This is a genomic window from Pseudomonas sp. FP1762 (assembly GCF_030687105.1).
In the GTDB taxonomy this organism is placed as follows: Bacteria; Pseudomonadota; Gammaproteobacteria; order Pseudomonadales; family Pseudomonadaceae; genus Aquipseudomonas; species Aquipseudomonas siliginis.
Genome location: NZ_CP117458.1, coordinates 2,691,176 through 2,799,856, shown reverse-complemented (window position 1 = coordinate 2,799,856; position 108,681 = coordinate 2,691,176). Strand labels below are relative to the sequence as shown.

Here is a 108,681-nt window from a genome sequence, read left to right as displayed (position 1 = left end):
TGACATTGTGCGCCGCTGATCCACAGCGACTGGGTGACGAGCGTCAACACTGGGGCAGTTATTACGAAAGCAAACCCTGGGTGCACGTTGGCAACATTCGCGCGGGATTTGTTCACCTGCGCAATATTGGCCTGTTCACTCGCCTGGGTTTGCCGACTTCTGTTGAAGGAGCCTGCCATGTCGCTTGAATTGCAACGCTTCCAGGAAACCCTGCGCGACCATGCCCGGCGCAATGACAACGCCTCAGCCCTGTGGGGCGACACGCTGAGAATAGATTACGCCACGCTGTATGCCGAGGTGTTGTATCGCCAGGAGCGGCTGCGCGATGAGCAGGTGCAGGTGCAGGTGATCGCGCTCGCGCTGGACAACGGCGTCGACGCGATGCTTTGGGATCTGGCGGTGTTGTTCGAAGGCTTGACCTGCGTAACGCTGCCGCCGTTTTTCAGTGCCGCGCAGCGCGCCCATTGTCTGGAGCAGAGCCAGGCCGAACGGGTGATCGCCGAGCCGCAACTGCAAGCCGAGCTGCTGGCGGCGGGCTATGAATTACGAGGTGAATTCTGGTGTCGCTCGTTCAATGGCCCGAGTCGCATGCCGGCGGGCACCGCGAAACTCACGTTTACCTCCGGGACCACCGGCACGCCGAAAGGGGTGTGCCTGAGCGCCGACAGCTTCTTGCGCGTTGCCCGGGAGCTTGATCAGGCAAGCGCAGCTACTGGGCCGGAGCACCATCTGGCGCTGTTGCCTTTGGCGATCCTGCTGGAGAACCTGGGCTGTTATGCCGCGCTATACGCCGGTGCGGTGTTGAGCCTGCCAAGCCAGACAACCCTCGGCATTCAAGGCGCCAGCGGCATCGATGTTGCGCGCCTGCTCGGTTATCTGGCCAAGCGTGCGCCGGAGAGCCTGATACTCGTGCCACAGCTGCTGCAAGTTCTGGTCAGCGCCGCTGAACAGAACGCTTTCGATCCGCAAACCTTGCTCTTCGCCGCGGTCGGTGGCGCGCGGGTGTCAGCGGATCTGCTGCACCGCGCGCAACGGGTCGGGTTAGCGGTTTACGAGGGATACGGCTTGTCCGAGTGCGCCTCGGTCGTATGCCTCAATCGCCCCGGCGCGCGCCGTCCGGGCAGCGTCGGGCGCCCTCTGCCCCACCTCGAGGTGCGGTTGGCCGAGGACGGTGAAGTGCTGATCAAGGGTTCGGTGTTGCTCGGTTATCTGGGGGAGCCGGCGTATACCGATCAATGGTGGCCGAGTGGCGATCTCGGTGAGTTCGATCCGGAAGGTTTTCTCTATCTCAAGGGCCGCAAAAAACACCAATTCGTCACCAGCTACGGGCGAAACGTCAACCCGGAATGGGTCGAGTCGGAACTGACCCAGCGCCGCCACATCGCTCAAGCGTTCGTCTATGGCGAGGCGATGCCGCACAACCACGCCCTGCTCTGGCCGCATCGTCCGGACTGCACCGATGCCGAGCTGGCCGCTGCCGTCGCCGAAGCGAACGAGGCGTTGCCCGATTACGCCCAGGTGCATCAGTGGACGCGCCTGGCGCAGCCCTTCACCGCCGCCAACGGCCTGCTCACCGCCAATGGCCGGCCGCGCCGCGACGCCATCATCGCGCAGTACCGCACGCAACTGACCGAATCCGCCACTTCCGAGGAATCCGCATAATGAGTTTTTTCGACACTCTGCAAGAAGCCACGCAACGCGAACGCCACGAGCTGTTCAACCTGCCGATCATCGTCGATGCGTTGCAAGGCAAGGTCAGCCTCGACAGCTATCGGGCTTTTCTTGCCCAGGCTTACTACCACGTGCGCCACACCGTGCCGCTGATGATGGCTTGCGGTGCACGCCTGCCGACGCGCCTGGAATGGCTGCGCAAAGCGGTGTGCGAGTACATTGAGGATGAATACGGCCACGAACAATGGGTGCTCAACGACATTGCCGCCTGTGGTGGTGATCGCGACGCCGTGCGCGATGGTCAGCCCTCGTTATCGATCGAGCTGATGGTCAGCTTTCTTTACGATCTGATCGCCCGGGGCAATCCGGTGGGTCTGTTCGGCATGGTGAACGTGCTCGAAGGCACCAGCATTGCCCTGGCGACCCACGCGGCGGGGAGCATTCGCGATCGCCTGGCGCTGCCGGAAACGGCATTCAGCTATCTGAGCTCCCACGGCGCGCTCGACATCGAGCACATGCAGACCTATCGGCGGTTGATGAATCAGCTGGAAGACCCTGACGATCAAGCGGCGGTCATTCATGCTTCGAAAGTCGTCTATCGGCTCTACACCGACATGTTCCGTGATCTGCCCCGCGACGCTGAGGCCCAATATGCAGCTGCATGAAGCCCGCGTGGTGCTGACAGGTGCCAGTGGCGGCATCGGCCTGGCCATCGCCAGTGCCTTGTGCGCCGCCGGTGCCAGGGTATTGGCCGTGGCGCGGCATCAGGAGGCGCTGTTGCCGCTGCTTGAGCGGTATCCGCAGAACCTGTGCTGGGTCGCCGCCGACCTGACCTTCCTCAGCGATCGGCGCAAAGTGTTGGCCGCCGCCGACGCCATCGGCGGCATCAACCTGCTGATCAACGCCGCCGGGGTCAATCACTTCGCCATGCTCGAACAGCTCGATGACAGTGACATCAACGCGATGCTGGCGGTGAACATCAGCGCGCCAATCTGCCTGACCAAAATGCTGTTGCCGCTGCTCAAGCAGGCTGACAGTGCGATGGTGGTCAACGTCGGCTCGACCTATGGCTCGATCGGCTACCCCGGTTACGCCAGCTATTGCGCGAGCAAATTTGCCCTGCGCGGATTCTCCGAGGCGTTGCGCCGCGAGCTGGCCGACACGCGGGTCAGCGTGTTGTATGTCGCGCCCCGGGCCACCCGCACCTCGATGAACAGCGCCGCTGCGCAAGCCTTGAACGATGCCCTCAAGGCCAGCGTTGACGATCCGCAGACCGTGGCGTCGGCAGTGATGCATGCGATTGCCGGCGACCGTCGTGATCTCTACCTAGGCTGGCCGGAGCGATTTTTCGTCCGTTTGAACAGCTTACTTCCGCATCTGGTGGATCGCGGTCTGCGCAAGCAATTGCCACTGATCCGCCGTCTCAGTGAAAAACCTGACAACGAGGCTTCAAAGCCATGAAAAAACTCTCCACATGCCTGCTGTTTGCCGCCCTCAGTCAAAGTGTCTGGGCGCTTGAGCCGGCTGATCAGCAACGTCTCACCGGCATCCAGCAGAACTGGGCGCACATTCAATACGAGGTCGCGGAAAAGCAGCGCGCCGCGGCGTTCGAGCAATTGGCCAGCGAAGCCAACGCGTTCACCACGCAACGTCCGAATGTGGCCGAAGCCTGGATCTGGAAAGGCATCGTCACCAGCAGTTGGGCCGGTGCCGAGGGCGGGCTCGGTGCCCTGGGCAAAGCCAAGGACGCCAAAGCGGACCTGGAAAAATCCCTGACGCTTGACCCTAAAGCCCTGCAAGGCTCGGCATACACCAGCCTCGCTGCATTGTACGATCGGGTACCGGGCTGGCCGATCGGCTTCGGCGACAGCGACAAGGCCGAGCAATTGCTCAAACAAGCCCTGCAGCTCAACCCCGATGGCATCGACAGTCTGTACTTCTGGGGCGACCATCTCTACCGTCAGAAGCGCTTCGCTGAAGCCAAGGCAGCGCTGATCAAGGCCAGACAAGCCGCACCCCGTGCGGGCCGCGAAAGTGCCGATGCCGGGCGTCGTAAAGAGATCGACGCCTTGCTGGTGGACGTGAACAAGAAACTCGACTGAAAGGAGTGCGCGTGCGTTTATTACTGATCGAGGATGACGTGGCGCTGGGTGAAGGCATCTATCAGGCGCTGGGCCGTGAGGGATACACCGTCGACTGGCTCAAGGACGGCAGCAGCGCCTTGCACGCGCTGCTCAGCGAAACGTTTGACGTCGCCGTGCTGGACCTCGGCCTGCCACGCATGGATGGCCTCGAAGTGTTGCGCCGCCTGCGCGACAGCGGTTCGAACCTGCCGGTGTTGATTCTCACCGCTCGCGATGCCACCGAAGACCGCATTGCCGGACTCGACGCCGGTGCTGACGATTACCTGGTCAAGCCGTTCGACCTCGCCGAACTCAAAGCCCGCCTGCGCGCCTTATTGCGCCGCAGTGCCGGGCGCGCCCAGGCGCTGATCGAACACGCCGGCATCAGCCTCAACCCCGGCACCCAGCAGGTCAGTTATCAAGGCCAGCCGGTCGCGCTCACCCCCAAGGAATATCAGCTGCTGCACGAACTGCTGTCGCCGCCGGGGCGGGTGATGACTCGCGATCAATTGATCCAGTTGCTCTACGGCTGGAACGAAGAAGCGGAAAGCAACACCCTGGAAGTGCACATTCATCACCTGCGCAAGAAGTTCTCCACCGACCTGATCCGCACCATCCGCGGCGTGGGTTATCTGGTGGAGGAGCGTCGATGACCTCGATCCGCCGGCGCACGCTGACCCTGATCATCGGCCTGTTACTGGCCGGCCTGGCGATACTCAGCCTCTTCAACGTGCATGACAGCAACCACGAAATCGCCGAGGTCTACGACGCGCAATTGGCGCAGAACGCACGCCTGCTGCAGGGCGTGATGCGTATGCCGATGGCGAGTACCGAGCACGCGCAGTTGTATCAGGCCTTCAATCAGGCTCTCGGGGAAGCCAAGCCCCGGGTTGACGGACATCCTTACGAAAGCAAAATCGCCTTCCAGGTGTGGAACCCGCAAGGCGAGGTGCTGGTACACACCGCCAGTGCGCCCTCCTTCACTGCGCCGCCGACGAGAACGGGCTTCAGCGACGTCGTCGATCTGAAAGGTCGGCAATGGCGAGCGTTCATGCTGGAAGACAAGCAGAACGGCCTGCGCATCTGGGTCGGCGAGCGCGACGATGTGCGCACCGACCTGGTCGACCGCATCGTACGCCACACGCTGTGGCCGAACATGCTTGGCAGCCTGATCCTCGCCGCGATGATCTGGCTGGCCATAGGCTGGGGACTCAAGCCCCTGGCAGACATGGCGGCGACTCTGCGCGCCCGTCACAGTGGTTCACTTGAGCCGCTGCAACTGACGCCCCTGCCCAGTGAGCTGGAGCCCATGCAGGCAGCGCTCAATCGCATGCTCGCGCAGATTCAGGAAGTGCTCGGCCGGGAGCGTCGCTTTATCGCCGATGCCGCGCATGAAATGCGCACGCCGCTGGCGGTGTTGCGGGTGCATGCGCAAAATCTGCAGGAGGCCGGTACCGAAGACGAGCGTCGTGAGTCACTTGAGTTTCTGATCTCCGGAGTCGACCGCACGAGCCGACTGGTCAACCAGCTGCTGACCATGGCGCGTCTTGAACCCAAACCCAACCCGCCGCCACTGCAACGCATTGATCTCAGCGAAACCGTACGCAACAGCCTGGTGCAATTGACACCATGGTTGCTGAGCAAACACCTTGAATTGATCTTCGAGGTCAGCGACCAACCGTTTCATGTCCTCGCCGACCCCGCCGCCATCGACATCGCGCTGAATAACCTGATCACCAACGCGGCGAATTTCTCCCCCGAACACGGTGCGATCACCGTGCACCTGAGCAAGTCCGATGGCTTCTGTCATTTGACGGTCGACGATCAAGGGCCGGGAATCGATGAATCGGACAGAGAGCGATTGTTCGAGCGTTTCTACAGCCGTGGCACGGCGCATGGAGCCGGGTTGGGGTTGACCATTGTCAACACCATCGCGATGCGACTGAACGGACGGATTGAACTGACAAACCGCGCAGAGGGCGGTTTGAGGGCGACGTTATCGATTCCGGCAGGGGAATAATCATCCGATTGATTCAGCTGTATGCCGCCGGCCCCAAATACCTGCTGCTCAGCGCTCTGCTCTACGCGCTTGGATCGTTGATTTACCTGGGCACGCTGAAAACACGTCAGGGTCAGCCGCTCAGCGGTCCGGAAACGGGTGTGTTGATCATCATCTGGGCCGCCGCGATTTACGCTGGCCGGATGTTGTGGGCCGGAACGCTGACTTTGTAAGGTGCACCAGCGTTTTCGCTAGACCGCCAGTACGCTGCAGGGAACCTGGTACAGAATATGTTCGGTGGTACTTCCCAGCAGTTTTTCCAGCCCGTGACGTTGAACCCTGCCCATCACAATCACATCCACATCGTGCTCTTCGGCAAACTCACTGATCACCGCCACGGGATGCCCCTCCCTGCTATGCCTGTGCTCGTCCGTCACACCGAATTTCCTCGCCAAAGCGCTGTAATGCGCTTGCAGTTCCTTGCGCCGGGCATTCATCAATTCCGAAACAGTCCAGTTGTTCACCACTTCATCCAGATAATTTTGCGAGACGTCATAGGCATATAACAGGTGCAACTCTGCACCGAACTGAGTGGCGAAGGATGTCGCCTGTTCGACGATCCGGTCATTGAGAGCGCCCCCATCATCTTCGCTTGCAGCTACATCCACTGCCGCTACGACCTTGCGCGGCAGACCCGGGCCAGCAGCGCCCAACAAGTAGACCGGCACCGGACAATCACGCAGCAGCTGCCAATCCAATGGGGTAAACAAAGCGCGTTTGAGTAAGGATTCGTGCTGCACTTCCTTGATCAGCAAATCGGGCTGGTTCACGGTGACGTGATCGAGGATCTCCCGTTTCATGTCTTCGGACCAGCCAACCTCCGTCGTCACCCGCAAACCTTCGGCTCGCAGGCTGGCAGCCTGGCTTGCCAGCCACTCGTGATGGTCCTGTAAATAGGCCGCACGGGCCCTTGCCCGATCCCCTTCCTCCAGCAGCGACAGGAAATCCCACCATTTGATCAACGCTGCGATATGCAGCGACGCGCCGCTGGCTTTAGCCAGGGCGGCGGCCTGGCTTATCGCCGGAGAATGGCGCAGGGCCGGGTTGATGATCAGCAACAAGTGTTGATATTGGCTCATGTTTGTCTCCAGAGAGAGGGACATCTGCGCTCATGTCACTCGCAGCTGACCCGGGCCGAAAGAATCAGACAACAACGTCAATCGAGGTTGCGCCATAGCCCGGCGACGTCCTTGATAAATGTCATATGCAAGGCGCATGGTGCTCGTCCCCCCCACTGAGAAACCTGAATATGGAGGCTTGTCCACCACCCTTGCGCAAGCGCCTGGGAAACCGACAAAGCGGCGATGAAACTGGCGAGCGACATTGATCTGGATCAATCGCTGCGACGACAAACTGGATCGAAATAGGGTCATGATTCGGCGGCGCCCGCGTTTCGGATCAGGGACAGTCACAAGCCGCTCGAACGCGTGAAAGTTATAGATGCGGCCACAGGGTGACAGGTCCGCAACCCACCCTCATTCTTGCTTTGCGAGGTTCAAGATATGGTCATCAATGATCCAGCCATGACAACCGCCAATGTCCGCGACGCAATCGATGACAGTGGCGCACTGTTTCACGAAGCCGATCGGCTCAGCGAACAGGCCTATGCCGTCCTTGAAGAGCCGTTTTCTCCAGACACCATGCACAAGTTCAGCGAAGCGAGGAAACGCGCCGATGAGAAATATCGGCACGCCTGGCAACAATGGCAATACGCACATGGCGGGCGCAGTCACTGATTGATTACCCCCAACCGATTACCATCAACTGCTGCGATGACCGGTCAGGCTGTGGCAGGCATTGCCTTGACCATCATCAAACTGCACGGAGCCCGGTTCATCAGGCATTCGGCCGTGCCGCCGATGAAGCCGTCCAGCGCTTGATGGTGACAGATGCCGAGCACCAGCAGGTCGAACGCGTTCTGCCGGGCGAAGTCTTCGATCACCCGGTACGGGACACCCGAGAGCAAGTGGCTGTGCTGTTCATCGAGACCATAGCGCTCGGCCAGCGTATCGAAGGCTTCCTGCTGAGTGTCGTTGATCGCATCGCGCAAACTGTGATCCAGACTCAAATTCGGCACGCTCATCGCCGCATCACCCACCACTGACCAGTTGCTCACATTCAACAAGTGCAGCGAGGCATCGCATTTCGCTGCCAATGTCGATGCAACGCCAAGTATCCGGTCGTTGAGCCCTTGGGTCAGATTTTCGAGATGCGACAGGTCAATGGCCGCCAGTATCTTCAAGGGTTTCGGATGTGCGGCCTCGGTGACCAGATGCACGCAGGCGGGACAATCTCGTACCAATAGCCAGTCCAACGGCTGGTGAAACGTTTGATTGAGCGCCGAAACATGGTGAGCATCCTTGATCACCAGATCGACATGAAAGTCATTGATGTACTCAAGTACATGCGCCGGCGTGGCCCTGGCCCAGACCACTTCGGTGCTGACTTGCACGCCGGCGCCACGTTGAAACCGGGCCTGCTGCTCCAGCCACTGGCGATGCATCTGCAAATAGCCTTCACGCGCTTGCGCCATGGCGTCGTGGTCGAACAGACCGGCCAACGCCAAGGACTGGACATGATCGAACGCTACGATGTGCAGCAACGCGCCACTGGCCCTAGCAAGTGCCTGGGCGCGATCAAACGCCGGGGTGCGGGTCATTTCGGCAGGTGCGATCAACAGAATTCGTTTGAGCCTGAACATCACGTGTATTTCCAGTCAGCGCCATTGGACGATTCTGCAACTCTGCCAACCGCCACGCTTGATATGCATCAAGTCTCCCCATCAAGCCTGCGACACAAGAGCGGCGCAGAGGCCGTTGCCTTTGTGATTCCCCTCCCCGCCGTTCGTCCGTAATCACGCTGGCACGCCAAACGAAAGGCACGTGCGCTGCGAAGACTTCTATGCTTATCACACTCACTGGAGGCTGCTTATCCATGCTTGAAGCCCACTCGCCCCCGCCGATTCTCAAAACTGCCTGTTCCAACTGCAGCGTGATTGAGTTGTGCCTGCCGCTCGGTCTGACTGGCCCGGAGGTTGATCGACTCGACACACTGATCGTGCAGCGATACAAGGTGAAGAAAGGCGCTGCTCTCTACCGGACGGGGGACCCGCTACGCTCGCTGTACGCTGTGCGAATAGGTTCGTTCAAGACCAGCGTGGTCTCCGTCGATGGCCGCGAGCAAGTGACCGGTTTTCATATTCCCGGCGAAATGCTCGGGCTGGACGCCATCAGCATCGATCAACACGCGTGTACTGCGTATGCGCTGGAAGACAGCGAAGTCTGTCCGATTCACTTCGCACAGCTGGAAAAACTCGCGCAAAGCCTGCCATCGCTGCAGCACAACCTCAACAAGTTGCTGAGCCGGGAAATCGTGCGCGATCACAGCATGTTGATGCTCATGGGCAACATGAACTCAGATGAGCGCCTCGCGGCTTTCCTGCTCAACCTTTCACAACGCCTCAGCTCCCGTGGCTATTCCTCGAAAGAGTTCGTGCTGAAAATGCGCCGCGAAGAAATCGGCTCCTACCTTGGGCTGCGTCTGGAAACCATTTGCCGCGGCATTGCCCACTTGCGCGATCAGGGTTTGGTGGAAATCACCGCGCGCGACGTAAAAATACGCAACATGGACGGCCTCAAGCAGATGGTGTCGGGCTGCAACCGCCAGCAGCATTGAGCCCGTCCATGAGTTCCTGCCATGCCTTCGCCATCCCTCGGGCAAGCCATATCGAAGCGATGGGCGCGCTGTTTCGATGCACTTGAAATCACCTGTCTTTCTAACCGTTGAACGTCGCTTGAAAAGCTGCGTACTGCCGATGCCGGCAAAACCTCGTGCGTCGGCTGAGCGGTGATGCGTTGCGCAAATCGAGGGAACTCCGATGGCCGACTCAAGCAAGAAAATGAGCCTCATGGGGCTCACCACACTGGTGACGGTGAACATGATGGGCTCAGGCATCATCATGTTGCCGACGAGCATGGCCCAACTCGGGGCTGTTTCATTGCTGTCATGGATCGTCACCGCTGTCGGCTCGATGGCCATCGCGTATTGCTTTTCCCAGTGCGGCATCTTCTGCCTGCGCTCTGGCGGGCTATCCGCCTACACCGAAGAGGCGCATGCAAAGTCAGGCTTTTTTCTGTGCTCTTACCTGTACTTCCTGTCGCTGGCCATCGCCAACGTGGCGGTGGCCATTTCGGCAGTGGGCTACATGACGTCGTTCATGCCTTGGCTGGGAAGCGGCGCCATTCCTTTATTCGTTGGAACGGTCGGCCTGCTCTGGCTGACCACCGTGGCGAATTTCGGCGGCCCAGGCATCACCGGCAGGATTGGTGCGGTTACGGTGTGGGGGGTGATCATTCCTGTAGCGGGCTTGAGCATCATCGGTTGGTTCTGGTTCAAGCCCGACCTGATCATCGCCGCCTGGAACCCGAATCAACTGCCGATATCCGAGGCCATCAGCAAAGCGATTCCCCTGACACTCTGGGCGTTTCTCGGCATGGAGTCGGCAGCCCAGGCCTCAGATGCGGTGGAAAACCCCAAGCGCACCGTACCGCTGGCCTGTCTGTTCGGGACATTGGGCGCAGCGGTGGTCTATGTGCTATCGACGACGGTCATTCAGGGCATTATTCCCAACGCCGAACTGGCCAACTCATCTGCTCCTTTCGCGCTCGTTTATGCACATATGTTCAATCCCCTGGTCGGCAACATCATCATGGCGCTCGCGGTAATGGCCTGTGTTGGCTCGCTGCTGGGCTGGCAGTTCACGTTGGCGCAAACGGCCAAGGTGACCGCTGATCAGTGCATGTTTCCAAAACTGTTCTGCAAGGTCAGCGCACGCAACGCCCCCATCGTCGGGATGCTGGTCTGCGGCGTCCTGCAGACCTTGATGGCGCTGTCGACCATTTCGCCGAACGCGAGCGCGCAGTTTGGAAAACTCGTCAGCCTCGCCGCGGTGACCAACCTGATTCCCTACGTGACCGCAGCCACCGGGCTGCTGGTCATGATGTACAAAGCCAGAGTCAGCGCCGCCGTATACACGCGCAATACCCTGCTGTTAGTGGTTGCCGTGGCCTATTCGTTGTATGCGCTGTATGCCTGCGGCAAGGACGCGGTGTTCGGCGGCATCCTGGTCCTGGTGTTCGGCTACCTGCTTTACGGTTTCCTTGCCAAACGTTTTGTCGCTGCCCCTGCGCCTGTCGGCCCCCGGCCTGATAACCCTTGATCGAAGTCTTCGGTACAGCACAGAAATCTGAATTCGAGGAACCGCGCGCATGAACGTGAAACTGATCAGAGCCCACCACCTGCTGCTCGTCTGCCTGATTGCGCTGCTACCGGTAATCGCCCATGGCAACACGCTTGAGCGCATCCGTGCCAGTCAAGCGATCACCCTTGGCTACGTGCCTGACTTCATGCCGTTCAGTGATCAGGCCGCCGATAAAGCCAGCGGTTATGCCATCGATCTCTGTCTGAAAATAGCCGAGAAGGTCAGGATCGATCTGAATCTGCCGACGTTGAAAATCCAGTACCAACCGGTCTCGCTCAACGACGAGATGAGCGCCGTCAGTTCCGGCAGGATCGACATTCTTTGTACGCCGACCCCACCCACGCTGGCGCGGCGCAGGGTCGTAAGCTACTCGGTGCCGATTTACACCGCCGGGCTCTCGGCCGTGGTGCGCCAGGATGCTTCCGAAACCTTGCTCAATGTGCTGAATGGCAAAGTGGCCCATACCGGGCCAACGTGGCGAGCCACGGTGAACCGTGGTCTGGCCAATCAGACGTATGCCGCCATCGCCGGCGGGGTCACCGAAACGTGGATACAACAGCAGATGCGATTGCTGGGTGTAGTAGCCAAGCTGGTCACCGTAGAGAACGCAGAAGCCGGTCTGAATCTGGTTGCCAATGGCAAAGCCGATGCGTTTTTCGCTGAACGCATGCTGCTCAAGCATCTGCTGACCAGAAATTATCCATCGGGCAACCTGGTGCTGGTGGAGCGGATTTTCGAGTACGCACCGACGGCGATGGCAGTGGATCGAGAGGATGAGGACTTTCGTCTGCTGGTCGACACGGCGCTGAGTGAAATGTACCAATCCGGCGAAATTGAACAGGCATTCGACAAACATCTGGGCGGCGCCGGCGATGCGGCCAGGAAGCTGTTCAAGATCTATGCAATCCCCTAGCGAGCCAGCGAACAGGCTGGCTCGCTACGCTGCGATCATGCTCACCGCACAGGCTCTTTCCTCACCGCCAGAATGCTCCCCGGCAGCGAATACAATGCGCGCTCGGTGGTGCTGCCGATCACGCGTTCGATGCCCACGCGATGAACCGTGCCCATCACCACCACGTCGGCCAGGTACTGCTCGACGAACTCATTGATGACCTGCGCTGGCTGGCCCATGACGAAGTGTCGACGCTCAGGGGGCACACCGTGGCGATCGGCAAGGGCGACAAAAGCCTGATGCAGTGTCTGACGCAGTTCGTTCGCCAAATCTTCGTTCCAGCCACCGTTGACCACTGGCGCTTCGCCGTTGAAGGCAGCGGACAAATCGTAGGCGCAGAGCAGGTGCAACGGCACGTCGCATTGCAACGCCAAAGCGTTCGCCGACCGTATGATCACGTCGTTCAAGCCACTGATTTGGGTATCCGGATCGAACGGGTCCACGGCTGCCACGACACGATGCGGCAACGCATAGCGAATCTGATTGACCAGATGCACCGGGATCGGACACTCACGCAGCAGGTGGCAATCGAGCGGCGTGATGAACACGCGCTTGAGCGCCGGTTCCAGCCGCACATCCTTGATCAACAGGTCGGGCTTGAGCACATGGACGGTCTTCAGGATGTCCAGCAGCGGATGGCTGGAGAAGACCACGTCAACGGTGCCGTCCAGCCCCTGGTTGCTGAGCTGCTCGAGCTCATCGGCCACCCAGCGACGGTAGCGCCGCTGATAGCGCTGAGCATCCACGTCATCGATTTTTTCCTCCCACAGATGGGTGATCGGCACCGGCGAAACAAAGGCCCGCACATCCAGCGCCGCCCCGCTCGCCTTGGCCAGCGCGATGGCACGCAGCATCGCCGCTGATTGATGCAGCGTCTGGTCAGCGACCAGCAACAGACGTTCATATTGGCCCATCACACACCTCCGCTCGGCACCGGCGCGGTGGGCCGGCAGACTTCAAGACTGCGCCCGCTCGCCCTTGCCCGGCGTTGATTTACATCAAGCCCGGGTCAATGAAAGAGGCGTCTGATGTAGATCAGATGTCGCCGTGGGCAACCGCGTAGAAGGAAGGCAAGCGGACGCTTTTTCAACGTCCGCCAGCCTTTCGAACCGGATGGAGAATGACCATGCTCACCGTCAAAGACCACAACGATCAGGCCGTGGCCGCTTATGCGGCGGTCGCCGGACAATACTGGATTGAGGCGCTCAAGGACGGCCGCCATGTATTGATCCGGCCGCTCACGGAGAAGGATCGCCTGCGCGAATACGATTTCATCAAGCGCCTGTCCCCCGAATCCAGGCACATGCGTTTTCTCGCCCAGATCAGCGAACCCGGCACCGCTCTGCTAGACCAGTTGATGGACACCGATAACAAACAGCGCACCGCCTTCATTGCACTGGTTCACGAGAACGGCAAGTTGATCGAAATCGGCATCAGCCGCTATGCCGGCACAGGCGCCCATCAATGCGAGTGCGCGGTGACGGTCGCCGATGAATGGCAGCACCTGGGCTTGGGCACGTTGCTGATGGAGCATCTGATCAAGGCAGCCCGCCGCAACGGATTCCGCCAGATTTACTCAGTCGATGCCGCCAGTAACGCGGCGATGCGCGATCTGGCCAAAAGCCTGGGCTTCGAAACCCACAATGATCCGGACGACGCACGCCAGGTCATTCATCGTCTTGACCTGTAAATGAATCGCCCCGAGGTGAGTCGGCCAACGACGCACCTCGGGGCGATCGTGTTTCAGGATTGCAGTATTGGTTGCGGCTTGATCGCCAACACACTGCAAGGTGCCCGATGCAGCAACTGTTCGGCGGTGGTGCCTAACAACTTGCTCAAGCCGTGGTGCTGCACTGTGCCCATGACAATGACGTCAATCTGCTTGTCGATGGCGAACCCGCAGATACTGCGCACCGGTGCGCCCTCGATGAAGTGCCGGCATGAGACCGGCACGCCGTGGCGCTCGGCCAAGGCCGTAAATGCCTCATGCTGCGCAGTGCCCAGTGCTTCATGAATCCCGGTGGCCAGCGGCAATGCGCCGAACCCCATGTCCGTGGCGTAAACCGCCGTCCAGTCGTAAACATGCACCACATCAAGACTGGCATCGCACTGCGCGGCCAGTTGGGTGGCGGCATCGATGATCTGATCGTTGAACACGCAGTCCTGCTCTTCGCTGCGCAAGACATCGACGATGGCCAGCACACGGCGTGGGCGCGGATGGGTGTCGTCGGTCACCAGATGCACCGGCACCGGGCAATCGCGCAACAGTTGCCAGTCCAGCGGGGTGTAGAAAATACGCTCCAGCACGGACTCGTGCTGCACATCCTTGATGATCAATAGCAACGGCATCTCGTTGATGAACTGCAGGATCTCGGCGAAGGGATCCTGACCCCACATCACCTCGCTGGTGACCATGATCTGATGCCTCGCCAGCAATGAAGCCTGCTCTGCGAGCCACTGCCGGTGAGTGCGCAGATAACCATCGCGGGCGAGGCGGATCTGCTCGGGGGCAAACAGCCCTGCCACGGCCAGCGCCTGCAAGTAGTCGAAGGCCACGATGTGCAGCGGCAACTGCATGGCCTGGGCCAGTGCAGCCGCGCGCTCGAACGCCGGCGTGCGCTCCATGGCTGAAGGAGCGATCAACAGTAAACGCGGAGTCTGTGACATGGGATACCTCGGCACGCGGCCAGCCAGGAGAAACAGACTTCAGGGTGAATGCTGTGGCCATTGGCAGCTTGATCTTTATCAGCAAGAGCACCGATCGCGCTCAAAACAGCACATTGCCCGCCCACATGGCCAAGGTCAGCAATATCTGGCCCGGGATCACGCAGGCAGCGAAACGCCTGCCGCCGCTGACCCACGCCACCACGCATTTGCTCAACGAGTTACTGCTGACGGCAATTAGCGCTGGCACGACTATCGAGTCATAAGGCACCTGGCCCGCCTTGGCCAGGCTTGCGATGGACGCTGTGGCAGAGTGCGCATCGGCAAAGCCCGAAAGCATTGCGGTAAGCCACAAGCCTGCCTGACCAAAGTGGCTGAGCATGGCCGAGGAGACGAATGTGATGCCGGTAAGGGTCAGTGTCACGATGACCGCGAGTTTCAGATTGAACGCCCCTGCCGTGTCGACCGGCTTGCTGCGGCTCCCTCTTGTGGGGTCGGGGAACATCAGGCAGGCGCCGTACAACAACGTGGCGATCAAACCGCAAAGCAGTGGCGCCCATACACTGTTCAGCAGATTCGGATCAACCATCATGAGGATCAGTCCGACCTGTATCACCGTTGCCAGATTGGAGAAAATCGCAGCGGCGCTGAGGATGCGGATGTTGCCCGGCTCATGGGCAAGGCGTTGGCCCATGGTCGCGATCGTCACGGTACTGGAGGCGAAGCCGGATGCAATCGCGCTGATGACGTAGCCATAGCGCGAGCCCAAAGCGCGCACGGCAATGTGGCCGAACGCGCCGACCAGCATCAGCAACACCGTCACGGTACAAATGGTGCGCAGATTGATCGCGGCGTACGGGCCGATATATCGGTCCGGTGCCAATGGCAGTATTACCAGCGCTGCGATCAGCAAGATCAGGCCATCACGCATTTCCGCGTCGGACAACTGGCTGTTGGCAAAGTGATGCAGCGTCTGGCGATACGCCAAAAGGCCCGCAATCACTACGCCAAGGGCAATGGCCAGCGCCGGCGCAGTTGCGCACAACGCGCCCAGGATCAGCACGGTGATCAACGCCACCTCGCTGGTCAGCCCAGGGTCGTCGCTTTGACTACGCCAGTACGCAACGCTGGTCAGCAACGTGACACAGCCGGCGACGATCCCCAGCAGCAGGCCACCGCCGACCTGTAGCGCGACATACCCCAACAGCGCGGTAATGGCGAACGTGCGCAAGCCGGCGCAGTGTCGCGCATCGCCAGTGCCCTTGTGCCGTTCACGCTCAAGACCGATGAGCATGCCGATCCCCAACGCCGCAGCGGCGCCGGACAGATCAAAAACCTCATTCATGATGGGTAGCGTCCCGCAGGGTTTGCGCACCCTGCTCTGCACTTGGCTTATGGCGAGCATTCAGCACTTGCGCTGATGCGGCGAGCCGTTGCCGGCCTCGCTGGCAACGGCTGGGCAAACGCATTCGGCCACTCATGAGGAGCGTTGATACGGGCCTCAAGCACCTCGACAAACTCCTGCGCAGCCTTGAGGCTCCTGAAGCCCACATCCCAGTCATCCATGTGCACGACCCAGCCATGGGGAGCGTGTTTTTCAGCGATCTTGATGTTCATGCAAACCCCGGTTTCAGCGGCACGCCAAGGTGCTTTCAAGGAGTGATTGCGACTTTCATGACCCCGTCGCGTTGATGAGCGAACAACTCATACGCCTGCTCGATGTCGTCCAGCCTGAAACGGTGAGTCACCAGCGGTGACAGATCGACGGCGCCGCTCTGCACCACCGCCATCAGGCGCCGCATGCGCTCCTTGCCGCCGGGGCACAGGGTGGAAACGATGCTGTAATCGCCCAATCCGGCGGCAAACGCGCCGAGCGGGATGTGCAGATCGCTGGAATACACCCCGAGGCTGGACAAGCGCCCACCCGGGCGCAGCACCCGCAATGCCGACTCGAACGTGCCTTGGGTGCCCAGCGCTTCGATGGACACATCCACGCCACGGCCATCGGTCAACGCCATGATCTGCTCCACCACATTGCCGTCCTTGAAATTGACGGTATGGGTCGCGCCCAGTTGGCGCGCCATGGCCATGCGTTCGGGCACCGCGTCGACACCGATAATCGTGGTGGCGCCCTTCAGGCGCGCTCCGGCCACGGCGCAGAGGCCGATGGGACCCAATGCAAATACTGCGACAGCGTCGCCGATGGCGATCTCGCCCCGCTCCGCCCCCGAGAACCCGGTGGACATGATGTCCGGGCACATCAGGACGTGCTCATCGCTCAACTCATCGGGGATCGGGCACAGGTTGGCCTGTGCATCCGGCACCAATACGTACTCGGCCTGGCAACCGTCGATCGTGTTGCCAAACTTCCAGCCGCCAATGGCCTTGAAGCCGTGCCGGGTGTCGGGGCCGTCCTGCGAGCCGCAGCCACACAGGCACGCGTAACTGTGCCCGCTGGGGGTGATGGCACCGGCGATCACTCGCTGCCCTTCGATAAAACCGCGTACTTGCGAGCCCAATCGCTCAATGATGCCGACCGGTTCGTGGCCGATGATCAGTCCTCTTGCCACAGGGTATTCGCCGCGCAGGATATGCACGTCGGTGCCGCAAATGGTGGTGGTGGTCACGCGGATCAACGCATCCAGCGGACCGACTTCGGGGATTGGCTTGTCATCGAGCACGATGCGGTTTTTTTCAACGAATATTGCGGCTTTCATGGTGGCCATGATGACTTTCCCTCCGCCGACAGGTGAGTGCAGAGCAGAGCTTGAGCCGCGGCGACAGGGTCGTAGTTGATAATGGTCAACTATCCGAGGATCAGTAGTCTTGCTCGACCGTACATCCGCTCACGACCACGCGCTGATGTCTGGTTGATAAATATCAACCCCGCCCTGCTGGCTCGCTCCAGGATAAGCGCATGCGCCACTACTCACTCCTGGCATGCAGCGCAATGCTTGGGTGACTACCTCGGGAGTTCTGTGATGTCTGAGCAATCGCGTTTCATGCTGGTCGTGTCGCCGCTGATGAAAAACAGTCCCGCATTCGACCGCGCCGCCGCACTGGCCAAAGCGTCGGATGCCGCACTGCATATTGTCGCGTTTGATTATCTGGAGGGCCTGGCGACCGCAGGAATGGTCAACGAGCAAGCCCTGGAGCAGATGCGTCTGGGCTATGTCGAACGCCATCATCAATGGCTCGAAGACCAGGCCCGGCCGCTGCGCAAGATCGGAGTGACCGTCACCACCGAGGTCGTCTGGGTGGACAATCCTTTGAAGGAGATCCTCATCCATTTGAAGGAACAGCCGATGGCCGCCCTTGTAAAGGCTCTGGAGCACGAATCAGTTCTGTCGCGACTGATGTTCACCCCGCTGGACATCCACCTGTTGCGCGAATGCCCGGTGCCGCTGCATTTTGTCAGCCACGCTCAAAACGCACTGCCACGCCGAATCGTCGCGGCGGTCGACCCCTTCCATCGTGATGGCCAATACCAGGGCCTCAACGACCGGATCCTGCGCGAAGCAGCAAGACTGGCCGGTATCTGCAATGGCAGCCTGGACGTAATTTATGCTCATGACCTGTCATCGATCAGCGCTGCCGAATTCGGCTTCAATAACGCGTCCGCGATCTTTTCTTCCAGCGCAGCCAAGAAACTGTTCGATGCCCAAGGCGAAGCTTTCCAGGCGCTGGCTGCGCGCAACAACATTCCGGCAGAAAACCAGCACATGATTGTGGGCGATCCCGCCAAGGTGCTTTCCAGCTATGCCGATGCTTACGACATCGATGTGATCGTAATGGGCCGCGTCACTCATCGAGGAATAGGCCGACTGGTTGGCAGCACGGTCGAGCATCTGTTGTACAAAATGCCCTGTAGCGTATGGGTGGTAGCGCCGGAAACACTTACTCGCTGATGGATGCAGTCGACGCTGAAGAAAGGAGTGGAACTTCAGGCACCAGACGGCGACGGAATGGCCAGTCAGGAGCGTGGAAAACATTTCCACGGCACAAAAAATAAGGGCTTGCATGACATATGTCATGCAAGCCCTTGATATTTATGGTGCCCGAAGCCGGAATCGAACCGGCACGCCCTTACGAGCGGGGATTTTAAGTCCCGCGCCAGAATCAAGCGGGCTGCGGCTTTGGTGCGATTTTTTGGGCCGCAATTGGAGTCGAAAGACTGCGATTCGGCCCAACGTTTTCGCATGCCGAAAAATGATTGCGGCCCGAAAAAGGGTTTCAAATCTCACGTAAAAATTCAAAATTCTAGCGGGCACTGAGAGCTCGCATCATGCTGACTCTGCATAACCCAGAGATTTGCCCTCCTCTGGCGTTCTGTAGACATTGAATACCCCTGCTACTCTGATTTCGTCCACGGAGGAAACCATAATGCCGAACTCAGACCTGCTCCCTTCCCTGCTCTTCAAAATCAACGAAAATCAGCTCGCGCTCGAAGCCGCCATCATGGAATTGACGAACTGGGTAGAGCAGCGCGGATCTGCCGACGTCGCCGGAAACGTCCGCGGCGCACTATGGGCGATCGACAAAAACGAAGAGTTCATCAAGATGACGTTGGCGGTTTTGATGACGCCTGATTGACCACTGTCGGCCAGTAGCCGACTTCGGTTTTTTGCCCCGCGTATTGCTGCATCTTCACTGGTGCGGCTTTAACTTCTTACCGATTTGTCAGGATGGAAGGAAATCAACTCAATATCCTAGCCCCCGTAATGACGTCTTGATCTACTCGGCGCTCGACCGGAATATTTCGCCAACCGACATCAAAATGCTTTCGGCAGAAGTCCTTCAATCGCTTGGTGTAGAGCCTCAAGGTGCACGGGTTTGGTGAGGAACCTAGCATGAGAAGGGAGAAAACCGGGCGCCAGTACCGTGTTCCCCGACATAATGACAACAGGCAGACACGGCCATCGAAACCAAATGGCTTTGCCCAAGTCCAAGCCATCGAGCTTGCCGGGCATGCGAACGTCGGTGATGACCAGAGAAAAAGCTGCAGCACTCTCCAGCGCCATCAATGCTTCATCCGCACTGGTTCGCTCGATCACCGTGTAACCGAGAAGCTCCACAGCTTGCGCCATCACTGAACGTAAAATCTCGTCGTCCTCGACTAGAAGTATATTTTCTGACACGGTGCCCCCAGAGAGATCCAACAAGGTGTCGACCATTTATCAATCGAGAGATCGTTGACTTCTCGACCCTTTCATAACGGTCTAGTCTCTAAAAACGCGCTATTGCTCTACGTGACACACCTTCCGCCTATATTCAAGGACCACGATGAGACTACACGAGTTCATCCTGACGCATATCGAACCGATTCTGTCGACTTGGGAGAGCTTTGCGCGCACGGTGAATACCGCGATGCCTACCATGGATTCCAAGGGCTTGAGAGATCATTCCGAAAACATCCTGAGAACGGTAGCGCAAGATATGCAAAGCCCCCAGTCCGAGCGACAGCAGATCTCCAAATCGCTCGGCCGTGGACCGATTACGCCAGGAGGTTCGGCTGCGCAGACGCATGCGATGACCCGGTTCGCTGCTGGGTTTTCCATGGACCAGATGGTGTCGGAATACCGCGCTTTGCGTTCAAGTGTGCTCAGGCTTTGGCTAGCAGAACAGGGGATCGAAAATGAACATGATGTGCAGGACACCATCCGCTTCAATGAGGCTATAGACCAAGCACTCGTGGAATCGATTGCGACCTACGGCGAGGCTTTCGAGAACACGCGTAAAACAGTGCTGGGCGTGTTAGGCCATGACCTACGTTCTCCTCTTGGGGCGGTTCTGATGGCCAGTGATTTGCTCCGTGAAAGTGCCAATGCGACCGACAGGGACAGGAAGCTTGCGGTGCAGATCAACACCAGTGTTCGGCGAGCAAATCAAATGGTCGGCGATCTGCTGGATTTGGCTCGCTGCAATCTCGGCTCTGGCATACCGGTCAACCCGGAATACATCGATCTCAGCGCCTTGTGCGCTTCTGTTGTCGATGAATTGAGGACGGGTTATCCCCACGCAAAGATCGTCACCTATCTCTCCGATCGAGTGATGGGGAGTTATGATCCGTCGCGCATGGAGCAGGTATTAACTAATCTTATCGGCAACGCCATCCTTCACGGCGACTCAGCCCAGCCCATCTCCGTGACGTTGACTCACGATGATGACTGCTCCTTGTTTAGCGTACAAAATCGCGGCGAACTGATACCAGCTGATGTGATACCCCATCTTTTTCATCCCCAGGCGCGCTACTCCAGCTACGCGACAGCTGAAAAAGGGTCAACTGCCGGCTTGGGGCTGGGGTTGTTTATCGCGTCGGAAATCGTCACTGCTCACGGTGGAGAAATCGGCGTGATGTCGACGCTCGAGCAGGGCACCGTATTTCAGGTTCGACTCCCGATAAATTAGTGATTGAGTTCGGCCGCGGGTAGCAAAAAGGTCATACCACCCTCCACTGAAAATCATCCTTATGATCCCTTAAAAGCCGCCTACGCTTGGCGTTTTTTTATACGGCATACTCTCAAATCATCGATGAGACCGGCAGTTCAGCGCGCTATTCTGTCCAAAATCTACTCATCAGCTACAGCTCGTCGCCTCGCACTCGCCCGCATCCGCCGCCTCAATTACTGTACATGCATACAGCATTCGTACAGCGAACCCGTTTCATGAATTTCGACCGAGCAAAATCCCTCCGCGTTGACCGTTGGCGCGCCGCTCTCGATGACCACGATTTCCGTATGCAGAGCCCCGAAGCACACCGGGCAACCCTTCGAGAAATGGCGGTGGATTTGCTGAGTGAAGGCCTGATCGACCAGCTCGAGCAGTTGGACATGAACGAAATGGCCGACGCAGCTTATTGGCACACAGTTGAAGAGCTGCAGAGCTTGCCTGACCAGTACCGGGGCGCATCTAGCTATGACGTGGTGCACATCGACAACGGGGAGTTGCTTGGCACCATCAGTCGGTCAATATTCAACTTCGCAAAGAGTGAGCCGCGCGGCGCTTACTCTGGCTATGGCGGAAAGGTGTACTCCGAACCCGACGGAGTTTGGTTGTCGCTTGGAATTTCTCGTAGGGTCGGAAAGATTGCCGGGTTGGCGATGGAGATGAACGGTTGCCGGTACCGACTTATTGAAACCGAGCGAATGGTTGACGGCGTTACTCACCACCCTCTCACGGATGCTGACGTCTACCGGGCGCTCGTCGATGCGGCGCGGGTCGCTCAAGAGGAGCGGGATCTTCGGGCGTTTGAAAAGCTACGCCCTCACATCGAGTCGGCGGCGTTCTGCATTTGCTCTCAGTGCCTTGATCGCTTCGGTGCCAGGGACGACTGCACGACATGCTCCGGAAAAGGTTTTGTGACGAAGCCCGCGCCAGCGGGTCTACGCTGAATCAGATGCACCCGAGGGCAAGGCAATGTGCGGACGACTCTCCCAGTACAGCGGCAATCACGATTTCGCAGCGGCGCTCAGCGTGCCACAAGGCCACGACCCTTTGCGCAGCGATTAGCCAGTACCTGAACGAAGCGCACGGGTCGGGCGAATACCACGGCTAACGCCGTAGCTTGAGTTCAAGAGAGAATGATCTCGAGGCTTAGGTCACAGTTTAATTAGGTACAGATTCGCCAGTCTGATGAAACTGCGCCTGGGATTTTCCAGCCCGCTTCGCGCGATACAGCGCCTCATCAGCCTTGCCTAGAGCGTCAGCAAAATCCCCCGTCGTCCACAACGCCCCGCCTATGCTGCAGCCGACCCTGATCACCTGGCCGGCAATCATGACAGGCTCTCCAATTTTTTTGAGAATCCGCTGAGCCGCACTCTGCACGTTTTCCAACGACTCGCCAGGCTTCAACCGGAGCAGCAGAACGAACTCGTCACCGCCGTGGCGGACAGCGATATCGCCATCACGCACGGCGGCAGAAAGACGCAAGCCAACTGAATGGAGCAATGCGTCTCCGACTGCATGGCCAAAACTATCGTTGACCGGCTTGAAACCATCAAGATCTAGGCACAACACGCCGAAAGCTGGATGCTGCCCTGGTTCGTTTTGAACAGTCTTTACGTAGTTTTCTAGCGCAGCACGGTTGGGTAGCCCCGTCACAGTATCCCGGTACGCTACGCCACTGATGAGCGCTAACTGCCCCTGTTTCTGCGTCAGACTCTCGACCAGATGTCGAATGACTATGCTCAGTTTTTCAACCTCCACGCTGCCTTTTACCAGGGGAATATCTACGTCAGCGCCTTCAGCTAAGCGTGTTGCTGCGTCGGCAATCTGGTTGAGTGGACGAGTAATAATGCCTGCCACATACCATCCGAGCGCGGCGAATGCGACGGATAAGAGACTACCCCAGAGTAAAACTTCTGCGCGTAGTCCGTTAGCCTCCGCAAAAGCGACTTTTGCTGGCTGACGCGTCACGACCGTCCAGCCTAACCCAGGGTAGCCGTCAAGTCCGGTGCTTTCGGCGCGCCCCGAGACGTATTTCTTGCCATCTTCCCAGTCACTCACCGTCCAATCAGTCTCGCTGTTCCGGGCAACGCAAGCTCCGCACGGCTGCCCGATGAGTCGCTTGGGGCCGAGCAAGACGACTCCGTCACTGCCGATAACTAAAAACTCCAATTCTGGAAGACTTTTCTTCAGAGGTTCGAACATCGTGCGGCCAATCTCTGCTGCCCACTGCCAGGACAGGTGAGTACCTAATACACCTACGAATTCTCCATTCTTACCTTTGACTGGCATGCTGATATCCACGAACTTCATCGCTTCGCCCGATGGATTGGCCAACAACTTCGCGAGCATAACTGCTTCATGCACATCACCTACAAACGTCTTGTCTCGCCCCTCGATGAAGACCGGCCGGTGGGCAATACTGACGCCTTCAAGCAGCCGTCCGGTGGATGCGACAACTACTCCTTGGGCATCGGTGAGCCCGATCCAAGAGTAACTCGGAAACTGACCGTTGAGATGGTTGAGCAGATTACGTGCCTGGGATACGTTCGCGGGATTGCGTAATGCCTCAAGGGCACTCAGAACGCTGAGCTCTTTAGCGCGGCTGTGCATATCGCGATCAAGGCGGTCGATCATTGAAGCCGCATATTCTGCGAGCTGATGCCCGGTTTGTTCTTTGTGCCTGGAAATTGCGGATGCGCCAATGACGGTGCCGAAGATGCACGTGAGGACCAGAACCGCAATGGCGACGACCATTGCGAATTTCATTCGCAAACTTTGGAAAGGGTGTAACTGCATGATTGAAAGTCCGGCAGATCAAACGCCTCCAATCCTTGGCATTCTCGATAAAGCTATCGGCAAGTAACAAGAGTTTCTTGAGTGGATACAGGCGATGGCCACCTTCTACCTCGCCAAAATGGAGCACACTCGGAGTTAAACATACATTCGCTACAGGGCGTTTAGTACCCTGCCGTAACCTGAACTAAAGATGTCTTTGTCACGTAGCGGGCGCTCCGCGCCCAGGGCAATGTCCGCAATCAACAGGACGGGCAGATAAAGCCGATCGATGAAAAACAACTGAATGGTTTAATGCTGCGACAGCATTTTCAGGTGCTCCACCAGAGCAGCTTCGAAAATGATGTAGAGCCTTTCAGCATCGCCGGAGCGCAATGCGCCGGCGGTTTCCAGCCCAAGCACGAAACCTTCAGCCCGTGCTCCCGCCTTCACTGCAGTGATCATCGAATCTGTCCGGACGATCTGCGCCAGCAGGCGATCGGCCTCTCGCTGCATCTTGTCGCCCATCACTACGCCTTCCACAACTATTTACCCTTTATATTCAGCGCGACATCCAATACATCACTGCCAGGACGACCGTAACCCAAACGAGGGTCATCAAAAACGAAAGCCCTGCGAGTCGCTTGTCCACGAACATAACGCCATCATCAAAAAGGAATGATGGTTCAAGGCGATGGCGCCGCAAGCGTGGCTCAGAGCCATCAACATCAGCGCGGTGCGGTCACGCCAGCACTTCGCGCGCCTTCTCCCACAGCTCCAGCCGATCGGCCAGACCGTTCAGCCCGCCGTTGATCCGCCGAGTGATGATGTTGAATTGATCCTGATCGGCCAAATCGTTCAGGCCCTTCTGCTTCCAGTACCACGCCGCCGACATAGCGGCATGCTGCGGCAGCTCAAGCAGTTCCGGGTGGCTGATCAGATCGAGCCCCAGCGCCTCGCCGCACTTGGCGTAGTTCGTCCGGCCGGTGATCTGGATCAGGCCACGACCGCAGTACTTCCGGCCATCGCCCGGCACGGTATTGCCCAGGTCTTCACGGCCTTCGTACCCGCGCTGGGCAGCGGTCGGCCCCCAGATCTCACGGACATAGCGCAGTTGGCCAGACTCATGGCCGATCTGAGCAATGAACGCGGCGGCGCGCTTCGTGCCCACGATCTGGTGATGCTGCATCGCGGTGTTGAGAGCGGAAACAAAAACGCCCGCTTGGGTGCGGGCGTTAGGGAGGATCTGCAGCAGCTGCTGCTGAGTGATGGGCATAACTGCACTCCAGTGGAGGTTGAAATTTCAACGCAAGGTTTGCCACCAAACCAATCAGGCGAGGAGCACGCTTCGTTTTGTATCGAAGACAGATTTGATTCGTGTACACTCGCGCGGAAAAAATGAAGGGACTCTCAGATGTCTATCGTGAAACACCAAAAAAACTACGAGATCGAGGCGTTAAGGGCGATCGCAGTATTTCTTCCGGTCATGGGGCACTTGGGGAATTTGCTATTCTGGTATCCCGAAATTGGAAACTGGTCATATGGCTTGTGGGCAGGTGTAGATATATTTTTTTGCATCTCTGGATTTGTGATCGCTAATGCATTTTACAAAACCTTCTACTCGGCAGCCAGGCTTGAGGACAAATCCACTTATGTAAAAGAAATGGTCTCGTTCTACATCCGTCGAGCTTACAGAATATTTCCATCTGCCATGCTGTGGTTACTGATCGTAAGTGTTCTATCCGTAACGTTTAATCAGACTGGTATATTCGGAAGCTTGAAGGCAAACATATTTGACGGCTTATCTGTAGCCATGTTTGTTTCAAACATTCATTTCGCTAGCTGCTATGCAAGTACTTTAGGAAATAAGCTTTGCGGTAGCAATGGGATCTACTGGAGTATCTCCCTGGAAGAACAGTTTTACTTCCTATTTCCCTTTCTTTTCTTCTTAAAGCTTCGCTGGATACTTTGGCTTGGTGCAGCCGTACTGCTTGGCACCGGACTCATGTACTTCAACACATCCAGCTTTTTGCACGTCCTTTATACCCGCATGGACGGAATCCTTCTTGGAGTTTGCTTGGCAATCTTTAAAAACAGCAAAGCATACACCCTGATAGAGCCGAAATTCCTAGCTACCAGTGCGCTAAAATACTTCACAGCCATTGCCTTGATAGGCGCGATTTTGGTGACTCCGTCTAATGGAGGCGTAATTCCCTTCGTTTTCACAATGGTTACTTTGCTCTGCACGATCACCGTCTGGCTGGGATCATATCAAGGCGGATACTTATTCCCAGAGGGGAAAATCAGAAGTATCTTGGCATATGTCGGCGCGCGATCTTTCGCAATATATCTTGTTCACAACCCGTCATTTTGGCTGACCAGAGAAATCTGGTCGCGAATTGAAGGGGTAGGATTCGAGTTCAACTCTCATTACAACATTAGATTTTGCGTAACCGCTATCATCCTAATCGCAGTCTTCGCTGAGCTGAACTACCGACTTATCGAAACGCCACTCCGGAAGCGAGGCATTGAGAAGTCCAAAAGATATCTAGCTTCCAAAGCCGGCACTCGGGAGCCTGTACTTGCTTAGTCCGTGAACGGTATCCCTTAAGGGGCGTCGGCGAGTATGCCGGCGCTCCGCAGGACCAGCATAAACGTCAGCTGGTTAATGAACAGCGTTCATTAACGCACCCAAATTCGCTCATTTCGTGTATCGGCATTCGATCCGTTTAGAGCTCATTCGACTCACTCAGCAGCGGCGCAGCAATGATTTCCGGGATGGGCGGTTCGATCGGCCATATCGGCGCCTGATGCCAGGTCGGCTGCACAGTGACCTTGCCCAGTGCAAACTTATAGCTCTTCCACGCTTTCAGGTTCAATGTCAGTGCGGCCTGCTCGGCCTCGTCTTCTACCGCGGCTTCACCGATATCAATGCCGAAATTGATCGTATCGATGCGGTCTTGAATTCGCGAGATCTGGGCGATCGCCTGTGCATTTCGTGAGGCGAGCAATGCCTTCGCGGCTGCCAATTCAGCGGCCTGAATGGCGGCGTCCTTCATGGCCTTGGTGATCAGTTGAGTCCAGTCGATGTTCATGCTTGTTCTCCTGGCTCTGGCAGAGGCATGGGCAAGGGAATTACGCCGTCACGCACATCCTCAAGCGGTGACGGGAATGCCTGATCTGGGCTGTAATTGATCGGGAGCGGAAGGATCAGAGTAAGCTCAAGCTCCCCGTCGACGCGGCTGACATCGCCGGCAAACCATGTCGATTTGATCGCGGCACTAGGCAAGGTGTCTCCCTCTGCAACGCGACTGAAGTCGAATTCCTCGCCATTTACAACGATGGCGTTTCCGCTACGGATAACGCTCAAGGTCGCATCCATGCGCATCGGTGAAAGATTAATACGCATCAAAACCACCTCCCTACTGCTATGAACGTGTAAGTGTAAGTGGCGAGCGGAAGTGCGACGGGGCTCAAGTGGCGAATGATGCCGAACGTCCCGGTAGTCGGCATGATTACTGTCTCGCTGAACCCCGGGTATTCTCCGCCAATAATCAGATGAGCCCAGGGAGCAACCGCAAAGTTAGCCGGCAGTGTGTCGGCGGGCCGATCAGCAGCCCCTTTCCAGTAGAGCCCACCCAGCGCACTACTGATTGCCACGATTACTGACTTCGTGGAAATACAGACCATAAAACCGTTGGCGAACTTCCAATATTCCCCGTTGGCATTACTACCGTACTCCATGAGCGCTCCGGTTGGAGCGCCTCCGGACTGACTGACAGTGCCCAGAATCGTCAGCCCCAATGCCGCCCGAGCGAGAGCGGGCGTAGTAGCACCAGTTCCCCCTTTCTCGACAGCAACGGTTTTATTCGTCCCGCTGAGATCTGCTTTGGTGGCCTGCAGCTTTCCCAGTGCCGACAAGATGGAATCGGTTGCCGCGACAGCTCCCGGCGTTGCGACATCCACGCCCGCCAGCGCAGTGCCGCGAACACCAGCCGCGGTCATGTACTTATTCGTCAGCCCCTCTGGCAGGCCATCTGTATCAGTGAGATCGAGCTCATCACGAACGCCGGCGGTGGTGGGCGTGGTGCCCAGCACCGCCAGCACGCCGCCGTAGTCGTTGAGGATTTTTCGCACCTGATCCGCCAGGTCCTTCTGATATCCCTGCACCGGCACGATCGAGTAAAGGCCGTCAGCTACTGTCGGGCCTTCGTAGTCCGGCGAGATCGACAAAGCTGTGTTGCTGGCGATGTTGGTCACCTCATACCAACGGCCGTCCGGACCGCGAAAGCCGTCGCCGACCCGGCTGTTGGCAATAAATGCGGTGCCCGTGCCGATTACCGCATTGGAATTTTGGGTGACAGAAACCGTTCCTGATTTGTACCAGGGCATGGTGTGCATCCTATAAATGGGGTTATGCGGCTTGTTTTGCGAACACTGCCGGCAGGAAGAAAGCGAAGGGGTTCGATGCCGCAATGGTGATGGCGTAGAGCGTGTTGTTGGGGAAATCCCACCAGCAATAAAGATCGCGAGGGATGCCGCTGCCCGAAGTCATCGGCATGCCGAATGTGTTCAGCAACATGAACTCGTTCTCGGGGAAGTTGAACGGAACGCTGTAGAAGATTCGCGTCAGGCCCTGAGGCGTGGTGTCATAGCGAACATACGTCCAGTTCTGGAATGCTCGGGTAAACGTTGCGTTCGGAGTGCCTGAGTCAAAAAGCAGTTTCCCGGCGCCATCCCACAAGCGCATCCCGTATTGAGCAACAGGCTGGGCACCAAAGGCGGCAACAAAATAACGCCCATTCAGGCCGGCAACGCTGACGTCGTACGCCCTGACATAAAAGCCAGTCCAGTTACCCGCAGAGCCCAGAAGGCTCATCCGGCAAAGCCCCGCCACCCCGTTGATAGTGTCCGGTCGCACGAATACGAGCGGAGGCTCTTGCGAGGTAACAGGGCGCGCAAACGTGGTAACCGAGCCAAGCCCAGACTCTTGGTTTGGTGCGTATCGCCCTGAAGCAATGACCATCAGCCGTGCAAACTCTGAATCCAAAGTCACGACGTTATTGTTGTTTGTGAACTGAACGCCGTAGCTCATCAGCTCCACCTCATTACTATCAAGCGCATGGTTCCGGAAGACGTGGTACTCGCCGCGTACGTCCGGGTGTAGTTGTAGACGCGGACGACTCCGTCGAGCATCTCGGTTTCGAACTGCATTTGGTTCTGCGAATAGGTACCGATCGGGATCACGATTGCGGTTCCGTTGCCAGGACCTACGCCGGGAACGGCGAAATCCTGCGTTCCTTTACTGGCTCCAAGCGCGAAGGCCACCTGCACCGAAAGCACGACGCGAATCGTGAATGAGTTCTCGTCCAGCTGGAGCGCCCCATCGGCGCCCCATATCTTTATGCCGAAGCTCATGCGTTCAGATTCCCCCACTGGTAGCGCTTCACGCCGTTCTCATCGAACACCTTGCCGCCGTTGTTGTTGATGACCTGGCGAGCACCACCGCCCAGCGGGCTGTTCAACTCGAAGTTGCCGGCCTTGTCGATACGCCATCCCTGAACGCCGGCGATGTAGTTGTCCGACTGGATGAAGAACCCGATCTTGGCGTTTCCGATCGAGGCGTCCTGAATGAACGCCGAGTTCATGAACACCTGTCCGCCCTGCACCGCAAACGGCACCGCGACGGCGCCGCCGGCGATGGTGTTGACGATGGCGAAGCGGTCGGCACTGACCAAGAACTGGCTCTGCAAGCCGGCACCGGTGTTCTCGATGCCGAGACCGATACCGGCCGCAACGTACTGCCCATTCGCCGTGACCTGCATCTTCACCGACCACATCGTGCTCAGCTTGCCAGCGGTGTCCGCATAGGCGGTCGAGGTTTGTTGAATCGCTGCCGAGTTCTCCCCGACGGAAACATTCAACTGGTCGATCTTCGTCGCGGTCGCCGATTCGTTCGTGGCCACCACCTGCTCAAGCTCGGTGATGTTCGCCGCGTTCTCGCCGATTTTCGCGTCGAAGGTCGTTACACGGCTCGCCATTGCCTCGTTTTGGGAGGCGCGAACCTTCGATTCGGAAGCGATCGCCGCCGTGCTGGTATAGCTTTTGATCGCGTCCGCGAGATCGCCAGCGCCGTCATCGTCACGGTAAGAGGCGCGAAGGGCTTCGAATGCAGTGGCTTGAGCGGTGACCACACCGTCGATCTCGGTAATATCGGCGGTGTTGGTTGCCACTTGCTGGGCGAGGCCGTTCGCCGTTTGCACCGTCTGCCCAACATCGAGCCAGTAGAGCGGGTTCGGCGGCGGCATGTTGAGCGGGACCGGGCCGGTGGCCTGATAGATACGCTTGCCCTGCACCACCAGTTCGTACTCCTCGTAGGTGGCTTCAGGATCGTAGCCTTTCAGCCCGTCGAGCGCGTCGATCTGCTCTTGAAGCCCCGGGATCTTGTCGATCTCATCGAGGATGTCTTGCCCCAGCTCGGTTCGGCCGATCTCGCCCGCGATCATCTCGAGAATGGCTGCTGCGTCGGAACTGGATTGCCCCTGCACGCCAAGCCCGATCGGATACCACGGTCCGATGTTGCCGATCTTGTCTACGATGCGGCCCCAGAAATAGAAGGTCACACCAGCGCGCAGGCCAAGCATGGAGAAATCACTCTGCGGATAGGCGAGGTCTGTCAGCTTGGTCGCAGCTTCCAGATCAGTCGTAGGCCCGTACCAGATTTCCGTGCGCTGGCTGTCCTCGGCACCAGCTGGGAAACCCCACTTGAGATAGATGCCAAACAGCAGCGGCGTAGCGGTCAGGAAAGCGAGAGCCGGTGGCAGCCCTTGCTTACCGCTGAGGTTGGTCAGGATCGAGTTGCGCCACGGCGACGTGATGTCGAACGCGCTTACCGCGCGAACCCGGGCAACGTAGGCACCCGCATAGATTCCGACCACGTCCACGTTGGTCATGCCGGTGCGCTGTAACTTGATCCAGTTGCCGCTGTCCTTGCGCCATTCGACGTCATAGCCGACAGCGCCATCCACGGCAGGCCAAGTGATTGTCATGGTGGCCACGGCCAAGCCCTGCACCACCGACGAAGTCGACGACAGCGAAACGCTCGCCGGCGCCGGAACAACGGTGATGGGGATCACGCTGATCGGGCGCTCTTCCAGGCGTGCGCCGGTGTCGATGAAAGCGAACTTGCTCGGCTCGAACTGAAGCGCGCTGATTTCGTAGTCGCCTTCGGTGGTGCGCTTGGTGCGCAGTACGCGATACAGCGGAATAGCCAGATCATCGGCATCGAGTGCCCACTGCAACTGCACAACCGGCGGCTCGCTGTAAGCCACCGTGACAGTCACGGCGCGGCCGTTGACGCTCTGCACGGTCCGACCTTCGGCGCGGCCGCCCGGGAGGTTGATGATCAGCCGGTCGCCGGCCTTGGCCTGGGTGTCGCGATCGAGCGTGATAACCCGCCCCGCCACCGCCGAGATACGGCCGCCGACTTCGCGACCAGCCAGCAGCGAATCCGCCACTGGGATGATGTGTCCGGGCAGCGGGATCACGCCCTCCATACCGGTCTTGAACGAGACGGTGCGGTCTTGGTTGTTGCTGAGGATCGCCCACTTGCCACGGCGCTGGGCCTCGGAGGCACGCGTGCAACCAATGGCGCTCAGCTCAGTCGGCCGGTCGCCATAGCGGCGCTGCAGATCCAGATCGGCGAACGGGATGACGTCGGTGTCGTAGTTGTTCGCCGGGTTGTCGTAGCTGACCAGCGCCCGGGTGTAACGGGTCTTCGCAGATGCACTGCCATATGAGAACTTGCCGTCGATCACGTTCGACCGGGTGAACACGTAGTCGAAATCCTGCGCGCGCGGCATGTCGGCCTGCATCACCAGCTGGCCCTGCGCCCAGTACGTCATGCCCCGGTAAATTGCCGAGATATCGCGAAGCAGCGACCAGGCATCAGCCTTGCCTTGCAAGTTCATGTCGCAAAGGAAGCGCGGTTCCTGGCCGCCCAGCCCGTTCGGCACCAACTGATCGCAGTATTGGGCGATCCGGTACAGCTCCCACTTATCGACCATGAACGGCTTGATGCGCTTGCCCAGGCCGAAGCGGTCTTCGGTGCAGATGCCGTAGGTGATCCACGCCGGGTTATTGGTCCAGGCCGATTTCATCGAACCGTCCCACGTCCCGGTGTAGGTGCGCAGGATCGGGTCGTAGTTGCTCGGCACCATCCAGCGGCGCGCCTTGCACTTCACGGTGACGGCCGGAATGTTGGTGAACTGCTCAGCGTCGAATTCGATGTAGAGCAGCGCAGTGTTCGGGTAGCGCAGCTTGGCGTCGATGACCTCTGTGTAACCGGCCACCAGCATGGTGTCGGCGATCTTGTTGGTGTTCTGGTTCGACGTCAGGCGGCGCACGCGGATCTGCCAGCCGGTCGTGGCGTCCGGCAAGTCGATGCGGCGGGAGCGTTCGTAGCGCGTGGTTGTCTTGCCGTCGACGGCGTCCACCAGCACCTGCTGATAGGCACCGCCGTCGGTGGCCACGTCGATCGCGTACTCGATGCGGTAGCCGCCGACGTTGCCCTGATCATCGGACCGTTGCAGCGCCGGCCAGGCCAAACGCATGCGCACGGCGGAAAGCTGGGTGTTGGTGATGGAGCGCACCCACGGCGAATCGCTGCGCAGCTCAACGTTCAGCGACGTCTCGTTCTCCACGGACGGAATGCCCGGGATGTACGTCTGATCCACCGAGCCCGGGCGCCAGTCCCACTTCACGTTCGGGAAGTTGTAGTTGCCGCTGGCATCACGGATCGGAGTGTTGTCCAGGTAGATGTCGTAATCGGTCGGGACACTGTCGAACTCACCCTCGCCCACGGCGATCAGCAGCTTGGCCAGGTTGGTCGAGCGCAGGCTGTCGCTGGCTTCGGTCGGCGACTTCGGCTTGCTGCTGCCGCCCTTCTCGCCGTGGATATCGATCTGTGCTGCTGCGCCCATGCTTTCCTCCAGGCATAAAAAAACCGCCTCGCGGGCGGTCGTTGTGCTGCTGTCTTGATTACGCTTTGTCTTCAGCCAGGATCGAGGCCGATATGATCATCCCGCCCCACCGGCGTTCACCGATGCAGATCGGTACCGGGTTGCCGCTGGCCGTGGTGTTCTTGGCGCTGCCGAAGGCGTAGGACGGGGAGTTTTCGGGGGATGCGCTTTGCTTCAGTCCAGAGGCTTGCGGACTGAGCATTTGGATGACGCCGCCGGCGATAAGACCAATCCCGGCCGGGGTCAGGTATGGCGCCGTAAATGGAAGCGCGTAGGATATCGCAAGCAAAACGACACCCACGACAGTCTGCAAAACGCCTGCACGCTTGCTGCCCTCAACGACTGGCACGATCCTAATTTCCCGAGTGCCGCCAAGATCCAAATCCGGCTCGCCAACATTTACGCGGTTTCTGAAGACCGCAAAGCGCATGCCCAGGCTGGACAGTCGCTTTATTTCCGATTCGAACCCTTCGATCGTGCAGCCCAATGATTTGAAAGCTTCACGGCTTGAGCCTGAATCGATCTGTTTCAGGTGGGTTCTGCCGAACCTTTTTGCGAGAGAGCCTGAGAGCTTAATGACTGTCATGCCGGATGAATGCGGGTACGCTGCCACTTTTTGTCCACCCATAAAAAAACCGCCTTGCGGCGGCTTCAGATTATTTGCATTTCTGGAGCGATTCTCTTAAATCGCCCCTTCCAATTTGTGACCATGCAACTCGCTGATAAAGCTTGGCGACGGAGCCCTTTGGGGCTGCTGTTATATCGAGTACATCATCCGTCTGTTGAGCAAATCCGCTAACGATTCTGTAGCCATTGGCTGTTTCGCTCATGCTTGCGTTCGAGTTGTGGTCCTGCCACACAGGAAAGACACACAGCGCCAGCGCCTTCGGAGCTTTCGCGGAAGACACGCTTACTGACGGCCCTGACGCCACCAAGTCAGACGGCGATGAACACCCCGCCAACAGCGCTACCGCGAGTGCTCCCATCGCAATTCGCATGTTTATTCCCCGCTATCTAACTCACCGAAGGTAACAAATGGATCGAGTTTTTTCTTTTAGCTTTGCAGAAGTTTGGCTTTCTCAGCCTCAAATTCACTTTCCGTGAGGAGGCCTTTTTCCTTCAGGCTACCGATTTTTTCGAGCTTCTGATACTTATCGTCTTCAGCGTGAAATTGAACCCGGGGCTTGCCCGGAGACGTTATTGAGGAGACAGACCAAACGAGGGAGACGACCCATCCAATGAGGGTCCAGCCGAGAAAAAGATCCAGCATAAAAATAGGCCATCTGTCCGGGTGCTTTCGACTGAAAGCATTGAATGACGGCAAAAAGTAAGTGGCGATCATCAAGAAGATAAAAACTATCCCCAGTCCTATTTCCACCATATTCATCTCCCTAAATTGATCGCAGCAATCTACCACCATTAACACGCATCGCCAAAGCTGGGTGTAAGGTTAATACCATCCATGAAGCTTAGTAATACGCGGTTTGTTGATAGAATTTATGCCTGAGGATTAGACGTGTGCGATCGAGCCAAGGCCCACCGAAGACAATGACCTCTGAAGGCCTGCCGTACAGGTGGTGCAGCAGGAAAGGCCCGGGGCCAAACGTGGCGGCATCTTCGCCCGGCAGAGCTGGATCAGCGCCGAGAAAAATGCCGGCGTGGTTCGGGTAAACCGTGCGCCCCACTTCCATCACTATCATGTCGCCGCGTTGCGGCTGGTCGACTCGGTAGAAGCCGGCGGCTTCGTAGTTCGCCTCGTACAGGCTGGTGTTGTCCTTGCTTTCCCACCAGCCATCGGCGCGCTTGAAGGCTTCAAACTCCAATCCCCACTCGCGCTTGTACCAGTCTGCGCAAACCTGCCAGCAGTCCCAGGCACCGTGCACGAACGGCCGCTTAAGCAGCGGCACTTCGCCGGTCGGAACAATGGTGCGCAGGTCGCCTTCCGGCCAGCTCAGAATGTGCCAGGGCATCGCCGTCGCTTCACACATGGCGAGGTCGCGCGGTGACGGCCTGCTGGTTGCGTCCGGATGCGAATGCACCACGCCGATCACTTCGCCGACATCTTCGGCCGCCGCGTAGTGCTCGGGGTCGATGCGAAACTCTTCGTTCGGCTCGGTCGATACATTGATGCAGGGGAAGTATTGCTGCTTGCGTCCGATCGCAAGCAGCAGCCCGCAGCACTCTTTCGGGTACTCGGCCGCCGCGTGCGCCTGAATCGCGTTCAAGATGTGCTTTCGCATGTCAGCTCCTTGCGATAAGGGATACAGCGGGGAAGCCACCGAACGGCAGCGGATTGCCCTCGCCGAAGCGCGGGATACAGCCCCTGCCCAGCGTGGCGTCGCATTCGTCCAGTTCTGGGTTGTCGGTAATGACACCGTCCTTCGTGACGTAAGGGCCGGTGTAGCCACAGTTCGGCCCGCGATAGCCACCGGTGAGGCACCAGTGGCACAGCGTTGTGGCTTGCCGTCCGATTGACTCGTTGCCGACGTCGCCCGGGCTGGCCAACTCCCAGCTGACCGTCTCCCCGTCCTCGTTCGTCTTCTGGTCGATGTACCAGACCTCAATCGTCTCTTGGGTAGGATCGGCAGCTGGGTTGCCGGCCGGGAAGTTCGCCTCGTCGAGGTAACTGCCGAGCGTGTGCCGCATCGTCAGCTTGAACTCGAGCAAGTCCTCGAACGCCAGACAGAGCGCGGTGATACGCCCGTTTACGTTGCCAACCGACAATGTCGGTCGAACCGCAGTGCCATCGCCGTTCGCCTCGATGCCGTCGATCTGCATCGGCCAGGCGCTGTACTCGTTTCCCTGCCAGTAGATCGCCTTCGCCGGCAACTGGTCGGCATCGGCGCCGGCGGCAATCAACTCGGCCGGTGTGTGCGGTATCGCGTGCCCGTGGAAGCGCAGAACGTCCGCGCCATAGTCCGTGCCGTCTAATTCAAAGAGCAGCACTTCGCTGCCAGGCTCAAGCACCTGGATGTCACTGATCAGCGGCATGGTTGCTCCTTATGGATGAAATGCCCGCTCGAACGTGGCGGTAAGTTTGAAAACGCCGCCGCCCACCGGAGTGGGCACGGGGTTCTTGCAGGTGAACAGGCCAAGCTGGCCCAAGGGAGTCGTCCAAAGGAAGGCTTTCGCGCCGGCGTGCCGATCAAGGAACGCCATGATCTCCAGCACCTTTGCTTGAGGGCCGCTGTAGGTGATCGGATACGCGTCCTCCTTGTTGTTCGGCCCGTCGCCAACTTCCTGTTTGTAGCCGCCGCCAAACTGCGAGGTGCGTACCCGATAGGAAATCTCGGGCGAGTCACCGTGCTGAGTCGGCCAGGTGAATGTCTCGATGGCCATCAGCCCCTCCCGTTCGTGAGTTTCCAGATTGATCCGCCGGGTTGCAGCGCTCGGGCGATCGCGGTTTCAGCTTCGGCTTTCGCCGCCTGCTGAATGCCTTTGCCAAGCTGCGTCGTGTCTTCTGTGCTGGCCGCGCCGCCAGCGCCTTGGGTTTGCACCGACACCGCGACGGGGAAGTTGTAGACGTTGCCGCCCCCACTCCCACCGCCGCCAATTGCCCGAACTCCCAGTTGGCCACCAGCGGTGCGGGTCAGCGGCATGATTGCCTCTGGCCCTGCCTCACCCATTACGCCGGTCTGCCCGCCAGCCATCCCGAACGATGTCGGCTTGCTAACGACGGAGTTGGTGAACGCGGCGCCATTGGCGAACATCTGGACGCCCGACGACCAGGCACCACCGAGCGCCTGCGGGAAGTAGGTGCTGGAGTAACCTGCCGAGGACGCGCCCAGATTCGAAGATGTCGCACCGGCAGATCCAGCCGCCAGCCCGTTACCACCGCCTCCGCCAGTGAAGTAACTGGTGGCCGCACCAACCAGACTGCTCAGCAGCGTCGAACTGGCCTGCCGGGTCGCGATCCGCGCCATGTCCGCCAGAATCGACTTGGTGAAGTCAGCAAACGACAGCTTCCCGGTCATGGCGAAGTTGACGACTGCGTCTTCCATCGAGCTGAATGCGTTGCCGAACAAGGTCTTTGTCTGGCCGGCGATGTTGCTCGCCGAGTCTAGGTAATTGGCCCAGGCCGACGTCGCGCCCTTGGTCCAGTCCCCCTGAGCTTTCTCGACATCGGCGTAGTTCTGCCGGATCTGATCGGTTGCGGCTTTGTTCGCATCAGCGAGCGCCTGCGATTTGCGTGCAAACTCTTCTTCGGACATCTTCCGAGATGGGTCGGACTTCTGATTAGCCAATTCCAATGCTTGCTGTGCAAACCGATCCTGCTGGCTGTTCAGTTCGCCATTCAGGGCGTTTTGCCGATCGCCTTGACCGACACCTAAGACCGCTCGCTTTCCTGCAAGCTCCAGCGCCCGCTGCTGCTGATTCAGCGCCTGGACATATTGGTCCATCGTGTAGGTCTGCTTCTTGACCCTTTCCTCTTCATTGAGGCGCAGCACTTCTAACTGACTGTCAGCGTCTTTTTGCGCTTTGACCATGCCGGCGCGCGCGTCAGCGATCTTTTGGTCGAGCTGGATGCTCTGCGCCGCAGTCGTGGTCTTTTTCGCCTTCGCGGTTTCCAGCGCAGCAATCTCAGCCTCGTACGCGCTGCTCACTTCGTCACGCTCGTTGCCAATCAACGCTTCGCGCTTCATGGCATAGTCGGCTTGAGAAACAAGCCCGGCCTTTTGCGCCGCCTCTAGTTCCTTCTGAGCGTTTTTATAGTCAGCGCTGATGGCGGCCAAGGCGTTTTTGGCGTCATTGAAGCCTGTCAGGTCGACTTGAGAAGCTGCCGATTTCGGATCTTTGTTTTTATCTTCAAGCCCTTTCTTCAGCGTGTCGTAGGCGCCCCCAGAGAACTTGCTACCGTCGTAAAATACGCCATCAAGCAACGGCGACTTCTGTCCTGTTTTCTCCGCATCCTCGTAGAGGGTTTTAAACTGCTGGTTGAGCTTATCCAGCGCGGCCTTGCGCTTATTTAGCGGATTAATGTCATCAAGCTGCGCATCGAGCGCTTTCTGAACTTCGATAGCCTTCTGATTGGCATCTGTGTTCTCACCGGTGGCGATTGCCAATTCGGTGCTTGCCGACATTCTGGCTTTGAGGCCGGCGAGCTTTTTCTCCAAAGCTTCGGTTGAGTCGTCATGCACGCCAGTGCCCAGGCCCAGCGCCGTGTTCAGAGAGCTGAGACCGTTGGAGATTGCGCCCGCTACTCCGCCACCCTTGCGGGTATCCAGAATGCGCTGAGTGATCTCGATCTGCTTGGCCAAGTCCGGGAATATTTCCGAACGGACCTCGGCGTACGCGCCTTTGATGGCTGATTTAATTTTGTCCCAGTCGCGCTCAACATCTGACAGTGACGCGCGATAGGCTTCCAATCGCTTAAGTGCGGCCTGATTGACATCTTCGCTGAGAACATCAAGCGCACGTTGGCTCTCGCCCTGATCATCAAGTGCTTTGATAACCTGATACTGCTCGAGCGTCAGCAACCCATACTGACTGCTGATCTTGCCTGCGGCTTCTGTTGCCGTGTCGCCAGCGGTGGCGAAAGACTTGGCGAGTTCGGCAGCGCCTTGGCCAGTTACTTCGCTCACGGCCGCTGCGGCTTCAGCCAGATTACGCATTTGCGTGCCGCTGGTAGCTGCTCCGGATGCAAGCGAAATAACTGCCTCGCGGGCGCCGGACAGGTTGCCGGTGACGCGCCCAGCGCCGTCGGCCATGTCCTTCAGGCTGGCGATGGTCTGCCCCGCGCCGTTCGTACCGCCATTGATAGCGGCATTGAACTCGCGCGCCTGTTTCATTGCATCGAAGTACGCGTACCCCAGACTGCCGATTACAGCGACCAAAAGGCCAGCCGGGATCAACATACCTGCGAGACTTTTCGCTGATTCACCGGCGCCAGCGCCCAGCTGAGCGATTGCGCGCGCACCACTGCCCAGATCGCCTGCCTGAATGGCATTGGCGAGCTGCATGACGTTTTCTTGAGCTTGGCGCGTGCCGAGCTTTAGCTTGTCGAATGCACCCGCGGCCTCAGTCAGGCCCGCTCGGTCCTTGCCGATTTTGGCCAGGGCTTCGTTATAGCGCTCGGCATCGACCTGCCCAGCTTTGTGCAGGTCGTTTAGCGCTTTCTCCTGAGCCTCCAGCTTCGCCAACTTGGCGGTCACTGGATCAATACCGTTGACGGTGCGCTTCAGCGCCTCAATCTGGCGATTCTCAGCCTCAATCAGCTTTTGCTTCTGGGCCAGCTCTTTGGCTTCCGCCTTTTCAATCTTGTCGTAGGCCTTACCCAGTTGGTCCTGGTACTTGGCCTGCTCCTCGATGGTGACCAAGCCGCCCTTGCGGGCGCGCTCCAGTAAACCCTCGGCCTGGATCAGCGACTCCATGCTCGAGATATTGCCCGTCATCGCCTTGTCGAGTTGACTGATGACGGAGATTTCCGCGACCGCGCTTTCGGTTGCCTTGCGACTCGCTCCGGCTTGACGATCCCTGGCTGCCGTGGACTTATCGATGCTTTGCGCGACGTCCGCTTCTGCCTGGGAAACCCTTTTACCGGTGTTGGCCAAGCCTTCGCCAGTTTTTCCCAGGTCATCAATGGCCTTCTGGGCGCCCTCTGCCGAATCGACGAGCTTATCCAGATCGTCAGCGGCCTTTGCAGCCTGCGACGACTCGACCGCAATACCCAGGGAAGCGAAATTGGTGCTCATTTGGTTTCTCTCTGTTCCGCCATCACCTGCAGGGCTTCAGCCTCCATCCGCCGGAAGTCGCTGAAAATGGTTTGTCGCTGGCTGATCGGTACGCCACACATCCGAATCACACCGGATAGAACGCTGTAGTCCATCCCTGTCGCGCCGCACGCGCCTGTGCGCCACTGGGTGCTCATGGCCTCGAAGACTTTGAAGGCCTCCCAGTTGTCCGGCCAGATGTCGACTTCCTTGTCGGGAATGTCCTGGCGCGATAAGCCGAAGGCCATCAGGTCTGCATCTGATGGCCCAGGCTCATACAGGGCGCGGGAGGCGCTTAGGAGTTTCCCAGGCGGGCTTCGCTGAAGGCTTCGGCGTAGGCGTTCAAGACTGCCTTAGGCGCCGAGTTGATCGAATTGACGAGGATGCGCACGTTTTCAGGCGTGAATTCCTCTTCAATGTCCCAGCCGACCACCACATCCAGCAACTGGTCTGCTTGCAGGGCGATCTGGGCGGCGGTGAAAGCCTTGAGATCCATGTCGCCGACCAGCTTGCTCAGCTCGTCGTGCCGCTCGTTCCAGGTGGTGTACAGCTCGGCAAGCGCGGTGCGATCCAGGTACTTGAACTCGAACTCCACCTTTTCGGCGCCATAGCCCGCCCGCTGGATCATCACCGGCGCTTTGAAGGTCGGCTTCTGAATCAACTTGAATTTGGCCATGGCTTACACCGTTGCCGCGTAGCGAGTTGGGCGACCGGTCAACGCGATGCTGATAACACGGGTCATCAGGTTGTTGCGGGACATGGTCGGCGTCGAGGTGATCGACACGTAGCCGTTGTAGATGATGCTGCTGCCGCCAGGAAGGTTGAGTCGGAGTAAGCGCGCCTGCTTGTCGTCGTCTGCAGCTTCGCAAACTTCCACGTAGGGCTTGGAAGGATCATCGGCAACGGTGATGGTCAGCGTGATCGGATTTTTGGTGGTTGGCATCTGGCGATCATCATCGTCGGCCAGGAAGCCAAAGGTCAGAAACTGCTGATCGCCGCCGCTGGAGTTCAGCTCGGTGATCTGCGAGATCTCAGTGAAACCAGTCACCTCTCGTACCGAGCCAATGCCCGAGCCGGCCGGATACTGCTGGACGTTGACGGTATTCACATTTTCCAGCGCGAAAGTGCCGCTCGCGATCTCGCCGACTCGTACGCCCCGCCCTTCGAGACGGGTCCAGCCCGAGTTGACCGCGATAACGTCGCCTTCAGCCATACCATGCGCTGCTGCGGTGGCTACGGCTGGGTTGGCGTTGGTCAAAGCAGTAAATGGGATCGCCGGGCCGTAAGTGGCAGCGATCTCGAACGTGGCGCCGTTGGGCATTTGGATGCCGGCCATGGGTGTTTCCTCTTTCAGAAATGACAAAACCCGCACAGAGGCGGGTTTCGGGGTATGCCCAACGGGCGTATTCAAGTGGCGATGTCAGCTCGATACTCGAACGACACCGGTACAGTGTATGTAGGTGGATCAGGTATCCCGGGGCCGGCATCAACTGGCGACATCGTAACGACGGTGAGGCCTGCCTTTGTGTCTCGCGCATAAAGCGGGAACAGCGTGGTCAACTCAGCCACAAGCGGGTTGGTCTTCGCCTTGCCGGTGCCGGCCGGCGCCACAATGTTGACCTGGTAGACGCCGATGAATGCGCGGTGGTCGCCGGCGAGCGTGCTGCTCGCGGTATCGCCCGGCAGCAAGAACGCCCGCAGATAGGTTTCGCCGTCGGCCGGGTCGTATTGGACGTTTTCGAACACAACCTTGATCGGCTCCGACCGGGCCTTGCTCCAGGCAATGAGCTTGGCCTCGTAGATGGAGGCAATAATGGCGTGACTCATACCCGGTTGTTCCTTGTGGCTTCGTCGACGATCTGCTGAAAACGGGCCAGGGTGACGCGCACCATGCCGCCCGGTGCCTGCTTGGAGTGGCCGTACTCTAGAGGCACCGCATATGGCAGGTTATTCACGATGTAGGCCGTCTCGCCCGCGGTGAGTGCCTGGACTTGAAGGCGCAATTTGGCCAAGGTCACGCTGCCTGCGGGATCCACTTGATCGAGCGTGCCCTCCGCCGGCGCGCCAATGGAAAGCTGCCAGTTCCCACGAAACCGCCCGCCGACGTAATCCATGCCTGCCACCAGGCCATTCACATTGAAATTCTGGTCGCGCTCGGTCTTCGTCAGAGGCTTGGCATACTTAACGCCCCGCCGGAGCTTGCCGGCCTTCGTGAAGTTCGATTCGTTGAGGTTGATGATCGTGTTGCGCACTGCGACCTTGAAGTCGTAGTCGTCGGCTGCGCGGGTGTTGGTCTGGCGGTGGGCAACGTTCGCGGCCCAGATTTCAGGATTTCCCACCGGTGACATGCGGATAACGCTGCTGCCGATCTCGATCACAATCTCGCGGATGGTTGCGTCGATTCCGTCCTTCGCTCGCTCGGCGAAGTCGCGGATGCTCTCGGCGAAGCTTCCGTTCATGCTCGCATATTTGCTCGCCACATCATTTCCTCAGCTGTGCCGTCCACGTTGCATCTGCAGGATCGGCGGACACGTTCATCACCCGCAACCCGTTGATCGTGTCGCCAATGACCGGCGCTGCAAGTACCGCCGTCGGCACGCCGCCCTCTGACACGAACAGTTCGTTTTGCAGCACCAGAAGCTTTTTGTCGGTGGTTTGGATCAGTGAGCCGTCGATTTCCTTGGACAGGTAGCTGCCCAAGACGCCGCGCCCCATGTAAGTGATGGTGGTCTCCGGCGTCTCGCCGCCCAGGTCGGGGTCATAATCGCCCGCGACCTTACGCACACCGGTCACCGGCTGGACCGCGTCAGCGAGGCCGTCAGGATCGTCGAACGCCTCAGCCATTTCGGCCTGAATCTCTTCGCGCATACTCATTATCAGATCCTTTTCAGCATCATCACGCCGGAGCGCTTGATCCAAGGCTCCAGTAGCGCCAAGGCGAAGTTCACACCCGCCGACTGATCGGTAGATCCGGCTACGTAGGTTTTGCTCACCGAAGTGCCGGACTGAGCCGAGACAGTCTTGCTCTGCACTTCCTTCTGCGTTGCTGTGTACAGCTTGCCTGCCGCCGCCTCTTTGGCGACCTGGGCGCCGGCTGTTTTAATCTCGTCCGGAACCGGATCGGGAACAGCCCGCTTGATCTTGGCCGTGAGCCAGGCGTTTGCCATGGTCACAGCAAGGACCGGATCACCGGCACCGGCCCAGCCAGGACCCAGCGAGGCATCAACGTCGGCAACGGTGATGAAGTCGGTCATGTGTTTGTCCTTATTCGGCTGGCACCAGAGCCTGCAGGTCTTCTTTCTTGGCAGCTGGGTCGAAGGCGATGCCCTTCGCCGTCAGCCAGTCTTTCAGCTCGGGGACCTTCATTTTCAGAGGGTCGGTTTCGGCATTTTCTGGCTCTTTGCCGTCCGAAACTTTGATGCCGGCCGCTTCGTATGCATCGTAAATTTCAGGCGCATCACCCTCGATGACCACCTCAGTGGCAGTGCCAATGACGCCAAAGAATTCGCTCAGCAGGCGGTAGCAAACGCCGCGCTCTTTGCCTGGTTTGTTCGTGTAGATAACTTTCATGAGTCACCTCAATGCAGCCCGGCGCCCTCGCGGACGCCAGGGTAAGTGAAGGCCGGATTACGGCATGGTGGTACCGCTGATGACGGCGGCGAATGGGACCTGCTTGCGGCTGAACACGCGCTCCCAGTTCGCAGCAGCTGCATACTGAGTCGCGGTCGGGCTGAGGTTCTGAGCTTCGGAGCCTTTCCAGCTGAAGCCAGCAGGCTGGAGGATGTAGGTCTTCCGTTCCCACAGCACCTCTGCACCGCCGCCATTACCGCCGCCCGGCTTGCGCTCGATCTCCACCGGCACCTTCGGCGTGCCTTCGCCGTAGCCGAACGCGCCTTGACCGAAGAACACCGACAGGTACTTGCCGGCGCCGTAAACCAAGCCATCGTCCATGAACACCGGCTTACCCAGGTAAGTGGCCAGGATGATCTTGCCGTCGGAGTCGCGCAGATACTCGATGAGATCCTGCTTGACCATCTGGTTCATCACCACCGAGTGCACGCCGATCGCGCCGAACTGATCGGCCGCATCGCCAGCGGTGAAAGCGGCATCCTGAAACGCGTTCGCGCTGATGGCCGCGCCTGCGTCGATCACCATGTCACCGCCGTTGTTGGCAATGTTCGAGGCGATGATGCCGCGCGCTGCACCGAGAGCGTAACGCTGCCACTGGCGAGTCCAGTAGGTGCCGAAGCGGTTGCGGATCTGCTGCTGAGGCTCGCTGTTTGCGAGTTCGGCGGTCAGGTCGGCCACGCCATAACCTTTGTTGAGGTACAGGACGCGAGCACGCATGCTGTCCTGAGTAACCTTGCCGACTTCGCCTTGGTCGTTCGGGTCATCATTACTGATGTTCGGTGCTTCATCAGCGTTGAGATCCTGCCAATAGCTGATCTCGGCGGTGCCTTGGCTGCCGGAAGCAATTGCGTCCAGAACGGGCGAGCGGGTCACGATGCCCGACTCGTAGACAGCGGTTTTTTCCGGGCTATTTACCGGCTCCAGCGAGGCGTAGTAGTCACCGACGAAAATGTCGGTCAGTTGGGTAGTTGCCATGAATTAGGTTCCTTTGGTGGCCTGGATTTTCTTGAACAGCTCGGGGTTATCGCGGGCGATCGCAGCGCGCTCGGTTTCCGTGTACTCGCCCCATTTTTTCGTGGCCTTGCCACCTTGATCGCCGGTCGGACCGGCACCCTGAGCCCTTGGCCACAGGTGTGTTGCTGTTTCACGCAGCGATTCCGCCCATTCAAGCGGTGACAGCGGGGTTTTCCCGTCTTTTCCGTAAACGACCTCGCCGTCACGGTCGGTGGCAATCGCCTCGCCGTCTTCACTGAGTTTGAAAGTGCCCCGGGCGCGCAGGATGATGTCCTCGGCGGCCTCGGGGAGCGCGCCGGCCTTGATGGCAGCAGCGCGGATGGAGTCGGCCAGCACCTTGTCGCTGTACTTGGCAGCGAATGCTTCAGCCTTGTCGGCGCGCTCGTTGGCGGCCTTGATTTGCTTCTCGGAGTCGGTGCGCAGGCGCTCGGTGCGGCGGTTGATAACCTCGTCGAGCTTGCCCTCGGCGATCAACTTCGTTTCTTCGTCCTGACCGACCTTGGCGAGCAAGCCTTTCACCGCGTCGATATCCAGGCCTTCAAACTGACCCTTCAGCTTGTCCAACTCGGTCTTGATGGTCCGGTTGGAGCCCAGCAATTCCTGATTCTTGGACTTGAGCCCGTTTACTTCCTTGTCCAGATACTCCTGAACCTTTCCGCCCAGCGCCTCCTGGAGGGCCGCGGTTTGAGTTGCGTCGAGGGTGAGGCCAGCAGCGGCCGGGTCAAATTCGAATGGCATGGGTATCCCCTGGGGATTGGTTGGCCCGCCTGACGGGCATAAAAAAACCGCCCATTGGGCGGCTTGGTGTGAATTATTTGTTTTACCGGACTATCGAGAGTCCGCGCATGACCAGGTAATCGGCGAACTGAGTCCTGCTCGGCGCATACGGTGGAGGCCGAAGCATCGCTCCTGGATTGCTCCGGAGCAACGTCACGCGCTCTCCGTCTTTCTCGGTGCCGAAGGCAGGCTCAGGGATGCCGAACCCGTTATCCGCAGCATAAAGTTCTACTGCCAGCCTGAGCTGACCCCATTCAATTTCGAACGGGACAAACGTTTCCGAAAGAATTTCCATTCCGAGCTTGCACTGGCGCCTGGGCCAAGCCATCGCCTGCGTATCTCGCGTCTTGCGCCCCTTCCATTCCATGGAGTTCATGGTGGCGGCAGCGCGCAACAGCAGAGCCCTTTGCTCGTTCTCGGTAGCAGGGAGCGGGAAGCCGTAATAATTTCGGTAGAAGACCAGTTTCTCCAACGGCACAAAGCTGTTGGCGTCTGGTCTCCCTGTTCCATCCTCGACAATGACAAGCATAGGTGCGCTCAGCCTGATTGAGCGCCGAGTGTAACGCCTGCCCGACTGAACATGTCAGGCTCAAGATCCTTGAGTTGAGCAAGGGTCAGAGGCTTGAACGACTTGTCGAGCTGCAGCTTGGCGAACTTCTCCGGCGTCAGACCCCCATCGCGGAACAACCTGGCGCGCACAGGCCCGAGCGCATGATCCTGAAAGCTCGCCGGCTGCGTTGCCAGCCACTCGTAATAGTTCAGCCTCGCATCGACCTGCGCACCGCCATTGCCTCCCACCGAAGCGCGCGTGGCGTCCTTGGCAAAGGTCTCCGAAAGCCTGGTGGTCGGCACCGTAGTTGACCGGCAGTTAATGTGTGCCGGCGGCAACGGACCCTTGCCCAAATCGAAGCGCATACCGTCAAGGCCCTTGCACTGCTGCGAGGTCTTGCGATCGAGCGTCGACACCCAGCGGTAGCCCAGCACCACGTCGCTGTTGGCTTTCAGGGTCTCCATTCGCGCCGTCGTGGCCACGTGCTGGATTGCCGTCTGCACCACAGCAGCAGCGTTGCGATTGCTCACCGCGAGGATCCCGTCCGTGAAGTTCTGCGCCGCGGTTCCGCGAATCGCCTGAATGATCTGAGCGTTCGTTTGACCCTGGCCGAAGCCAAGCCTGATGGTGTTCGTCACGCGCATCGTCTCCGTGCGCGTCCAGCCACTGACGAAACTCTTCAGCAGCTTGCCGCCGTCGATGCCTTTCACCTGTAGCGGATAGGAAAACACCGCCGCGCGGATCACTGTGTTGCTCGGCACCACCGCATCGATGGACAGCGCATTGCTCAGGCTGTTGGCCTCAAAGGTCGACTCGTACAGCGCGATATCGACCAGATCGGCCTGCACCAGGTCGCCGTAGGCCTTGTAGATATCCAGCAGCTTGCCGTCCACACGGGCCAGGAACTGCTCAAGGCGGTCCCGGCTGTAGGTGGTCAGCTCCTTGCGGGTCAACTGCACCCGCACAAGCGTGTCGATCTGGCGAAGGTACTTCTCGAACTTCTTAACCTCGCCGGCTTTAAGCCGCTCCAGCATTACCGAGTGGCGCGTCGTCTGCTCGAGCAGTTGGCTGTCCGCCTGCGCCAGGTTTGTCGATGGCATCGTCTTTATCCAGGTTGATGCCGACCGACTCGCGCTCATCGCTGATCAGGTCGGCTTCATCTTCGTATGGGCGATCCGGCAGTTTGCCGGTGGTGAGGTACTGCCAGTAGGTGTCGGCGCTGATCGTGCCAGCCATCACGCCCTTGAGCAGCTCGGCAAGCACCTGGGCATCGGCCACTGGGGTCACAAACTCAGGGCTCACCTTGAACTTGACCTGCTTGGGGTCATAGCCCTTCCACTCAGCCGCATACCGCAGACCCTGCTCCACTGCCTCTGCCACCGTGACGACAATGCTGTGCAACGTGGCGTGCTGGTCGTTCTGGCGTGTTTTGCGTGCCTCACCCGACTCGGTACCGCCGACGTCCATGACCTTGGCGCCGGCTTCAAGCGCGGCGTTCTTCTGGTCATCCATCGCCTTGCGAACGGCTTCAATTCCGGCGCCCTGGAACTCCAAGTAGCCACATTGGCCGGCTGGACCGAGGTCCCATGCTGCAGATGGTCCGGTCACGCTCAGCTCTACAGAATCATCAAGGCCAGACACCCATGGTTGCGGATGGCTGGTCTGGTGTAGCGCAGTGAAGTAGTCAGCGCTCAGCTGGTAGGACTTCAACGCGGCGCGCGCCATTGTGAGCAGCGGCACCTCGTCCACTTCCGGGGAGTTGTCGGTCGAGCCGCAATAGATCACCGGTAGGTAGGACAGGCCTTTGACCAGTCGGTTGTCGGTGCCAGTGGTACCCAGGGGTTTCTCCTCCTCGACGATCTGGCCACCTTCGTTCCGTACAGCGGTGTAACAGGTCTCGCCTTGCATGAAGAACTCACGAAACACCATGTCGCAGTCATGGCTGTAGCGGTCGCCACCCTTCTTGCGGAACTCCCGGAACACCGAAAGAACCAGGTCTTGGCGGCCGCCTTGATCAGCCGTGTCCCAGTTGATGGCGTTGCGAGTGGCGTACGTCGAGAAGTACGGTTCGCCGCGCTCATCTATGTTCACCACCAGCGGCACCCGGCCGTGTGAAATAGCCTGCCGCACCATGCGGAAGAACAGTTGCTTCAGGCCGAAGCCGTCAGAGGTGGCGTTATCCTCGATCCCCTTCAGGCCGGCGGGCAGCTCAATCTCCGGGATCAGTCGCGAAACTAGGCCCATCATCGAACGCAGCGAGTCACGCACCCAGTGTTCGTACTGAGCTCGGTTCGTGTAGTTCTCGTAGAGGTACTTGTTGCCCGCACCGTCGAGCTTCTCAGCTTCGACCATGCCGCTCGGCTTGGGCAGGTTGCGCTCGTTGCGCTTGACGGCGCACTCACCCTCAAGCGCGTCGTCCATCATCTCCCATTCGGCGATGTGCGCGTCGTAGTCGGGATTTGTCGATTGCACTGGCATCAGGCCAAGCCTCCAATTCGGCGTATTCCGCCTGTGCGTGTTTTGATCGGGTACCGCTTGGCAATGAAGTAGCCTGGGGCATCCACCAAGTGGTCATAGCCGGCCTTCTTGTCGGGCTCGCCCTTGTCCGTGTAAATCTGGCGCTCCAGGCACTGCGTGTATTTCGGACACTGGTCGACGTTGACCAGATATCGATGCTCGCCGTAGGTATTCGCGAACATCGCGCACATGGCGTTGACCCGGTCCTTCACAGCGGGATTGGTCGAATCCACCACTACGGTAAATCCAGCCTTTTTCAGCAGTGACAGGTCAGATTCGCTTGCGCTCTTGCTGCTTGTGTTCTGGCCGCTGGCGTCCGGGTAGATCGCAATGCTGTGGTCAGGAAAGCGGAGCTTGATCTTCTCGATCATCTCAGGCGTGTCCCGCACATCTGAAAACTCGCTGAGCGCCAGTGGCAGGTCATCGCGAATGACATGCACGACTGCCGCCATCTTCATGACGTTGAAGTCCATGCCGATGTGCAATGCCTCGCCGCGCTTGATCGTCTCGCTGGTCCGGTTCGTCTCACGATTGAACGTGTAGTAGACGACGCCCTGGTAGTTTTCAAAGCTCGCTTCGTACTCTTGCCGGAATGTCCGGGGGTCCATCTTGCGGCGGGCAGCCTCAAGCTCTTCAGCCGGCACGTTGCCGCCATCAAGCGAGGTGTATAGCCAGCTCTTGTGATCAGGCTCATGTCCCGGCCGGCCGTCTTGAAACGTGTCGTAGCAGTGGTTGAACCCTTTGGGCGTCCCGATACGTAACGCGTGACCGCCCTTCCGCATGCCGATGCCCGGTATCGAGTATTGGCAAGTCGAAAGCATCGGGCGGAGGACTTCTTCCCATGCTTCCCACGGGCAATCCGCCCATTCATCCACCAAGACGAAGAACAGACCGGAGCCGCGCAAGTTGTCGTAGTTGTCGAGCCCCACCACGCGCATCACATGTCCAGACTTGAGCGTGATCGAACATTCCGTTTCGTTTGGCCGGTGTGCGCGCCAGGCTTCGGGGATCGCCTGCTTCAGCCGTCGCCAGAACACTCGCTTGGCCTGCTTGAACGTCGGCGCGCCGTACCAGATCTCGTCCTCGACGCTCACGCCCCACTCAGCCGCCAGCCGCGCAGCTCGGCGCATCTCAGCTTTGCCCAAGAAAGTCTTGCCGAACCGACGGCCACACACCGCATCGCGGAAGCGCGCCTGAGGCTGGAAGCCCCAGCAGTAAATGTTCGCCTGCTTCGGCGTCAGCTTTACCGGCGGGTCATAGGTACGGGGTAGCGGGGACATGCTCATCAGGCTCCAGGGTGTACTCAGCAACGGCGTGCTGCTGGTCCGCATGGGAGCCCAGAGGTTTCTCAGGTTCAAGGCGGCGATTCACGTATACGTCGCCCACTTCTTTGGCTGCCTGCTCCAGCAATTGGGCAGTCAGCGCCATGTTCTTCATGTTCTCGGCCTTCTCGGCCATGCGTCCAAGCGCGCGAAGACGGTACGCCCGATTAGCGATCGGGATGTCGATCGTCTCTTCACGAAATCGCTTTCGGCACTCCTCGAAAAACGTCTTCCACTTTTGGCCAAGGTCCCGGCCGGAATACTTCGTTGGGTCGTATCGCTCGCATAGCTGGCGGGATACCTCGATGCCGTATTGATCCTTGACGGCCTGGCAGACCTGACTGGGAGTGTCGAAGCAGGCCAGAGCCTGAACAATAAAGGCCTTCACCTCGTCTTTCAGGGCTGCCATAGATTTGGTTTCCGTCAAGGGCTGTCAAGGATCAAGCCGACTTGAGCAGACAGGTTCCACAAGCCCTCGCAATGTTCATTTTCCCCACCTCGGCAGGATTGTTTGCAGCGTCCACCAGCTCTTGCACTTGAGGGCTCGCCCCGTACCGACGCACCACACCGACGAACTCTTCAACGTCGTGTCCGCGCATCTCAAGCTTGGGCAATCCTTCCTGGGTGAACTTGGGTGCGCCGTACTGATCCTTGGCCTGAGCGATGTGAAATAACTCGTGCTCCACCAGCGCGCAGAAGTCAGCGTCGGAACACTGGGCGCAGTAATCCGCAGCCAAGGTGATGATGAAAGCCGGCACGTCTCCGAACCAATCCAGCATCTGCTGTTCCATTCGGGCTTTCTGCCAACCACCGGCGCGGAACGCTACCTGTTCGGCCTGACCGAACACTGTGCGCCCCTTCTTCGTGAAAGCAGCAGACGCCCACATGACTCTCAAGTCCGCATCGATTAGATGGGCGTGGTCTGGGTTGTGGATGCTGCCGGTGTCGGCGAGGATTTCGGTTTGGAGCCACTCCCACACCTCAGGCGCAGGGATCAGACGAGTGCCGAAGCTGGACAACTCAGACAGCTCGAGCAATGCCGCGGGAGGTACCGGCCTATTCATGGGAGCGACCCTCTCGGTGCCAATCAACGTTCCAAAAGCGACCGGTAATCAATTGGCTCGTCAGTAGTTGATGTAAATCAACAAGTGATTACTAGTGTTCGGATTCTGTTGGAAAACGACGAAGTGCACTTGAACGACTGAATATTGCCCACTATCCCTAAAGAATTAACCACAGTGGCGATAAGGGGAGCCCAAGATGTTCAGATTCGTTGTTGTCCCTGCAATCCCTAAAGAAAAAGAATCATGGCGTTGCGGCAAACGTGTGTTCTGCTCAACCGAACCGATAGGCTTCAATATCTATGACAATGAAGAAAAATGCAGGCTGAGCACCGAGTACAGCTCTCGAGCAACGGCTGATGAAGAATGTGAGCGGCTGAATGCACCATATCTTCAAACCGATCTAGGTGAAGGACGCCATTTCAGCCAGTCATGAGCAATTCGTGAAGCTGTATTGACCATCCTGAGCCCTTGCTTTGCTGATGGCGGTTGATCGTTATAGTGGCGCGACACAATTTGCACTCTTGCGAAACGTGTCGCGACCTACTTGCTCTTCTGTGCTGCGGCGTATGCGGCCTCACACGCAAAGCCAGCTATTCGGCTTCGATCAAGCGCTTCTGCCATTCTTCCCGCTTCTTCGTCAGCGCTTCTACGCAGGTCGGCGAGCAGAACGGTAAGGTCGGTTCTTGCCTGGCTTCCGCTGGCAACCTCGGCAGCACAGGACTGTCGCTTGGCGAGGAGGTCGGTGATTTGCTGCTGCAGGCTGCGAGCCCGGTTATCAGCAACAACGACGGCAGCCGATACATGCTCAGTCTTGGCTTTCGCATCGTCGGAGACTCGGTTGATGTCATTGGTGATCTCGCGCTGAATGCGGAGCGTGTTGGTGAGCGAGTCCACGCGGGCAGTGGCGGTGTCGCGCTCGGCGGTGATGGCTGCCCGATCGTCTTTCACGCTATCCAGACGCACCGATAGGTAACCGGCGGCTGCGAGCGCTGCCAGCACCACCCAGACCCATGCCGGGACCAACTTAATCAAGGCGCTCATGGGGCCTGCCGTTCTACGGCTTCGTTGACCTTTTCTGCTGCCTTGCTTGCGGTGTCAGCGGCTTGGACGACTGAATGCGAGGCCTCTTGCACCTTCACCGCGGCGTCTTGTGTCTTCTCGGCGAGGCTATTCAGCCGGACGTCACGCTTACCCAGTGCAGCGTCATAAGCGCGGCGCACTTCGGCGAGCTGCTTGGTGTGCTCACTGCTGGCTGACCACACGCCAGCCTGGTAGCCGAGGATCAGCCCGCCGGCGAGCAGCAGCGCGGCGATCACCCATACCTCTGCCCGACGCCACCAGCGGCGAGCAATGAATTCCATAGCGCATCTGTCCATCAGTTGATGCCTCCCAGCTTGGTACGCAGGCGGGCGATCTCTTCACTCTGCGAGGTAACCGTTGCGGTGAGCTGCGCGACTTGGCTGGTGAGGGCTTCGATCTTCCCCTCCATCCGCCCTACTGCTGCGGCGAGTTCGTTGCGCTCTTTGGCGAACTGGTCAGCGCGGGCTTCAGCTTCCTTCCGCGCAACACGCTCGGAGTCCAGCACCTCATTCAGCCGGCGAAGCGTGAAAATGTCGGCGTTATCCATCGCCCTGTCAGCAGCATCCTTCGAGAGGAATTTACGCAGCCAAAGGAAGCCGGCCAGCAACACGGTTCCGGTACCGCCCAGCCAGGTAGCTGTGCCTGGGCCGAGGTCAGTAGGATCCATCGCAACTCCATCATGAAAAGCTGACCTATCAGGTCAGAGCGAATAGGTCGGCGTCCGCTGCACTCCCAGCTCGCGGCTATGGGTGTGGGGAGCCGAAAACGAAAAGCCCCTGCGTACGCAGAGGCGTGAGATGGCTATTGCAAATATCTAACGCCGCGCGCAATCGACCAATTGCAAATAGACCGACAATTAGTTGAATTCTGCTCAACACCCAACACTCACTTACCTATGAGCAAAGGAGAAAATACTCATGGGTAATACGTATGTCGTCGAGTATCTGCTCCACGGAAAACCCAAATCTTTCGTAATAAGGGTTTCGGTGATGAACAACGCCGAGGCGTGGCAGTGGGCGAGCTGCGACGCCGGTATAAGCCCAATACCCAAGTTTGGCCACCCACCAATAAAACGGTGTTCCAAGCCAATGGCGGAGCGGTATGGCGTTACTGACGTTAAGTGGCGGCAGTCTTCGGCCATCACTTGGGAAGACGCGTAGGCAACTGTTCCCCGCCGAACCGGGTGCTCTGAATTTGGGCAAGCATGGTTCGGGACCACAGAGGCCCTGAATAGGTGCGCTCGTCTTTCCGAGCTGTCAGCCAAAGACCATCCCAGCGTCGACGCCCCTTTGCATCGATCTCGCTGTTCCTGTCTCGCGCCACCCTGAAGGCATTGTGAGGTCAGAGTGCGCGGGCTGCCGGCGTTGATCCGTGCGTCGCACTATCCGGCTATCGACGTCCAGGCCTTCCCGAGGGCTGTCCTGGCTACAGGTAAATTTGAGGCACAAAAAAAGCCCGCCTTGAGGCCAGCTCTTGTACTAAATTTGAATTTCAGCCATTCAAATGGCAACACCAGCGAGGGAAGGATGCCGAAGTTACGAACCTTTGAAATCAGCTACACCAAAAACGGCGAGAGAAATACGTTCAGCGTACAAACTGAGAATTTTTACGATCACGAAGAGTGGCGTCTTGTGGCTTCACGCTTCTACCTCTCGCATTCAGATGATCAAGCGGAGGGTGAAGCGCTGCAGACGTGGAAGTCTCTGTGCGAGGATGCCGGTTATACCGACGTTACGTTTGTTGAGATTCCATAACAAAAAACCCGGCACGTTGGCCGGGTTTTCTATGTCAATCCCTAACGCGCAAGATCGACAGGATGTGTAAATATTCTCTCACTTTCTCACTCATTGCAATGGCTTTTTGCTACGCCGCGCAACTTTCGATTAAGCCCTCCGCATCGAGCAGTTCCTGCGCCGCTGTGAGCGCCTCATTCACCTGATCGTCCAGCGCCTTTCGGATCGAAGATCTCCACCGGTACCGTGTCGATTCAGGCTTGCCGTCGTTGTCCCAGTTAGTGATGTCATACCAGGCGGCAGGCAGCACCGCAGATGAGCGCTTCCCATCAGTGCCGCCAACCTGCGGTATTGCCCAGGTCAGCACGGCACACTCACGGAACCGTTGCGGTGCCGGCGACTTCACAGAACTCAGCAGCCCGAGAATCGCGCTGTGCTTGCGCTCTTCGTGTGTTGAGTATTTCGCTACCAATGCACGCCAGTGCGCCGGCGTGAGCGACTTGTGCAGGCGGCCGAACACCCAGCAGTCTTGGAGCAGCGCGGCTTCTTTGCCGACGATCTCCCCTTTCTGCTTGGCGCACTGCACCTTGGGCTCAAAGTCGCAGCCCCCTGCAGAGCTGATCGTCTCGGCGGCCAGCGCGCGGACTACGGCGGAAATCACGTTGCGATAGGTCATGCTGCAGCCCTCTTCAGTTCGCGGGTCTTGGCTCGGTATTTGGCCTTGATAGTTTTGATTTCTTCGATGGTGTACTTGCGGGGCTCATGAGGCCCTTCAAGCCATATCACGGTTTCGGCGCCGATGCGCATAACCAACCGGATGCGGTACTCGACCGCGTTCCCCGAAAGGTTGCGGTTGCACTTCACGCACTGGCGGTGGATGTTCAGCGGTTCGAATCGCAGCTCCGGACAAGCACCGACGGATCGGTAGTGGCCGGCGTCCCAGCGGCTCCCCGTCATCAGGTCGTTGTCGTTCGGCATTGAGTCGCAGCTGATGCACGGCAGTTGCGCGTCACGCAGGCGGACGTACTCGTTCACGGCGGCCTGTGCTTCTCGCAGGTGATCCGCCCTGCTCTTCAGCTTGTCCTTGCGCACCTGGATCTCGCGGCGGTCACGCTGGGCAATGGCCTTGCGGGCTTTCTCGGTGTTTGCCGGCGCGTGAGCCAGCGCGCATTTCGGGCTGCACACCACCTGCGTGGTGTTGAACATCGGCGCGAACTTCTCGCCGCAGGCCTTGCAGGTTTTCTGCTTCACATCCTTGAGGGCAGTGCGCATCAATACCGCCCTCCCCACTTGTCCTGCTCCGTCCAGCGCACATCATGCTCGGCGCCGAAGGCATGCATCAGCTCGAAAAGATCGCTGAACCACTTCTGCGACTGCTTGCGGGTCGATACGGCCATCACCACAAAGCCACCATCGAGGCCAGGCTCAGCACGCTGCTTCTCCAGAGAGGCACTGAAAAGGCACTTCCAGTCTTCACTGGTCAGCTTCTTACCGTGCCAGATGACCTGATCGGATACGTCCTTGAGCATTGCCCACATCTTGCGGTTGCAGACGTCCGGGCGTTTCTCGTCGCGGATCACCACTACCTTCGGCTTGCTCAGGTCGATGGCGTGCAAGGCGCCGGCGAGGCGATTGATATCGCTTCGGTCGCGGATTGTGTATTCGGGATTCATGGTTTCTCGCTCCTACAGGCAGAGCGCTCTGGAACGGGCGTTTCGGTCGGAATTTGGACTTGATCGCTCCCACGGGAATCTGGGTGCCCACTGCCCACAGCTGCGTCACAGTTCGCACAAACCCCGCCATTCGCATCCATGAAGCCTGCGCCGTAGCTGTTGGCTGGATGCCCGTCACCGCACGCACACCAAACCACTGCTTTGCTGAGAGCGGTATTGCGCAGCGCCTCGTTCTCCTCCTGAAGCTGGCCAGCACCACGCTGCAACAACTCGACCTGTGCGCGCAGTGCCGTGTTCTCCGCGCTGACATGGCTGAGCTGGGTGTCGATGTGCTCTTCCAGCGACACCTGATCACACTGCCAGTCGATCTCGTCGTGGAAGTAGCCGAACCGCTCGCAAAGGCTGCGGTGGAAGTTTTTGAAGCCCGCCTTAAGCTGGTCGATGTTCGCTTCCTGCCTACGGATGCGGGATGCGGCAGCGAGAAGGACAACCACGAAGGGATCTTCCCCTTCCTCGCAGGCGTTTTCCTGGAAAGACTGGGCGTTGTCGACCAACTCTTTGATCAGGTCTTCCGCCAGCCAGTCATGCGGCCCCTTCAGCGCCTCGATTTCGGCGATCAAGGACAGCACCGTTTCCGGGTCGACCTCTTCATGGAATTGCTGGAGCGCAAGTATTTCCTCGCTCTCGTCAGCGAACTTAATTGTATCTTGGGCGGCGTATTCGGCAGCCTTCTGGAGATCCGTGTAATCGGTCATGTCCGTTGCTCCGTGGTCTTCTTGCCGAACTTGGCGAGCAGCTGCGCCCGTGCCGCTGCGCCGGTGGTTGGAACGCCCTGAGTGGCCAGCAGTCGAGCTTGGCGCTGGCTGGCGAACTCCTCGGCAAGTTCCAGTTCGCTTTTTTGGCCGTCGTGGCCGATGCCCGTGGCGATCTTTCCGGCCAGTGGCTGGTTGGCCTGAGCGCGGCGCAGGATCACCTCGTAGTTGCGGTCGAATCTGGCGCGCAGGCCCTTGTCTTCTTGCTTTGCTGCGCGCAGGTCGAATAGGCCGGTAGCCTCTGCTGCGAGCTTCACCGCTTCATGGCTGTAGGCGCCCATCAGAGCTTCGAGCCAGGCATCGGCCGGCGCAGGCATGCCGAAGTCTTCAGGGCTCGGCACGCACATGGCGATGAACTCACCAACGCTCGGCGCGAAAGGCTTCTTGAGCTTGCGGCATTTCTGGATACCGAACTCGATCTGCTCCAGGGTGCGGATGCCTTCGTCGGCAAATTCCTTGAGCCACTCAGCCTTGGCGGCGTCCAGCGCTTCAGTGGACGGCCACGCTTGGCGCCACGCCGGGAAGATCCCGCGCAGACGTTGGAACAGATCGTTCACAACGTCGACCGTCTGAGTCGTCACCTGAAGAGGCGGCGTCTGTGTGGCCGGCGGCAGGTTGCCCATGGTCGCTAGCAGTTGGTTGGCAGGCTTCATGGGCTCACCACAAGCCCTTCAGCCCAAGCATTGCTTTCGAAGTCAGGCTCGGCAGGCTGTCGGCGCGGCGGGAACTGGCGGACATTGCTGGCCGTTGCGTTGTCGCGCTTTACCCACTTGACCAGCAGGCTCACCCAAGAGGCCTGCGTCTCAACGCGGCCAGAGGCCGAGTAGTGGCAGACGAATGCAGCGGTCGCTTCGCTGGTGAACTCAGCAACTGGAATCGCCATGCGCAGCGCATAGGACTTCAGCAGCTTCTGGTCGGGCACCCAGTCGAGGGTCATTTCAGTCGGCGACTTTGGGTCAACCGAATTTTCCTCACCCGCGTGTAGTGAGTTGTGTTGATCTTCTCCTATTCCCTTCCCTTCCCTTCCGGGGTCTACCGGTCGACGATCAGTCGACGACTCCTCGGCGAATTGTTGGCGAATGCTCTCCGACTGGTCGTCGAATTCAGACGGCGGGCCGGGGTATTTGAAGTTCTTTTTCTCGATCTTCTGGTGCTTCCAGCCACGGACATGGAAGTAGTTTTTCCCGGTCACCCAGTAGCTCTGGATCAGCTCGGCGCCTTCCAGCTCGCCCAGCAGATTGCTCACCTCTTCGGTGGTGATGTCGTCACCTGGAAACACCAAGGCCTTGATGGTTCGCGGTGCCAGCGGATGGTTGCCGCCGTCATCGCAGAAATTCCACAGGCCAATGAACAGCAGCCGAGCCATCGGACGGCAGGACATGACCTGCTCGCTCGACCAGAACTCGGGCTTGACGGTACGGATGCGAGCCATCATTCAACCCCCTGGATCTGATACTGCGCCCAAAGACCGGCAACCCAGTTGACGCCCTTGGGGGTGAATTTGGATTGGTTGTAGGCGTGGCCGCTGTCGCTGGTGCCGGCTTTGACTTCAAAGCGGCCAGCGTCGATGTGATGCTGATACGCCTGCCACTCGCCGCCCATGCGATACATGATCTTTTTGTCGAGCAGGAACTCACGAAAGCGCGATTCGTTGGCCTTCAGGAGCTTCGCCACTTGGCGAAACCCCTTCAGCCCAGTTGATTCGACGTAACGCTCGACAAAGGCAATCTTCGGCGCGGCCTCAATCAGGGCCTGATTGGCAGCCTGCTGGAGTTCGAACTGCTCAGCCCACGCGCGGGCGGCTGCGGCAGGATTGGAGAAGTCTGGGAGCGTAGCGAGAACCCGAGGGCCTTCCAGCTCCTTGAGCTTTTGAAGCACGGATCGGCGAACTGCTTTCGATTCGCGCATCCCTACCAGCATGCATTGGTCGAGAGTCAGGCCGTAGGTAGCAACCTGGTTACCGTGGAGGGGGGTGTAATATTTTTGCACCCCCTCCAGATCATCGCCCAGCTCGTCTTCAACCCGGGAAAGAAAATGATCGTTGCGAACCTTTGGCTCGCCGGCTTGCTGACGCGCCTCGTTGATCATGTCGCGGAGGGTGATTGTTGAAATGAAGCGCGACACGTTTTCACCGTTGCCAAATTGTGTCGCGACACTGGCCGGGGTATTGATCGTTTGGATTGATTGGTGCATGATTTGCTCCACAACGCGTTTAAGAGAGCCGGGTCACTACCCCGGCTTTTTTTTCGTCTCGAATTTGGCAGAGGCCCTCTGGATTACCCCGAAGAGTCCCTGCCAGAGGCCCTCATTGGGGTCACCAGTTGAAGGACTGGCGCCTTCTTCCTTCCCACCTCGGAAAGCGCCCCGCTCGCGATGGCGGTTTCCGTCATTTCGTTGATCGCACGGCTGAAGCTCCAGCCGTTTACGCGCATCAGTTCCTCCACTCGCTGTCGAGTACGCGGAGGCAGCCTTTCAAGCTCTACGGTCATTTGGCCCTCCAAAGGGGCTTCAGCCCGCGATATCTTCTTGTTTGTCCTGCATGAGTTCCTCGATCACGCCATTGGCCACTGCCCACTCGATGATTTCGTAGAGGTAGGTGGCGTGCTGCATACGGGTTTTGGTCGCGGCCTTACGCAGAATCCGATCAAGCACTGGTTCAAAACGAACCTTCACCGGGATGGCGCGCTTTTGATTGGGGTCCATGTACATGCTTCGATGCTCCTGGCTGTTGAAGAGAAAACAGGTGATTTGGGTGTCGGCAGATCTACGCAGCTTGGGATTTCTGCTCAGCTTTCAGCGCACCCAGGGTGATTCGCTCGATCTGGTACTGGCGCAGCTCAGGCACGTCGTCCCACTGGCGGACTGCCTCGTAGGTAACGCGCAGTGCTTTTGCCAGCGCCGAGACGGAGCCGAAATGCTTGATTGCTTGTGATTTGGTCATGCCGACCTCCTTTGCTCTTCCTCATATTCAAGCATGCTTGTGTATTCAAAACAAGCATGCTTGACAAGCACTCTTGTAGATTGCATCCATGAAAACGACTGAACGAATCACAAAACTTGTTCTTGCCCGAAAGCCGGACATTGGCGTGCGGAGTGTGAAGCGAGACATCGCGACCACCTGCGGCATCAGTTATGAGGCTGTGCGGCAGTGGTTCGCCGGCGATACCGAGAACATCAAAAACGAGAACCTGATCGCGCTTGCCGACGGGTACGACACGACGGTCGATTGGCTTTTGTCAGGAAAAGGCGACCCACCTCGGCGCAAGAATGGCGCCCAGGATCGAGAAGTTGCCGAGGCAAAATCATCCGCTGACCTAGTAAGCGCGATGCTGGCCAAGCACGGAAAAAACCTAAGCGATGAAGCTAGGACGAAGATTGCTGACGCAGTGAAAGATGCTGCCCAGCACGTAGTCCTAGAGGATGCGGCTGAGGTCGATTATTACCGTCCGGGCGCCGTGGGTGATGAGGTGTGGATCGCGCACTACGACGTCCGCGCGGCCATGGGTGGCGGCCAGATACCGCACGACTATCCCGAAGTACTGCAGGATGTTCGAGTAAGCCCTCAACATCTGCGGGAGATGGGAGTCGAGTTTAAAGAGCATTTCCACTTGAAGATGGTGACCGGCTGGGGCCAATCGATGGCCCCTACGATCAAGCATCGCGACCCGCTGCTGGTCGACATCAGCATTCGAGAATTCGTTGGGGATGGGATCTACATGTTCTCATGGGAAGGTCACCTTTACATCAAGCGCCTCCAGTGGATCGGTGATGATCAGATCAAGATGATTTCTGACAATGAAAGACATCCTCCGCAAACCATTAGGGCAGATGAAACGTTCATTCAGGCTCGCGTGCTTCTAGTCTGGAATGCACAGTTAGTTTGATTTCGATAAGGGGTGGCGCTTTGCGGAATGCAAATCCTGCACGCCAGCTATAAACGCAATCTACGACCACCGAACTTTCGATAACTATTCAGTAAGCGGTAACGCAATGAAACCACCAGTCGAGCAAGAAAGAATAAACATCGCCCTAGTCAGCGGATTGTTGGAAGTATGGCAAGCGGCAGCCACTCAGCTTTCTTTAAACGTCGAGATCACAGCCGCATTAGCTGCCCTGACCGAGGATGAAGACAAAAGGAAGGTGTTAGTAACTGAGGTTATGAAGTCACGAGATAGCATGAACGCCGCGCTGGAGAAAGTTAAAAGAGCGGTTCGACTAATCAGCCCAGAGTCACTCGGGGAGGAAGCAGATGCAACGGATTGACCTGCGGCTCCTTGATGTCCAGATGGAGCAACTGTCTCGAGCGATAGCGGAGAAGCAGAGACTTGAATCGTTACTGGTTCGAAGTGACAGATCATCGAATGTGGGCAACAATGAAGGCATGACAGAGATAACCCGCGAAGAATTCAACGCAAAACTCGAGACAATTGAAGCCCGTATGGATGCACGGGTTGAGTCCGTGTCATCAAAAATTGATGCATTCCTCACTACACAGTCTGCTGTTCAAGTTGAGCGCGATAAGGCGCAGGCAGAGCGAGACAAGCGTTTCGAGCTGCTTGCGGAGCGTGCGACAAAGGCCGCCGAAGGTGCTGAAGAAGCGGCGAAGCAGGCGGCTACAGTGAAGTCAAATTATTGGGCTGCCGTCATAGTTCAACTGCTAGCTGTCGTCGCGATTTTGGTGGGCGCATATTACGCGAACCAGGCCAACGTCTTCGGCGCAATGCAGACCACAATGTCGGCGTTTCAAGCAGGAAAGGCCGAGGTATCTCCACCGACTCCGGCATCCGCTCCAACCAAGTAGTGCAAAGCCCGCCAACGAGCGGGCTTTTTGTATCTATCAAAATGGAGCAGGCTCCTGCATCGCCACTTCAAACAAATTTTCCACCTCAGCGACTCGCTCCTCCTCGCCTTGAGGGTCCCACCTAAGCGTCACTGACTCGTCATCGTTGAACGTCATGTCGATGCACTCTGTCTCTGACAGCAATCCCATCACCTCCTCCCACTCCCTTTCTCCATCCGTGTCCAGCCGATGGATCGTCACCCATCGCTGAATCTGCGCGACCGGGTGATTGATCATCGACGACACCCTGAGCGATAGCCGCTCCAGGCCGGTTAACACTTGGCGATCCTTCTGCGACCGGCTCTTTTCTTGGCTACTCATACCCAACTCCTGACTACTGGATGTATATACAGTATTAAAAATTAATACAAGCTTGCTTGCATTCAAAACACCAGCATGCTTTTATAAATGCAAGTCCACTTGCACTTGGACAGGGCCTCAACAGACCCGCCGCTCTTTAACAGTCAGGAATCTTCGCGGATCGATCCCCGGCAACGGGCATAGCGCGAAACACAAACTTCGATCCCCATGCAGGCTCTGGAACCTGCCGGACTCCCCATATGGGAGGACGCCAAACCATGCAAGCCAGCCGGCGAAGAACACCGAACAAGAAATGTGTGACGCCGGCCAGGTGGGGAAACCGCGGCGCCAAGCATGGGGCGGAGAAAGACCAAAGATTTACTGATGCCGCTTCGATGAGGCGGCATTGGAAATCAACGGAGGGGCAACACGATGACCGAGGCAGCAGCTACACAAACGAAATGCACGTATTGCGGTAAGCCAGCCGAAACGGTGGTTCGCCGCAACATCCACGACCGAACCCGCGACCCATACACCAACCGTCAGGTGCTTCGCACTCGAGAGTTGCCGTTTTGCAGCGCTGAGCATGCAAGCAACTACCAAATGGGCTGCGAAGGCTGACCGGGCCTTTTCACTGATGCACCTGGTGACGGGTGCATTGGGAAAACAACCGGAGCAACAAAGTGGAAATGACTGGTGACAACGCTACGGCGGATGGAGTGACCCTGTAGATGGGACCTCGCAACAGTCAGATCGATCAGTTCGCCCACTTGCCAAGCCGTAAAAAATCAAGGCTGGCCCGATCCTCTCTATGAGAGCGCATCGGGGTGTGATCTGAGGCTAAGTCTCGGGCAGCGGATGTGCCAACCGGTCGCCTTCAGGGCTACCCCTTCCGCCGAATGCCGGTTGAGCCCCGGCCAGATCACAACCCGATGCGGACGAAACTGCGGCCTATAACCGCCCACCTGCATCAAGTCCCGTAGAGCCCAGTAGCACAGGGACTCAAAACCCTGGACCACGGCCAGCAGAGGCTGGCGCCGGAGACGTAACCGGCATTCCCCCCTACACAAGTACGAATGCACTCCCCTCCGCGCCCAACGGCAACCAGCGGAGCGGATGAGTGCATCCGAGTTTTGTTGGATCAACACCCGCCACCACGGAGGCGACCATGGCAACCAGCTATGCAGACAGTGCGCAGGCCCGAGAGTGGGATCGGCGCTTTGATGAATGGGGGCGCCCCAAAGCGCCAAAGGTTGAAGACTTTCACGACTACGAAGCCGCTGAGCAGGAGCGCACAGAGCGTCAGGCGCTGATGGCAGCTCAAGATCTGGTCGACCGCAAGGCGCGGGCCAAGCGAGTCGCGGCAGCAGTGGTCGCCTATGGCGAATTCTGGGGGCTCAAATGAACATCCAGCAGCGTGACCATCAAACGGCGGTGACCTGGATCGAGGGCGAGATCAGCAACATGATCCGCGACCTTGGCAAGCCCAACGCCAGCGCCGCAGCGACATCCTGCATCACCCTGGCCTTCATGCTTCGTGCCATTGACGACGCCGAGCACCGTCACTACCGCGCACGCATCGACCAGATTTACGCCACCTACAACGCCTCCGCCTCGCAAGGAGCTGCAGCATGACAACGCCTCCAGTAAAAACGTCGGTCGATGAGCAGCTCGACGATATCGAGCGCCGCATCGCGATCCTCGGCTTCGGCCTGCCCTTCAACGAAGTCATCGGCCGCAAGCGCGAGGATCTGGTCGACAGCCTCCCGCAGCGGCTGTCGGTGACCATGAAAGGCGGACGCATCGCTGTGAGGGCTCGGCCATGAATCTCTTGTACTGGATTCTCGTTGTGATTCTTGTAGCCGGCGCAGGCGCCTACGGCATTGTGAAAGACGGCTCGGGCACTTGCCAGGTGCCGCGCTCCACCACCTACAACGTGTTCCGATGACCAGTCTTCAGCGGGCGCGCCGCATCCTGATTCGGCGCGGATCGTTCCGAGTCCTCTCGATTTACACCTTCCTGATGCTGCTCAGCGCCCTCGCCGACCGCATCACTCAATAGGAAATACCGATATGCCACTCGATCCTCGGGCGAACGCCCCCGAGCGCATTGCTGCGCCTGCTCCGCTGCCTCACGTCAGCCGACGCGCACTCAAACGCGTGAAGAACCCAATCCCCGCGCCAGCGGACTGCCGCTATTGCGGTGATGACGTGCACCTGGTCTGCAACTCGGAAATTTACCGAGGTCGCAGCTTCGGCGATTGGCCCTACGCCTACCTGTGTCGAGGCTGCCGCGCTTACGTCGGCCTGCATCCACAAACGGATATCCCGCTTGGCACGCTTGCCGACGATAAGTTGCGAGTTCTGCGGAACCGAAGTAAGGCGGCATTCCACGACCACATGAAGAAGGCCGGCATGACTCGAACCGGTGCTTACCAGTGGCTGGCCGAGAAGATGGGCATCGATGTAGGTGTCTGCCACTTCGGATGGTTTGATCATGCCGAATGCCTCGCGGCGGAAAGCATCGTAGAGCAGTCGGGGCCGCAAACAGCAATGGCAAAAGCATTCGCAAAAGCTAAATAACCCACGCATTCAATCGCTGCGCATGTCGCGGCAAGGATTTACCGTGAGCGCAGTAATGAAGCAGGAAGACCAATTGCCTGCGATGTCTGAGGCGGCACTTGTTGAGGTGCTTAGCAACAGCCTCTACCCAGGCGCAGAAAAGAACTCGGTGGTGATGGTGTTGGCTTACTGCCAGGCCGCGCATCTGGACCCAATGCTGAAGCCTGTGCACATCGTGCCGATCTGGAACACCAAAGCGAAAAAGATGCAGGACACGGTAATGCCCGGCATTGGCCTTTATCGCATTCAGGCCGCGCGCACAGGGCAGTACGCAGGTATCAGCGATCCTGAATACGGACCGCCAATTACCGCAAAGCTGGGCGGCGTGGACGTCACCTATCCAGAGTGGTGCCGGGTAACCGTCAAGCGCCAAATGTCGAACGGCCTCGTTGCCGAGTTCACCGCAAACGAGCGCTGGCTTGAGAACTACGCAACGGCCGGCAAGGACACGATTGCCCCGAACACAATGTGGAAGCGCCGCGCCTTCGCCCAGCTCGCCAAGTGCGCTGAGGCTCAAGCGCTGCGCAAGGCATTCCCTGAGGTCGGATCAGCGCCAACCGCAGACGAGATGGAAGGCAAAACATTCGAAGAGGCGCCGCGCGACGTGAGTCCGCAGCGGCAGCAAGAGCCTGAGCCCGAGGCTCTTCCGCCCTACTCCGATGATCTCCTCAAAGAGAACATCGCCAAATGGCAGCCACTGGTTGATGCCAACCGAACCAGCCCAGAACACCTGATCGCGACCATCAGCAGCAAATACACGCTGAGCCCGGCCCAGATCGAAAAAATCCAGAACCTCAAAGCCATCGACGGAGACGCAGCATGAAAATTCACAACGTAGCTCAAGGCTCCGCCGAGTGGCACGCGCTGCGCGCTCAGCACTTCACCGCCTCCGAGGCGCCAGCAATGATGGGCGCTTCGAAGTACCAGACCCGCACCGACCTGCTGACCATGAAGAAAACCGGCATTGCGCCGGAGGTCACTCAGGCGCAGCAGTACATCTTCGACAAAGGCCACGCAACTGAAGCGCTTGCCCGGCCACTGGTTGAAGTCATGATCGGCGAGGAGCTGTATCCAGTCGTGGGCACCGACGGCAATCTGCTCGCCTCCATGGACGGCGCGACGATGCTGGGCGAGACCCTTTTCGAGCACAAGCTTTGGAACGAATCATTGGTCGCCCAGGTGAAGGCCGGCGAACTGGATCCTCATTACTACTGGCAGCTTGAGCAGCAACTGCTGGTGAGCGGCGCCGAGCGCGTGATTTTCGTGTGCTCCGACGGCACCGCCGAAAACTTCGTGCACATGGAATACCGACCTGTCGCCGGCCGCGCCGCGCAGTTGGTCGAAGGCTGGAAACAGTTCGAGGCCGACCTGGCCAACTTCGAAATGGCCGAAGCGCCGTCGATTGTAGTCGGCAAGGCGCCGGACGAGCTGCCAGCGCTACGCATCGAACTGACCGGTATGGTCACCGCGAGCAACCTAAAGGTGTTCGAGGATTCGGCTCTCGCTGTCATCGACTCTGTGAAAACCACGCTGCAGACCGACCAAGACTTTGCCGACGCCAAGAAGGCGGTCAAGTGGTGCGGCGATGTCGAAGAAGCGGTTGCGGTGGCGAAGAAACAAGCGCTCTCCCAAACCCAAAGCATTGACGAGCTTTTCTCGTCTCTTGATCGAATCAGCGCACATGCTCGCGAGACGCGCTTGAAGGTCGACAAGCTTGTGAAGGCTCAAGAGCTGCTGGTGAAGACCAACATCACGCAGAAGGCTGAGCAGGCGTTGGCGGATCACGTCGCGGCCATCAATAAAACACTGGGCCGGGTAACGCTGCCAGCGGTTGCTTCCGATTTCGCCGGCGCGATGAAGAACAAACGCACCATTGCCAGTCTGCAGGACGCCGTCGATACCGAGCTGGCTCGAGCAAAAATCGCCGCGAGCCAGTCAGCAGATGCCATTCGCTTGAATCTGACCAGTCTGGCCGAGCTCGCGCCCGACCATGCATTCTTGTTCAACGACATCCAACAGCTTGTTCTGAAGGCCAACGACGACCTGGTCGCGCTGATCAAGGTGCGAATCTCTGAGCACCAGAAGGCTGAGGAGCAAAAAGCCGAGGCGCAGCGCGAGCAGATCCGACAGCAGGAGCTGCAACGGATTGAAGCTGAGGCGAAAGCCAAGGCCCCTGTTGAGCCTGCACCAGTCGCCAGTCCAGCACCGGTAAAAGCAGCCTCGCCTGTTCAGTCTGCCTCGAAGCCAACGACCACAACTGCGGCGCCGACGAACCTGCAGGCCGAAGTGTTTGATCTGGAAGAGCTGATCAAAGCGGTTGCTTACGGCCAAGCGCCAATCGCGGTGCTGACCGTGAACTGGGAAAACCTCGACGCGCTGGTCGCCGATCAGGGCAACAAATTCAGCATGGCCGGCGTGAGGCTGGTAAAGGTGGCAGCATGATCAGCAACCACCTCAACCTCGTCGAGCAGCACCGACCGGACGCCGAGTCGATCGCTGAGCGAATCGCGCAGTACCTGGCCGCCGGCGGGCGGATCGACCAACTGAAAAGCCCGCCGCGCAATCCGCTGCCACCGTCCCGCTCGAAGAAAATAGACCCTGAAACGGTCCTCAAGCGCCGGCCGAAGCCGATATCGGCAGCCGAACGCAAGGCTCTGCGCAAAATGGCGGACTCGCTATGAGATCGAAACGCAAACCCAACAACGGTTTCGCCCGGGCTGAACGCAGTTGCCGGGCGCTGCTGCGCACCAATCACGTCGCGGTGGTGAACATCGACCCCAGCGGCAGCCAGATCATGGCGAACTGGAAGAGCTGCCGGCAGATCCGCAGTCTGGCGATCGCCAATGCCATCTTCGATTTCTCGTACCGCTGGACGATCTACATCGCCGCCATGTGTCGTGACGAGCGCGGCGCCGAGTACATCAAGTCGGTGGAGATCTCACCCGAGGGCATCTACAAGGTCGAGCACCTGACCGATGTCATCGAGCATTACTACCTGGAGCTGCGCAACAGCGCGAACCCGACCCACCTGGTCGCGTCAGGCTGGATCGCCATACCCGACGAGATATCGATGGACGAAGCCCAAGCCGCGAAGCTGTTCTACGCCGCCGGCGCCTGGCATCAGGTGAAGGTAGCAGCGTGAGACGATTTCGCACCCAACAACGCAAACGACAGACCTGGCTGGACTTGCCGGCCAGCGGAATTGAAGAGGTAGGCCATGGCCGAAGTACAAGAGCCGACGAAGGAAGCCATCAAGCAGAAGAAAAAACGCGAGAAGGCAGCGGCAAAGGACGCTGCATTGGGCGTCGAGAAGTTTACGGTTGAGGTGGCTGGGGTGTTCAAGCCAGACCTCAAGCGGGTCATGGCAGCCCACGGCATCAACAATCAGCAGGAGGTTTACCAGCTGCTGTTGATGAACCTGATTGCCGCCAACTTTGAAACCCAGGCCCAGATGCTGCGCTGTGTCACGACACCTTTTGTTGTTACTGAAAAGGTATCACGCATCATTCAGGCAGCCGGCATGAAGTCGCTCGTTGAAAATCCGCCAGAGCCTGAAGACGAAACGATCTATAAAAATAATTTCTGAAGTTTTGATGGGACAGGGCTATTCGAAAGTAGATTTACATTGTCCAGAAGATCGTCTCAACTTCAATGACGATGATATTTCATGAAACCTTAACTGGCCCTCAACATCACAATCTAGAGCTAAATATTTTCCAGATACAACACGCACTAGAACCCCAATCACCCGATTTTTTGAATCGACAATCTCAGTAGTTACCTCGCGGGCATTCTGAACATCGCCAGCTCTAGCTTTACCAATCAAGTACGGAGATATACAAAGTACCAAAATAAGTCCAAAACTTATATTATATAGGTGTAAGGCTGATCGTGAAGGATAGACATGGCCGTGCGCAACCCATGCGGCAAAAGCTGCTCCAGCCGATCCCACCAGCACTCCTGTCATTGCGTAAAGGTTGACACTAGGAATAAATAAAACCGTCACCAAAATTACTACCAAGGAACTTATCACGACAAAACCAGACAAAAAAAGCCTTTTGTGACCATCACTAACTCTTTCAAGTCCAAAAAAATATGTTGCAAACAAGACCAATAACAAACTAGTTAAAGGCAAGCCTTCGCTTATAAAAGCCTGAACATCTAGCATGTCGAAAAGCCAATCAGCATGAAACGCACCGTAGAAAGCTACCATTTTAAATAAGCCAGACATATACGACATTGCCAATATAACGCCTACACCTGCGGCTGCCTTACTGGCACCATCCAAAACTGCGGGAAGTTTCATTTAAATTTAGCCCGAAAAATTCATCGAATCGATAACTATACCGGCAATCCGCCATTGCGCCCATCTATTAGGAACGGGATTGCAACGGTATCGAGATCTCGACTGCGGATAACATCCGATGCATTAAGGCCGGCATACCGAAGGCCCAAACCCCACTTCTACGAATCACGCCAGCCGGCGAGGATCCCCTATGTCCGCACAACAGATCGACGAAAAGAAACTCGAGCGCGCGATCCGCAAGATCAAGCACTGCCTGGCACTGGCCCAAAGCGCGAACGAGAACGAAGCCGCCACGGCGTTGCGCCAAGCACAGGCGCTGATGCGCGAGTACCGGCTGACCGATATGGATGTGAAGCTGAGCGACGTAGGCGAGGTCGAGTCAGACCTACACCGCGCCAAGCGCCGGCCAGCATGGGATCAGCAGCTGAGCATCGCTGTAGCGGATGCATTCAACTGCACGACCCTGCGCCGCAGGAAGTGGAGCTCGGCAAAGGGCCAGGTGATCGAGTGCGCGACATTTGTCGGCGTCTCTCCTGCTCAAAACATCGCCTTGTATGCGTATGAGTCACTGCACACCAAGCTCACCCAGGCGCGCAAGGAGTACTGCTCGGCAGTCAGGTCTGGAGTTCGTCGCAGTGACTACTCACCCCAAACCGCTGGCGACCATTTCGCGCTGGCGTGGGTATGGGAGGTCCAGTCGAAGCTGAAGGCGCTTGTGCCTCAGGCTGATGATGATCCGATCGGCCAGTCCGCCACCGGCCAAGACCTCGTCGCGATTCAGGCGCAGGACAAGGCATTGATCAGCGAATACCTCGCCACTCAGGACATCAGAGAGTCACGGAAAAGCAAGGGCGTCGAGCTGGACATGAACGCCCAAATCGCCGGGATGCTTGCCGGCCAAAAGGTGGAACTGCACGCCGGCATTGCACGCGGCGGCGAAGACATTCTGGCCCTATCCGCAAGCGCCTGATCCACCACCCTCCACCGGCCGGGCATGCCCCGGCAAGGGGAGCCTGTGCCGTGAAATCAACCGACTTATGAACTAGGGCAGCACCTTAATGCTGCATCAGCCGTCCAGTGATATTGCTATCGATCAGCGGGATGATGCCGCTGCCCTGCTGATCGGCCAGCCACCGCCGTGACAGATAAATATCAAACTTCAGGATGTTTCGTTTGAGTAGTTCTGTTGCTGTTCCAGTAATCCGGTACCGCCCGCACTCCGGGCACGGAATTTCCTCGCTGTCTGGCAGCACAACTGGTGCAACGCTATTTCCGCAGATGTAGCAGCTCATGGCGATCCTTCTTGAGTAATCGCGGAACTGTACCTGATCCATTCACCTCACTCCACCGCCCGGGCGCGGCCCGGCAAGGACTCACCATGCCCACAGACAACATCCGCAAGGTAGTCACCGATTCACTGGTCGGGATGATCTCGGCCGTAACATCGATGACCCCGCCGGCGAACGAACCGTTGCCCGACTTCATTCAAGGCCCGATTGACCGTGCGGTTGAGCGGATCAGCGCCGCTGTCGCACCTGACGTAACGACCGCGTGCTCTCGTATCAACCGCCTGTACCTGGCCGGGCCGATGACTGGCTTCGAAGACTTCAACTTCCCCGCCTTCAACAAGATGGCCGCCGAGCTACGCGCCCGTGGCTACGTTGTCGAGAACCCGGCAAAGCATGGTGTCGTCGACGGTGCCGACTGGGCCGACTACATGGCCTACGACCTGACCCGCCTCGGCCTGTGCGGTCAGGTCGCGGTGCTGCCTGGCTGGGAGAACTCGAAAGGCGCCCGGCTCGAAGTGCACATTGCCCGCGAGCTCGGCATGAAGGTTGTGAATGCCCATGATCTGGTATCGATGGAGATTGCAGGATGAGCAGTCAGTGGAAACTGGTGCCGGTTGAGCCTACGCAATCGATTCTTGACGCGATGACGACCGAGCGGAAGAAGGGGAATGGGGTCTTGCAGATGTGGTTCGAGGCGATGGCCGCTGCACCCCCGCCGCCACTCGAGGCCGAAGGAGTAGATTTCGGGATCGATGGGCGATCTGTTCGCGTTTCGCAGGAGGCTTACTCGATCTTCCTTGCACGTGAAGCGGCGGCCCGGGAAAAAATCGAAGCCCTGCAGCAGCGCCTGAACGCAGCGGATCAGCGGATTGATGACTTCGCCTGCGGCGAATGCGGGTGGCACCGCGAAGAGGACAGCGGCATCTGGAACAGTGGCTGCGGTGAGACCTGGTCATTCCATGAGGATGGGCCGGAAGAAAACGGCATGCGCTTCTGCCATTCCTGCGGGAAGCACCTGGTGGTTGAGGTGGTTGAACAGGAACAGGATGACGACTGGCATATGAACCCGTGCAAGCAGGGTCATCGGGATGTCGGCGCGGCCGGCGGCGTTGCGCAGTGTTACACGTGCGACGAAAAGATTGAGGCCGCAACCACTAAGGAAGCCTTCGAGCAGTGGAATGAATACCATACCGCTGCCTCTCTAAAGTCAGCCGAGACAGCGGCCAATTAAATGACTCGACGCGAGCCTCTTCGAGGACTGCGTTCAGTTTGGGAGATTGGCTTGGACTGGCTCGTCATTGCAACGAACTCATTCGCTCTCTGAAAACCCCAGGCCATGGCCTGAGTCATCGTTTCGCCGGGTCGGGAATCGTAGGCTTCCTCGAGCAGCATCGTTCCTTGTTGGCCGTATACGCCCAGAAAAAGCTGCGTTTCGCCGGTCTTCGAGGTGCGAACCTGAACGTTCAGCAGCGTACCATCTGATAGTTTCTCGTCTTTGTGTCGAAAATGAATTTCAGGATCAGCCCAGCTCCAATAAACGCTGCCACGTTTGCGCATTTTCTGACTCCAAGTTCAATGCGCAATTATGCATCAAATGATAGTCGACATTCCATCGCCCAAAACTGCCAAAATCGGTGATATTTCCCGGCGCAGCGCAATTCGGTTTAGGAAGCGTCAGAGGCCTTATTGCTGTCTACAACCTCAAACCAGGCCGCGTAGGAGCACTTCTGTCTGGCAAGCGCGTCATCCCAGATCTTGCCGCTAACTTCGCCCGCGACGACAAGAAGCATCAGATGGTTGTTAGTGGCTTCGAGGTCGAGCAGAAAGTGGTGAGCTTTGAATCGAAAATCTTCATTCGTAAGCATTTGAACACGCACGCCCAGCAGGACTGACTCGGAAATACGAGCCGATATTCCTATGAATAGCAGTATGGCACCCCGGCCTGCTGTTAGATACAAACAACCCCTCCCCCCGTCAAAGTCAATCCTTAACGCTCACTACCGCGGTATGAATTCCAGGAAAACGGCGAAGAAGCGACGACCACTCTTCGAGAACAGCTCGCTGTCGAGCATCAGCAGCGTTCCAGTCAGGACCAAATGTGTTGTTCTCCTTCATCATTCGGCGCATATCCCCAGTGGCGATCTCATATTCGCGATGAATCGCCAGCGCCTTCTCCACAAACACTTCTCGTGGATCCATTGGAAACCTCCAGTGATAAGACGGAAGTATCTCCCACTTCAAAGTCAGCCGCTATAGCGGCAAGGACGACCCATGTCTCAAATAAAGGAACGGCCGATCCTGTTCTCAGCGCCGATGGTGCGCGCCATTCTGGATGGCAGGAAGACGGTCACGCGCCGGCCGATGAAAGGCTCCGCCCTGAAATGGCTTGAAGAGTTCGTGCCGGAGTTCGTATCTCATTCGGCCAATGGCCTCTGCCCATTCGGTAGGCCCGGCGAACGGCTGTGGGTGCGCGAGGCTTTCGGCCTACAGGTTCGTCACTACGGCGGCGGAACGGGCGAGCATATCGTTTACCGCGCCACCAACCCGAACGCCATCTACTGCAAGTCGGCAGAGGGTCGCGAGTATCCAGTGAAGTGGAAGCCAAGCATTCACATGCCCAGGCACTCCAGCCGCATACTGCTGGAGATCACCGACGTGCGCGTCGAACGCTTGCAGGACATCACGTACGAACAGGCCGCAGCCGAGGGGGTGCATCGCGGGCCGCTCCGTGAATGGTGCGCGAGCGACGAAGGCGGCGCCTGTCACAAATACCCGATACCAGCATTCCGCGACCTTTGGCAATCCACCGGCGGCGACTGGGACGCCAACCCGTGGGTCTGGTGCGTTTCTTTTCGGAGGGTCGATCCATGATCACCAAGTGCTTACTCGGCTGCACCCTCTTCTTCTGGCTTCCATTGGTACTGACCATAAAGGCGGTGATCGGATGAGCGACCATTCAAAACTGAAACAACTGGCCGAGGCTGCCACGAAAGGCAAGTGGTGCACCGATGGCGAGCGACAGGTCATGTCGGCAGAAAGCGACCAGTTGAACAATGGCTTTGTGATTGTCGATTGCCAGGGGCCGGACAAGTTGAAGAACGCGGCATTCATTGCCGCCGCCAACCCTTCCGCAGTGCTGGCACTGATCGCAGAGAACGAAGCGCTGCGCGAAGACCGCGACGGCCTACTCGAAGCAGGAGCGCACTTACTATGATCGCCCTCGCCTGGTTCGCCTATATGTACTGCTACAAGGGGCCGCGGTCATGACCTCAGGCTTGCTTATTCGCCTTGGCCCATCCGCACACCATCAAAACCAAGCCGGGAATCCATAAGGCAGGCGCGGTGATGGCAACGCCACAAACAGCCATCGGTAGCCCAGTCAGAAACAACGGATTTCGAAACGCCTTTTCCATAGCAACCTCTCCTTAAGAATGTCTCTCATTAAATCACAATGCCTGCCGGTGTACGGCGGGCGAGGTATTCGCATGTCCGGAATAGAACGAATCATTGAAGCCTTGACGGCGCCGCCTCCGCCGGCCGCCGAAGTGGTGAGCCTCGATCGCGGCACGGTCGAGCGAGCGTTGGCCTTGTTGGAGAGCCATCCAGATATTGCCCAAGGCGGCCCCTCGCTCTGTCAGGAGGTCTGCGCTTTCCGACAGGCAATGGCGGAACCAAAGGTCGAGCTTTGGGCAATCCACAGTGTCGGGCCTGGTGAGCAATACCCCCGCCTCAACAAAGAAGATGCCGAGCAAAAAGCAAAAGAACTGCGCGAGCTGGGGGAACGCATGAAGCAGGAGCGCATTGCACGGGGTGAAAGCGTCGAGCATTGGCAGGATTGGGTAACGAACGTTATCCCATCGCCTTGGGAACCCGCCGAGCACTTCGAAATTCTGGCAGAAGAATGCGTGGAAGACGCTGACCATCTCCGCCAGGCGCTCATCGAGCTGAAAGACCAGCGCAACGAAATCGTCGAGGTGCTAAAGGGCGTTGAAAAACGCTGCGAACGCATGGGCTACGTCGGCGTTGATGGCCAGTACCTGAAAGTCGTCCGCGCCGCCATCGCCAAAGCCACCGAATAACCACCTTCTGCCGCCACGCGCGGCATGGAGCATCACATGACCATCCAGTTTCTATCTCATGAGGAGGTTTGCGAGCTCACAGGCGCGCGGACCAAGGCAGGACAGATCCTCAACCTGAAAAAGAACGGCGTCCGCCATACGATTAAAGTGAACGGCTGGCCGAGCGTCACCGCGATGGCTGTCACCGCCGTCGGTGCATTTGAATCTGAAAAGCCTGTATGGAAATCACGTAAGGCCAGCTGACATGGGAAGACGACCAAGTAAACCCGGCTCGATCGCCAGGCTGCGGGAACGCAAGAAAGCCAGCGGCCGGGTGTTCTACTACTACGACACGGGCGGCAAAGACCGCAAGGAAATTCCCCTGGGCAGCGATTACGGCTTGGCGATCATGGAATACGCGAAGCTTGAGCGTGATCGCACCGCAACTGACCTGGTCGCCAAGGTCATCACATTCCGCTACGTCGCCGAAAAATACATGGTCGACGTCGTACCCACCAAGGGCACAGCCACCCAGGCTGACAACAAGCGCGAGCTGAAAAACCTGATAGCTTTCTTCGACGACCCGCCCGCGCCGCTGGAAACAATCGAGCCGTTGCACGTCCGGCAGTACCTGACATGGCGCAAGGCCGCGCCGGTGCGCGCGAACCGCGAGAAGGCGCTGCTCAGCGCCATCTGGAATTACGCTCGGGACAAGGGTTATACGTCTCTTGCCAATCCATGCGCGGGCATCAAGGGCAACAAGGAAACTGGCCGGGACACCTATGTCGAGGACGCGTTGTTCAAACGTGTGCACGACAAAGCAGATGTGGGCCTGCAAGACGCAATGGACCTGGCCTATCTGACCGGGCAACGGGTGACCGATACCCGGCTGATGGACGAGCGCGACGTGCGCGACGGGCAGATCTGGGTTCTGCAGGGCAAGACAAAAGCGAAGCGTCGGATTGAGATAACGGGGGAGCTGAAGGTTTTGATTGATCGAATCATGTCCCGGAAATCAGAACACAAGGTCCGCTCGACGCGGCTGATCGTTACAGAGGACGGCACACCGATGACAGTGGCGATGTTGCGCAGGAGATTCGACTTGGCCAGGGAGGCGGCCGGCGTGCCGAAAGCTGAGTTTCAGATGCGCGACTTGCGCGCCAAGGCGGGTACCGATAAGGCGGAATCCAGTGGTGATATCTTGCAAGCGAGAGATCAACTTGGGCATACGACGGTGGTTATGACCGAGCAGTACATCCGCAATCGAAAAGGCAAAAAGGTCATGCCCACCAAGTGAATTGCGGACCAACTCCAAAATAGCGGACCAGAAACAAACAAGGTCTTGCATCAGCTTTCGCCCGCAAACCCTTGATTTAAGATGGTGCCCGAAGCCGGAATCGAACCGGCACGCCCTTACGAGCGGGGGATTTTAAGTCCCATGCGTCTACCAGTTTCGCCATTCGGGCGGTAGCGCGGTATTGCTCTGTTCAGCCTTGCGGTTGGATCCTCACAGGATGACCGCTTGAAAAGCCGAGCGGGGAATATATACATCACGTCCCGGTGAAGCAAGTTTGGAGTGCGCGATTTGAGAACTAAATATCGCTGACCGCGGAAAATTAAAAAGCCCCAGAAATCAGGGAGCTACGAAGTTTGCTTGAAGTAGAGGCCGAGGTAACTGGCAAATCGCAGCAACCAGACTGGAAATTGTGGCGATAAACTCAAAAGATTCAGATGCTCACCATCACCTTGGCTGCACGGGTGACAGATGTTTCATCGATTGAGATTATGAGCAGGCAACCCAAGTTTGGACGGGATGTCTACGCTAAAGGTTGGCGCCGAAATCAATAATCAAAGGGTATCAGCACGCCCCCCTTCAACCACGATCACGCCTCACAGAACGTCACCAGAGCAGAGCTCAGGGATGTACAAGCAATCAGGAGATTTGATTCCATGCAAATGAGTGACACCGTTCTAAAAGCGTCTTTAAGCCAAGAGGAGCGCTCGGCGATCGCCGAGATCGAAGCGACCACCAATATCCTGCAGCTTGTCACCCGCCTGACCGGTACACGCTTTGCCGGAATCGCAAAATTCACTGAAACAGAGTGGATCGTCTGTTCGGCGTACGATCCGATTGAATTGGGAATAAATGTCGGCGATACGCTGGATCTGGAAACCACCCTTTGCAGTGAGTTTCGACGAAATCCTCAAGCCCTCTTCCTTCCACAAATCAGCAAGGATGGACGACTTTCGTCACGTCCTGTGGTGAAGCAGTATTCAATTGAAAGCTACGCAGGCGCGCCTGTTTTCCTGCCGGACGGAAGACTCTGGGGTGCCCTCTGTGCTCTGGATTCAAGGGCCGTTCTGTTTGATAACCCGGATCTTGCGGACACACTGACGTTATTCGCACGCCTTATTGGCTGCATCTTTTTCTCGAATCTGACGGTGGAAGGTGCCAGCCATATCAAGACCGGGGCGTGTCTGACTGAGTGACCCTCCATAAACGATGCGGAACACCACACTTTTTCCACAAGCAACAAAAAACCCCGTAGATCATTGATCTACGGGGTTTTTGATAGTGGAGGCCGAGGTCGGAATCGAACCGGCGTAGGTGGATTTGCAATCCACTGCATAACCATTTTGCTACTCGGCCTCAAAGTATTTGCTGTCAGTAGCGCAACAACAAACACTGTACAAATTGGAGCGGGAAACGAGACTCGAACTCGCGACCCCGACCTTGGCAAGGTCGTGCTCTACCAACTGAGCTATTCCCGCTTGGTGTGGCGCATTCTATAGAATTAAGAAGCCCCGTCAACCCCTTGATTCAAAAAACTTTTATTTCTTTTCTACATCAGTCTTCAGGTGCGGCCAGGCGGCGCGAAGGTATTGAACCATCGACCACAGGGTCAGCCCTGCCGAGACGATCAGCAGCGTATAACCGAGCACGACCCAGAAGCTCAATGCCTTTGGATGAGCCAGCAGAATCACCAACGCGAGCATTTGCGCCGCTGTTTTCCATTTGCCGAGATTGGAAACGGCCACCTGTGCCCGGGCGCCGAGTTCGGCCATCCATTCGCGCAGCGCCGAAATCACGATCTCGCGACCGATGATGACTGCTGCGGGCAGCGTAAGCCAGAGATTGCCGTGTTCCTGCACCAGCAAGACCAGGGCAACAGCGACCATCAGCTTGTCGGCGACCGGATCGAGAAACGCCCCGAACGGTGTGCTTTGCTCCAGTCGACGCGCCAGATAACCATCGAGCCAGTCCGTTGCGGCCGCGAAGGCGAACACCGAAGCGGAGGCCATGTAACTCCATTCGTAGGGCAGATAGAACAGCAAAATAAAGATCGGGATGAGCAGGACGCGTAGAACGGTAATCAGATTAGGGATATTCATCGGCACAACTGGCTACGAGGTGAAGGGGCATTCTACTCACTATGCAGGTTCGCATAAATCGACTCAGCGAGCTTTTTACTGATCCCCGGGGCTTTGGCGATCTCTTCGATGCTTGCACGAGACAGCTCCTGCAATCCACCAAAATGTTTCAACAGGTCACGGCGGCGCGTCGGCCCTACCCCTGCGACACCCTCAAGCGTCGAGGTTCGGCGGGTCTTGCCGCGACGGGCGCGATGCCCCGTAATTGCAAAGCGGTGTGCCTCATCGCGGATCTGCTGAATCAGGTGCAACGCGGGCGAATCGCCGCGCAAGGTGAACTCGTGCGCTGCATCATTCAGATACAACGTTTCGAAACCGGCCTTGCGCGTGGCGCCTTTGGCGACGCCCAACAGGATCAGATCCGGTACGGCCAGTTCGTTGAGCACATCGCGGGCCATCGACAATTGGCCCTTGCCACCGTCGACCAGCAGGATGTCCGGCAACTTGCCCTCGCCGTCCTTGAGTTTGCTGAACCGGCGGGTCAGCGCCTGGTGCATGGCCGCATAATCGTCGCCGGCAGTGACGCCTTCGATGTTGTAGCGGCGGTAATCCGACTTGATCGCACCTTCCGGCCCGAACACCACGCAGGAGGCAACCGTCGCTTCGCCGCTGGAATGACTGATGTCGTAGCATTCCAAACGTTGCGGCGGCTCATCCAGATTCAGCACTTCGGCCAGCGCGTCGAATCGCGCGGCGGTGTGCTGACGGTTGGCCAGACGCGCGCCCAACGCTTGCTCAGCGTTGGTCACGGCCAGTTGCTGCCAGCGCGCACGGGTACCGCGCACCCGGTGACTGATGGCCAATTCGCGGCCGCGCAAGGTATGAATCCCTTCGATCAACGCTGGGAAATCTTCATGAACCACGTTAACGATCAGTTCGCTCGGCAAATCGCGTTCGGGGCTGCTGATGTAGTACTGGCCGAGAAACGCCGCCATGACTTCGGAAACGTCTTCCTCGATGCCGACCTGCGGGAAAAAATTCTTGCTGCCCAGCACTCGCCCGCCGCGCACGCTGATCAGGTGGACACAGGCGCCGCCGGGGTTGACGAATGCGGCAATAACGTCGATATCGCCGGTGCCGCCTTCCATGCTCTGCTGGTCCTGTACCCGGCGCAGCAATCCGATCTGGTCACGCAATTCGGCCGCGCGCTCGAACTCGAGATTGATCGCTGCCTCTTCCATCGCCGTGGACAGCTCGTTGGTCAGCGCATGGCTGCGACCTTCGAGGAACATCACCGAGTGGCGTACGTCTTCGGCGTAGACGTCAGGCTCGACCAACCCCACGCACGGCGCCTTGCAGCGTTTGATCTGGTATTGCAGGCACGGACGGGTGCGGTTCCTGTAATAGCTGTCTTCGCACTGGCGAACGAAAAAGGTTTTTTGCAGGATACTCAGGCTTTCGCGTATGGCACCGGCACTCGGATATGGGCCGAAATACTTGCCCTTGGCCTTTTTTGCCCCGCGATGGATACTCAGGCGCGGAAACTGCCCGTCGGAGAGAAACACGTACGGATAGGATTTATCGTCGCGCAGCAGGATGTTGTACGGCGGGCGCCACTCCTTGATCAGCGTCTGTTCCAGCAGCAGCGCTTCGGTTTCGTTGGCGGTGATGGTCGTCTCGACCTGAGCGATACGGCCGACCAGTGCGGCCGTCTTCGGCGCCAGCCCGGTCTTGCGAAAGTAGCTCGCCAGACGTTTCTTCAGGTTTTTCGCTTTGCCGACATAGAGCAGGCGCGCTTCGCTGTCGAACATGCGATAGACGCCGGGCCGACCGCTGACGGTCGACAGGAAAGCACTGGAATCAAATTTCTCGGTCATGGTCAGGCGCTGGCATCCACCATGCCGTGACGCACCGCGAGCAGTGTCAACTCGACGTCGCTGCTGATCGAAAGCTTCTCGAAAATGCGATAGCGGTAGGTATTCACGGTTTTCGGCGACAGGCACAACTTGTCGGAAATGATCTGGACCTTCTGGCAACCGACAATCATCAACGCAATCTGGATTTCCCGCTCGGACAACGCATCGAACGGCGAATCATTGGTGGGCTGGAATGATTTGATTGCCAACTGCTGAGCGATCTGCGGACTGATGTAACGCTGCCCGGCGAAGACCAGACGAATGGCCTGAACCATTTCCGGCAGACCCGCGCCCTTGGTCAGGTAACCAGCCGCCCCGGCCTGCAGCAAACGCGTCGGGAAAGGGTCTTCCTCGCACACCGTAACGGCAACCACCTTGATGTCCGGGTGGCTGCGCAGCAGCTTCCGCGTGGCTTCGAGGCCGCCAATGCCGGGCATCTTGACGTCCATGAGCACTACGTCAGGCTTCAATTCACGGGCCTTGATCAGGGACTCTTCACCTGACTCGGCCTGACCCACCACCTGCAGGCCATCGATATCGGCCAGCATTCGTGTAATGCCTGTGCGAACGAGATCATGGTCGTCGACCACTAGCACCCTAATCAAGCAGACACCTCGCGATATGGTCTTATTGGGATGCCGGACACCTTAGCAAAAAGTGCCAGACAGACCTAGCGGAAAGCCGCATTTAAAAAGTTTCAATTCATCATTCAGGGCTTGCCGGCTGTGGGTTTCAGAGCACAGCTGTACTCAAATCGAGCTGCATCCTGAGGAAACACTCATCCCTGCCCACGATGCGCAGTCCTTTGCGTGCATACAGTTCTTGCGCCCGGTTATTGTCAAACACTGTCAGTCGCAGTGCCGGTCTTCTTGCCTGACGAGCCATTTCGGTAACTTGACCAATGGCCCAGGAACCGGCGCCCTGCCCTTGCCAGAGATGATCAATCTGCAATTCGCGTATGTACAGCGCCCGCGCATCCTGGCTCAGACTGAAAAAACCGATCGCCAGTTCATCCTGGAGGATCATCCAGTTGTCACGATACTGCCAGCCTGCGTCGAACGCCTCGTCCTGCCACAACAGGTCGTGGTCAATGTAATAGCGCAGCATGTTGCGACAGGTCAGATCCCGCGCAAGAGCAAGATCATCACGGGTGGCATGCCGGATTCGATAACTCATTCAGCTTTCTCCATGACTGCAAAGTTGCCCTTCACCCGCATGGTTTGCCAGTGATAGGCGTTTCGAGCGGCGGGCAATAGCATTTTCTGATTGCTGATGCGTATCAGCGTCGAGTAAGCTCGGCGCATTCAACGGAGACAGCACATGTTCAACACCCTTCCACAGTCTTGCACCACCAGCGCCCTGCGCTCGGTCGCGGCTGCCCGGGTGAATCACACTTGCGCTCCTGACAATTTTTATTTTGGGTATTGGTTTAGCCACTGGCGCGCCTGATACCCAAACGGCGCCCATGATAACGGGTCGCCTACCAGAGATTTCTCAACCCCCGGTCGGCCTCCCGACCGGGGGTTTTGTTTTTTCAGGCCCATCACTTTCAGCGACACACCACATTTCGAGGATTACACCATGAACCACGCCACTTATTACCGTTACGACAGCTTTAGCGCCTGGCGATTTACCAGCCTCCGCTCGGGACAGCCTGCCGCCTCCGATCGGTCACCCACAGGTGGCAAACACACATGCCTAGCCAGTACGGCCATTTGTCGAACACCCCAGTAGGGCCGAGTGCGCGGGAAAAACCCGCCATCCGCCCAGGAAGACCGAACATGAACTCTTCAGTTTCCGCTTTGCCGCTGTCCACCCTCGATTCTGCCAACGAAGCACTGACCCTGCGTCTGCCCAGCTCGTTGCAGCTCAAACAGCAATTGCCGCTCAGCCATTCCCTGCATCAACAGGTCAACACTCATCGCCAGGCGGTGCGCGCCATCCTTGACGGTGAAGACCCACGCCTGCTGGTCATCGTTGGCCCCTGCTCTATCCATGACCCGCAATCAGCGATTGAGTACGCCAGCAAACTCGCTCGTCTGGCCGAAGATGTCAGCAGTGAAATGCTGCTGGTCATGCGCGCCTACGTCGAAAAGCCGCGTACGACGGTCGGCTGGAAAGGTCTGGCCTACGATCCGCATCTGGACGGCACTGACGATATGGCTGCCGGTCTGACGCTGTCGCGCGGACTGATGCTGGAAATGATCCAGCTCGGACTACCGGTCGCTACCGAACTCCTGCAACCCATGGCCGCCAGCTACTTTGATGACCTGCTGAGCTGGGTGGCCATTGGAGCCCGCACCACCGAGTCGCAGATCCACCGCGAAATGGCCAGTGGCTTGAACATGCCCGTGGGCTTCAAGAACGGCACCGACGGCGGCGCCGCCATTGCTGTCGACGCCATGCGCTCGGCAGCCCATGCGCATCGGCACTTCGGCGTGGACAGCCAAGGGCATCCGGCGATCGTGCAGACAGCTGGCAACGCTGATACCCACATCGTGCTACGCGGAGGCCATCAAGGGCCGAACTACGATGCAAGCAGCGTGGCCAACATCAGCGCCGAGCTCAGCCGACTGAAGATCCCCAACCGGATCATGGTCGATTGCAGCCATGCCAACAGCGGCAAGGATCCACTGCGTCAGCCAGCCGTGTTCAACGAGGTGCTTGAACAACGCCTGCGTGGCAACCACTCGCTGATCGGCGCGATGCTGGAATCTCATCTGTTCGAAGGCTGCCAGCCGCTGAGCACCTCTCTACGCTACGGCGTATCGATAACTGATGGCTGCCTCGGCTTTGACGCAACGGAACAGTTGCTGACCGACGCCGCACGGCGCCTCGCTAACGCCAGGGCCTGATCGCAGATCGCCCTCCCGTTCCATACGAAGCGCGGAGGGCTGACCTTCCCCAGGTTATGCCACTATGCTGATCCGCCTCACGGCAGATTGCTGACTGGTATCGTCCAGACGTTCGATGGTGTAGGCAATCTCCACCGTCGTGCCGTGGTGCTCGCGCCAGAACCGATGGGGAACAATGAAACTCACCGGTTGCCCGGCCGTCTCCCGAGTGATTTCAAGATCATCGCGATGACTGAAAAAATCACCATCGCACTTGAGATAGACCAACTCGTCTTCCTGCACCAGCGGGTCTTCAATCAGAATGGAAACCCCCTCTATCGAGTCCTTCACCGACAGCACATCATCGATCGCCCCAACAATATCCGGCGCGGCCAGTTCAGCACGCACTGCCGGCCCAATGAAAACCGTCGCAGGCTCCGAGGTTCGGATGGCTCCACAGCGTTGTTCAACACGGTAGGCGACCACCACCTCGCCACCACGATGCGCTTCGACGTAGCTGGCCGGCACCCAGAAGGACAGGCTTTGCGCGACGGCGCAGGCCTCGACCTTCAACGAGTCGGTGAATATTTCAGGCGAAGCATCTCCATGCCACGACAGCATGATCCGGTCGCCCGCTGACATCCGAGCGTAAGGCTGCAGGGTCACCAGGGTGCCTTCGACCACTCGCGACGGCTCCAGCGCTCCGTTTACCGAGCCTTCTATTTGCGGCGCCAACAGATGCGGTCCAACGTCCCCGACAGACAGTTGCAGGCGAGCAGATTCCACTGCCTTGGGCGCGGACGCACTTTGCAGTGTCCAGTAAACCTCCAGCGAGCCCCCGTCCAGCGCAGCGACATGCATCGCCTTGATGACGAAGATGACGTCTTTGCCAACCTGGACCTGGCTGATGAATCGAACACTCTCGTATTGATAGGCAAAGCCTTCGATATCCAGCCCCTCCCAAGACAGCACGATCTGATCGCCGCAGCTCATGTTGGCATAAGGGGAAATGCGAACGATGGCCTTGGCCAGCGAAGGATCCAACACGCTCCCTTGGAGCCCGTCAATCGTTGGCGCGACCAGAGGTTCGATAGACACTTCGGCAACCATCGGCTGGCGCATCCGCCAGCAAAACTCGATTTCATGGCTATTCATTTTCGCTTCCACTCCCTGGAAAACGTGCCGCCCCGAATGACGACACTGACATCTACATTGAGGACCTCTTTGAACGTTCCGGATGTCAGCCGAATCCACCGCGACAACGGCGTAACCGCTACTCGCAAAGTAGGCAACAGCAGAGGTCACGCGGTTATGCCGACAAACGACCCACTGAACTTCCGATTCGGATTTCACAGCTCTCCGAAATTTCGTACGCCTCGTAGTCCATTTTCAAACGCAATGTGAAGCCTCTTCGTACTTCTTCAACGGGATGAGTGTTTTAGAGTGGCCCGGTGATTTCCCGATGAACTTCTACGAAAAAGGTAAGAACATGCAACGGAATGCTACAACTCGTTATCCCATCCTGTTGGTCCACGGTCTGTTCGGGTTCGAGCATATCGGTCATTTCGAGCTGTTCCATGACGTCAAGTCCGCGCTGAAAACGGCCGGATGTCGATTGTTTGTTCCACACCTTTCGGCCACCCACGACAATGAAATGAGGGGCGAGCAACTGCTGTCACAGATTGCTTGCGTGCTGCGAGGCACAGGCGCGAAGAAAGTCAACCTCATAGGACACAGTCAGGGCGCACTCGCTGCGCGCTATGCCGCGGCGCTTGCGCCAAACGTCGTCGCTTCGGTCACCTCCGTCAGTGGCCCGAACCACGGCTCGGAGCTCGCCGACTTCCTGCGCAGGGCACTGATTCCAGGCAAGCTTCCCGAAGCCGTCGCACAGAATGTCGCAACGCACTTCGCCGACTTACTGTCGCTACTGAGCGGCAGCGCGACATTGCCGCAGAATGCGTTAGCCGCACTCAACGCATTGACCACGGTCGGCGTCGGTCAATTCAATGACAAATTTCCCCAGGGACTGCCGCAAACCTGGGGCGGGCATGGTCCTGAGCAAGTCAACGGCGTGCGCTACTACTCGTGGAGCGGGGTTGTTGCGCAATCCACGTTGCCAGTGCTGGATCCGGTTCAAGCAACCTGCCGGGTCCTGTCGCAATATTTCACCACCGAACCCCAGCAGAATGATGGTTTCGTCGGACGCTTCAGTAGCCATCTCGGCCAAGTGATCCGCTCCGATTACCCAATGGATCATTTGGCCAGCCTGCGGCGGAGCGCGGGCACAAAAGCGCCCTCGCCGGATCCGATCGACCTGTACGTCGAACATGCCCAGCGTCTGCAAGCGGCGGATCTATGAATCGGGCAAGGAACGCAGAATGGAACTTTGCCGAGAATTCGCCGACTGATTCCGGTACGCTCCACCTTTTATTGAAACAGTTCGGAGAATTCCCCATGGCCAAAGCCACTGCCCGCCACATCCTGGTTTCCAGCGAAGACAAGTGCAACGAACTCAAGGCTCAGATCGAAGCCGGCGCCAATTTCGCTGAAGTCGCCAAAGCCAACTCCACCTGCCCGTCCAGCCGTCAGGGCGGCGATCTGGGCTCGTTCGGTCCAGGCCAGATGGTCAAGGAATTCGACACCGTGGTATTCAGCGCGCCGATCAACGTCGTACAAGGCCCGGTAAAAACCCAGTTCGGTTATCACCTGCTGGAAGTCACCAGCCGTCAGGACTGATTCGTCGTCCGATTGCTGACAACGGCCCGCCTTCTGGTGGGCCGTTGTGTTTCAGTTACACATACGGCTGGCGAGTGGCGCGCGGCTCGCGTACAACTTGCGCTTATCGATTTTGCGTTCCAAGGCTGACGATGCGACTGGTTTTTCCCACACTGATGCTCACCGCCCTCGCCTTTCTCATTGGCGCCGCTGGCGTGAACGCTGCCCCGCAACACGCACTGACCGTTTACGGCGAACCGGCCAAATACCCCGCCGGTTTCAGCCATTTCGACTACACCAATCCGCAAGCACCGAAGGGCGGGACGATGCGGCGCTCGGCCATCGAGATCGGCCACTTCGACCATTTGCTGCCTTATATAGACAAAGGCATCGGCGTGACGCAGATCGACGGCCTGCTGTACTCGCCGCTGGCCCAACGCTCGCTGGACGAGCCTTACACCGTCTATGGTCTGGTTGCGCAGAAGATGGAACGTTCGGACGACGGTCTTTCGCTACGTTTCTTCATCAACCCGAAGGCGCGCTTTGCCGATGGCAAACCGATCACTGCCGAAGACGTTCGCTACACCTACAACCTGCTGATGACCCAAGGCAGCCTGCGTTATCGCACCCAGTTTGCCGACGTCAAAGGCGTCGAAATCGAGGCACCGCTGACCGTGCGCTTCGACTTCAAAAGCAACGAAAACCGAACTTTGCCGCTGGACATCGCGACCTTGCCGGTATTCCCCGAACACTGGTGGAAGAGCCGCGATTTCGCCGGCGGCGGTGGTTATGAACCGCCGCTGGGCAGCGGGCCGTACCGGGTTGGCAAGGTCGACTCCGGGCGCAGTATCACGTTCGAACGCAATGGCGACTGGTGGGGCAAGGACCTGCCGGTCAGCCGCGGCCTGTACAACTTCGACCATTTCAGCATCGAGTATTTCGGGGACACCGATGTCGCCCGCCAGGTGCTGCGTGGTGGCGCCTATGACTACAACCGCGAGTTTTCCGCGACCGGCTATTCGATCGGCTACGACAGCCCTGCCCTCAGCGATGGCCGTTTGCAGAAAGCCCACCTCGCCACTGAAGCGCCGCAATCGGCCCAGGGTTTCGTGTTCAACCTGCAAAAGCCGATGTTCCAGGACCGCCGCGTGCGCCAGGCACTGGCGATGCTCTGGGATTTCGAATGGAGCAACCGGCAGATGATGCGTAACGTCTATATCCGCCAGCAGAGTTACTTCTCCAACACCGATCTCGCCGCCCGGCAGTTGCCCGATACGCAGGAGTTGAAAATCCTTGAACCGCTGCGCGGTCAGGTGCCTGAGGAAGTGTTCAGCAAAGTCTTCGAAGCACCGAAGACCGATGGCAGCGGCATCATCCGTGACAAGCAGTTGCAAGCCTTGGAACTGCTCGAGCAGGCTGGCTGGAAACCGGATGGCGACCAGTTGGTCAACAGCGCTGGCGAACCGCTGAGCTTCTCTTTTCTGGTCAGCCAGAATGGAATGGACCGCCTGCTGTTGCCTTACAAGCGCACGCTGAAACAGATCGGCATCGAGCTCAATATCCGCCGCATCGACGCCTCGCAATACGTCAATCGCCTGATGAGCCGCGACTACGACATGATCGTCACCGGCTATCCCGTTACCACTTCTCCGGGCGGCGAGTTGCTCAACTACTTCGGCTCGGCAGCGGCCAACGATCCGGGCGCGAACAACTACATGGTGCTGAAAAATCCGGCAGTCGACACTTTGATCAACGGCCTGATTCGCGCCTCGACCCAATCGGACATGCTGCATTACGCCCATGCGCTGGACCGGGTGCTGCAATGGAACTACTACTGGATTCCCAACTATTACCCGCCGGGCACCTCGACCGTCTGGTGGAACCGCTTCGGCATTCCCACGGTGCAGGCGAGCAACGACGAAGCCATCGAGAGCTGGTGGGAAATCAGCCGGACGCCGCTGACCAATCAGCAAATGACCGCTGAGAAAATCAGTCGCAGCAGACCCGGAGGGCCGCACTGATGTGGGGTTACATACTGCGGCGCCTGCTGCTGATCATTCCGACGCTGGTGATCATCCTGCTGGTCAATTTCGTCATCATTCAGGCCGCGCCCGGCGGACCGGTGGAACAAGCCATCGCCCACCTGCAAGGCATTGGCGGTGCCAGTGTCGGCGGCGGTGCCAGCGAGACCTCGAGCTCTGCCTCGCGCGCCAGCCGTGGCCTTGATCCGCAGCTGATCAAGGACATCGAAAAGCAGTACGGCTTCGACAAACCGGCCCACGAGCGTCTGTGGCTGATGCTGAAGAATTACGCGCAACTGGACTTCGGCAAGAGCTTCTTCCGTGGCGCGACAGTCACCGACCTGATTCTGGAAAAGATGCCGGTGACCATTTCGCTCGGGCTGTGGGCGACGCTGATCACCTATCTCGTGTCGATCCCGCTGGGCATCCGCAAGGCTGTGCACCACGGCAGCCATTTCGATATCTGGAGCAGCACGGCGATCATCATCGGTTACGCCATGCCGGCGTTTCTGTTCGCGATGTTCCTGATCGTCGTATTCGCCGGCGGCACTTCGCTCAACTGGTTTCCGGTGCGCGGGCTGGTGTCGGACAACTTCGAATCGCTGTCGACACTGGGCAAGATCGCCGATTACTTCTGGCATCTGGTTCTCCCGGTCACGGCGCTGGTGATCGGTGGATTCGCGACGCTGACGATCCTTACAAAAAACTCGTTCCTCAATGAAATCACCCGACAGTACGTAGTAACTGCCCGCGCCAAAGGCTTGAGCGAACGCCGCGTGCTGTACGGACACGTGTTTCGCAACGCCATGCTGTTGGTGGTCTCGGGGATACCTCAGGCGTTCATCAGTGTGTTCTTCGCCGGCTCGCTGCTGATCGAGGTGATCTTCTCCCTCGATGGCCTTGGGCGCATGAGTTACGAAGCAGCGGTATCACGGGATTATCCGGTGGTGTTCGGTTCACTGTTCATCTTCACCCTGTTCGGCCTGCTGATAAAACTGATCGGCGACCTGTGCTACACCCTGGTCGACCCGCGTATCGACTTCGCCGCGAGGAACGCCTGATGTTCAAGCTCTCGCCTTTGGGTCGTCGCCGTTTCGAACGTTTCAAGAAAAACCGTCGTGGCTGGTGGTCGCTGTGGCTGTTCATCGGCCTGTTCATCCTGACGCTGGGTGGCGAGTTGATCGCCAACGACAAACCGTTGATGGTCAGTTATCAGGGCCAGTGGTACTTCCCGGTGTTCAAGCGCCATACCGAACAGGAGTTCGGCGGGCAACTGCCGTTTCAGGCCGATTATCGCAGCGAGTACGTGCAGAATCTGATACGCAAGGACGGTGGCTGGTTGCTGTTCCCGCCGATTCCGTTCAGCGACGACACACCCAACTATGATCTGAACAAACCGGCGCCAAGTCCGCCGACCTCGGTGAACTGGCTGGGCACCGACGATCAGGCGCGCGATGTGCTGGCGCGGGTCATCTTTGGCGCTCGGGTGTCGATTCTGTTTGCCTTGATGCTGACATTTGTCAGTGCGCTGATCGGTATCGCCGCCGGCGCATTGCAGGGGTATTACGGTGGCTGGGTCGACCTGCTCGGACAACGCGTGCTGGAAGTCTGGTCGGGGCTGCCGGTGCTGTATCTGCTGATCATCCTCTCCGGTTTCGTCGAGCCGAATTTCTGGTGGCTGCTGGGGATCATGGCGCTGTTTTCCTGGTTGGCGCTGGTCGATGTGGTGCGCGCCGAGTTCCTGCGCGGGCGCAATCTGGAATACGTCAAAGCAGCGCGCGCCCTGGGCCTGACTGACCGCAAGGTGATCTTCCGGCACATCCTGCCCAACGCAATGAACGCGACGCTGAGTTACCTGCCGTTCATTCTGACCGGAGCGATTTCGACGCTGACCGCGCTGGATTTCCTCGGCTTCGGCATGCCGGCCGGCAGCGCTTCGCTGGGTGAACTGATCGGTCAGGGCAAGCAGAACCTGCAAGCACCGTGGCTCGGGTTGACCGCGTTCTTTACCCTGGCGCTGATCCTCTCCTTGTTGGTATTCATCGGCGAAGCGTTACGTGACGCTTTTGACCCTCGATCCTGAAGCGTGACCATGACTGAAAACCTGATTGAAATCCGCCACCTCAATGTCGCCTTCCATGGTCAGACTGTGGTGCGTGACCTGTGCCTGGATATCCGCCCCGGTGAGTGCCTGGCTCTGGTCGGCGAATCGGGCTCGGGGAAATCGGTGACCGCGCATTCGATCCTGCAACTGCTGCCTGAGAGCGAGGCGCAAACCCGTGGCAGCATCCGCTATCGCGGGCAGGAGTTGCTCGGTGCTGATCCGAAGGTCTTGCGAGAACTGCGCGGCAATCGCATCGCCATGATCTTTCAGGAGCCGATGACTTCGCTCAATCCGTTGCACACCATCGAAAAGCAGATCGGCGAAACTCTGTTGCTGCACCGCGGCCTCGGCGGCAAGCAAGCGCAGCAGCGCATTCTCGAATTGCTCGGGCTGGTCGGCATCCAGAAACCCAAGGAACGCTTGAAAGCCTATCCGCACCAACTCTCTGGCGGGCAACGGCAACGGGTGATGATCGCCATGGCCCTGGCCTGCGAACCGGAGTTGTTGATTGCCGACGAGCCGACAACGGCACTGGATGTCACCGTGCAGCGCAAGATTCTCTTGCTGCTCAAGTCCCTGCAACAGCGCCTGGGCATGTCGCTGCTGCTGATCAGTCACGATCTCAATCTGGTGCGCAGCATCGCGCAGCGGGTGTGTGTGATGAAGGCTGGCGAGATCGTCGAGCAGGCACCCTGCGAAACCCTGTTCACCGAACCCAAACACCCTTACAGCTGCGTGCTGTTGAACGCTGAGCCGGAAGGTGAAGCCCTGCCCCGTGACGAACGTGAAAATGTGCTGGAAGTCGCTGACCTGCGCGTCGATTTCCAGGTCGGCGGCGGGCTGTTCAGGCACAAGCAGTATCTGCGCGCAGTCGATGGCATCAGTCTGAATATTCAGCGCGGCAAGACCTTGGGCATTGTTGGCGAATCCGGTTCGGGCAAGTCGACGCTGGGTCAGGCGATCCTGCGCTTGCTGGATTCCGAGGGCAGCATTCGCTTTCAGGGCGAAGCGCTGGACGGCCTCAATCAAAAGCAGCTGCGGCCGTGGCGGCGGCAGATGCAGGTGGTGTTTCAGGACCCGTTTGGCAGCCTGAGCCCGCGCATGTCGGTGGCACAGATCATCAGCGAAGGTCTGGAAGTGCATTGCGAGTCGACCGCTAATGAATGTGATGAGCAAGTGATTCGCGTGCTCAAGGAAGTCGGCCTCGACCCGGAAAGCCGCCATCGCTACCCGCATGAATTTTCCGGCGGCCAACGCCAACGCATCGCCATCGCCCGGGCTCTGGTGCTCAAACCCGCGCTGATCCTGCTCGATGAGCCAACCTCCGCACTTGACCGCACCGTGCAGAAACAAGTGGTCGCCCTGCTCCGTGATCTCCAGGAGAAATACGGTTTGACCTACCTGTTTATCAGCCATGATCTGGCGGTGGTGCGCGCGTTGGCGCATGACATGATCGTGATCAAGGACGGTCAGGTGGTCGAGCGTGGTGCCAGTCACGACGTGTTTGACAACCCGCAGCATCCCTACACCAAAGAGCTGCTGGCGGCGGTGCATCCGGGGTAGGTATTTTCTGCTGATTCGCGGCGCGGCATTCGCGAGCAGGCTCGCTCCCACATTTGGAATGCAGGCCCCTGTGAGAGCGAGCCTGCTCGCGAGGGGATCGGTACCGGCAATAAACAATCAGGACCAGCCTCCATGAACACCACCGAAAGCCTCAAGGACTACCAACGGGTGCGCACTCTGGCGATCCGTTCGCTGTTCGAGATCATCGAGCAATCCAGTGAGGGCACGGTGATTGTCGATCGCGATGCGAACATCGTCTGGATGAACGAACGCTATGCCCGGCGCTTTGGTCTCGAATCGGCGGCAGGCGCTATCGGCAAGCCTTGCGAAAGCGTGATTCCCGGGAGTTTGCTGCGCGAGGTGGTGCGCACCGGTCGGCCGATTCTGCTGGACATGCAGGACACGCCAAAGGAGCCGCTGGTGGTGATGCGCCTGCCGATCCACGACGATGCCGGCAGCGTGATCGGCGCCATCGGTTTTGCCCTGTTCGACGAGTTGCGCACGCTGTCGCCGATGCTCAAGCGCTACCTGAGCATGCAGGAGGAACTGGCCTCGACCCGCTCACTGCTGCGTGCGCGGCAGACCAAATACAACTTCGCCCATTTCATCGGTACCAGCGCCGCCAGCCTTGAAGTCAAACGACGTGCTCGACGAAGCGCCAGCGCTGATTCGCCCGTGTTGCTGTTGGGAGAAACCGGCACTGGCAAAGAGTTACTCGCACAAGCCATTCACAGCGCTTCGCCGCGCGCGCACAAAGCCTTCGTCAGCATCAACAGCGCGGCAATTCCCGAGGCGCTGCTGGAAGCCGAATTTTTCGGCACGGCACCCGGCGCCTTCACCGGCGCTGACCGCAAGGGCCGCACCGGTAAATTACAAATCGCTCAGGGTGGCACACTGTTTCTCGACGAGATCGGCGATATGCCGCTACCGCTGCAAAGCAAACTGTTGCGCGTGTTGCAGGAAAAGGAGTTCGAGCCGGTCGGCTCCAATGAAGTGATTCAGAGCGATGTGCGGGTAATCGCCGCGACGTCGACGGATTTGCAGGCAGCGATCAAGCGCGGCGAATTTCGCGCCGATTTGTACTACCGCCTCAATGTCCTGCCGATCCTGGTGCCGCCGCTGCGCGAACGTCTCGATGATCTGCCGGCGCTGAGCGAGGCGATTCTCGAAGAACTGCGCAGCCAGCATGAACTGCACCGCGATGCGCTGGCGCTGTTGGGCCAGCATGCCTGGCCGGGCAACATCCGTGAGTTGCGCAATGTGTTGGAGCGGGCGGCGTTGCTCAGTGATGACCTCATGCTGACCGAGCAGGATATTCGCGGGGCGATTGGCACGTTTACTCCCGTTGCGCGGACGTCCGAGCCGAGCACGCACGCATCGGCTCGGGAGACATTCGCGCAGGCGCGGGCGCGCTTTGATCGGCAGTTGATCGAATCGACCCTGGCGCAATGCGCGGGGAAGGTACCGGAGGCTGCGGTTCGGCTGGGTCTGGGGCGGTCGACGCTGTACAAGAAAATGGCTGCGCTGGGGATTGTCGAGTCTACATAAAGAGACGCTGATCTCATATCTTGGATCGGCTTTTAAAGATCAAAAGATCGCAGCCTTCGGCAGCTCCTACAGGGTAGATACGTATTTCCTTGCAGGAGCTGCCGAAGGTTGCGATCTTTTCTGTCTCACAAACGAGACAAATTCTTCAGCACAATCCCACTCCTTCATGAAATATCTATAAATATCAACATGTTAGGTATTTGGCACAGTAATCGCTAACACCTCTCCACACCCGTTTCACCCACAAAAATAACAATCTGGAGAGACACACCATGAGTGTGATCATTGCCTTGGCAGCCCTGACGCTGCTGATGCTCGCCGCTTACCGTGGCTACAGCGTCATCCTCTTCGCCCCGATCGCCGCCCTCGGCGCGGTGCTGCTGACCGATCCGTCCGCCGTTGCCCCCGCGTTCACCGGGGTGTTCATGGACAAGATGGTCGGTTTCATCAAGCTCTACTTCCCGGTATTTCTGCTCGGCGCGGTGTTCGGCAAGCTCATCGAACTGTCCGGTTTCTCGCGCTCGATCGTCGCCGCTGCGATTCGCCTGCTCGGTACCAAACAAGCAATGCTGGTGATCGTGCTGGTGTGCGCCCTGCTCACTTATGGCGGCGTGTCGTTGTTCGTCGTTGTATTCGCCGTTTATCCGTTTGCAGCGGAGATGTTCCGCCAGAGCAATATCCCCAAGCGTTTGATTCCGGCGACCATTGCCCTCGGTGCATTCTCGTTCACCATGGACGCCCTGCCCGGCACGCCGCAAATCCAGAACATCATCCCCAGCACCTTCTTCAACACCACCGCATGGGCGGCGCCGTGGCTGGGGGTGATCGGCACGATTTTCGTGTTCTGCGCCGGCATGCTGTTTCTGCAGCGCCAACGCAACAAGGCGCAACGTGCCGGCGAAGGCTACGGCACTGAACTGCGCAACGAACCGGAAACTGCCGAAGACCTGAAGCTGCCCAACCCGTGGATTGCCCTGTCGCCATTGCTGGCCGTGGGCATCATGAACCTGCTGTTCACCCAGTGGATTCCGCAGTGGTATGGCAAGACCCACAGCCTCGCACTGCCGGGCATGGCCGCGCCGGTCACTACCGAAATCGCCAAGCTCACGGCGATCTGGGCGGTGCAGGCGGCGTTGCTGGTCGGCATCCTCATGGTGCTGGCGTTCGGCTTTAAGGCGATTAAAAACAAGCTCGCCGAAGGCAGCAAAAGTGCGGTCAGCGGTGCGTTGCTCGCGGCCATGAACACCGCGTCTGAATACGGCTTTGGTGCGGTAATCGCTTCGCTGCCGGGCTTTCTGGTGCTGGCCGACTGGCTCAAGCAGATTCCCAATCCGTTGGTCAACGAAGCGATCACCGTGACGCTGCTCGCCGGCATCACCGGTTCGGCCTCGGGCGGCATGAGCATTGCGCTGGCGGCGATGTCCGAGCAGTTCATCAGCGCGGCGCACGCGGCGAATATCCCGCTGGAAGTGCTGCACCGCGTGGCCGCGATGGCCAGTGGCGGCATGGACACCCTGCCGCACAACGGCGCGGTGATCACCCTGCTGGCGGTGACCGGATTGACCCACCGCGAAGCCTACAAAGACATTTTCTGTATTACGCTGATCAAGACCCTCGCGGTTTTCGTGGTGATCGGCACTTTCTACGCCACTGGTATTGTGTGAGGTATTCATGAGCACTCTTTCCGGCAAGACAGCTTTGGTGACCGGCTCCACCAGCGGTATCGGCCTGGGCATCGCGCTGACCCTCGCAAAGGCTGGCGCCAACCTGATTCTCAATGGCTTCGGCGATGCTTCGAAGGTGATCGCCGAAGTCGCTCAGTTCGGCGGCAAGGTCGGCCATCATCCCGCCGATGTCAGCGACCCGGCGCAGATTGCCGACATGGTCGCCTACGCCGAGCGCGAGTTTGGCGGCGTCGACATTCTGGTCAACAACGCTGGCATTCAACACGTTGCGGCGGTAGAAGAGTTTCCGGTTGAGCGCTGGGATTCGATCATTGCGATCAACCTGTCATCGGTGTTCCACAGCACCCGTTTGAGTCTGCCGGGCATGCGCCGCAAGAACTGGGGGCGCATTATCAATATCGCCTCGGTGCATGGCCAGGTCGGCTCCACCGGCAAAGCCGCATACGTTGCCGCCAAGCATGGCGTGATCGGCCTGACCAAAGTGGTCGGGCTGGAAACCGCGACCAGCAATGTCACCTGCAATGCGATCTGTCCGGGCTGGGTGTTGACGCCGCTGGTGCAGAAGCAGATCGACGATCGCGCGGCCAAGGGGGTCGATCCGCAGCAGGCGCAGCATGATCTGCTGGCGGAAAAACAGCCCTCGCTGGAGTTTGTCACACCGCAGCATCTGGGTGAGCTGGTGCTGTTCTTGTGCAGCGAAGCCGGCAGCCAGGTGCGCGGCGCGGCGTGGAACATTGATGGTGGCTGGTTGGCGCAATAAACACCTGGCCATTGTGGGAGCGAGCCCGCTCGCGAATGCGGTTTATCAGACACAGTTCGGGATACTGAGACAACGCTTTCGCGAGCAGGCTCGCTCCCACAGGGAACGATCTCCCTGGCCTGTACGAATCCGATAAGAAGAGGCAAGCCCATGTCCGATATTCTCTGGCAACCCGACACCCAGCGTATCGCCGGTTCGCGTATGGATGCCTTCCGGCGCGATATCAATCAGCGGCATTCGCTCAAGCTCGACGGCTACCCTGCCCTGCACCAATGGAGCATCGATCAGCGCCCGGCGTTCTGGCAGGCGATCGTCGATTTCTTCGACATCCGCTTCCACACTCAGCCCGACGCCGTCTTGCGTGAAGGTGCAGAAATGCCCAGCGCCGAGTGGTTCCCCGGCGCGACCCTGAACTTCGCTGAACACCTGTTGCGCCGACGCGACGATGCCGTGGCCGTGATCGCAGTTGCAGAGAATGGTCAGCGCGAACAACTGACCTGGGCCGAGTTGGCCGAACAGGTCGCCGGGTTTCAGGCGAGCCTGCGCGCGGCGGGCGTTGGCCGGGGTGATCGCGTGGCGGCGTGCATGCCCAACACCTGGCAAACCCTGGTGGCGATGCTGGCCACTACCAGCCTCGGCGCGATCTGGTCCTGCTCGTCGCCCGACTTCGGCACCCACGGCGTGATCGATCGCTTTGGCCAGATCGAACCGAAAGTGCTGCTCACCTGTGCCGGTTATCAATACGCCGGAAAAACCCTGGATCAGACCGCCAAGCTCAACGAAATCCTTGCACAACTGCCGTCACTGCAGCAGTTGATCATCGTCCCGTACGCCCGTCCGCAAGCGCGCATCGAGGATTATCAAACCCACGCTGATGTCTGCTTGTGGGAAGACTTCTATCAACCCGGCGGCGAACCGGTTTTCACCCCGGTGCCGTTCAATCATCCGCTCTACGTGCTGTACTCCAGCGGCACCACTGGCGTGCCGAAATGCATCGTCCACAGCACCGGCGGCGTGCTGCTGCAACACGTCAAGGAACATGGTTTGCACTGCGACCTCGGTCCCGGTGATCGCTTGTTCTACTACACGACCTGCGGCTGGATGATGTGGAACTGGCTGGTCTCGGCACTCGCAGTGGGCAGCGCCGTGGTGCTCTACGACGGCTCGCCGTTCCACCCGGATCACCAGCGCCTGCTCGACCTGATCGACGATGAACGCATCAGCGTGTTTGGCACCAGTCCGAAATTCCTCGCGACGCTGGAAAGCAGCGGCGCCAGGCCACGGGAAAGCCATGATTTGAGCAGTTTGAAAACGCTGCTGTGCACAGGCTCGGCTTTGTCACCGCAAAGCTACGATTTCGTTTATCGCGACTTCAAAACCGAGGTGTGTCTGGCCTCGATGTCCGGTGGCACCGACATCGTTTCGTGCTTCGTCAATGGCAACCCGCTGTCAGCGGTACGTCGCGGAGAAATCATGGGCAAGAGCCTGGGCATGGCCGTCGAGGTGTGGAACGACGCTGGCCAGCCGGTGATCGGTGAGAAAGGTGAACTGGTCTGCACACGGCATTTCCCGGCGATGCCGATCGGCTTGTGGAATGACCCCGACGGCACAAAACTGCACCAGTCTTATTTCAGCCAGTTTCCCGGCGTCTGGGCACAGGGTGATTACGCCGAGCAAATGCGCGATGGAGCGATGATGATCCATGGCCGTTCGGATGCGGTGTTGAATCCGGGCGGCGTGCGCATCGGCACGGCGGAGATTTATCGGCAGGTCGAGAAAATCAGTGAAGTGCTGGACAGCGTCGCCATCGGTCAGCAATGGCAGGAGGATGTGCGCGTCGTGTTGTTCGTGCGTTTGCGCGACGGCGTCGAGCTGGATGAAGGGCTTGAACACCGAATCCGCGAAGTGATCCGCGCCAATACCACACCCAGGCATGTTCCCGCACGCATCGTCGCAGTAACCGATATACCGCGCACCATCAGCGGAAAAGTCGTAGAGCTGGCGGTGCGCGATGTCGTGCATGGGAGGCCAGTGAAAAATACCGATGCACTGGCCAATCCCGAAGCGCTGGAGCAGTTTCGGGATCGGCGCGAACTGGCCATGAACGAAGTTATTCAACACTGAATTTCGTCTGGCGCAGCCTCAATTCAGCTGTATTACAACTTCACCGGTGAGGGGCTGATCTCCACTGGCTTCGATCGCTGCGCGCATGATGCTGAGATTCAGCGAAAACAACGCTTCGTTTGTTTTCAACAAACTGAGCAAGGCAATAACGAGCATCAGCGAGTCTGCATTGAGGAGCGCTTGAGCACTTTCGTGAAAACTGCCAGTGATAGGCTCAGACCGGGGCAAGCGTCCCTTTGCCAAGTTTAGTAAAGGCGCCACATCCAAACCGACCTTACCATCTCGGGTCGCCCCCTCGGCAGTGATCAGACTGGTCTTGGCGGGGTTGACCCGAATCATTTCGTGGATGAGGTCATCAGCGATTTCGCCGTAACCTGTCAGGCTGAATCGCTGGTTGAAGTTACGTGTATTGACCGTCATGTACTGAACACGCTTTTTATCTGTAGCTCCTGCGCTCTTCCATTTGCTGTAATCGAATGGATTTACCTCAATGACGCCATCATCTAGTTTCAGGCTATCCAACAGGAAATTACTGGCGGACGTTCCGCCGAAATCCAGCCTGATGGCGCTTAGCAGATTGGACAATTCGTCACGCGCCGCCGAGGTACTGCCAAAAAACAATCCAATCGCGGGGTCGGTTTTGAAATTCAGCGCCGGCGAGCCCAGCATTTCAATTGCGCTGTCTATTTTGAAACGGGCCAGTGGCAGACTGCGCTCGAGAATGTGAGCTGTAAAAACACCCGGAACCGGTTTCTGCAGTAATGGCAGACTAAACTTCTCTTGCAGGTCGAAATTGACGAGTCGTTTTCCCCACGGCTTACCTAGCCGATTGGCCGCGTACCACTCACTGCTTTTCTTGATGGCACAGACATTGAAAGAAGACGCGGTGCTTCCAAGCGGGCGCCACCTCCCGAAACCAACATCGGTAGCATTCGCCAGCTTGTGAAATTCCCGCGCCGTACCGGTGAGTCTGCTCATCTGGACAACGGCAGATTCCACGACTTTTGCGCCCGACGCGCCCAAATGCATGACGCTTTTGAACAATGCTTTCGACGCTTGGTATCCAGCAGTTGGCAATCCATCAATCGGATTGAAAGTCGAGACTGTCAGAGAAATGCCAAACCTGACGAGGCTGCCGATTTTTGCCGTCAACGAAACTGTTTTGGCTGCGATATGCAGAATTTTAGCCGGGGCACCCAGTACAGTGAAGAAGATACCGATAGCATCCATCGTGCACGCGTAAATTCCGTCAACCACCTGATTTCTATTTCCGGAAGCCAAGTCTTCGATACATTTCTTGAACGGGACACACAGGTCAATAATATACGTCAGCACCTCGTTATAAGTGTTCTCCGCACGCTCTTTATCAGTGTATTCGGTGAAGACTTCCCTGAAATCCTGGAGGCTGCCCAATGGTCTATTCTTCACAACAAATTGGGCAATATTTTCGATATGCTCATTTACGAAAAACTGATAATGATTACGAACGACCCGCGACGCAGAAGTCGGAGCCATAACAGTGCCAAGTTTCTCTATAACCATAATCCCAGAGGCATTCGGCGACGGCTTTTTTCCGACAATGTAGCTATCGAAATCAGTTGGAACGTTATGCGTGGGGGGCAAAGGGAAAAATGCATCATTGGGCTTCCCTGTATATTCAACCCTTCCAGGCATGTTCATTTTTTGGGTATAAATAATCAATTTGCCTAGCTCATCGTTCCTTCTGCACTCCCCCAGCAAGGTAAACATTTCATAGCATAAAGTCTGATTATTCCCGAAGGAAGCTATCATAATTACGCCGAACCGCCCCACCGCCTGGTCTTTTTTGAGCTGAACTTCGATATTTTTGGGTGGCTGATTACCCGCGCCGACCAAGTTATAATTAGCCGATGACGGATAGTAAATCTCTGCAACCGAAGGACGTACAGTAAAAAACGTGATCTTGCTTGAGGCAAAGACATCTCGATCGGCTCGAGGCATTCCTGCTATCGCCAGCTTTATGTTTGAAGCCATCGCCTTATGAATATTGCAGTGGTAGCTAACGAGCTCAGCTTCGAATGCTGGTTTGATGGCAGGCAAGGCCAAAAGCTGCGGATACTTATCGAAAATGCCGGGCTCTTTATTCCAATCCCATGTTCCGGACGCCAGCAACCCTTCGATATGAAGATCAAGCATCGACACTCTCATTGCAGAATAAGTCTCAGGACGCAAAAGAGGTTGTTCAATAACATCAAAATCAGCAACCGCCTGCTTCAATGCAGTCATCGCCAGTCGTTTCCGATTGGGCGGAGCCGCCCCAAATGCCTTGATTCCCAAAACAATATCATCCACGTGCGTTTTATACGCATTCAAAGCGTCTTGAGCTGCTGTAAGAGCAGACGTGTTCAGCTGCTCATGAGTGATGACTTCATTCACCAATGCCCAGTCAATGATAGGGTCGATCGCAGTTATACCTTGCAGCTCCCCCAGTACCGGGCTGACCGTTTCCATGCTTGCAAACTTCATGACTTGTTCATATGTCATGAAGCGAGAGACGCCTCGACAATTGATCTCGATAAAGCTCACCGCCTGGCAAAACGTCACCCAGCCGATCGAGCCAGCGTAAAGCTCTTGGGGCAGATTTTTAACCAGGAGACAAGGCGCTACATGAGCCAGGAGCAGGTGGGAAGCGAGAGGAATAATCGAGTGCGAATGGCCCTTTGCTACAAGGTAAGCCTCAAAATTTTCACGTATGGCATATAACGGCCTATCAGCCATGGTGCTCGAATCGTATATATCAAAGGTTCCGATGCAGTTGCGCTTGCCAGTAACGCCTATGGATGAATCCAACTGCAAAATTATTGCGGTGAGCAATACCTGAGCTAGATCGTCACCACTGATTTCCTCGGAATCCTTCGCCCCCCACCAGTCCAATGCAATGACGTATTCCTTGGCAATTTTCTGCGACGCTGGATGACGAACCAGCATTGCAACGACCTCGTTAGCGCTGTCCCAATTAACGGTAGTAACGTTATACGGTCTGACGCTTCTGAAGATTGTGTTAAGTAGATTCTCATTCGCAGGGAAAAGTTTACTCGTCACCGCGCGAATCTCTGCACACTGCTGTGGTGTCAAGGTGATCGACGTATCATTTAGCCCAGTTATCTGCCCCCAGTAATTACCAAAATTATCTCCTTCAGGCCACTTCCACTCCAAAAAGCCAATCAAGCTTTCTAGTTTTTCTCTGTCATCCGGCACGTTGAACCCGTGAAAACGCAACCACTGCGACAACAGCACTGCGTTATCAAGGTGAACGAATCCACCAAGACCTGCTGCAATAGCAACTAACTTCTCGAACTTCTCATTCGCGTCGGGATTACTCTTGACGTTATCCGATACATCCATCCACCCTTCATGAGTAACGTATATGTGAATTTCACCCGAAGACGTAACCCTACTGTAGGTGCCGGAGCCGAGTAAGCTCATCAGATCCTGAAGCATCTCGCTGGCCGGTTTCTGTAACCGTCCAAAAGAGGATTCAGGCGAGAGCCAGATGATCTTTTGGTCGTCGTTTGAAATATCCCGTGCAACGTCTTCCGGAGCTTCAACAAGAAATCTTTTCAACTGGCCTAGAAGTGCCATTCGTTCTAATTCATCTGCGGCAGAACAACGCACATTATCGGCAGCGCTCAATTTGGAAAGAGCACCTGCACCACATCGATTTTTCATTTTATTGACCTGTTTATTTACATGGACTTGCTATCGAGATCGCAAATCTAATAAAAACAGGCCAAACCACAACTAACCAAGTATTAGTCTAGATTTCAAACATCGATCACCTGACCGCTCAGCAGCCTACAGACACGACAACTTACTCCACCAACCCCCAATCCCCTGTTGATGCTTTTTCGTTGATTGGAGAATCAAGTTTAAGCTTGATGCCTAACCGTAAGTTGTTTGTCGAATCCGCGTTTTTCAAAGCTTCTTCTACTGTAATAACACGCGCAAGGACTAACTGTAACAGTGCAGCATCGAATGTCTGCATGCCTGAGTCTTCGGATTTCTCCATGATACTTTTCAACTCAGCCAACTCATTGCGACGGAGCGCATCAGCGACAGTCGGCGTACCTAATAACACTTCCACGGCCGCCCTGCGCTGGCCATCGACAGTGCGTACCAAGCGCTGAGAGATAAAGGCTTTCAGGTTGTTGCCCAATGTCTGCAACAGCTGCTCGCGCTTCTCCTCGGGAAACATATTGATGATGCGATCCAGCGCCTGATTGGCATTGGTCGCATGTAACGTGGACAACACAAGATGCCCTGTATCGGCAAACGAGAGCGCGTGCTCCATGGTTTCGCGGTCACGGATCTCACCAATCAGGACGACGTCCGGTGCCTGGCGTAAAGTGTTCTTCAGTGCAGCATGAAAGCTGCGCGTATCGACGCCAACCTCACGCTGATTGATGATCGAGCGCTTGTGCCGATGGATATATTCGATCGGGTCTTCAATGGTAACAATGTGTCCGGCACTGTGACGGTTGCGATGATCGATGAGCGCCGCCAGGGAGGTCGACTTGCCCGAACTGGTAGCGCCGACAAAAAGAATCAGGCCACGTTTGAGCATCACCGTTTCCAGCAACACCGGCGGCAGTTTCAAGTCTTCGAACCGCGGGATGTCGAGCTTGACGTTGCGGATAACGATCGAAACGTCGTTGCGCTGCTTGAAAATGTTCACCCGGAACCGGCCGACGCCCGTTCGGGAGATTGCCAGGTTCATTTCAAGATCCCGGTCGAACTCCCGGCGCTGCTCGGCGTCCATCAGGGAGGTGGCGATGGCCGCGGTTTCGCCGGGTTTGAATGGCTGATCGCTCAGCGCCGTCAGCACACCATCAATGCGAGCGCTCGGTGGTGCGCCGGTGGAAAGGAAGAGATCCGAACCGTTTTTTTGCGACAATGTTGACAACAGTGCATCGATTTCCATGGCTGAAAGCACCCGCGAAGCATTGAATGAGCAGATTTGGCCTACGCTTGGCGCGGCTCCTGCAACAATGATAGACCCCGTCTCACCGAACCACGCTCAGGATTGAAACATGAATGCTGTACCCACCACCGATGACGCCCAGGCCCTGATCGCCCGCACCGACTGGAGCCGCAGTCCGCTGGGCGCCGCCGGCAGCTGGCCGCAGAGTCTGCGCACGGCGGTGGACATCGTGATTCATTCGCCGATGCCGATGCTGCTGTTGTGGGGGCCGCAACTCACGCAGATCTACAACAATGGCTTTGCCCTGCTCGCCGGCAGCAAGCATCCCGAAGCCTTCGGCCAGCCAACGCATGAGATCTGGCCGGAAGTGCGGGATTTTGCCGAGCCGATCTACCAAGCGGTGCTGCAGGGTCAGGTGCGCAGCTTCAGCGAGCAGCGTTTCAGCGTACAGCGGGACGGCAAAAAAACCGATTTCTGGCTGGACCTGACCTACAGCCCGATTCGCGATGAAACCGCACAGGTCGCCGGCATTCTGATCACTGCCATTGAGACCAACGAACGCCGCCGCATTGCCCTGGAATTGCAGCGCCGTTCCGAGGAAAGCCTCAAGGCTCAGCGCCAGTCCGAAGAGCGTCTGCAACTGGCCCTCGCCGCCGCCGACGCCGTCGGTACGTGGGACTGGGACATTGGCGAAGACCGATTCATTGCCGATGCGCATTTTGCCGAACTGCATGGCGTTGATCCGAGCAAGGCCGGGCAGTTGCCGATCAGCGAATATATGCACGGGGTGCACCCCGAAGACCGCGCAATGGTTGCGCGCGGCATCAAGCACTGCATCACCCACGGCACCGAGTACGCTGAGGAATATCGCTTGTTGCAGGCCGATGGCACGCTGCGCTGGGTGTTCGCGCGGGGGCGTTGCTACAAGGATCATCATGGTCGGCCGATGCGCTTTCTCGGCGCGGCACTGGACCTGACCGAACGCAAACACACCGAACAAGCGCTGCGTCAGAGCCAGACCGAATTGCAGTTGATCATCAACGCCATGCCGATCCTGATCAGCTATGTCGACGCCGAAGAACGTTTTCGCTTGAACAACGCAGCGTATCTCGACTGGTACGGCCTCACACCGCAAGAGTTGTACGGGCGCAAGATTCGCGAAGTCATCGGCGAAGAGGCGTATTTCCTGCGTGCACCGTACATCGCCGAAGCGCTGGCCGGGCGCGCCTGTTCCTTCAGTTTCTACACACCGCACCGCGATGGCAGCATCCGTCATGCCCTTATGAATTATCTGCCGCGACATGGCGCAGACGGTGCAGTGAACGGCTTCTACATCTTTGTAATCGACGAGACCGAGCGCAAGAAAACCGAAGAAGCCTTGCGTAATCTCAACGAGACCCTCGAAGAGCGGGTCAGCGCGCGCACCGAGCAACTGGCTCAGGCCAACGAGCGTTTGCAGAACGAGATGTTCGAACGCGAGCGCGCCGAAGATGCCTTGCGCCACGCGCAGAAGATGGAAGCCGTCGGCCAGCTCACGGGTGGCATCGCCCACGACTTCAACAACATGCTCACCGGCATTATCGGCAGTCTGGACTTGATGCAGCGCTACATCGCCAATGGTCGTGCCGACGAGATCGGCCGTTTTACCGAAGCGGCCGTGTCATCGGCCAATCGCGCGGCGGCGCTCACGCATCGCTTGCTGGCGTTCTCGCGGCGCCAGTCGCTGGACCGCAAGCAACTGAACGTCAATGAGCTGGTGCACTCGCTGGAAGATCTGATCCGCCGTACCAAAGGCGATCCGATCGATCTGCAACTGCGCCTGCCCGAAGACGTTTGGCCGGTGAGCACCGACGTCAGCCAGCTGGAAAATGCCTTGCTCAATCTGGTGATCAACGCCCGCGACGCGATGCCCGAAGGCGGCACGTTGCTGATCCAGACTGCCAACGTTTACCTCGACAGCAGCGACATCACCATTCTCGAACCGGTCAAGGCCGGGGAATACGTCATGCTCGCGGTCAGCGATAACGGCACCGGCATGACTCCGTCAATTCGCTCCAAAGCGTTCGATCCGTTCTTCACCACCAAGCCGATCGGCCAGGGCACCGGGCTCGGGCTGTCGATGATCTACGGTTTCGCCCAGCAATCCGGTGGTCACGTCAGCCTCGACAGCGTGCCGGGGCAAGGTACTTGCGTGCGCCTGTACTTGCCGCGCTTGCTTGAGCCGACGCCGGAAACCTCATCTGTGAAGAAAGCCGAACCGATTGCTGCTTCATCTTCTGGCGAAACCGCAATCGTGGTCGAGGATGACGCGGCAGTGCGCATGCTGGTGCTCGATCTGCTGAGGGAGCTGGGCTATAAAACCTTCGAAGCGGCAAACGCCAAAATCGCCCTGCCCTTGTTCGAGTCCGCGCAACGTGTCGATCTGCTGGTCACCGATGTCGGGCTGCCCGGCATGAACGGTCGCCAGTTGGCGGAAATTGCGCGCCAGCATCGTCCCGGCCTTAAAGTGCTGTTCATGACCGGTTACGCGCAGATTGCTGCCGAGCGCCAGGGCTTTCTTGAAGAGGGCATGGACATGGTCGCCAAGCCTTTTGTCCTGGAAGTGTTGGCGAGCAAGATTCGCAAGTTGAGCAACCCGACCCCGTGACTTGAGGCATAATCGCGCGCCCCGCTGTCACCCCGTTATCAGGTATTGCACGATGAAAGCCCAAGCCCGCCACATTCTGGTGAAAACCGCCGAAGAGGCCGAACAACTCAAACAGCGCATCGCCAAGGGCGAAGCATTCGATGTGCTGGCGAAGAAGTTTTCCACCTGCCCGTCCGGCAAACGCGGCGGTGATCTGGGCGAAGTACGTCCAGGACAGATGGTCGGCGTGATTGATGCGGTGATTTTCAAGAAACCACTGCGCACCGTGCATGGACCGATCAAGAGCAAGTTTGGTTATCACCTGGTGCAGGTGTTTTATCGGGATTGATCGGCTGGCTGCCGGGCTTCTTCGCGAGCAGGCTCGCTCCCACATTTCGACCGGGTTTTCATTGTGGGAGCGAGCCTGCTCGCGAACCGATTGCGCAGCAAGCGGCCATTCTCTGACTACCTGGGGATCAGCGCCCCTGGCACCTGTATCACCTGACTGGCCAATTCATGTCCCGCTTGGGCCGCCTCTGCCGGGCTGCCGCCGAGCAAGCGCCGGGCCAGATATGCCGCACTGAACGAATCCCCCGCCGCCGTGGTGTCGACAACCTTGTCGACCTTTTGCGCCGGCACCTCAAACGCCTCCCCCTGACAACGAATCAGGCACGCCTCGGCGCCACGCTTGAGCACCACTTCTGGCGTGCCAATCTGCGCATACGTCGCAAACACCTCAGCGCAATCGGCAAACCCGAACAACGCCTGTTCGTCATCCACGGTGAGCAACGCCAGATCGACATAAGGCAAGACGCTGCGATACGCCGCCCGCGCCTCTTCCACAGAAGCCCACAAGCGTGGACGGTAGTTATTGTCAAACACGATGCGCGCATCGCGCTGCCGGGCTTCGCTCAACGTCTTGATCAGGCGGGCACGGCCTTGCATGCCAAGTACGGCGAGGGTGATTCCGCTGAAATACAGCACGTCGTAGTCCGGCAAGGCCGCGAGAATCGGCTCGGCCGCAGGGGTAGTGAAGCAATCGCGTACCGCCGCTTCGTTGCGCCAGTACAGAAAGCGCCGCTCGCCGTTGGCGTCGGTCTGTATGCAATACAAACCGGGAAGCCGACCGGGCAAGCGCTGCACCAGATCGAGGCCGATGCCTTCGCTGCGCCAGATCTGGCACATTGCGTCACTGAAACTGTCATCGCCCAGCGCGGTGACGTAGTCGACTTGCGCCTTGTCGCCCAGCGCGCGGGACAGGTACACGGCCGTATTGAGGGTATCGCCACCGAAGCTTTGCTGCAGACTGCCGTCGGCACGTTGTTGCAGTTCGATCATGCATTCGCCGATCAGGGCGATGCGCGGGGTGTTGCGGAGGATTTTCATCGGGTGGGATCTCGGGTGGTTCAGTGGTGGCTAAGCGGGCGTCTTCGCGAGCAGGCTCGCTCCCACATTCAAATGCGTCCTCTGTGGGAGCGAGCCTGCTCGCGAAATAGCCGCCGCAACGCAATCTCAAGCCTTAGAAGCAAGTCTCCATGGTCTCGATGACCGCCAACTGCTCATCCACCAGCAACCCAACACGCCATTTGTCAAACGTCAGGCATGGATGCGAAGTACCAAAGGAAATGATGTCGCCGACCCGCAGTTCTACACCCGGCGCCACGGTCATGAACGCATGCTGATCCATCACCGCCGTGACCTTGCACGCACCGATATCATCACCTGTCGCCGGCACCACACCGGCCTTGTAGCGCAACAACGGCACCGGCAAACCGGCGTCGAATGCGACGTCGCGCTTGCCCAAGGCGATCACCGCGAAACCCGGTTCCGGCAGCGACTGAACATGAGCCCAGACTTCCAGCGCCGGGCGCAGGCCTTCGTGCAGATCGCTGCGACGGTCGAGCACGCAGCACTGCGCCTCTTTGTAGATACCATGGTCGTGGGCCACGTAACTGCCCGGGCGCAACACACTGAGGAAGCGGCCAGCGGCGTTCTGGGTTTCGAAGGATTCGGCGATCAGGTCATACCAGGCTGAACCCGATGCGGTGATGATCGGTTTGGCAATGGCGAAAGCGCCGCTGTCCTGCAGCTGCACCGCCAGGCGCACCAGCGACGCGGCGAACTGGCGAATGCCACTGACCGCATGATCGCCATGAATCACGCCTTCGTAACCTTCAATGCCGGTCAGCGCCAGCGCCGGTTGCGCATCGATGGCCTTGGCCAGCTCGATGACTTCCTGCTCGCTGCGGCACCCGCAGCGCCCGCCAACCACGCCATATTCGATCATCACGTTGAGCCTGACCCCACGGGAAGCGAAGTAAGCCCCGAGGTCGGCGACGTTGTCCGGGTGATCGACCATGCAATAGAAATCGAACGTCGGATCGGCGAGCAGATCGGCAATCAACGCCATGTTCGGCGTGCCGACCAATTGATTGGCCATCAACACCCGACGTACGCCGTGAGCATAAGCGGCGCGGGTCTGGGTAGCGCTGGCGAGGGTGATGCCCCAGGCGCCGGCGTCGAGCTGACGCTTGAACAATGCCGGAGTCATGCTGGTTTTGCCGTGAGGCGCAAGTTCGGCGCCGCTGTCGCTGACAAATTTCTGCATCCAGCGAACGTTGTGCTCCAGCGCCTCGCGGTGCAGCACCAGCGCTGGCAGGCTGACGTCGCGGGTCAATTGCGCGCCGAGGGTGGCGTCACCTTTTTCTACGGCAGAGTTGATGGCAGTGGTCATGGTCCAGTCCTCACAGTCGCGGCCGCAGGCAGCCGCGGTTATTCGTTGATCCGCCGGGCGAGGCTGTTGGCGCTCTCGATCAGCACCCGGCGATAGTCGTTGTAATTGTTTTTTGCATCGGCGCGTGGGGCGACGATGCACAACGTGCAAATGGCCACGCCTTGCGGGTCTTTCACCGGCGCGGCGAAGCAATGGGTGAACGTGTCGGCGACGCTGTCGAAGGAGAAGAAGCCATCGAGGCCAGCCTGACGAATCTCCGCCAGAAAGCGTTCCAGCGGCAGGCGTTCGCCGTCGGGCAGGATGTAGTCGTCCTCGTCGATCAGGTCGATGATCTGCTGATCGCTCAAGTGCGCGAGCAGCAGGCGCCCGGAGGCGGTCCACGGGATCGGCGTGTTTTCGCCAATATCGGAGGAAATGCGGAAATGCCGCTCGCCCTCCTTCATCAACGCCACCGTGTATTTGCGCCCGTTGAGCAGGCACATCTGCGCGGTTTCGCGGGTCTGGCTGACGATCTCCTGCAAGGCGTGATCGGCTTCGCGGCTGAGGTCGAAATGGCGCAGATGCGCTTGGCCGAGGAAGTACAACTGGCGGCCGAGATAGACGTGGCCGTCCTTGCCCACCGGTTCCAGAATCCGCCGTTCCAGCAAGGATGCGACCAGCTCGTAGACCGTGGATTTCGGGCCGCCGATGCCGTTGGCGATGTCGTTGGGGCGTAAGGGCTGGCCGATTTCCTTGAGAAAATCGAGGATATCGAACGCCCGGTCCAGACCACGTGCCCGGCGCTTGATGGTGTCTTCGGTCATGTCAGTGGTTTCCATTCAAAGTCGCCGGGAGTTTACCGAGAGTCCAGTGTCGCCTGTTACATCGCTTTCGCGAGCAGGCTCGCTCCCACAGGAAAACGCATTCCAAATGTGGGAGCGAGCCTGCTCGCGAAGAGGGCTGCACTTGTTTCAGGCCTTCTTCTTGTAGGCAATGCAGTCGATCTCAACCTTGCAATCAACCATCATGCTCGCCTGCACGCAGGCCCGCGCCGGGGCGTGTTCGGGTTTGAAATACTCGGCGAAGACCTTGTTGAAACTGCTGAAATCCCGTGGATCGTCCAGCCAGACGCCAGCGCGGACCACGTCCTCGAGGCCATAGCCAGCCTCTTCGAGAATGGCGATCAGGTTCTTCATGGTCTGGTGGGTCTGTTCGACGATGCCGCCGACGATGATCTCGCCATCCACCGCCGGTACCTGGCCGGACACATGCAGCCAACCATCCGCTTCAACAGCGCGGGCGAATGGACGAGGCTGGCCGCCGGCGGCGGTGCTGCCGGTGCCGTAACGCGTAATGCTCATGGGTGTTTCTCCTGATTGCAAAAGTGCAGATTCAAAACCGCGTGCTTTTGAGAAATTCCGCCAGACGCGGCGATTGCGGGCGTTCGAACAGTTCCTTGGGAGGTCCCTGCTCTTCGATCCGCCCTTGATTCATGAAAACGATCTTGTCCGAGACCTCGAAGGCGAAACGCATTTCGTGGGTCACCAGCAACATGGTCATGCCGTCCTCGGCCAGCCCCTTGATCACGTTGAGCACCTCACCGACCAGCTCCGGATCGAGGGCCGAAGTGACCTCATCGAAGAGCATCAGGCTGGGGTTCATCGCAATCGCTCGGGCAATCGCCACGCGCTGTTGCTGGCCACCGGACAACTGACCGGGAAAGTGATTGCGCCGCTCCAGCAGGCCAACGCGCTCCAGCCATTTTTCGGCAAGCACCACGGCTTCGTCCTTGTGCATTTTCTTCACCTTGAGCAGGCCCAAGGTGACGTTCTGCAAGGCGGTCAGGTGCGGAAACAGGTTGAATTGCTGGAACGCCATGCCGGTCATCGCGCGATGGCGAGCAATGACCTTTTCCGGGTGACGTACGCGTTTACCGTTGACCTCGTCATAGCCGATGGATTCGCCGTCGAGCAGAATCTGCCCGCCCTGAAACTCTTCGAGCATGTTCACGCAACGCAGCAGCGTGGTCTTGCCCGAGCCACTGGAGCCGATCAGCGTAACGACGTTGCCACGCTGCATGCTCAGGTCGACACCCTTGAGCACTTCCACCGCGCCGTACTGTTTGTGCAGACCGCGAATATCCAGCAGCGCCTGATTCTGTGAAGCAACTTGAGCTTGAGTCATGGCAAGGCCACCCGCTTTTCAATGTGCCGGCCGAGTAATTCGATGCCGTAGTTGATGACGAAGAACAGAAAACCGGCGAACAGGTAGAACTCCAGGGTCATGAAGTTTCGGGCGATGATCTGTTGCGTGCTGAGCAGCAATTCGGCGACGCCGATCACCGAGAGCAAGGTCGAAGCCTTGACGATTTCGGTGGACGAGTTGACCCAGGTCGGCAAAATCTGCCGCAGCGCCTGAGGCAACAGTACGTAGCCGAGGGATTGGTAGAACGTCAGACCGATGGCTTTGCCCGCCT

General features: G+C 58.2%; 127 protein-coding genes and 3 tRNA genes (2 of these 130 only partly in view). 57 read left to right on the top strand and 73 right to left on the bottom strand.

The features are described 5' to 3' along the window. The 8 genes in view from PSH90_RS12535 to PSH90_RS12500 are tightly spaced (at most 11 nt apart) and all read left to right on the top strand, a layout consistent with a single transcriptional unit that may run on beyond the window. A protein-coding gene (locus PSH90_RS12535) for a thermostable hemolysin (protein ID WP_056785596.1) crosses the window boundary here: on the top strand, positions 1 to 188 show its 3' end. The gene continues 490 nt to the left of window position 1, outside the view; the window shows 188 of its 678 coding nt (coding positions 491–678); the start codon falls outside the window, past its left edge; it ends in the stop codon at positions 186 to 188. Continuing rightward, a complete protein-coding gene (locus PSH90_RS12530; protein ID WP_056785594.1) occupies positions 178 to 1,662 on the top strand; it encodes an AMP-binding protein in 1,485 nt (494 codons plus the stop codon). The genes PSH90_RS12535 and PSH90_RS12530 overlap by 11 nt, the downstream gene beginning before the upstream one ends. Continuing rightward, positions 1,662 to 2,336 (top strand): TenA family transcriptional regulator, encoded by a 675-nt coding sequence (locus PSH90_RS12525; protein ID WP_056785591.1) that lies wholly within the window; start codon positions 1,662 to 1,664, stop codon positions 2,334 to 2,336. The genes PSH90_RS12530 and PSH90_RS12525 overlap by 1 nt, the downstream gene beginning before the upstream one ends. Then, positions 2,323 to 3,132, top strand: coding sequence for an SDR family oxidoreductase (locus PSH90_RS12520; RefSeq protein WP_095179828.1), 810 nt, complete (start codon positions 2,323 to 2,325; stop codon positions 3,130 to 3,132). The genes PSH90_RS12525 and PSH90_RS12520 overlap by 14 nt, the downstream gene beginning before the upstream one ends. Beyond that, positions 3,129 to 3,773 carry a tetratricopeptide repeat protein gene (locus PSH90_RS12515; RefSeq protein WP_305382990.1) on the top strand — a complete coding sequence of 215 codons (645 nt, stop codon included), beginning with the start codon at positions 3,129 to 3,131 and terminating at the stop codon, positions 3,771 to 3,773. Before PSH90_RS12520 ends, PSH90_RS12515 begins: the two co-directional genes overlap by 4 nt. Positions 3,774 to 3,784: 11 nt before the next feature. Continuing rightward, positions 3,785 to 4,447 carry a response regulator gene (locus PSH90_RS12510; protein ID WP_016774538.1) on the top strand — a complete coding sequence of 221 codons (663 nt, stop codon included), beginning with the start codon at positions 3,785 to 3,787 and terminating at the stop codon, positions 4,445 to 4,447. Further along, positions 4,444 to 5,814 (top strand): ATP-binding protein, encoded by a 1,371-nt coding sequence (locus PSH90_RS12505; protein WP_305382989.1) that lies wholly within the window; start codon positions 4,444 to 4,446, stop codon positions 5,812 to 5,814. Before PSH90_RS12510 ends, PSH90_RS12505 begins: the two co-directional genes overlap by 4 nt. A gap of 8 nt (positions 5,815 to 5,822) precedes the next feature. Continuing rightward, positions 5,823 to 6,026 (top strand): hypothetical protein, encoded by a 204-nt coding sequence (locus PSH90_RS12500; protein ID WP_056785583.1) that lies wholly within the window; start codon positions 5,823 to 5,825, stop codon positions 6,024 to 6,026. An 18-nt stretch (positions 6,027 to 6,044) separates the two neighbouring features. Here the strand turns inward: PSH90_RS12500 and PSH90_RS12495 are convergent, their stop codons facing one another. Then, complete coding sequence (locus tag PSH90_RS12495; protein ID WP_305382987.1) at positions 6,045 to 6,932, bottom strand: universal stress protein; 888 nt, start codon at positions 6,930 to 6,932, stop codon at positions 6,045 to 6,047. A 444-nt stretch (positions 6,933 to 7,376) separates the two neighbouring features. Here PSH90_RS12495 and PSH90_RS12490 point away from each other — a divergent pair, with 444 nt between their 5' ends. Further along, a complete protein-coding gene (locus PSH90_RS12490) occupies positions 7,377 to 7,589 on the top strand; it encodes a hypothetical protein (protein WP_252869429.1) in 213 nt (70 codons plus the stop codon). Between the two features lie 44 nt (positions 7,590 to 7,633). On the opposite strand, the gene PSH90_RS12485 is transcribed toward PSH90_RS12490, so the two are convergent. Next, positions 7,634 to 8,554, bottom strand: coding sequence for a universal stress protein (locus PSH90_RS12485; protein WP_305382985.1), 921 nt, complete (start codon positions 8,552 to 8,554; stop codon positions 7,634 to 7,636). 233 nt (positions 8,555 to 8,787) lie between these two features. Here PSH90_RS12485 and fnr point away from each other — a divergent pair, with 233 nt between their 5' ends. The 3 genes from fnr (at position 8,788) to PSH90_RS12470 (ending at position 12,026) form a co-directional block, all read left to right on the top strand. Beyond that, positions 8,788 to 9,528, top strand: a complete 741-nt coding sequence (gene fnr, locus PSH90_RS12480) for a fumarate/nitrate reduction transcriptional regulator Fnr (RefSeq protein ID WP_252869427.1) — start codon at positions 8,788 to 8,790, stop codon at positions 9,526 to 9,528. A 202-nt stretch (positions 9,529 to 9,730) separates the two neighbouring features. Continuing rightward, a complete protein-coding gene (potE, locus tag PSH90_RS12475) occupies positions 9,731 to 11,071 on the top strand; it encodes a putrescine-ornithine antiporter (protein ID WP_305382984.1) in 1,341 nt (446 codons plus the stop codon). A 49-nt stretch (positions 11,072 to 11,120) separates the two neighbouring features. Beyond that, entirely contained in the window at positions 11,121 to 12,026 is a 906-nt protein-coding gene (locus PSH90_RS12470) for an amino acid ABC transporter substrate-binding protein (protein WP_305382983.1), read from the top strand. 41 nt (positions 12,027 to 12,067) lie between these two features. On the opposite strand, the gene PSH90_RS12465 is transcribed toward PSH90_RS12470, so the two are convergent. Then, complete coding sequence (locus tag PSH90_RS12465) at positions 12,068 to 12,979, bottom strand: universal stress protein (RefSeq protein WP_305382982.1); 912 nt, start codon at positions 12,977 to 12,979, stop codon at positions 12,068 to 12,070. Between the two features lie 212 nt (positions 12,980 to 13,191). On the opposite strand from PSH90_RS12465, the gene PSH90_RS12460 reads away from it, so the two are divergent. After that, positions 13,192 to 13,755, top strand: a complete 564-nt coding sequence (locus PSH90_RS12460) for a GNAT family N-acetyltransferase (RefSeq protein WP_305382981.1) — start codon at positions 13,192 to 13,194, stop codon at positions 13,753 to 13,755. A gap of 53 nt (positions 13,756 to 13,808) precedes the next feature. On the opposite strand, the gene PSH90_RS12455 is transcribed toward PSH90_RS12460, so the two are convergent. The 4 genes from PSH90_RS12455 to PSH90_RS12440 form a co-directional block, all read right to left on the bottom strand. Next, entirely contained in the window at positions 13,809 to 14,732 is a 924-nt protein-coding gene (locus PSH90_RS12455) for a universal stress protein (RefSeq protein WP_305382979.1), read from the bottom strand. A 100-nt stretch (positions 14,733 to 14,832) separates the two neighbouring features. Next, the gene (locus PSH90_RS12450; protein WP_305382978.1) at positions 14,833 to 16,074 is read right to left on the bottom strand and encodes a DUF4010 domain-containing protein; all 1,242 of its coding nucleotides are present in this window, start codon (positions 16,072 to 16,074) and stop codon (positions 14,833 to 14,835) included. Positions 16,075 to 16,121: 47 nt separating this feature from the next. Next, entirely contained in the window at positions 16,122 to 16,346 is a 225-nt protein-coding gene (locus PSH90_RS12445; protein WP_095179810.1) for a hypothetical protein, read from the bottom strand. A gap of 35 nt (positions 16,347 to 16,381) precedes the next feature. Next, positions 16,382 to 17,455, bottom strand: a complete 1,074-nt coding sequence (locus PSH90_RS12440; RefSeq protein WP_305382977.1) for an NAD(P)-dependent alcohol dehydrogenase — start codon at positions 17,453 to 17,455, stop codon at positions 16,382 to 16,384. Positions 17,456 to 17,710: 255 nt separating this feature from the next. Here PSH90_RS12440 and PSH90_RS12435 point away from each other — a divergent pair, with 255 nt between their 5' ends. Together PSH90_RS12435 and PSH90_RS12430 are read left to right on the top strand one after the other, a co-directional pair. Further along, the gene (locus PSH90_RS12435) at positions 17,711 to 18,637 is read left to right on the top strand and encodes a universal stress protein (RefSeq protein WP_252878069.1); all 927 of its coding nucleotides are present in this window, start codon (positions 17,711 to 17,713) and stop codon (positions 18,635 to 18,637) included. A gap of 475 nt (positions 18,638 to 19,112) precedes the next feature. Then, positions 19,113 to 19,322, top strand: coding sequence for a hypothetical protein (locus PSH90_RS12430; RefSeq protein WP_305382975.1), 210 nt, complete (start codon positions 19,113 to 19,115; stop codon positions 19,320 to 19,322). 179 nt (positions 19,323 to 19,501) lie between these two features. Here PSH90_RS12430 and PSH90_RS12425 read toward each other — a convergent pair whose 3' ends face one another. Next, positions 19,502 to 19,903: a response regulator gene (locus PSH90_RS12425; protein ID WP_305382974.1), complete on the bottom strand. Its 402-nt coding sequence runs from the start codon at positions 19,901 to 19,903 to the stop codon at positions 19,502 to 19,504. Positions 19,904 to 20,012: 109 nt separating this feature from the next. Between PSH90_RS12425 and PSH90_RS12420 the strand changes: the two genes are divergently transcribed. Both PSH90_RS12420 and PSH90_RS12415 read left to right on the top strand, forming a co-directional pair. Next, a complete protein-coding gene (locus PSH90_RS12420; RefSeq protein ID WP_305382972.1) occupies positions 20,013 to 21,137 on the top strand; it encodes a sensor histidine kinase KdpD in 1,125 nt (374 codons plus the stop codon). 257 nt (positions 21,138 to 21,394) lie between these two features. Continuing rightward, positions 21,395 to 22,120: a hypothetical protein gene (locus PSH90_RS12415; protein WP_305382970.1), complete on the top strand. Its 726-nt coding sequence runs from the start codon at positions 21,395 to 21,397 to the stop codon at positions 22,118 to 22,120. A 214-nt stretch (positions 22,121 to 22,334) separates the two neighbouring features. On the opposite strand, the gene PSH90_RS12410 is transcribed toward PSH90_RS12415, so the two are convergent. The 3 genes from PSH90_RS12410 to PSH90_RS12400 all read right to left on the bottom strand — a co-directional run bounded on the left by PSH90_RS12410 (position 22,335) and on the right by PSH90_RS12400 (position 25,224). Then, entirely contained in the window at positions 22,335 to 23,930 is a 1,596-nt protein-coding gene (locus PSH90_RS12410) for a GGDEF domain-containing protein (RefSeq protein ID WP_305382969.1), read from the bottom strand. Between the two features lie 330 nt (positions 23,931 to 24,260). Beyond that, a complete protein-coding gene (locus PSH90_RS12405) occupies positions 24,261 to 24,491 on the bottom strand; it encodes a hypothetical protein (RefSeq protein ID WP_305382967.1) in 231 nt (76 codons plus the stop codon). A gap of 199 nt (positions 24,492 to 24,690) precedes the next feature. After that, on the bottom strand, positions 24,691 to 25,224 hold the full coding sequence (locus PSH90_RS12400) for a glycoside hydrolase family 19 protein (RefSeq protein WP_305382965.1): 534 nt from the start codon (positions 25,222 to 25,224) through the stop codon (positions 24,691 to 24,693). Between the two features lie 138 nt (positions 25,225 to 25,362). On the opposite strand from PSH90_RS12400, the gene PSH90_RS12395 reads away from it, so the two are divergent. Continuing rightward, on the top strand, positions 25,363 to 26,538 hold the full coding sequence (locus PSH90_RS12395; protein ID WP_305382964.1) for an acyltransferase: 1,176 nt from the start codon (positions 25,363 to 25,365) through the stop codon (positions 26,536 to 26,538). Between the two features lie 139 nt (positions 26,539 to 26,677). On the opposite strand, the gene PSH90_RS12390 is transcribed toward PSH90_RS12395, so the two are convergent. From PSH90_RS12390 to PSH90_RS12255, 28 genes are all read right to left on the bottom strand, one after another. Next, a complete protein-coding gene (locus tag PSH90_RS12390) occupies positions 26,678 to 27,043 on the bottom strand; it encodes a phage tail protein (RefSeq protein WP_305382963.1) in 366 nt (121 codons plus the stop codon). Beyond that, a complete protein-coding gene (locus tag PSH90_RS12385; RefSeq protein ID WP_305382962.1) occupies positions 27,040 to 27,357 on the bottom strand; it encodes a hypothetical protein in 318 nt (105 codons plus the stop codon). The genes PSH90_RS12390 and PSH90_RS12385 overlap by 4 nt, the downstream gene beginning before the upstream one ends. Continuing rightward, positions 27,357 to 28,340 (bottom strand): hypothetical protein, encoded by a 984-nt coding sequence (locus PSH90_RS12380; RefSeq protein WP_305382961.1) that lies wholly within the window; start codon positions 28,338 to 28,340, stop codon positions 27,357 to 27,359. Before PSH90_RS12380 ends, PSH90_RS12385 begins: the two co-directional genes overlap by 1 nt. A 22-nt stretch (positions 28,341 to 28,362) precedes the next feature. Then, positions 28,363 to 29,043, bottom strand: coding sequence for a hypothetical protein (locus tag PSH90_RS12375; RefSeq protein WP_064361147.1), 681 nt, complete (start codon positions 29,041 to 29,043; stop codon positions 28,363 to 28,365). Further along, on the bottom strand, positions 29,043 to 29,354 hold the full coding sequence (locus tag PSH90_RS12370) for a hypothetical protein (RefSeq protein WP_305383129.1): 312 nt from the start codon (positions 29,352 to 29,354) through the stop codon (positions 29,043 to 29,045). The genes PSH90_RS12375 and PSH90_RS12370 overlap by 1 nt, the downstream gene beginning before the upstream one ends. An 8-nt stretch (positions 29,355 to 29,362) precedes the next feature. Beyond that, positions 29,363 to 32,929, bottom strand: a complete 3,567-nt coding sequence (locus PSH90_RS12365; protein ID WP_305382960.1) for a phage tail protein — start codon at positions 32,927 to 32,929, stop codon at positions 29,363 to 29,365. Between the two features lie 58 nt (positions 32,930 to 32,987). After that, a complete protein-coding gene (locus tag PSH90_RS12360; RefSeq protein WP_130927906.1) occupies positions 32,988 to 33,596 on the bottom strand; it encodes a tail assembly protein in 609 nt (202 codons plus the stop codon). A gap of 426 nt (positions 33,597 to 34,022) precedes the next feature. Next, positions 34,023 to 34,349: a superinfection immunity protein gene (locus PSH90_RS12355; RefSeq protein ID WP_305382959.1), complete on the bottom strand. Its 327-nt coding sequence runs from the start codon at positions 34,347 to 34,349 to the stop codon at positions 34,023 to 34,025. 88 nt (positions 34,350 to 34,437) lie between these two features. After that, entirely contained in the window at positions 34,438 to 35,208 is a 771-nt protein-coding gene (locus PSH90_RS12350; protein ID WP_305382957.1) for a C40 family peptidase, read from the bottom strand. Between the two features lies 1 nt (position 35,209). Then, positions 35,210 to 35,959, bottom strand: a complete 750-nt coding sequence (locus PSH90_RS12345; protein WP_305382956.1) for a phage minor tail protein L — start codon at positions 35,957 to 35,959, stop codon at positions 35,210 to 35,212. Between the two features lie 9 nt (positions 35,960 to 35,968). Further along, positions 35,969 to 36,307 (bottom strand): phage tail protein, encoded by a 339-nt coding sequence (locus PSH90_RS12340; RefSeq protein WP_305382954.1) that lies wholly within the window; start codon positions 36,305 to 36,307, stop codon positions 35,969 to 35,971. Beyond that, positions 36,307 to 39,660, bottom strand: coding sequence for a phage tail tape measure protein (locus tag PSH90_RS12335; protein WP_305382952.1), 3,354 nt, complete (start codon positions 39,658 to 39,660; stop codon positions 36,307 to 36,309). Before PSH90_RS12335 ends, PSH90_RS12340 begins: the two co-directional genes overlap by 1 nt. After that, positions 39,657 to 39,926 carry a DUF1799 domain-containing protein gene (locus PSH90_RS12330; protein WP_305382950.1) on the bottom strand — a complete coding sequence of 90 codons (270 nt, stop codon included), beginning with the start codon at positions 39,924 to 39,926 and terminating at the stop codon, positions 39,657 to 39,659. The genes PSH90_RS12335 and PSH90_RS12330 overlap by 4 nt, the downstream gene beginning before the upstream one ends. 47 nt (positions 39,927 to 39,973) lie before the next feature. Beyond that, positions 39,974 to 40,354, bottom strand: coding sequence for a phage tail assembly chaperone (locus tag PSH90_RS12325; RefSeq protein WP_305382949.1), 381 nt, complete (start codon positions 40,352 to 40,354; stop codon positions 39,974 to 39,976). Between the two features lie 3 nt (positions 40,355 to 40,357). Further along, positions 40,358 to 41,014 carry a phage tail protein gene (locus PSH90_RS12320; protein ID WP_305382948.1) on the bottom strand — a complete coding sequence of 219 codons (657 nt, stop codon included), beginning with the start codon at positions 41,012 to 41,014 and terminating at the stop codon, positions 40,358 to 40,360. Positions 41,015 to 41,085: 71 nt separating this feature from the next. Continuing rightward, on the bottom strand, positions 41,086 to 41,505 hold the full coding sequence (locus PSH90_RS12315) for a phage tail terminator-like protein (RefSeq protein ID WP_305382947.1): 420 nt from the start codon (positions 41,503 to 41,505) through the stop codon (positions 41,086 to 41,088). Next, positions 41,502 to 42,137 carry a hypothetical protein gene (locus PSH90_RS12310; RefSeq protein ID WP_305383128.1) on the bottom strand — a complete coding sequence of 212 codons (636 nt, stop codon included), beginning with the start codon at positions 42,135 to 42,137 and terminating at the stop codon, positions 41,502 to 41,504. The genes PSH90_RS12315 and PSH90_RS12310 overlap by 4 nt, the downstream gene beginning before the upstream one ends. A gap of 22 nt (positions 42,138 to 42,159) precedes the next feature. Then, complete coding sequence (locus tag PSH90_RS12305; protein ID WP_305382946.1) at positions 42,160 to 42,552, bottom strand: hypothetical protein; 393 nt, start codon at positions 42,550 to 42,552, stop codon at positions 42,160 to 42,162. Positions 42,553 to 42,554: 2 nt separating this feature from the next. Continuing rightward, positions 42,555 to 42,932 (bottom strand): hypothetical protein, encoded by a 378-nt coding sequence (locus PSH90_RS12300; RefSeq protein WP_305382945.1) that lies wholly within the window; start codon positions 42,930 to 42,932, stop codon positions 42,555 to 42,557. 10 nt (positions 42,933 to 42,942) lie between these two features. Next, positions 42,943 to 43,248: a HeH/LEM domain-containing protein gene (locus PSH90_RS12295; protein WP_305382944.1), complete on the bottom strand. Its 306-nt coding sequence runs from the start codon at positions 43,246 to 43,248 to the stop codon at positions 42,943 to 42,945. 57 nt (positions 43,249 to 43,305) lie between these two features. Continuing rightward, positions 43,306 to 44,283 carry a major capsid protein gene (locus PSH90_RS12290; RefSeq protein WP_305382941.1) on the bottom strand — a complete coding sequence of 326 codons (978 nt, stop codon included), beginning with the start codon at positions 44,281 to 44,283 and terminating at the stop codon, positions 43,306 to 43,308. 3 nt (positions 44,284 to 44,286) lie between these two features. Beyond that, positions 44,287 to 45,060 (bottom strand): hypothetical protein, encoded by a 774-nt coding sequence (locus tag PSH90_RS12285; RefSeq protein ID WP_305382939.1) that lies wholly within the window; start codon positions 45,058 to 45,060, stop codon positions 44,287 to 44,289. A gap of 82 nt (positions 45,061 to 45,142) precedes the next feature. Next, positions 45,143 to 45,628, bottom strand: a complete 486-nt coding sequence (locus tag PSH90_RS12280; RefSeq protein WP_305382938.1) for a DnaT-like ssDNA-binding protein — start codon at positions 45,626 to 45,628, stop codon at positions 45,143 to 45,145. Between the two features lie 8 nt (positions 45,629 to 45,636). After that, positions 45,637 to 46,749, bottom strand: coding sequence for a minor capsid protein (locus PSH90_RS12275; protein ID WP_305382936.1), 1,113 nt, complete (start codon positions 46,747 to 46,749; stop codon positions 45,637 to 45,639). After that, on the bottom strand, positions 46,667 to 48,127 hold the full coding sequence (locus PSH90_RS12270; RefSeq protein ID WP_305382935.1) for a DUF4055 domain-containing protein: 1,461 nt from the start codon (positions 48,125 to 48,127) through the stop codon (positions 46,667 to 46,669). The genes PSH90_RS12275 and PSH90_RS12270 overlap by 83 nt, the downstream gene beginning before the upstream one ends. Then, the gene (locus PSH90_RS12265) at positions 48,127 to 49,446 is read right to left on the bottom strand and encodes a terminase (protein ID WP_305382934.1); all 1,320 of its coding nucleotides are present in this window, start codon (positions 49,444 to 49,446) and stop codon (positions 48,127 to 48,129) included. The genes PSH90_RS12270 and PSH90_RS12265 overlap by 1 nt, the downstream gene beginning before the upstream one ends. After that, positions 49,421 to 49,897 (bottom strand): DUF2280 domain-containing protein, encoded by a 477-nt coding sequence (locus PSH90_RS12260; RefSeq protein ID WP_305382932.1) that lies wholly within the window; start codon positions 49,895 to 49,897, stop codon positions 49,421 to 49,423. Before PSH90_RS12260 ends, PSH90_RS12265 begins: the two co-directional genes overlap by 26 nt. 31 nt (positions 49,898 to 49,928) lie before the next feature. Beyond that, positions 49,929 to 50,552: a putative metallopeptidase gene (locus PSH90_RS12255; RefSeq protein ID WP_305382931.1), complete on the bottom strand. Its 624-nt coding sequence runs from the start codon at positions 50,550 to 50,552 to the stop codon at positions 49,929 to 49,931. A gap of 196 nt (positions 50,553 to 50,748) precedes the next feature. On the opposite strand from PSH90_RS12255, the gene PSH90_RS12250 reads away from it, so the two are divergent. Continuing rightward, entirely contained in the window at positions 50,749 to 50,985 is a 237-nt protein-coding gene (locus PSH90_RS12250) for a hypothetical protein (RefSeq protein ID WP_280074953.1), read from the top strand. Between the two features lie 107 nt (positions 50,986 to 51,092). On the opposite strand, the gene PSH90_RS12245 is transcribed toward PSH90_RS12250, so the two are convergent. From PSH90_RS12245 to PSH90_RS12235, 3 genes are read right to left on the bottom strand one after another with little or no spacing between them, the layout of a single operon-like run. After that, entirely contained in the window at positions 51,093 to 51,593 is a 501-nt protein-coding gene (locus PSH90_RS12245) for a DUF2514 family protein (protein WP_305382930.1), read from the bottom strand. Next, a complete protein-coding gene (locus PSH90_RS12240) occupies positions 51,590 to 51,928 on the bottom strand; it encodes a hypothetical protein (protein WP_305382928.1) in 339 nt (112 codons plus the stop codon). The genes PSH90_RS12245 and PSH90_RS12240 overlap by 4 nt, the downstream gene beginning before the upstream one ends. Then, complete coding sequence (locus tag PSH90_RS12235; protein ID WP_305382926.1) at positions 51,928 to 52,299, bottom strand: chemotaxis protein; 372 nt, start codon at positions 52,297 to 52,299, stop codon at positions 51,928 to 51,930. The genes PSH90_RS12240 and PSH90_RS12235 overlap by 1 nt, the downstream gene beginning before the upstream one ends. A 250-nt stretch (positions 52,300 to 52,549) precedes the next feature. Here PSH90_RS12235 and PSH90_RS12230 point away from each other — a divergent pair, with 250 nt between their 5' ends. Together PSH90_RS12230 and PSH90_RS12225 are read left to right on the top strand one after the other, a co-directional pair. Continuing rightward, a complete protein-coding gene (locus PSH90_RS12230) occupies positions 52,550 to 52,792 on the top strand; it encodes a DUF6555 family protein (RefSeq protein WP_305382925.1) in 243 nt (80 codons plus the stop codon). A gap of 186 nt (positions 52,793 to 52,978) precedes the next feature. Beyond that, the gene (locus PSH90_RS12225) at positions 52,979 to 53,386 is read left to right on the top strand and encodes a hypothetical protein (RefSeq protein WP_305382924.1); all 408 of its coding nucleotides are present in this window, start codon (positions 52,979 to 52,981) and stop codon (positions 53,384 to 53,386) included. A gap of 109 nt (positions 53,387 to 53,495) precedes the next feature. Here the strand turns inward: PSH90_RS12225 and PSH90_RS12220 are convergent, their stop codons facing one another. The 9 genes from PSH90_RS12220 to PSH90_RS12180 all read right to left on the bottom strand — a co-directional run bounded on the left by PSH90_RS12220 (position 53,496) and on the right by PSH90_RS12180 (position 58,791). Next, the gene (locus tag PSH90_RS12220) at positions 53,496 to 54,041 is read right to left on the bottom strand and encodes a hypothetical protein (protein ID WP_305382922.1); all 546 of its coding nucleotides are present in this window, start codon (positions 54,039 to 54,041) and stop codon (positions 53,496 to 53,498) included. Then, positions 54,038 to 54,637 carry a recombination protein NinG gene (locus PSH90_RS12215; protein ID WP_305382920.1) on the bottom strand — a complete coding sequence of 200 codons (600 nt, stop codon included), beginning with the start codon at positions 54,635 to 54,637 and terminating at the stop codon, positions 54,038 to 54,040. The genes PSH90_RS12220 and PSH90_RS12215 overlap by 4 nt, the downstream gene beginning before the upstream one ends. After that, on the bottom strand, positions 54,637 to 55,038 hold the full coding sequence (locus PSH90_RS12210) for a recombination protein NinB (RefSeq protein ID WP_305382918.1): 402 nt from the start codon (positions 55,036 to 55,038) through the stop codon (positions 54,637 to 54,639). The genes PSH90_RS12215 and PSH90_RS12210 overlap by 1 nt, the downstream gene beginning before the upstream one ends. Further along, positions 55,035 to 55,793 carry a hypothetical protein gene (locus PSH90_RS12205; protein ID WP_305382917.1) on the bottom strand — a complete coding sequence of 253 codons (759 nt, stop codon included), beginning with the start codon at positions 55,791 to 55,793 and terminating at the stop codon, positions 55,035 to 55,037. Before PSH90_RS12205 ends, PSH90_RS12210 begins: the two co-directional genes overlap by 4 nt. After that, positions 55,790 to 56,503, bottom strand: coding sequence for a replication protein P (locus tag PSH90_RS12200; protein WP_305382915.1), 714 nt, complete (start codon positions 56,501 to 56,503; stop codon positions 55,790 to 55,792). The genes PSH90_RS12205 and PSH90_RS12200 overlap by 4 nt, the downstream gene beginning before the upstream one ends. After that, on the bottom strand, positions 56,500 to 57,285 hold the full coding sequence (locus PSH90_RS12195) for a DnaT-like ssDNA-binding domain-containing protein (RefSeq protein ID WP_305382914.1): 786 nt from the start codon (positions 57,283 to 57,285) through the stop codon (positions 56,500 to 56,502). The genes PSH90_RS12200 and PSH90_RS12195 overlap by 4 nt, the downstream gene beginning before the upstream one ends. After that, positions 57,282 to 58,043, bottom strand: a complete 762-nt coding sequence (locus PSH90_RS12190) for a phage antirepressor KilAC domain-containing protein (RefSeq protein WP_305382912.1) — start codon at positions 58,041 to 58,043, stop codon at positions 57,282 to 57,284. Before PSH90_RS12190 ends, PSH90_RS12195 begins: the two co-directional genes overlap by 4 nt. A 315-nt stretch (positions 58,044 to 58,358) precedes the next feature. Beyond that, positions 58,359 to 58,559 carry a hypothetical protein gene (locus PSH90_RS12185; RefSeq protein WP_039012569.1) on the bottom strand — a complete coding sequence of 67 codons (201 nt, stop codon included), beginning with the start codon at positions 58,557 to 58,559 and terminating at the stop codon, positions 58,359 to 58,361. A 55-nt stretch (positions 58,560 to 58,614) separates the two neighbouring features. Further along, positions 58,615 to 58,791, bottom strand: a complete 177-nt coding sequence (locus PSH90_RS12180; RefSeq protein ID WP_110598807.1) for a Cro/CI family transcriptional regulator — start codon at positions 58,789 to 58,791, stop codon at positions 58,615 to 58,617. An 88-nt stretch (positions 58,792 to 58,879) separates the two neighbouring features. Between PSH90_RS12180 and PSH90_RS12175 the strand changes: the two genes are divergently transcribed. The 3 genes from PSH90_RS12175 to PSH90_RS12165 all read left to right on the top strand — a co-directional run bounded on the left by PSH90_RS12175 (position 58,880) and on the right by PSH90_RS12165 (position 60,651). After that, positions 58,880 to 59,734 carry a S24 family peptidase gene (locus PSH90_RS12175; RefSeq protein ID WP_305382911.1) on the top strand — a complete coding sequence of 285 codons (855 nt, stop codon included), beginning with the start codon at positions 58,880 to 58,882 and terminating at the stop codon, positions 59,732 to 59,734. Positions 59,735 to 59,840: 106 nt separating this feature from the next. Continuing rightward, complete coding sequence (locus PSH90_RS12170) at positions 59,841 to 60,113, top strand: hypothetical protein (RefSeq protein ID WP_234205086.1); 273 nt, start codon at positions 59,841 to 59,843, stop codon at positions 60,111 to 60,113. Beyond that, entirely contained in the window at positions 60,100 to 60,651 is a 552-nt protein-coding gene (locus PSH90_RS12165) for a hypothetical protein (protein ID WP_305382909.1), read from the top strand. Before PSH90_RS12170 ends, PSH90_RS12165 begins: the two co-directional genes overlap by 14 nt. 36 nt (positions 60,652 to 60,687) lie before the next feature. Here PSH90_RS12165 and PSH90_RS12160 read toward each other — a convergent pair whose 3' ends face one another. Continuing rightward, a complete protein-coding gene (locus PSH90_RS12160) occupies positions 60,688 to 61,011 on the bottom strand; it encodes a DUF1654 domain-containing protein (RefSeq protein ID WP_305382908.1) in 324 nt (107 codons plus the stop codon). Positions 61,012 to 62,158: 1,147 nt separating this feature from the next. Here PSH90_RS12160 and PSH90_RS12155 point away from each other — a divergent pair. From PSH90_RS12155 to PSH90_RS12110, 10 genes are all read left to right on the top strand, one after another. Further along, positions 62,159 to 62,395 (top strand): hypothetical protein, encoded by a 237-nt coding sequence (locus PSH90_RS12155; RefSeq protein ID WP_305382907.1) that lies wholly within the window; start codon positions 62,159 to 62,161, stop codon positions 62,393 to 62,395. After that, the gene (locus PSH90_RS12150; RefSeq protein WP_305382906.1) at positions 62,392 to 62,625 is read left to right on the top strand and encodes a hypothetical protein; all 234 of its coding nucleotides are present in this window, start codon (positions 62,392 to 62,394) and stop codon (positions 62,623 to 62,625) included. Before PSH90_RS12155 ends, PSH90_RS12150 begins: the two co-directional genes overlap by 4 nt. Further along, entirely contained in the window at positions 62,622 to 62,816 is a 195-nt protein-coding gene (locus PSH90_RS12145; protein ID WP_305382904.1) for a hypothetical protein, read from the top strand. Before PSH90_RS12150 ends, PSH90_RS12145 begins: the two co-directional genes overlap by 4 nt. Beyond that, positions 62,813 to 62,938, top strand: coding sequence for a hypothetical protein (locus PSH90_RS12140; protein ID WP_305382902.1), 126 nt, complete (start codon positions 62,813 to 62,815; stop codon positions 62,936 to 62,938). The genes PSH90_RS12145 and PSH90_RS12140 overlap by 4 nt, the downstream gene beginning before the upstream one ends. 124 nt (positions 62,939 to 63,062) lie before the next feature. Beyond that, entirely contained in the window at positions 63,063 to 63,572 is a 510-nt protein-coding gene (locus PSH90_RS12135; protein WP_305382900.1) for a zinc-finger-containing protein, read from the top strand. A 55-nt stretch (positions 63,573 to 63,627) separates the two neighbouring features. Beyond that, positions 63,628 to 64,434 (top strand): phage recombination protein Bet, encoded by an 807-nt coding sequence (bet, locus tag PSH90_RS12130; protein ID WP_016773969.1) that lies wholly within the window; start codon positions 63,628 to 63,630, stop codon positions 64,432 to 64,434. Further along, positions 64,431 to 66,053, top strand: coding sequence for a YqaJ viral recombinase family protein (locus PSH90_RS12125; RefSeq protein ID WP_305382898.1), 1,623 nt, complete (start codon positions 64,431 to 64,433; stop codon positions 66,051 to 66,053). Before bet ends, PSH90_RS12125 begins: the two co-directional genes overlap by 4 nt. After that, positions 66,050 to 66,292, top strand: coding sequence for a hypothetical protein (locus PSH90_RS12120; RefSeq protein WP_305382896.1), 243 nt, complete (start codon positions 66,050 to 66,052; stop codon positions 66,290 to 66,292). The genes PSH90_RS12125 and PSH90_RS12120 overlap by 4 nt, the downstream gene beginning before the upstream one ends. Continuing rightward, positions 66,289 to 66,753 carry a hypothetical protein gene (locus tag PSH90_RS12115; RefSeq protein ID WP_305382895.1) on the top strand — a complete coding sequence of 155 codons (465 nt, stop codon included), beginning with the start codon at positions 66,289 to 66,291 and terminating at the stop codon, positions 66,751 to 66,753. Before PSH90_RS12120 ends, PSH90_RS12115 begins: the two co-directional genes overlap by 4 nt. Before the next feature lie 75 nt (positions 66,754 to 66,828). Next, positions 66,829 to 67,197, top strand: a complete 369-nt coding sequence (locus PSH90_RS12110; RefSeq protein ID WP_252878019.1) for a hypothetical protein — start codon at positions 66,829 to 66,831, stop codon at positions 67,195 to 67,197. A gap of 18 nt (positions 67,198 to 67,215) precedes the next feature. Here the strand turns inward: PSH90_RS12110 and PSH90_RS12105 are convergent, their stop codons facing one another. Beyond that, complete coding sequence (locus tag PSH90_RS12105; protein ID WP_305382894.1) at positions 67,216 to 67,917, bottom strand: hypothetical protein; 702 nt, start codon at positions 67,915 to 67,917, stop codon at positions 67,216 to 67,218. 190 nt (positions 67,918 to 68,107) lie between these two features. Between PSH90_RS12105 and PSH90_RS12100 the strand changes: the two genes are divergently transcribed. Then, complete coding sequence (locus PSH90_RS12100) at positions 68,108 to 68,887, top strand: DUF2786 domain-containing protein (protein WP_305382893.1); 780 nt, start codon at positions 68,108 to 68,110, stop codon at positions 68,885 to 68,887. Positions 68,888 to 68,972: 85 nt separating this feature from the next. Here PSH90_RS12100 and PSH90_RS12095 read toward each other — a convergent pair whose 3' ends face one another. Next, positions 68,973 to 69,251 (bottom strand): hypothetical protein, encoded by a 279-nt coding sequence (locus PSH90_RS12095; protein ID WP_305382891.1) that lies wholly within the window; start codon positions 69,249 to 69,251, stop codon positions 68,973 to 68,975. 44 nt (positions 69,252 to 69,295) lie between these two features. Between PSH90_RS12095 and PSH90_RS12090 the strand changes: the two genes are divergently transcribed. Then, positions 69,296 to 69,796 (top strand): DUF4406 domain-containing protein, encoded by a 501-nt coding sequence (locus PSH90_RS12090; RefSeq protein WP_305382889.1) that lies wholly within the window; start codon positions 69,296 to 69,298, stop codon positions 69,794 to 69,796. After that, a complete protein-coding gene (locus PSH90_RS12085; RefSeq protein ID WP_305382888.1) occupies positions 69,793 to 70,437 on the top strand; it encodes a hypothetical protein in 645 nt (214 codons plus the stop codon). Before PSH90_RS12090 ends, PSH90_RS12085 begins: the two co-directional genes overlap by 4 nt. Here the strand turns inward: PSH90_RS12085 and PSH90_RS12080 are convergent. Then, complete coding sequence (locus PSH90_RS12080) at positions 70,434 to 70,763, bottom strand: hypothetical protein (RefSeq protein WP_305382887.1); 330 nt, start codon at positions 70,761 to 70,763, stop codon at positions 70,434 to 70,436. The genes PSH90_RS12085 and PSH90_RS12080 overlap by 4 nt on opposite strands. A gap of 77 nt (positions 70,764 to 70,840) precedes the next feature. On the opposite strand from PSH90_RS12080, the gene PSH90_RS12075 reads away from it, so the two are divergent. Further along, entirely contained in the window at positions 70,841 to 71,098 is a 258-nt protein-coding gene (locus tag PSH90_RS12075; protein ID WP_305382886.1) for a hypothetical protein, read from the top strand. Between the two features lie 88 nt (positions 71,099 to 71,186). On the opposite strand, the gene PSH90_RS12070 is transcribed toward PSH90_RS12075, so the two are convergent. Continuing rightward, the gene (locus tag PSH90_RS12070; protein WP_305382883.1) at positions 71,187 to 71,405 is read right to left on the bottom strand and encodes a hypothetical protein; all 219 of its coding nucleotides are present in this window, start codon (positions 71,403 to 71,405) and stop codon (positions 71,187 to 71,189) included. A gap of 72 nt (positions 71,406 to 71,477) precedes the next feature. Here PSH90_RS12070 and PSH90_RS12065 point away from each other — a divergent pair, with 72 nt between their 5' ends. Both PSH90_RS12065 and PSH90_RS12060 read left to right on the top strand, forming a co-directional pair. After that, positions 71,478 to 72,077: a hypothetical protein gene (locus tag PSH90_RS12065; RefSeq protein ID WP_305382882.1), complete on the top strand. Its 600-nt coding sequence runs from the start codon at positions 71,478 to 71,480 to the stop codon at positions 72,075 to 72,077. 73 nt (positions 72,078 to 72,150) lie between these two features. Further along, on the top strand, positions 72,151 to 72,420 hold the full coding sequence (locus PSH90_RS12060; protein WP_305382881.1) for an ead/Ea22-like family protein: 270 nt from the start codon (positions 72,151 to 72,153) through the stop codon (positions 72,418 to 72,420). A gap of 55 nt (positions 72,421 to 72,475) precedes the next feature. On the opposite strand, the gene PSH90_RS12055 is transcribed toward PSH90_RS12060, so the two are convergent. Beyond that, complete coding sequence (locus tag PSH90_RS12055; RefSeq protein ID WP_305382880.1) at positions 72,476 to 72,619, bottom strand: hypothetical protein; 144 nt, start codon at positions 72,617 to 72,619, stop codon at positions 72,476 to 72,478. 72 nt (positions 72,620 to 72,691) lie between these two features. Here PSH90_RS12055 and PSH90_RS12050 point away from each other — a divergent pair, with 72 nt between their 5' ends. Genes PSH90_RS12050 through xerC form a run of 3 tightly spaced genes read left to right on the top strand, consistent with a single transcriptional unit; the run spans position 72,692 to position 74,561 of the window. Then, entirely contained in the window at positions 72,692 to 73,285 is a 594-nt protein-coding gene (locus PSH90_RS12050; protein ID WP_305382879.1) for a hypothetical protein, read from the top strand. Positions 73,286 to 73,321: 36 nt separating this feature from the next. Next, positions 73,322 to 73,528, top strand: a complete 207-nt coding sequence (locus PSH90_RS12045; protein WP_056785291.1) for a DUF4224 domain-containing protein — start codon at positions 73,322 to 73,324, stop codon at positions 73,526 to 73,528. Between the two features lies 1 nt (position 73,529). Continuing rightward, positions 73,530 to 74,561, top strand: coding sequence for a tyrosine recombinase XerC (xerC, locus tag PSH90_RS12040; RefSeq protein ID WP_056785289.1), 1,032 nt, complete (start codon positions 73,530 to 73,532; stop codon positions 74,559 to 74,561). An 82-nt stretch (positions 74,562 to 74,643) separates the two neighbouring features. On the opposite strand, the gene PSH90_RS12035 is transcribed toward xerC, so the two are convergent. Beyond that, positions 74,644 to 74,730 (bottom strand) — tRNA-Leu (locus tag PSH90_RS12035). 490 nt (positions 74,731 to 75,220) lie between these two features. On the opposite strand from PSH90_RS12035, the gene PSH90_RS12030 reads away from it, so the two are divergent. After that, entirely contained in the window at positions 75,221 to 75,754 is a 534-nt protein-coding gene (locus tag PSH90_RS12030; RefSeq protein WP_164488345.1) for a GAF domain-containing protein, read from the top strand. An 86-nt stretch (positions 75,755 to 75,840) separates the two neighbouring features. Here PSH90_RS12030 and PSH90_RS12025 read toward each other — a convergent pair. From PSH90_RS12025 to PSH90_RS12000, 6 genes are all read right to left on the bottom strand, one after another. Then, positions 75,841 to 75,914 (bottom strand) — tRNA-Cys (locus tag PSH90_RS12025). Between the two features lie 46 nt (positions 75,915 to 75,960). Then, positions 75,961 to 76,036: transfer RNA gene (locus PSH90_RS12020), tRNA-Gly, on the bottom strand. Between the two features lie 60 nt (positions 76,037 to 76,096). Beyond that, on the bottom strand, positions 76,097 to 76,657 hold the full coding sequence (pgsA, locus tag PSH90_RS12015) for a CDP-diacylglycerol--glycerol-3-phosphate 3-phosphatidyltransferase (RefSeq protein WP_056785283.1): 561 nt from the start codon (positions 76,655 to 76,657) through the stop codon (positions 76,097 to 76,099). Between the two features lie 32 nt (positions 76,658 to 76,689). Continuing rightward, positions 76,690 to 78,513, bottom strand: a complete 1,824-nt coding sequence (gene uvrC / locus PSH90_RS12010) for an excinuclease ABC subunit UvrC (protein ID WP_305382878.1) — start codon at positions 78,511 to 78,513, stop codon at positions 76,690 to 76,692. Positions 78,514 to 78,515: 2 nt separating this feature from the next. Beyond that, positions 78,516 to 79,157: a UvrY/SirA/GacA family response regulator transcription factor gene (gene uvrY / locus PSH90_RS12005; protein WP_024012761.1), complete on the bottom strand. Its 642-nt coding sequence runs from the start codon at positions 79,155 to 79,157 to the stop codon at positions 78,516 to 78,518. Between the two features lie 127 nt (positions 79,158 to 79,284). Beyond that, positions 79,285 to 79,728 (bottom strand): N-acetyltransferase, encoded by a 444-nt coding sequence (locus tag PSH90_RS12000; protein ID WP_056785278.1) that lies wholly within the window; start codon positions 79,726 to 79,728, stop codon positions 79,285 to 79,287. 605 nt (positions 79,729 to 80,333) lie between these two features. On the opposite strand from PSH90_RS12000, the gene PSH90_RS11995 reads away from it, so the two are divergent. Continuing rightward, complete coding sequence (locus tag PSH90_RS11995) at positions 80,334 to 81,407, top strand: 3-deoxy-7-phosphoheptulonate synthase (protein ID WP_305382876.1); 1,074 nt, start codon at positions 80,334 to 80,336, stop codon at positions 81,405 to 81,407. A gap of 54 nt (positions 81,408 to 81,461) precedes the next feature. On the opposite strand, the gene PSH90_RS11990 is transcribed toward PSH90_RS11995, so the two are convergent. Then, the gene (locus PSH90_RS11990; RefSeq protein ID WP_095179766.1) at positions 81,462 to 82,541 is read right to left on the bottom strand and encodes a hypothetical protein; all 1,080 of its coding nucleotides are present in this window, start codon (positions 82,539 to 82,541) and stop codon (positions 81,462 to 81,464) included. A 334-nt stretch (positions 82,542 to 82,875) separates the two neighbouring features. Between PSH90_RS11990 and PSH90_RS11985 the strand changes: the two genes are divergently transcribed. The 10 genes from PSH90_RS11985 to PSH90_RS11940 all read left to right on the top strand — a co-directional run bounded on the left by PSH90_RS11985 (position 82,876) and on the right by PSH90_RS11940 (position 95,906). Then, complete coding sequence (locus tag PSH90_RS11985; RefSeq protein WP_252869550.1) at positions 82,876 to 83,745, top strand: triacylglycerol lipase; 870 nt, start codon at positions 82,876 to 82,878, stop codon at positions 83,743 to 83,745. A gap of 95 nt (positions 83,746 to 83,840) precedes the next feature. Further along, on the top strand, positions 83,841 to 84,122 hold the full coding sequence (locus PSH90_RS11980) for a peptidylprolyl isomerase (RefSeq protein ID WP_305382874.1): 282 nt from the start codon (positions 83,841 to 83,843) through the stop codon (positions 84,120 to 84,122). A 131-nt stretch (positions 84,123 to 84,253) separates the two neighbouring features. Further along, positions 84,254 to 86,122, top strand: a complete 1,869-nt coding sequence (locus tag PSH90_RS11975) for an extracellular solute-binding protein (RefSeq protein ID WP_305382872.1) — start codon at positions 84,254 to 84,256, stop codon at positions 86,120 to 86,122. Then, positions 86,122 to 87,183: a microcin C ABC transporter permease YejB gene (locus PSH90_RS11970; RefSeq protein WP_056785267.1), complete on the top strand. Its 1,062-nt coding sequence runs from the start codon at positions 86,122 to 86,124 to the stop codon at positions 87,181 to 87,183. Before PSH90_RS11975 ends, PSH90_RS11970 begins: the two co-directional genes overlap by 1 nt. Beyond that, a complete protein-coding gene (locus tag PSH90_RS11965) occupies positions 87,183 to 88,205 on the top strand; it encodes an ABC transporter permease (RefSeq protein WP_041478730.1) in 1,023 nt (340 codons plus the stop codon). Before PSH90_RS11970 ends, PSH90_RS11965 begins: the two co-directional genes overlap by 1 nt. Before the next feature lie 9 nt (positions 88,206 to 88,214). Next, positions 88,215 to 89,789, top strand: a complete 1,575-nt coding sequence (locus PSH90_RS11960; RefSeq protein ID WP_305382870.1) for an ABC transporter ATP-binding protein — start codon at positions 88,215 to 88,217, stop codon at positions 89,787 to 89,789. A gap of 132 nt (positions 89,790 to 89,921) precedes the next feature. Beyond that, a complete protein-coding gene (locus PSH90_RS11955) occupies positions 89,922 to 91,337 on the top strand; it encodes a sigma-54-dependent Fis family transcriptional regulator (protein WP_252869358.1) in 1,416 nt (471 codons plus the stop codon). A gap of 272 nt (positions 91,338 to 91,609) precedes the next feature. Next, entirely contained in the window at positions 91,610 to 93,001 is a 1,392-nt protein-coding gene (locus PSH90_RS11950) for a GntP family permease (RefSeq protein ID WP_305382868.1), read from the top strand. 7 nt (positions 93,002 to 93,008) lie between these two features. After that, positions 93,009 to 93,782, top strand: coding sequence for a 3-hydroxybutyrate dehydrogenase (gene hbdH, locus PSH90_RS11945; RefSeq protein ID WP_305382866.1), 774 nt, complete (start codon positions 93,009 to 93,011; stop codon positions 93,780 to 93,782). Positions 93,783 to 93,932: 150 nt separating this feature from the next. Then, positions 93,933 to 95,906 carry an acetoacetate--CoA ligase gene (locus PSH90_RS11940; protein ID WP_305382864.1) on the top strand — a complete coding sequence of 658 codons (1,974 nt, stop codon included), beginning with the start codon at positions 93,933 to 93,935 and terminating at the stop codon, positions 95,904 to 95,906. 18 nt (positions 95,907 to 95,924) lie between these two features. On the opposite strand, the gene PSH90_RS11935 is transcribed toward PSH90_RS11940, so the two are convergent. Continuing rightward, positions 95,925 to 99,614, bottom strand: a complete 3,690-nt coding sequence (locus PSH90_RS11935; protein WP_305382863.1) for a hypothetical protein — start codon at positions 99,612 to 99,614, stop codon at positions 95,925 to 95,927. A 142-nt stretch (positions 99,615 to 99,756) separates the two neighbouring features. Next, positions 99,757 to 100,866, bottom strand: coding sequence for a PilT/PilU family type 4a pilus ATPase (locus PSH90_RS11930; RefSeq protein WP_095179759.1), 1,110 nt, complete (start codon positions 100,864 to 100,866; stop codon positions 99,757 to 99,759). A gap of 109 nt (positions 100,867 to 100,975) precedes the next feature. Here PSH90_RS11930 and PSH90_RS11925 point away from each other — a divergent pair, with 109 nt between their 5' ends. Continuing rightward, positions 100,976 to 103,513 (top strand): PAS domain-containing sensor histidine kinase, encoded by a 2,538-nt coding sequence (locus tag PSH90_RS11925; RefSeq protein WP_305382861.1) that lies wholly within the window; start codon positions 100,976 to 100,978, stop codon positions 103,511 to 103,513. 52 nt (positions 103,514 to 103,565) lie between these two features. After that, entirely contained in the window at positions 103,566 to 103,841 is a 276-nt protein-coding gene (locus PSH90_RS11920) for a peptidylprolyl isomerase (RefSeq protein ID WP_221729640.1), read from the top strand. A gap of 116 nt (positions 103,842 to 103,957) precedes the next feature. On the opposite strand, the gene PSH90_RS11915 is transcribed toward PSH90_RS11920, so the two are convergent. The 6 genes from PSH90_RS11915 to PSH90_RS11890 form a co-directional block, all read right to left on the bottom strand. Then, entirely contained in the window at positions 103,958 to 104,878 is a 921-nt protein-coding gene (locus tag PSH90_RS11915) for a sugar kinase (protein WP_150635519.1), read from the bottom strand. Positions 104,879 to 105,011: 133 nt separating this feature from the next. Next, positions 105,012 to 106,226, bottom strand: coding sequence for an amino acid deaminase (locus PSH90_RS11910; RefSeq protein WP_305382859.1), 1,215 nt, complete (start codon positions 106,224 to 106,226; stop codon positions 105,012 to 105,014). Positions 106,227 to 106,264: 38 nt separating this feature from the next. Beyond that, positions 106,265 to 107,029 (bottom strand): IclR family transcriptional regulator, encoded by a 765-nt coding sequence (locus tag PSH90_RS11905; RefSeq protein ID WP_305383127.1) that lies wholly within the window; start codon positions 107,027 to 107,029, stop codon positions 106,265 to 106,267. A 147-nt stretch (positions 107,030 to 107,176) separates the two neighbouring features. Continuing rightward, positions 107,177 to 107,566 (bottom strand): RidA family protein, encoded by a 390-nt coding sequence (locus PSH90_RS11900; RefSeq protein ID WP_016774497.1) that lies wholly within the window; start codon positions 107,564 to 107,566, stop codon positions 107,177 to 107,179. A 31-nt stretch (positions 107,567 to 107,597) separates the two neighbouring features. Then, positions 107,598 to 108,389: an amino acid ABC transporter ATP-binding protein gene (locus PSH90_RS11895; RefSeq protein ID WP_041478713.1), complete on the bottom strand. Its 792-nt coding sequence runs from the start codon at positions 108,387 to 108,389 to the stop codon at positions 107,598 to 107,600. Then, positions 108,386 to 108,681 carry the end of an amino acid ABC transporter permease gene (locus PSH90_RS11890; protein ID WP_041478712.1) on the bottom strand. Its footprint extends 367 nt past the window's final position, so the window shows 296 of its 663 coding nt (coding positions 368–663); its start codon lies beyond the right edge, outside the window — the gene reads right to left on this strand; its stop codon occupies positions 108,386 to 108,388. Before PSH90_RS11890 ends, PSH90_RS11895 begins: the two co-directional genes overlap by 4 nt.

Bases quoted from the DNA above. Each gene is read 5' to 3' on its own strand.
- PSH90_RS12530 (WP_056785594.1), top strand. From the start codon at position 178: ATGTCGCTTGAATTGCAACGCTTCCAGGAAACCCTGCGCGACCATGCC.
- PSH90_RS12525 (WP_056785591.1), top strand. From the start codon at position 1,662: ATGAGTTTTTTCGACACTCTGCAAGAAGCCACGCAACGCGAACGCCAC.
- PSH90_RS12520 (WP_095179828.1), top strand. From the start codon at position 2,323: ATGCAGCTGCATGAAGCCCGCGTGGTGCTGACAGGTGCCAGTGGCGGC.
- PSH90_RS12515 (WP_305382990.1), top strand. From the start codon at position 3,129: ATGAAAAAACTCTCCACATGCCTGCTGTTTGCCGCCCTCAGTCAAAGT.
- PSH90_RS12505 (WP_305382989.1), top strand. From the start codon at position 4,444: ATGACCTCGATCCGCCGGCGCACGCTGACCCTGATCATCGGCCTGTTA.
- PSH90_RS12495 (WP_305382987.1), bottom strand. From the start codon at position 6,932: ATGAGCCAATATCAACACTTGTTGCTGATCATCAACCCGGCCCTGCGC.
- PSH90_RS12490 (WP_252869429.1), top strand. From the start codon at position 7,377: ATGACAACCGCCAATGTCCGCGACGCAATCGATGACAGTGGCGCACTG.
- PSH90_RS12485 (WP_305382985.1), bottom strand. From the start codon at position 8,554: ATGTTCAGGCTCAAACGAATTCTGTTGATCGCACCTGCCGAAATGACC.
- fnr (WP_252869427.1), top strand. From the start codon at position 8,788: ATGCTTGAAGCCCACTCGCCCCCGCCGATTCTCAAAACTGCCTGTTCC.
- potE (WP_305382984.1), top strand. From the start codon at position 9,731: ATGGCCGACTCAAGCAAGAAAATGAGCCTCATGGGGCTCACCACACTG.
- PSH90_RS12470 (WP_305382983.1), top strand. From the start codon at position 11,121: ATGAACGTGAAACTGATCAGAGCCCACCACCTGCTGCTCGTCTGCCTG.
- PSH90_RS12465 (WP_305382982.1), bottom strand. From the start codon at position 12,979: ATGGGCCAATATGAACGTCTGTTGCTGGTCGCTGACCAGACGCTGCAT.
- PSH90_RS12460 (WP_305382981.1), top strand. From the start codon at position 13,192: ATGCTCACCGTCAAAGACCACAACGATCAGGCCGTGGCCGCTTATGCG.
- PSH90_RS12455 (WP_305382979.1), bottom strand. From the start codon at position 14,732: ATGTCACAGACTCCGCGTTTACTGTTGATCGCTCCTTCAGCCATGGAG.
- PSH90_RS12450 (WP_305382978.1), bottom strand. From the start codon at position 16,074: ATGAATGAGGTTTTTGATCTGTCCGGCGCCGCTGCGGCGTTGGGGATC.
- PSH90_RS12445 (WP_095179810.1), bottom strand. From the start codon at position 16,346: ATGAACATCAAGATCGCTGAAAAACACGCTCCCCATGGCTGGGTCGTG.
- PSH90_RS12440 (WP_305382977.1), bottom strand. From the start codon at position 17,455: ATGGCCACCATGAAAGCCGCAATATTCGTTGAAAAAAACCGCATCGTG.
- PSH90_RS12435 (WP_252878069.1), top strand. From the start codon at position 17,711: ATGTCTGAGCAATCGCGTTTCATGCTGGTCGTGTCGCCGCTGATGAAA.
- PSH90_RS12430 (WP_305382975.1), top strand. From the start codon at position 19,113: ATGCCGAACTCAGACCTGCTCCCTTCCCTGCTCTTCAAAATCAACGAA.
- PSH90_RS12425 (WP_305382974.1), bottom strand. From the start codon at position 19,903: ATGGTCGACACCTTGTTGGATCTCTCTGGGGGCACCGTGTCAGAAAAT.
- PSH90_RS12420 (WP_305382972.1), top strand. From the start codon at position 20,013: ATGAGACTACACGAGTTCATCCTGACGCATATCGAACCGATTCTGTCG.
- PSH90_RS12415 (WP_305382970.1), top strand. From the start codon at position 21,395: ATGAATTTCGACCGAGCAAAATCCCTCCGCGTTGACCGTTGGCGCGCC.
- PSH90_RS12410 (WP_305382969.1), bottom strand. From the start codon at position 23,930: ATGGTCGTCGCCATTGCGGTTCTGGTCCTCACGTGCATCTTCGGCACC.
- PSH90_RS12400 (WP_305382965.1), bottom strand. From the start codon at position 25,224: ATGCCCATCACTCAGCAGCAGCTGCTGCAGATCCTCCCTAACGCCCGC.
- PSH90_RS12395 (WP_305382964.1), top strand. From the start codon at position 25,363: ATGTCTATCGTGAAACACCAAAAAAACTACGAGATCGAGGCGTTAAGG.
- PSH90_RS12390 (WP_305382963.1), bottom strand. From the start codon at position 27,043: ATGAACATCGACTGGACTCAACTGATCACCAAGGCCATGAAGGACGCC.
- PSH90_RS12385 (WP_305382962.1), bottom strand. From the start codon at position 27,357: ATGCGTATTAATCTTTCACCGATGCGCATGGATGCGACCTTGAGCGTT.
- PSH90_RS12380 (WP_305382961.1), bottom strand. From the start codon at position 28,340: ATGCCCTGGTACAAATCAGGAACGGTTTCTGTCACCCAAAATTCCAAT.
- PSH90_RS12375 (WP_064361147.1), bottom strand. From the start codon at position 29,043: ATGAGCTACGGCGTTCAGTTCACAAACAACAATAACGTCGTGACTTTG.
- PSH90_RS12365 (WP_305382960.1), bottom strand. From the start codon at position 32,929: ATGGGCGCAGCAGCACAGATCGATATCCACGGCGAGAAGGGCGGCAGC.
- PSH90_RS12360 (WP_130927906.1), bottom strand. From the start codon at position 33,596: ATGGGTGGACAAAAAGTGGCAGCGTACCCGCATTCATCCGGCATGACA.
- PSH90_RS12355 (WP_305382959.1), bottom strand. From the start codon at position 34,349: ATGGTGGAAATAGGACTGGGGATAGTTTTTATCTTCTTGATGATCGCC.
- PSH90_RS12350 (WP_305382957.1), bottom strand. From the start codon at position 35,208: ATGCGAAAGCACATCTTGAACGCGATTCAGGCGCACGCGGCGGCCGAG.
- PSH90_RS12345 (WP_305382956.1), bottom strand. From the start codon at position 35,959: ATGCCGCTGATCAGTGACATCCAGGTGCTTGAGCCTGGCAGCGAAGTG.
- PSH90_RS12340 (WP_305382954.1), bottom strand. From the start codon at position 36,307: ATGGCCATCGAGACATTCACCTGGCCGACTCAGCACGGTGACTCGCCC.
- PSH90_RS12335 (WP_305382952.1), bottom strand. From the start codon at position 39,660: ATGAGCACCAATTTCGCTTCCCTGGGTATTGCGGTCGAGTCGTCGCAG.
- PSH90_RS12330 (WP_305382950.1), bottom strand. From the start codon at position 39,926: ATGGCCTTCGGCTTATCGCGCCAGGACATTCCCGACAAGGAAGTCGAC.
- PSH90_RS12325 (WP_305382949.1), bottom strand. From the start codon at position 40,354: ATGGCCAAATTCAAGTTGATTCAGAAGCCGACCTTCAAAGCGCCGGTG.
- PSH90_RS12320 (WP_305382948.1), bottom strand. From the start codon at position 41,014: ATGGCCGGCATCCAAATGCCCAACGGCGCCACGTTCGAGATCGCTGCC.
- PSH90_RS12315 (WP_305382947.1), bottom strand. From the start codon at position 41,505: ATGAGTCACGCCATTATTGCCTCCATCTACGAGGCCAAGCTCATTGCC.
- PSH90_RS12310 (WP_305383128.1), bottom strand. From the start codon at position 42,137: ATGAACGGAAGCTTCGCCGAGAGCATCCGCGACTTCGCCGAGCGAGCG.
- PSH90_RS12305 (WP_305382946.1), bottom strand. From the start codon at position 42,552: ATGAGTATGCGCGAAGAGATTCAGGCCGAAATGGCTGAGGCGTTCGAC.
- PSH90_RS12300 (WP_305382945.1), bottom strand. From the start codon at position 42,932: ATGACCGACTTCATCACCGTTGCCGACGTTGATGCCTCGCTGGGTCCT.
- PSH90_RS12295 (WP_305382944.1), bottom strand. From the start codon at position 43,248: ATGAAAGTTATCTACACGAACAAACCAGGCAAAGAGCGCGGCGTTTGC.
- PSH90_RS12290 (WP_305382941.1), bottom strand. From the start codon at position 44,283: ATGGCAACTACCCAACTGACCGACATTTTCGTCGGTGACTACTACGCC.
- PSH90_RS12285 (WP_305382939.1), bottom strand. From the start codon at position 45,060: ATGCCATTCGAATTTGACCCGGCCGCTGCTGGCCTCACCCTCGACGCA.
- PSH90_RS12280 (WP_305382938.1), bottom strand. From the start codon at position 45,628: ATGCTTGTCATTGTCGAGGATGGAACAGGGAGACCAGACGCCAACAGC.
- PSH90_RS12275 (WP_305382936.1), bottom strand. From the start codon at position 46,749: ATGCCATCGACAAACCTGGCGCAGGCGGACAGCCAACTGCTCGAGCAG.
- PSH90_RS12270 (WP_305382935.1), bottom strand. From the start codon at position 48,127: ATGCCAGTGCAATCGACAAATCCCGACTACGACGCGCACATCGCCGAA.
- PSH90_RS12265 (WP_305382934.1), bottom strand. From the start codon at position 49,446: ATGTCCCCGCTACCCCGTACCTATGACCCGCCGGTAAAGCTGACGCCG.
- PSH90_RS12260 (WP_305382932.1), bottom strand. From the start codon at position 49,897: ATGGCAGCCCTGAAAGACGAGGTGAAGGCCTTTATTGTTCAGGCTCTG.
- PSH90_RS12255 (WP_305382931.1), bottom strand. From the start codon at position 50,552: ATGAATAGGCCGGTACCTCCCGCGGCATTGCTCGAGCTGTCTGAGTTG.
- PSH90_RS12250 (WP_280074953.1), top strand. From the start codon at position 50,749: ATGTTCAGATTCGTTGTTGTCCCTGCAATCCCTAAAGAAAAAGAATCA.
- PSH90_RS12245 (WP_305382930.1), bottom strand. From the start codon at position 51,593: ATGAGCGCCTTGATTAAGTTGGTCCCGGCATGGGTCTGGGTGGTGCTG.
- PSH90_RS12240 (WP_305382928.1), bottom strand. From the start codon at position 51,928: ATGGACAGATGCGCTATGGAATTCATTGCTCGCCGCTGGTGGCGTCGG.
- PSH90_RS12235 (WP_305382926.1), bottom strand. From the start codon at position 52,299: ATGGATCCTACTGACCTCGGCCCAGGCACAGCTACCTGGCTGGGCGGT.
- PSH90_RS12230 (WP_305382925.1), top strand. From the start codon at position 52,550: ATGGGTAATACGTATGTCGTCGAGTATCTGCTCCACGGAAAACCCAAA.
- PSH90_RS12220 (WP_305382922.1), bottom strand. From the start codon at position 54,041: ATGACCTATCGCAACGTGATTTCCGCCGTAGTCCGCGCGCTGGCCGCC.
- PSH90_RS12215 (WP_305382920.1), bottom strand. From the start codon at position 54,637: ATGCGCACTGCCCTCAAGGATGTGAAGCAGAAAACCTGCAAGGCCTGC.
- PSH90_RS12210 (WP_305382918.1), bottom strand. From the start codon at position 55,038: ATGAATCCCGAATACACAATCCGCGACCGAAGCGATATCAATCGCCTC.
- PSH90_RS12205 (WP_305382917.1), bottom strand. From the start codon at position 55,793: ATGACCGATTACACGGATCTCCAGAAGGCTGCCGAATACGCCGCCCAA.
- PSH90_RS12200 (WP_305382915.1), bottom strand. From the start codon at position 56,503: ATGAAGCCTGCCAACCAACTGCTAGCGACCATGGGCAACCTGCCGCCG.
- PSH90_RS12195 (WP_305382914.1), bottom strand. From the start codon at position 57,285: ATGATGGCTCGCATCCGTACCGTCAAGCCCGAGTTCTGGTCGAGCGAG.
- PSH90_RS12190 (WP_305382912.1), bottom strand. From the start codon at position 58,043: ATGCACCAATCAATCCAAACGATCAATACCCCGGCCAGTGTCGCGACA.
- PSH90_RS12185 (WP_039012569.1), bottom strand. From the start codon at position 58,559: ATGTACATGGACCCCAATCAAAAGCGCGCCATCCCGGTGAAGGTTCGT.
- PSH90_RS12180 (WP_110598807.1), bottom strand. From the start codon at position 58,791: ATGACCAAATCACAAGCAATCAAGCATTTCGGCTCCGTCTCGGCGCTG.
- PSH90_RS12175 (WP_305382911.1), top strand. From the start codon at position 58,880: ATGAAAACGACTGAACGAATCACAAAACTTGTTCTTGCCCGAAAGCCG.
- PSH90_RS12170 (WP_234205086.1), top strand. From the start codon at position 59,841: ATGAAACCACCAGTCGAGCAAGAAAGAATAAACATCGCCCTAGTCAGC.
- PSH90_RS12165 (WP_305382909.1), top strand. From the start codon at position 60,100: ATGCAACGGATTGACCTGCGGCTCCTTGATGTCCAGATGGAGCAACTG.
- PSH90_RS12160 (WP_305382908.1), bottom strand. From the start codon at position 61,011: ATGAGTAGCCAAGAAAAGAGCCGGTCGCAGAAGGATCGCCAAGTGTTA.
- PSH90_RS12155 (WP_305382907.1), top strand. From the start codon at position 62,159: ATGGCAACCAGCTATGCAGACAGTGCGCAGGCCCGAGAGTGGGATCGG.
- PSH90_RS12150 (WP_305382906.1), top strand. From the start codon at position 62,392: ATGAACATCCAGCAGCGTGACCATCAAACGGCGGTGACCTGGATCGAG.
- PSH90_RS12145 (WP_305382904.1), top strand. From the start codon at position 62,622: ATGACAACGCCTCCAGTAAAAACGTCGGTCGATGAGCAGCTCGACGAT.
- PSH90_RS12140 (WP_305382902.1), top strand. From the start codon at position 62,813: ATGAATCTCTTGTACTGGATTCTCGTTGTGATTCTTGTAGCCGGCGCA.
- PSH90_RS12135 (WP_305382900.1), top strand. From the start codon at position 63,063: ATGCCACTCGATCCTCGGGCGAACGCCCCCGAGCGCATTGCTGCGCCT.
- bet (WP_016773969.1), top strand. From the start codon at position 63,628: ATGAAGCAGGAAGACCAATTGCCTGCGATGTCTGAGGCGGCACTTGTT.
- PSH90_RS12125 (WP_305382898.1), top strand. From the start codon at position 64,431: ATGAAAATTCACAACGTAGCTCAAGGCTCCGCCGAGTGGCACGCGCTG.
- PSH90_RS12120 (WP_305382896.1), top strand. From the start codon at position 66,050: ATGATCAGCAACCACCTCAACCTCGTCGAGCAGCACCGACCGGACGCC.
- PSH90_RS12115 (WP_305382895.1), top strand. From the start codon at position 66,289: ATGAGATCGAAACGCAAACCCAACAACGGTTTCGCCCGGGCTGAACGC.
- PSH90_RS12110 (WP_252878019.1), top strand. From the start codon at position 66,829: ATGGCCGAAGTACAAGAGCCGACGAAGGAAGCCATCAAGCAGAAGAAA.
- PSH90_RS12105 (WP_305382894.1), bottom strand. From the start codon at position 67,917: ATGAAACTTCCCGCAGTTTTGGATGGTGCCAGTAAGGCAGCCGCAGGT.
- PSH90_RS12100 (WP_305382893.1), top strand. From the start codon at position 68,108: ATGTCCGCACAACAGATCGACGAAAAGAAACTCGAGCGCGCGATCCGC.
- PSH90_RS12095 (WP_305382891.1), bottom strand. From the start codon at position 69,251: ATGGATCAGGTACAGTTCCGCGATTACTCAAGAAGGATCGCCATGAGC.
- PSH90_RS12090 (WP_305382889.1), top strand. From the start codon at position 69,296: ATGCCCACAGACAACATCCGCAAGGTAGTCACCGATTCACTGGTCGGG.
- PSH90_RS12085 (WP_305382888.1), top strand. From the start codon at position 69,793: ATGAGCAGTCAGTGGAAACTGGTGCCGGTTGAGCCTACGCAATCGATT.
- PSH90_RS12080 (WP_305382887.1), bottom strand. From the start codon at position 70,763: ATGCGCAAACGTGGCAGCGTTTATTGGAGCTGGGCTGATCCTGAAATT.
- PSH90_RS12070 (WP_305382883.1), bottom strand. From the start codon at position 71,405: ATGGATCCACGAGAAGTGTTTGTGGAGAAGGCGCTGGCGATTCATCGC.
- PSH90_RS12065 (WP_305382882.1), top strand. From the start codon at position 71,478: ATGTCTCAAATAAAGGAACGGCCGATCCTGTTCTCAGCGCCGATGGTG.
- PSH90_RS12060 (WP_305382881.1), top strand. From the start codon at position 72,151: ATGAGCGACCATTCAAAACTGAAACAACTGGCCGAGGCTGCCACGAAA.
- PSH90_RS12055 (WP_305382880.1), bottom strand. From the start codon at position 72,619: ATGGAAAAGGCGTTTCGAAATCCGTTGTTTCTGACTGGGCTACCGATG.
- PSH90_RS12050 (WP_305382879.1), top strand. From the start codon at position 72,692: ATGTCCGGAATAGAACGAATCATTGAAGCCTTGACGGCGCCGCCTCCG.
- PSH90_RS12045 (WP_056785291.1), top strand. From the start codon at position 73,322: ATGACCATCCAGTTTCTATCTCATGAGGAGGTTTGCGAGCTCACAGGC.
- xerC (WP_056785289.1), top strand. From the start codon at position 73,530: ATGGGAAGACGACCAAGTAAACCCGGCTCGATCGCCAGGCTGCGGGAA.
- PSH90_RS12030 (WP_164488345.1), top strand. From the start codon at position 75,221: ATGAGTGACACCGTTCTAAAAGCGTCTTTAAGCCAAGAGGAGCGCTCG.
- pgsA (WP_056785283.1), bottom strand. From the start codon at position 76,657: ATGAATATCCCTAATCTGATTACCGTTCTACGCGTCCTGCTCATCCCG.
- uvrC (WP_305382878.1), bottom strand. From the start codon at position 78,513: ATGACCGAGAAATTTGATTCCAGTGCTTTCCTGTCGACCGTCAGCGGT.
- PSH90_RS12000 (WP_056785278.1), bottom strand. From the start codon at position 79,728: ATGAGTTATCGAATCCGGCATGCCACCCGTGATGATCTTGCTCTTGCG.
- PSH90_RS11995 (WP_305382876.1), top strand. From the start codon at position 80,334: ATGAACTCTTCAGTTTCCGCTTTGCCGCTGTCCACCCTCGATTCTGCC.
- PSH90_RS11990 (WP_095179766.1), bottom strand. From the start codon at position 82,541: ATGAATAGCCATGAAATCGAGTTTTGCTGGCGGATGCGCCAGCCGATG.
- PSH90_RS11985 (WP_252869550.1), top strand. From the start codon at position 82,876: ATGCAACGGAATGCTACAACTCGTTATCCCATCCTGTTGGTCCACGGT.
- PSH90_RS11980 (WP_305382874.1), top strand. From the start codon at position 83,841: ATGGCCAAAGCCACTGCCCGCCACATCCTGGTTTCCAGCGAAGACAAG.
- PSH90_RS11975 (WP_305382872.1), top strand. From the start codon at position 84,254: ATGCGACTGGTTTTTCCCACACTGATGCTCACCGCCCTCGCCTTTCTC.
- PSH90_RS11970 (WP_056785267.1), top strand. From the start codon at position 86,122: ATGTGGGGTTACATACTGCGGCGCCTGCTGCTGATCATTCCGACGCTG.
- PSH90_RS11965 (WP_041478730.1), top strand. From the start codon at position 87,183: ATGTTCAAGCTCTCGCCTTTGGGTCGTCGCCGTTTCGAACGTTTCAAG.
- PSH90_RS11960 (WP_305382870.1), top strand. From the start codon at position 88,215: ATGACTGAAAACCTGATTGAAATCCGCCACCTCAATGTCGCCTTCCAT.
- PSH90_RS11955 (WP_252869358.1), top strand. From the start codon at position 89,922: ATGAACACCACCGAAAGCCTCAAGGACTACCAACGGGTGCGCACTCTG.
- PSH90_RS11950 (WP_305382868.1), top strand. From the start codon at position 91,610: ATGAGTGTGATCATTGCCTTGGCAGCCCTGACGCTGCTGATGCTCGCC.
- hbdH (WP_305382866.1), top strand. From the start codon at position 93,009: ATGAGCACTCTTTCCGGCAAGACAGCTTTGGTGACCGGCTCCACCAGC.
- PSH90_RS11940 (WP_305382864.1), top strand. From the start codon at position 93,933: ATGTCCGATATTCTCTGGCAACCCGACACCCAGCGTATCGCCGGTTCG.
- PSH90_RS11935 (WP_305382863.1), bottom strand. From the start codon at position 99,614: ATGAAAAATCGATGTGGTGCAGGTGCTCTTTCCAAATTGAGCGCTGCC.
- PSH90_RS11930 (WP_095179759.1), bottom strand. From the start codon at position 100,866: ATGGAAATCGATGCACTGTTGTCAACATTGTCGCAAAAAAACGGTTCG.
- PSH90_RS11925 (WP_305382861.1), top strand. From the start codon at position 100,976: ATGAATGCTGTACCCACCACCGATGACGCCCAGGCCCTGATCGCCCGC.
- PSH90_RS11920 (WP_221729640.1), top strand. From the start codon at position 103,566: ATGAAAGCCCAAGCCCGCCACATTCTGGTGAAAACCGCCGAAGAGGCC.
- PSH90_RS11915 (WP_150635519.1), bottom strand. From the start codon at position 104,878: ATGAAAATCCTCCGCAACACCCCGCGCATCGCCCTGATCGGCGAATGC.
- PSH90_RS11910 (WP_305382859.1), bottom strand. From the start codon at position 106,226: ATGACCACTGCCATCAACTCTGCCGTAGAAAAAGGTGACGCCACCCTC.
- PSH90_RS11905 (WP_305383127.1), bottom strand. From the start codon at position 107,029: ATGACCGAAGACACCATCAAGCGCCGGGCACGTGGTCTGGACCGGGCG.
- PSH90_RS11900 (WP_016774497.1), bottom strand. From the start codon at position 107,566: ATGAGCATTACGCGTTACGGCACCGGCAGCACCGCCGCCGGCGGCCAG.
- PSH90_RS11895 (WP_041478713.1), bottom strand. From the start codon at position 108,389: ATGACTCAAGCTCAAGTTGCTTCACAGAATCAGGCGCTGCTGGATATT.